Here is a 97,615-nt window from a genome sequence, read left to right on the forward strand (position 1 = left end):
GCCGGAGCAACAGCAACAGCAGAGCCATACTCGGTCTAATGTGGGAGCTGGCTTGCCTGCGATGGCATCAACTCGGTGTACCTGACACACCGAGGTGTCTGTATCGCAGGCAAGCCCGCCCCCACAGTTTTGACCGTGCCCGCACGAGACATGGCAAGATGAACGCCTCTCAGGTTTACTGGTCCCTGAGTAACGGATTTACCGACCTTGCACGTCGGCTCATCAAGGTCATGCGATGGATAAATACACCCCCCACACTTGGCAACCCCACGAGCGGCCGAGCCTGCCCGGCTCGCCGTCGACGCCGCTGCACCCTACGCACAAGCGTTGGCTGTTTGCGTTGGTCGGGATCCTGGTGGCAATTACCGGCGGGCTCGGCAATGCCCTGGTGATTGCCAACCTGCAATATCTGCAAGGCGCACTGGGCGCCACCACCGCAGAAATGGCCTGGCTGCCGGCCGCCTATGTGATGACCAACGTGTGCATGAACCTGCTGCTGGTGAAGTTTCGTCAGCAGTTCGGCCTGCGCGCGTTTACCGAGGTGTTCCTGGTGCTGTATGCGCTGGTGACCTTCGGCCATTTGTTCGTCAACGACTTGAGTTCGGCGATTGCAGTACGGGCAGCTCACGGTATGGTCGGTGCGGCGCTGAGTTCGTTGGGCTTGTACTACATGATCCAGGCGTTCCCGGCCAAGTGGCGGCTCAAAGCCTTGGTGCTGGGCTTGGGCACCGCGCAGTTGGCGCTGCCACTGGCGCGATTGTTCTCTGAAGACTTGCTGCAAATTGCCGAATGGCGCGGGCTGTACCTGTTCGAGCTGGGCATGGCGCTGATCTGCCTGGGCTGTGTGTTCATGCTCAAACTGCCGCCCGGCGACCGTTTTAAAACCTTTGAAAAACTCGACTTCCTCACCTTTGCCATCCTTGCCAGCGGCGTGGCGTTGCTCTGTGCGGTGCTGTCGTTGGGGCGTATCGACTGGTGGCTGGAAGCGCCCTGGATCGGCGTGGCCTCGGCCTGTTCGCTGGTGCTGATCATGGCCGGCCTGGCCATTGAGCATAACCGCGCCAACCCGATGTTGATGACGCGTTGGCTCGGCAGCGGGGCGATGATTCGCCTGGCGCTGGCGGTGGTGCTGATTCGCATGGTGCTGTCCGAGCAGTCCACCGGTGCGGTGGGCTTTATGCAGATGCTGAACATGAGCTACCAGCAGATGCACACCCTCTACGTGGTGATGCTGGCCGGGGCGATTGCCGGGCTGGTGGTCAGCGCGCTGACGATCAACCCGGCGCACCTGCTGATGCCGTTGATCATCTCCCTGGCGTTGATGGCCACAGGCTCCGTGATGGACAGTTTCTCCAGCAACCTGACCCGCCCGCAAAACCTGTATATCAGCCAGTTCCTGCTAGGCTTTGGCGGCACCTTCTTCCTGGGGCCAACCATGGTGCTGGGCACAAAAAACGTATTGACCAACCCGCGCAACCTGGTGAGCTTCTCGGTGATGTTCGGCATCTGCCAGAACCTCGGCGGCCTGATTGGCGCGGCGTTGCTGGGTACGTTCCAGATCGTGCGCGAGAAATACCACTCCAGCATGATCGTCGAACACCTGACCCTGCTGGACCCACGCGTGGCGGCACGGGTGCAGAGCGGCGGCTCGGCCTATGGCGGCGTAATCGCCGACCCGGAACTGCGCAACCTCATGGGCATTCGCAGCCTGGCCACGGCGGCCACGCGTGAGGCGAATGTGATGGCCTACAACGACGTATTCATGCTGATCGCGATCATCGCGATCCTCACCATGCTCTGGATCTTCACCCGCAGCCTGTGGCTGATGAGTACCACCAAAGCAGCAGCCCCTCCCGTTCAACCCAGCGGCGTTACTTCATGACCGAAACCACCACCACGACCACGACCAACGCCATCGCCTCCACTCCGGAAGGCACGCCACCACCGGGCTCGACCGTCACGGAGCCGCGCTCGCTGCGAGTGCGCATCATCTCATCGCTGGGTTTTGCCGCGATTGCCATCGTCGGTGTGTTGATCGTGCTGTATGCCTGGCAATTGCCACCCTTCAGCAGTGCGGTGGAAACCACCGAGAACGCCCTGGTGCGCGGCCAAGTGACGATTATCGGCCCTCAATTGAGTGGCTACGTGTATGAAGTGCCGGTGCAGGACTTCCAGTACGTCAAGGCCGGCGACCTGCTGGTGCGCCTGGATGACCGCATCTACAAGCAGCGTCTTGACCAGGCGCTGGCGCAATTGGCAGTGCAGAAAGCCTCCTTGGCCAATGTGGTGCAGCAGCGCAACAGCGCCGAAGCCACCATCAAACTGCGCCAGGCCGCGCTGGTGGACAGCCAGGCCCAGGCGCGCAAAAGCACCGCCGACTTGCGCCGCAATGAAGAGTTGATCAGCGATGGTTCAGTGTCCAAGCGCGAGTTGGACGTGACCCGCGCCGCGAATGCGCAGACCGTCGCGGCGGTGGCTCAGGCCCAGGCCAACCTGGAAATCGCCCGTCAGGACCTGCAAACCGTGATCGTCAATCGTGGTTCCCTCGAAGCGGCGGTGGCCAGTGCCGATGCGGCCGTGGAGCTGGCGCGTATCGACCTGTCCAACACCCGCATCATTGCGCCGCGTGACGGCCAGTTGGGGCAGATCGGTGTGCGCCTGGGCGCCTACGTCAACTCCGGCGCGCAGTTGATGGCGCTGGTGCCGCCGCAGTTGTGGGTGATCGCCAACATGAAAGAAACCCAGATGGACAATGTGCAGGTCGGCCAGCCGGTGACGTTCACCGTGGACGCGCTCAACCACCGCAAGTTTCACGGCACGGTGCAGCATATTTCCCCGGCGACCGGCTCGGAGTTCAGCCTGTTGCAGGCGGATAACGCCACCGGCAACTTTGTGAAGATCGCGCAGCGGGTGCCGGTGCGGATTACGGTGGACCCGGATCAGGCCGAGAGCGAGCGCCTGCGGCCGGGGTTGTCGGTGGTGGTGAGTATCGACACGGCGGGTCGCCTGAAAAACAGCCCGCCTTGACACCATGCGGATCAAAAATGTGGGAGCTGGCTTGCCTGCGATAGCGGTTTGTCAGGTCCAGGTGTGCAGGCTGACACACCGCCATCGCGGGCGAGCCCGGCTCCCACAGGGTTTTGTGGGGTTACAAAGGTTGGTATTTCAGGGTGAAATTGAGGTGAGTTGACTGGCCGTTTTCCAGCAGCTTCAGGCCGGGCCTGCCCGGCAGGTGATGCGCATTCACCGGATGACTCACCGGCTCGATGCAAAAGAACCCCAACCCCGGCGGGCAGAACAGCAGGAAGTAATCGGCGCCGCTGGCCTGGCATTCCAGTGCATAGCCCAGCTCCGGCTGTTCGATGCGGCAACGCCCGTCCCACTGGCAAAACCCATTGTCCACCAGGCCTTGCGGCAGCCCCTTGAGCTGAGTGAAATCCCATTCGGCCGGCACCGGCGCCAGCCCGGTTGGCAGCTTGGACGCATCGCTCATCCACACCTGATCGGCCTTGGCCTGCAACCGCGTGCCGGGCCTTCGTGGCAAATACGGATGCAATCCCAAGCCATGCCACGCGGCTTTTTCGGCCAGATGCGTTACGCGCAACTCGATACTCAGTTCGCCGCCACGTAAGCGAAACCGCTGCTCGGCGCGATAGGCAAACGGCGTGTCGCACACCACCTCCAGCACCACTTCATCCGCCGTCTGGCTTACCACCTGCCACGCCTGTTGCCAGGCCGAACCGTGAATCGGCAGCGGGTCGAGCGGGCTGTTGGGCGTGAGTGCCAGCCAGCCGCTGGGGTTGTCGAAACCGCCGTGGGCAACTCGATTGGACCATGGCGCCAGCGGGTAACACGCCAGCTTGCCCGGCAGCCCAGTGTTCAGCGCAGCTTCGTCGCTATGGCGCAACAGCGGCTGCCCGGTCGCGCGCACCGTCCAGTTGACGAGGCTGCCACCCACGGCCGGGGCGAGGGTGAGATGGGTCAGGCTGTCTTCCAGTTCAATCATCAGAGCACCAGCCCGGGAAGCCACAGGGACAACGCGGGAATGTAAGTCACTGCCATCAATATCAGGAACAGTACCGCATAAAACGGCAGCAGCGCCGCCACGGTTTTCTCGATACTGACCTTGCCCACCGCCGCACCCACAAACAGCACCGCACCCACGGGTGGAGTGATCAGGCCGATCCCGAGGTTCACCAGCATGATCATGCCGAAGTGCACCGGGTCCACGCCAATACCGAGGATCACCGGCAGCAGAATCGGGGTGAGGATCAAGATCAGCGGCGCCATGTCCATCACCGTGCCGAGCAACAGCAGCATCACGTTGATGCACATCAGGATCACGTAGCGGTTGTCCGACAGGGTCAGGAACAGCGTGGTGATTTTTGCCGGGATCTGCATCAGGGTCATGATGTAGCCGAAGCTGGCGGCGAAGGCGATCAGGATCATCACAATGGAAATGGTGCGCACCGTGCGGTGCATCAGCTTGGGCAGCTCACGCCATTTGTAGTCGCGATAGATGAACATGGTCACGAAAAATGCCCACAGCACGGCAATCGCGGCCGACTCGGTGGCAGTGAAAATGCCCGAGAGGATGCCACCCAGGATGATCACCATGGCCATCAAGCCCCAGAGCGCGTCGGCGCAGATCTTCAGCGCTTGTTTAAGCGGGATGACCTCGCCCTTGGGGTAGTTGCGCTTTTTCGCGAAGATCAGGCACAGCACCATCAGGCATGCACTCATCAGCAGCCCCGGCACCACGCCGGCCATGAACAACGAGGCAATCGAGACCGTGCCGCCGGCCGCCAGGGAGTAGAGCACCGAGTTATGGCTGGGCGGCGTCAGCAAGGCTTGCACCGAGCCGCTGACAGTGACGGCGGTAGAGAACTCACGCGGGTAGCCACGGCGCTCCATTTCCGGGATCAACACCGAACCGACCGAGGCGGTATCGGCCACCGACGAGCCGGAAATCGCGCCAAAAAACGTCGACGCCACGATGTTCACCAACGACAGGCCGCCGCGCACAAACCCCACCAGCACCCCGGCAAATGCAACCAGTCGCCGCGACATGCCGCCTTCGGCCATGATCGCCCCGGCCAGTACAAAGAACGGAATCGCCATCAGCGAAAACTTGTTCACCCCGCCCGCAACCTGAATCATCAAGGCCTGGAACGGGATGTCGATCCACCACGCGCCGATCAGCGCCGACAGCCCGAGGGCGTAGGCCACCGGCATGCCGATCAGGATCAAGGCGATAAAACTGCCCAGCAGCATCAATGCGTCCATCAGGCAGCCCCTTCGTTTTCTTCAACCAGATCAAAGCGCACCACGCGGCGCTGGCTCTGGTCACCGAGCAAGAGTTTTTCCAGCACGAACACCAGCGTCAGCAGCCCGCCGATCGGGATTGGCATATAGGTCATGCCCACGCGCAGGGTGGGGATCGCACTCATGAACTGGTTCCAGGTGGACAGGCACAGCTTGCTGCCCCAGACGGTCATGAACAGGCAGATGGTGGCCATCAGCAGTTGCGTGATAACGCCGACGATTTGCCGTTGGCGCGCTGGCAGGCGGTCGGTGACCACGGCCACCGACATATGCGCGCCGGCACGGTAACTGGCGGCGGCGCCGATAAAGGTGAACACCAGCATCAGCAGGATGGCGGTGGGCTCCGGCCAGCTTGCGCCGGTGCCGAGGATGTAGCGGGCGAAGATGCCCCAAGGAATGATCAGCGCGACCCCGAGGACCGAGAGGCCGGCGACCCAGATGCAGGTCATGTAAATGCGGTCGTTGATGCGCAGCACTAAATTCTTCATGGCGTTCACCGTAACCGGGCGCGTCGATGCCGACCGCGCCGGGCCTGACTGAAGGGAAGGGTGATTACTCGACTGCGTCGATGCGCTTGATGATGTCGGCGTAAGCCGCACCGTACTTGGCGCGAACCGCTGCGGTGGCGTCATAGAAGGGTTTTTTGTCGACGCTGATGAACTCGACGCCGGCAGCCTTGAGCCTGGTTTCGCTGCTGGCGGACTTGGCGTCCCACAGCGCGCGCTCATCGGCCTGGGCGACCTTGGCGGCTTTTTTCACCAGGTCTTGCTGGGCGGGCGTGAGTTTGTTCCAGGTGATTTTTGACATCACGATGGGTTCGGGCAGGATCAAGTGTTCGGTGAGCGTGTAGTACTTGGCGTTCTGGAAGTGATTGTGTTCGAGCAAGGTGGGCGGGTTGTTTTCCGCGCCGTCGATGACGCCGGTCTGCAAGGCGCTGAAGATTTCGCCGGTGTCCATGGCAATACCGTTGGCGCCCATCGCGTTGAAGGCTTCGATGAAGATCGGGTTGCCCTGTACACGAATTTTCATGCCCTTGAGGTCTTCGATCTTGCGCACCGGCTTCTTGGTGTAGAGGTTGCGCGTGCCACCGTCCATCCAGGCCAGGGCCACCAGGCCGAACTCGGAGTCGGTGATCTTGGCGAGGATTTCATCGCCGATCTCGCCGTCGATGATTTTGCGCATATGCGCCTGGTCGCGGAACACGAATGGTAAGTTGAACACGTTCACGTCCGGCACCACTGGCCCGACGATGCCGAGGCTGACGCGGGTCATCTGCACCGCACCGACCTGGGCCTGTTCTACCACTTCTTTTTCGGAACCCAGGACACCGCCCGGGAAGTATTTGAAGGTCAGTTCGCCGTTACTTGCCTGAGTCAGGGCCTTGCCCATGTTCTGTTCAGCGACGACGGTGGGGTAGCCGGCGGGATGGATGTCGGCGAATTTGATTTCCAGCGCGTGGGCGGCGGTACTGAGGGTAAAAAATGCAGCGGCGAGCAAAGTGCGTTTGAAGTCCATGGGGTGTCACTCCTGTCTTATTGTTGTTGTATTCAAGGCACATCGATGCAGCTAGAGGGTGAACGTGGGCTCCGGCAATCCGCTGACGCCGGGGTTGAGGGCAAACACGCCGCCGGCGACCGACTGCTCACTGTGGTCATCACGAATCGAGGTGACGAACAAGGTGTCCAGCCGGCTGCCGCCGAAGGCGCACATGGTGGGTTTTTTGACCGGCACGCTGAGGGAGCGGTCCAGACGGCCATCCGGGGTGAAGCGGTGAACCAGCCCCGCGTCGTTGGCGCAGATCCAGTAGCAACCCTCGGCGTCGACTGCCGCGCCATCGGGGCGCCCGAGGAATTGATGCATGTCGATAAATACGCGGCGGTTGGATGGCGTGCCGGTGTCGATGTCGTAATCGAACGCCCAGACCTGCTGCACCAGCGGGTGTGAATCCGAGGCGTACATCGTGCGGCCGTCAGGGCTGAAGGCCAAGCCATTGAGGGTGATGAACCCGTTCAGTTGCGCATGCGGCGCGGCGCCTGACGCATAGCGGTACAGGGTGCCTTCGGCCGCATTCAAGCCCATGTTCAGCACCATGCTGCCAGCCCAGAAACGGCCCTGGCGATCGCAGCGGCCATCGTTGAGGCGCATGTCCGGGCGTGGGTGCTCGATGCTCGCCAGAGGCGTGGTGTCGAGGCTGCCGTCGTTATGTGGGGTGAGTTGGAAAAACCCGCTTTCCATGCCCGCGAGCCAATTGCCCGCGTCGGTGCGGGCAATACAGGCGAGCATCTGCGGGGCTTTCCAGGCGGCGACGTGGCCGGTGGCGGCGTCCCAGCGTTGCAGGCCACCGTTGGGGATGTCCACCCAGTACAGCGCGTTTTCCTGCGGCAGCCACACCGGGCATTCACCCACGGCATTGCGGGCGTCGACGATCAGTTCAGCGGTCATGGCAACTCATTCCCTTGGGTTGATGTACGTTCAGTCACCAAACGGCCCCGCCGCGCAGAACGCGCCGCCCTGGTAGACCGCGGCCGGGTCATCGGCGGCCACTGGCGGCTGGGTTTCGACCTTGGTGCGGAACACCTCGGAGCTGTCCTTGGGCACAAAACCCAGGTGCGCGGCGTAGCGGTTGTCCCACCAGGTGTCGAGGTTATCCGACATGCCGTAGACCACGGTGTGGCCGACATTGGGCGTGTACAGCGCGCGCTCGAGCAGTTGGGTCAGGTCATCGAAACTCAACCAGGTGTGCATCATCCGGCGGTTCTGGGGTTCCGGGAACGAGGAGCCGATGCGGATGCTCACGGTCTCGATGCCGTAGCGGTCGAAGTAGAAGCTGGCCATGTCTTCGCCATAGGATTTGGATAAGCCGTAGTAGCTGTCCGGGCGACGTGGGGAGTGGGCGTCGATCTGTTCGTCTTGCTTGTAAAAGCCGATCACATGGTTGGAGCTGGCGAAGATCACGCGTTTCACGCCATGGCGGCGGGCGGCTTCGTAGATATGGAAAACACCGCTGATGTTTGCGCCCAGCACTTCTTCGAAAGAGCGCTCCACCGACACACCGCCGAAGTGCAGGATGGCATCGACGCCTTCCACCAGTTGGCGCACAGCCTGTTTGTCGGCCAGGTCACAGGGTTGCACTTCTTCGAACTCACCGGCCGCCGGGGCCATGTTGGCGATGTCCGACAGGCGCAATACCTGGGCATAAGGGCGCATGCGTTCGCGCAAGACTTTGCCCAGGCCGCCGGCGGCGCCGGTGAGCAGCAGGCGGTTGAAGGGGACAGGCGTGGTGGTGGTCATGGGAATTCCATTGTTGTTGTAGGTTGTCGTATGACTTGGTGGAAGTATCGTTTTGGACTCCCTGGGTTGTCAACGCCCTTGCAGGCAAGTGATGCTCAAAAGGTGGGAGCTGGCTTGCCTGCGATTGCGGTCGGCTAACTGACATTTCTTTTGCTGATCCTGCGCTATCGCAGGCAAGCCAGCTCCCACACAAGCGGGCTGCTACAAATGTCAGTGCCTGCAGGGAGCGCGTTACAGCAACGAGATCGGGTAGCTGACAAAGATCCGATTCTCATCAAACTCGTTGTTGCTGAAATCCCGACGCATGGTCGAGTTGCGCCAGCGCACATTCAAATCCTTCAGTGTGCCGCTCTGCACCGTGTAGGCCAGCTCCGACTCGCGGCCCCATTCCTTGCCGTCGGTGATGGCGCCAGTGTGTACGTTATTGCCGCTGATATACCGGTTCATCATGGTCAGCCCCGGAATGCCGAGTACCACGAAGTTGAAGTCATGGCGTATCTGCCAGGATTTTTCCTTGGCATTGTCGTAGCTGGCGTTGTAGCTATCGTTGGCCAGGGTGCCGCCGCTGGTGCCGTTGACCCTCATCCACAGGCTGTCGCCGGTGAGTTTTTGCAGGCCGACATAGAAGGCGTTGCCTTTGTATTTGGCCGAGAGCAGGGCGGAATAGGTTTTGTTATCGAGGTTGCCGGCCAGGGCGCTGCCGTCCTCCTTGCCATTGAAGAACCCCAGGTTGGCGCCAAACGTCCAGTCGCCGACCGGCTGGCTGTGGGTCAGGTTCAGGTATTGCTGCTGGTAGATGTCGGTGAGTTCGGCGTACCACACGCCGACCTGGGTGCGTTTGTCGTTGAAGGTGTATTCGCCGCCGCCGAAGTTGAAACGGTCCGAGGTGAACGCGGCTTTGCCGTTCATGAACATGTCTTCCATGCTCCCATCGTTGCGTGGGCTATTGCCGCGAAATTGCCCGCCGTAGAGCGTCAGCCCGGCGATTTCATTGGAGGTTACCTGGCCGCCACGAAAGGTCTGCGGCAAGGAGCGGCCGTCGTCCGAGCGCAGTATCGGCAGTACCGGCATCCATTCGCCAACTTTCAGTTCGGTTTTGGACAGCCGGGTTTTCAGTGCCACGCCCAGGCGTCCGAAATTGTCGGCAGGGCGGCCATCTCTGTCGAGCGGCAACAGTTGGGTGCCGCCGGTGCCTTTACCGCCATCGAGCTTCTGAGAATACAGGCCGAGTACGTCAATCCCGAAGCCCACAGTGCCTTGGGTAAAGCCGGATTTGGCGTCGAGAATGAAGTTCTGCGTCCATTCTTCGGCCTTGGCCTGTGGGTACGTGGGGTTGGTGAAATTGCGATTGAAGTAGGCATTGCGCAGGTTGAGCGTGGCTTTGGCATCGTCGATAAAACCTTCTGCCTGGGCGCTGAGGGGCAGGGCGAGTGCCAGGCTGCTGAGGCTGATAAGACCGAGACGCGAGGAGGAATTGCGGGCGAATTGAGGCACAGTGAAGCTCCCTTCCATTTTGTTGTTTTTATTATTTGTTATACGTTGTCGTACAACATTGCGAGGGATATTTGCGAGGTTTTCGGGGGCTGTCAAGCAGAAGTTATACGATGACCAAGTGCGCATCGATGAAAAGCGGGCACGGTCCATGTGGGAGCTGGCTTGCCTGCGATGGCATCGACGCGGTGTAACTGTGGGGCCGCGGTGTCTGCATCGCAGGCAAGCCAGCTCCCACAGAGATCTTCAGCCGGCCATCACCATGGGCGGCAAGGTACCCAGCAGGGACACCGCGGCTACTGCTGAAATACCCAGCACCCATTCGAGCATCACACTGGCTTTCAAACTGCCCACTCGCTCCTCACAGCGCTCGATACGCAACCGGTTTAACAGCGCCAGCGCTAACATACCCAGCACCAGCAGCACCTTGATCAACAGAATCAGCGCAAACCCGTTAAACAGCGGCGTGGGCCACAGCTGCCCGGTCAGCACGCGAACATTGATCAAACCCGTTACCAGCAAACCGGCAACCAGGCCATAACCCACGCCGCTGAAGCGCTTGAGGATCGGCTCCAGCGCAGGCTTTGGCGACAGCCGCAGAATCAGCACCAGCAGCAACAACCCGCCCAGCCAGGCGCCGACGCACACCAGGTGCACCACTTGATTGAGGATCAGCAATTGGCCGCTCAGCCCATTGAGCATGGCGCCATGGCCGACCGGTGCCAGCGTCGCCAGCTGCAGTGCGGTCAACGGCAGGCGCAAGGCCGGCCGGGGTTTGAGCAACACCACTACCAGCAGCAGGTTCAGCAACAGATGCCAGACCCACACCTGGCCGAAAAAGGTTTTGCCCAGCACCAACTGCACGGTGGCCGGTTGCAGCGCCGCGTCCCAGCTGCCCGCCATGCTGGCGGTGATCAACAGCAGCCAGGCCACGCCGGAGAACAACCCCAGCCAGGCCAGGGCGCGGGTGATGCGCAGCAGTTGCCGGTCGAGTGCCGGTTGCACTTCGTTGCCCAGCAGCCAGGGCCTGAAGGCACAGGCCCCGAACATCAACAGCACGACGATGAAATGCACGAAGCGGCACAGCACCAGCAGGGTTGCCATGGGTTATTGGCCGACCTTGAAGCTGTATTCACCGTTGCTCTTGTGGGTGTCGACCGAGACGGCGTTCCACACCACTTTGTAGTTGCCGGCGGCCAGCGGCGCGGCGGGTGTGACCACCAGGGTTTTCTTGTCGGCGTCCGGGGTTTCCAGGCCTTTGATGGCGAGTTCGGTGCCGTCTTTGCTCAGGGACACTTTGGTGAAGGTGGCCTCGACGCCTTCGCTGAAGGTCAGGCGCAGGTCGGCGGGCGCAGCAACCGTGCTGTCTGCCGCCGGTGTCGAACTTTTGAGATGGGCGTGGGCAAATGCCGCAGAGGCGCCCAGCAGGGAAGCGAGCAGGGTGACAGTGGTGAGGGCTTTCTTGATCAGCATTGTTCAGTACCTTCAAGTGAGTGAGTCGGTAATGCCATGTGCAACAAGGGAAAGGGTTTGCCTTCGCCATCCAGCGGCGAGCGCGCGACCTGGATAAAACCATAATGCAGATAGAAACCCACGGCCTGCGGGTTTTGTTCGTTGACGTCCACGGTCAGCGTGTCATGACGGGCGCGGGCGTGGTCGAGCAATTGGCGGCCGACGCCCTGGCCGCGGCGCTCGGGGTCGATAAACAGCATTTCGACGTTATGCCCGCCAGTGCCGATAAAACCGGCGATACCGTGGTGGTCTTCATACACCCACACGTCGAGGGCCGGCATTGGCAGGTAGGCGTCGCGCACCAGCGGCAGCAAACGCTGGATGTCGTCCTCGGGGAGGAAGTCATGGGTGGCTCGCACCGAGCGCTCCCACAGTGCGCCCAGCACCGGGTCGTCGGCAGCCACGCGAGGTCGAATAGTCATTGCAATGATCCTTCAAGTGGACCGCGATCCTAACCAATCCGTTTTTGGCGGGAAAGGTTCGCGTAGGAAGTTTCATCACTCGGCGGCCAACCGCAGCCTTTTTATGCGGTACATATCGCTGTCTGCGTGGCTGAGCAGGGTATCGGCGTCTGCACCGTCGGCCGGATAAAACGCCACGCCCACACTGCACGACGGCATCTTGACCGGGCCAAACTCAGCGCCCAGCGGCTCGGCCATGGCCGCGAGAATTTGCGCGACTTTGGCGCTAACCGTTTCGTGTGACTGCACATCGGTCAGCAACACCGTGAATTCGTCGCCGCCCATGCGCGCCACCAGGTCGCTGTCACGCACGCAACGTTCCAGCCGCCGTGCAATCACGCAGAGCACGCGATCGCCCACCGCGTGGCCATGCACATCGTTGATGCCCTTGAAGTCATTGACGTCCAGAAACAGCAACGCCAGCCGGGTGTTATGACGCTGTGCGGTGTGCAGGGCCGACGCCAGGCCATCGTTGAACAACGAGCGGTTGGTGAGCGCCGTCAGCGGGTCATGGTGGGCGAGGAAACGCAGTTCCTCCTCGGCCTGGGTGAGCGCCGTCACGTCGCGCGCCACGCCGATGCGCGCGCCGACTTCTTCGGACCAGAACGCCGCCCACAGGATGTGCACCACGCTGCCATCCTTGCGCAGATAACGGTTGCGAAAATCCACATGGGGCCGGCCATTCATCACCCGCACAATCGAGGCCCGGGTGCGTGCCAGGTCTTCGGGGTGCATGTAGTCGGTAATGGGCGTGCCGGTCAGTTCATCGGCGCGGTAACCGAGCAGGGCTTCGCAGGCATCGCTGACAAACACGATCAGGTTGTCACTGTCGACCACGAAGACCGTGTCCAGCATCAGGTGGATCAATTTTGGGTAGAGGGCGTGCAGGTCAACGGCCATAGGTCAGGGGTGTCCGGTTCAGATGCGCCGATCATAGCTCGATCACGCAGGCTGACGCCTTGGAATACTGCGGGCTTTGAAGCGCTGGCGCCGATCTGGCGATCAATGGCGTGTAGCCTAATGAGGCGGTTCATGATGTGATGGTTGAAAATGAATTGTATTTAAAAGTGACTGGGGCTCCATCATCCATGGGCAATCACAAGATCGGTATCCGGCGCAGCAACGTCGAGAAAATCCTGCTGGCGGCAGAGAAAGTCTTTGCCGAGAAGGGCTATGGCAGCACCGCCATGGCCGATATTGCCGAAGAAGTGCAACTGCCGCGCTCCAACCTGCATTACTACTTCAGCACCAAAAGCGAGCTGTACAGCGCCGTGCTGTTCGACCTGCTGGACCTGTGGAAGCAGGACGCCCTGAGCTTTGAAACCTTCGATGACCCGCGCGTGGTGCTCAGCAGTTACATCCGCGCCAAGATGCAGCGCTCACGCACGCGGCCGCATGGTTCGAAAGTCTGGGCGAATGAAATCATCCACGGCGCGCCGACCCTCGGTGAGGCGCTGGACGAAAGCCTGTACGACTGGGCCAAGATGAAGGAGGCGAAAATTCGTCAGTGGGTGGAAGACAAACGCATCCTGCCGGTGGAGCCGTCGAGCCTGCTGTATATGATTTGGGCCTCGACCCAGCACTATGCGGACTTTGATCACCAGGTGAAGATCTTGAATGATCACCAGCCGTTGTCGGACAGGCAGTTCGAGAAGGCAATCCAGACGGTGACCAGTGTGATTTTGCGTGGGATTGGCTTGGAGCCTTGATGATCGTTCCCACGCTCTGCGTGGGAATGCCTCACTGGACGCTCTGCGTCCGCTCTTGGGACGCGGAGCGTCCCTGGCTGCATTCCCACGCGGAGCGTGGGAACGATCATTTCAAAAGGTAACTTACACAGCCTCGCGGTAAGGGTTACGCGGATCCTGCGTCCAGTTCAAAAACGGCTTGCCCGTTTCTATCGGCACCATCTCGATGCAATCGGCCACCGGGCAAGTGATCTGGCACAAATTGCAGCCAACACACTCATCATCGATCACCTCGTATTTGTGCGTGCCGTCCGCCTGCTTCAAGCTGGCAATCGCCTGGTGTGACGTGTCCTCGCAGGCAATATGGCAACGCCCGCAGCCGATACACGCCTCCTGATCGATCTTGGCAATTACCTGATAGTTGATGTCCAGGTACTTCCAATCCGTGGTATTGCCCACCGCCCGCCCGGAAAACGCCTGCAGGCTGGCGTAACCCTGGCTGTCCATCCACCGCGACAGCCCGTCCTTCATCTCTTCCACAATCCGAAACCCATGCAGCATCGCCGCCGTGCACACCTGCACCGCGCCACAGCCCAGTGCGACAAATTCCGCCGCGTCACGCCAGTTGCCAATGCCACCGATGCCGCAGATCGGCAGGCCCTGGGTCTGTGGGTCGCGGGCGATTTCAGCCACCATGTTCAACGCAATCGGCTTGACCGCCGAGCCGCAATAACCGCCATGGGTACTTTGCGTGCCGACCACCGGCAGGGCGACCATGCGTTCCAGGTCCACACTGGTGATGGAGTTGATGGTGTTGATCAGCGACACCGCATCCGCACCGCCGCGATACGCCGCGCGTGCCGCCACGCGGATGTCGGTGATGTTCGGCGTGAGCTTGACGATCACCGGCAGCGAGCAGTAGGTCTTGCACCAGCGCGTCACCTGTTCTACATACTCCGGCACCTGGCCGACCGCTGCGCCCATGCCACGCTCGGGCATGCCGTGGGGGCAGCCGAAGTTCAGCTCGATGCCATCGCAACCGGTGGCCTCCACCAACGGCAGGATATTTTTCCAGGATTCTTCAACACACGGCACCATCAGCGACACGATCAGGGCGCGGTCGGGCCAATCCTTTTTCACCTGGGTGATTTCCTTGAGATTGATCTCCAGGGAGCGGTCGGTGATCAACTCGATATTGTTGATGCCCAGTACCTCGCGGTTGGCGCCATAGTGCGCCGAGTAACGGGAAGATACGTTGACCGCCGCCGGGTCTTCACCGAGGGTTTTCCACACCACGCCGCCCCAGCCGGCTTCGAAGGCGCGGACCACGTTGTAGGCCTTGTCGGTGGGCGGCGCGGAGGCCAGCCAGAACGGGTTGGGGGCTTTGATACCGGCAAATACAATCGAGAGATCGGCCATTACGCAGCCTCCACGTTCAGCATGAGTTGGGCGTGCATGGCTTCGGCGGCCAGCTTGCCGTGTTGCACCGCCTGCACGGTGAGGTCCTGGCCGAGGCTGACGCAATCGCCACCGGCATAGACGCCTGGGATACTGGTTTGCAGCTGCTCGTCGACGAAGATGCGTTCGCCCACGCGGTGCAGTTGCTGAGCCAACGGGTCGTGCAGCGCCTCGTTGTCAAAAACCTGGCCGATGGCTTTGAAGATCGCGTCGCAGGCCAGTTCAAAGGTCTCGCCAGTGGGGAGCAGGCGACCGTTCTCCATGTGCGTGCGCAAAAAACGCATGCCGCGCACACGGCCTTGATCATCCAGCAACACTTCATCCGGTTGAGCCCAGGTCAGCAGCCGTACCTGATTGGCCTTGGCAATCTCTTGTTCATGGTGAGTGGCGCCCATGTCGGCCAAGCCACGGCGGTACACCAGGTTGACATCGCGGGCGCCCAGGCGGGCCATTTGCACGGCCATGTCGATGGCGGTATTGCCGGCGCCGAGCACGATGCAGCGGTCGGCCAAGGGCAGTTGGCTCAAGTCATCGGCCTGGCGCAGTTCGCGGATATAGTCGGTGGCGGCGAGCAGGCCGGGCGCGTCTTCATGGGGCAAGCCCAGCTGTTTGCTGGCGGCAAGGCCGAGGCCCAAGAATACCGAATCGAATTGCTGATGCAGTTCGCTCAATGTCAGGTTGCCACCCAGGCGCTGGCCGTGGCGGATCTCGATGCCGCCGATCTGCAGGAGGAAATCCAGCTCCTTCTGGGCGAAGTCATCCACCAGCTTGTATTTGGCGATCCCGTATTCGTTCAGGCCGCCAGCTTTTTCCCGTGCTTCGAAAATCACCACGTCATGGCCATGCAGGGCCGCGCGGTGTGCGCAAGCCAGGCCCGCAGGCCCGGCGCCGACCACGGCGATGCGTTTGCCGGTCGGTGCAGCGCGCTGGAACGGGTGTTCGCGAAAGTGCGCGTTGTCGATGGCGTAGCGCTGCAACAGGCCGATCAGCACCGGCGCGCATTCTTCGGCGTTATTACGCACGCAGGCTTGCTGGCACAGAATCTCGGTGGGGCACACGCGGGCGCAGCTGCCGCCGAGGATATTGGCCGAGAGGATTTTCTGCGCGGCGCCCTGCACGTTCTCGGTGTGGATATTGCGGATGAACGACGGGATGTCGATTTCGCTGGGGCACGCATTCACGCAAGGCGCATCGTAGCAATACAGGCATCGCGAGGCTTCCAGTTGCGCCTGGCGGGCGTTGAGGGGCGGCGCCAGGTCGGTGAAGTGGCTGGCGAGTGTCGGCCCATCTTCATGGGGATGGGGGAGGTGGGTCAGGGTCTGGATCACGGTTTTGGCCTCACGGTTTTTTTGGGATTGCCTCTGGCGGGCATTTTTTTTGCCTGTACCGGCCTCATCGCAGGCAAGCCAGCTCCCACATTTGAATGTGTTCGCACATCAACATGTGGGAGCTGGCTTGCCTGCGATAGCGGTCTCAGCGCTTTACAGCAGTGGGCCTGGAATGCTCAGCCCGCTTGCTCAACTGCTCAAACACCGCCGGGTACGCCGGCCGTTCCACATACCGCCCGGCACCGCGCTCGGCGCGCAAATCACCATCGGCCCATACCAGCTTGCCCTGGCTGATGGTGTGGCTCGGCACGCCGCGCACGGTCTTGCCTTCGAAGATGTTGAAGTCGACTTTCTGATGGTGGGTCTTGGCCGAAATCGTGCGCGTGCCCTCGGGGTCCCACAGCACCAGGTCTGCATCGGCACCCACGCGGATCGCGCCTTTGCGCGGGTAGAGATTGAAGATCTTCGCGGTGTTGGTCGACGTCAGCGCGACGAACTCCTGCATCGACAACCGCCCGGTGTTCACGCCCTCGTGCCACAGCAGTGCCATGCGGTCTTCGATACCGGCGGTGCCGTTGGGGATCTTGCTGAAGTCATCACGGCCGGCAGCTTTTTGCTCGGCGCAGAAGCAGCAGTGGTCGGTGGCGGTGGTGTGCAGGTTGCCGGACTGCAAGCCGTGCCAGAGTGCTTCCTGATGCCCACGCGGGCGGAACGGCGGGCTCATCACGTAACCGGCGGCGGTTTGCCAGTCGGGGTGCTGGTACACGCTGTCATCCAGCAGCAAGTGCCCGGCGAGCACTTCGCCGTAGACCGGCTGGCCTTTGCCACGGGCGTAGGTGATCTCATCCAGTGCTTCCTGGGTTGACACATGCACCAGGTACAACGGCGTGCCGATGGTCTCGGCGATGCGAATGGCGCGGCTGGCTGCTTCGCCTTCCACTTGGGAAGGACGCGACAGTGGATGCGCTTCCGGCCCGGTAATGCCCTGGGCCATCAACTTGCGTTGCAGGTGATACACCAGCTCACCGTTCTCTGCGTGCACCGTCGGCACCGCGCCCAGTTCCAGGCAGCGTTCGAAGCTGGCGACCAAGGTGTCATCCGCCGCCATGATTGCGTTCTTGTAGGCCATGAAGTGCTTGAAGCTGTTGATGCCATGGTGGCTGACCAACTCGGCCATCTCCTCGCGCACCTGCTCGCTCCACCAGGTGATCGCCACGTGAAAACCGTAGTCGGAGGCGGATTTTTCCGCCCAGCCGCGCCACTGGTGAAAAGCCTCCATCAGCGATTGCTGCGGGTTGGGAATCACGAAGTCGATGATCGAGGTGGTGCCACCTGCCAGACCCGCCGCCGTGCCACTGAAAAAGTCTTCACTGGCCACAGTGCCCATGAAGGGCAGTTGCATGTGCGTATGCGGGTCGATGCCACCGGGCATCAAGTATTGGCCGCTGCCATCGAGTGTTTCAGTGCCGGCGGGCACCTCCAGATTAGTGCCAATAGCGCGAATTAGACCGCCTGCGCATAACACATCGGCGCGGTAACTTTCATCATGGGTAATAACGGTGGCGCCACGGATCAACAGCGACATGTCGAGTTCCTCACAGGCTTGACCGGCTTGTGCCAGTTCTAAGTGTTGTAATGCTGCTTGCCGATGCAGGGTTTAATCCTGTCATCGGTGACAGGAATAGAAACTAGCCCGAGTTTTTCGAATGGGCAAGAAGATTTTTTATAAGCATATATCGTTATTAATTTATTGATTTATAAGGATAAAAACTAAAAATCACCAAAATGTAGCGTCCCTTCACCATTTTGACGCACTTGACAGGTTCTTGAATTGAGCAACATTTCTTATTGCAAATCAGGCGCTTGAGACATGCCGCTTGACGGCGTGGGTAAATAAAAATAATTGTGTTGCACCAGATTGAGTCCTGACAGTTCGGGCAACTTTCGCATTATTTAGCCTGAGTAAGGCGACAAGTACCCAGGGCACAATCGGAAAGCTGATAAACATCAGCGAGTTATATAAGCGGTGCGGGTTCAGATGCGGTTGTCGGCACGGATTTTGAGTGCAGTGGCGGCTGGCCGAGCCCGTGATGTCATGTTGTTTACGAGGTACTCCGGCCATCCGGCGCCACGCGCTGGATGAGCAACAATAATTTTAAAAAAAACCGTGGAGCGGCCATGCAACAGAACAGATCGCAAGTCATTGAACGCAACGGCCTGTACGAACTCGACGCCGGCCCCGACGTCCTCGACAGCCCGCGCTACAACCACGACATGGCACCGACCAAGGTGCATGAACGCACCTGGAACAAGTGGCACATCACTGCGCTGTGGGTCGGTATGTCGATCTGCGTGCCGACCTACACCCTGGGCGGGGTGCTCACCGCCTATTTCGGGCTGTCGGTGGGCGAGGCGCTGATCGCGATTTTGCTCGCCAACATCGTGGTGCTGATCCCTCTGACCCTTAACGCCTTCCCGGGTACCAAGTACGGCATTCCGTTTCCGGTGCTGTTGCGTTCGTCCTTCGGCATCCTCGGCTCCAACGTGCCGTGCCTGATTCGCGCGCTGGTGGCCTGTGGCTGGTTTGGCATCCAGACGATGTTCGGCGGGCTTGCGATTCATCTGTTCCTGGGCTCGATTTTCGAAGGCTGGAAGTCCCTTGGTGGCACCGGTGAAGTGATCGGCTTCATGATTTTCTGGACCCTGAACCTGTGGGTGGTGCTGCGCGGCGCCGAGTCGATCAAGCGCCTGGAAACCTTGTCGGCGCCGCTGCTGGTGGCGGTGGGAATAGGCTTGCTGGTGTGGGCGATGCCGAATGTGTCGCTGAGTGAACTGATGGCGATTCCACCCAAGCGCCCCGAAGGCGCAAGCCTCACCGGTTACTTCATGGCCGGGCTGACAGCCATGGTCGGGTTCTGGGCCACCTTGTCGCTGAACATTCCCGACTTCAGCCGCTACGCCAAAAGCCAGAAGGACCAGATTCTCGGGCAGATTTTCGGCCTGCCGCTGACCATGTTCCTGTTCGCCGCCCTCGGCGTGATCATGACCGCGGCGTCGGTGAAGCTGGTGGGCGTCAGCGTCTCCGATCCCGTCACCCTGATCGGGCACATTCAGAGTCCGGTGTGGGTGGCTATCGCCATGGCGCTGATCATCATCGCCACCTTGTCCACCAACACCGCCGCGAACATCGTCTCGCCCACCAACGACTTCCAGAACATCGCGCCCAAGCTGATCAACCGCACCACGGCGGTGATTCTTACCGGCCTGGTCGGGCTCGCGTTGATGGCCCACGAACTGCTGAAAAAACTCGGGCTGATCGTCTCGAATGTGAGCCTGGAAACCGTGTATTCCAACTGGTTGCTGGGCTACTCCAGCCTGCTCGGCCCGATCGCCGGGATCATGGTGGTGGACTATTTCATCACGCGCAAACAGCAGTTGGACCTGGCCGGTTTGTACCGCGATGACGTGTACCCGGCGTGGAACTGGAGCGGCTTTGTTGCCTTCGGCGTGCCGGTGGTGCTGACCTTGCTGTCGCTGAGCAGTGATGTGTTCAGCTGGTTTTACAGCTACGGCTGGTTCACCGGCTCGGCGTTGGGTGGGGTGCTGTATTACGGCCTGAATGCCAAGCGTGGCATCAGACCGGTCGCCGCCAAATCACCTGTGTAAATGCGGTCACTGTGGGAGCTGGCTTGTCGAGTCGTCGCACCGCTGCGATTGCATCACCACGGTTCGGCGGGAATACCGAGTCGCCTGTATCGCAGGCAAGCCAGCTCCCACACAAGCCAGCTCCCACACAAGCTCGGTTCACATTGGATCGAGTTAAATCATAAGAAACACAGCCTGAGGAGATCCCCATGAACGCTGCCCTGGACGTTCTGCAATCGACCCATCAGCACATCAACCGCGACCGCCTGTGGCAGTCGCTGATGGACCTGGCCAAACTTGGCGCCACGCCCAAGGGCGGTGTTTGTCGTCTGGCCCTTACCGATCTCGACCGCAAGGCCCGCGACCTGTTTGTGCAGTGGTGTGAAGACGCGGGTTGCACCGTGACCATCGATGGCATCGGCAATATTTTCGCCCGGCGCCCTGGCCGCAATCCCAACCTTCCACCGGTGATGACCGGCAGCCATATCGACACCCAGCCTACGGGCGGCAAGTTCGACGGCTGCTTCGGCGTGCTGGCGGGCGTGGAAGTGCTGCGCACCCTCAATGACCTCAAGATCGAAACCGAAGCGCCGCTGGAAGTGGTGGTGTGGACCAACGAAGAAGGCTCACGCTTCCCGCCGTGCATGATGGGCTCGGGCGTGTTTGCCGAGAAATTCACTTTGGCCGATACCTTGGCCAAGGTTGATGTGGATGGCGTCAGCGTGGGCGATGCGTTGAATGCGATTGGCTATGCGGGCACGCGTGCTGTCAGTGGCCACAAGGTGGGCGCGTATTTCGAAGCGCATATCGAGCAAGGCCCGATTCTGGAGGACGAGAAGAAAACCATCGGCGTGGTGCTGGGGGCATTGGGGCAGAAGTGGTTCGACCTGAAACTGCGCGGTGTTGAGGCGCATGCGGGGCCGACGCCGATGCACCTGCGCAAGGATGCTTTGGTGGGTGCGGCCGCCGTGGTGGCGGCGGTGAATGCCGCGGCGTTGGGGTATCAACCGCATGCGTGCGGCACTGTCGGTTGCCTGCAAGCCTATCCAGGTTCACGCAATGTGATCCCCGGTGAAGTGCGCATGACGTTGGACTTCCGTCACCTGGAACCGGCGCGGCTGGATTCGATGATTGCGCAGGTGCGCAAGGTGATCGATGAGACCTGTGCCAAGCATGGGCTGACGTTCGAGCTGGAACCCACTGCTGACTTCCCGCCGTTGTACTTCGACAAAGGCTGCGTGGACGCGGTGCGCGATGCGGCGAACGGGTTGGGTTTGTCGAACATGGATATCGTCAGCGGGGCAGGGCACGACGCGATCTTTGTCGCTGAACTGGGCCCGGCGGGGATGATCTTCGTGCCATGTGAAGGAGGTATCAGCCATAACGAAATCGAGAATGCCGCGCCGGATGATTTGGCGGCAGGGTGTGCCGTCTTGCTGCGGGCGATGCTGGCCGCGTCGGCGGCGATTGCCAGTGGGAAGCTTGCTGCCTGATAGGGGGCTATCGCAGTACAGGTATCTAAGCAACTTCTGTTGAATACAAAGTCTGTGGCAAGCGGGCTGTTGTGGCGAGCAGGCTTGCCCTGCGTTGGGCTGCGCAGCAGCCCCAAAAAACAGACGCAGAGTTGCAGATCGTTCCCACGCTCTGCGTGGGAATGCCGCTCTGGACGCTCTGCGTCCGCCCTTAAAGTTGTGACGCGGAGCGTCACCGGCTGCATGCCCACGCGGAGCGTGGGGACGATCTACAGGGGAGTCTCAGGCGCCGGGTTGCCAGCCACCGCCGAGGGCCGTGACTAACCCTACACTCGCCTGCAATTGCCGCGTTTGCACCGCCTGCAAGGTCCGCTGCGCCTGCAACGCCGCGGTTTGCGCGGTCACCACATCCAGATAACTCACGGCCCCGGCCTGATAGCTGTTCATCGCCAATGCCTGCGTATGCTGCGCCGCATCCGCTGCCGCTTGCTCATCCTGGGCTTCCTGCTGCAGGTCCCGCAATTGCGCCAGGTTATCTTCCACCTCACGCACCGCTTTGAGCACATGGCTACGGTACTGCGCCGACGCCTCTTCAAACTCGGCCTTGGCCTGCCGTTCATTGGCGCTCAGCCGCCCACCATCAAAGATCGGCAGGTTCACCAACGGCCCCAGCGCCCAGTAGCGGTTGCCGGCAGACAGCAGGTTGCCAACCCCTTGGGTCTGCCCACCGATTAACCCGGTGAGACTGAAATCCGGATACCACGCCGCCTTGGCCACGCCAATATTGGCATTGGCCGCGAACACCCGCCGTTCCGCCGCCGCAATGTCCGGACGACGTTGCAGCAGGTGGCTCGGCAGTTGCGATGGGATGCCCGGAAGGGCAATCAATTGCCGGCTTGGCGGCAACGTGAAGTTGCTGGCTGCCACACCCACCAATTCACCAATGGCGTGCTCGGTAAGGTTGCGTTGCCCGCGCACTTCATCCAGCTGGGCTTTGGCTTCGGCCAACTGGTTTTGCGCACGGGTCAGGTCGAGTTCGGAAGCAATCTGGCCTTCGTATCGGCTGCGCGTCAGTTGCAGCGCCTGGCTGAAATCCTCCAGCGAGCTATTGAGGATCCGACTCTGTGCATCCAGCCCATTGAGCTGCACATACAGGGTCGCCAATTGATGCTGCAGGCTCAGGCGCGCCACTGCCAGGTCATCCCCGGAGGCTTGTGCCTGGGCGTCACCCGCTGCGACCTGGTTGCGGATCTTGCCCCACAGGTCCAGGTCGTAGCTCAGCGAAAACGCCGCGGTATTGCTGTTGTACACCGATGGCTGCGTATCGCCACGCAGCGGCCGCGAATCCGATTGCCGCTGGCGCAATGGCTGCGCGCTGGCGGTGATTTGCGGGAACAGCCCGGCATGCAATTGGCTGGCATACGCCTGGGACGCATCAAAGTGCGCCAGTGCCGCCGCCAGGTCCGGGTTGGCCTTGAGCAGTTGCTGTTGCAGGTCATTGAGGTGCGAATCGTTGTAGAGCTTCCACCATTCGGGTGCCAGTTGGTCGGACGGTTGTGCGCTGTGCCACGGGCCATCGCTGGTCTGTTCGCGGTAGCCGGCCGGCAGGTCAACGGCGGGCACCTTGTAGGTGGGCGCCATCGAGCAACCCTGCAAGGCCAATAGTACCAACGCCGCTAGGGGGTTAAACCTTGCGCGCATGCGCACCTCCGGCTTGGGCAAGCTCTACCGGGTCGCCTTCGCGCAGGGCGTCGGGCGGGTTGTCGACCACGCGGTCGGCGGGTTTGAGGCCTTGGTCGATCACCAGGCGCTCGCCCAGGTCCAGGCCGATGTGGATGTCTTGCAGGTGCACATGGTTCTGCGCGTCCAGCACCGCCACTTGGGTGCCTTGGGCGCGGAAGATCAAGGCGCTGGCCGGGATGCTCACGCCGTGGGTGTCGGCCGGAATCGGCAGCGTGGCTTCGGCGTAGTCACCGGGCAGCAGTTCGCCGTTGGGGTTGTCGGCGACAAACTGCGCAAGCAGGGTGCCGGAACGGCGGTCGATGGCGGTGGAGTCGCCGATCAGGCGCGCCTTGAAGTGCTCGCCAGGGTGCTCGGGTACGGTCAGCTCGGCCTCAAGCCCAGGGTGGATCACCGACGCGTAGTTCTGCGGCACCGGCACATACAGACGCAGTTGGTGAGTGTCGGCGATGTTGAACAGTTCCGGGTCGCTGTCGGTGTCGGCCTTGATCAACTGGCCGATATCGGTGTTGCGCGCGGTGATGGTGCCGGCGAACGGAGCGCGGATGGTCTTGTAGCTTTCCAGCGCCGACAGCCGCGCATAGTCGGCAGCGGCGGCCTCGGCGTTGGCTTTGGCGGCAGCGGCGTTGGAGGTTTTTTCATCCGCCTCCTGACGCGACACCGAATGGCTGGCGAGCAGGTTCTGCCAGCGTGTGGCGGTGGTTGCGGCCAGGCGTGCGTTGGCCTGTTCCTGGAGCAGGCGCGCGTGGGTTTGCGCCAGTTGCTGGTCGAGGTCCGGGCTGTCGATTTCAGCGAGGATTTGCCCGGCTTTGACCTGGCTGCCGATGTCGACTTTCCAGTCCTTCAAGTAACCGCTCACCCGCGCATGGATCGGCGCCTTGCTCCAGGCGTCGAGGTGCGCGGGCAGGCGCAGGGTATCGCCGGCCGCGTTCTGCTTGGGCTGGAACACCATCACCTGAGGGATGGCGGCGGTTTCGGTCCAGGCCGTAACCGCCTCTTCGTGGGTGGTGCGGGCGTGCAGGCCGTTAGCGACCAACAGGGCGGCCAAGGTGAGGCCGCCGACACCCAGGAGCATCAGACGCTTGCGCGAGGGTTTGTGATCAGACGACATGTGAAGTTTCTCCAGCAGCTGCGCGAGTAGGGTGACGACCGTGGACCAGGCTGAAGACCACGGGTACAAACAACAATGTGGCGATGGTGGCGAAGATCAAGCCACCGATAACGGCGCGGCCGAGCGGGGCGTTCTGCTCCTCGGAAATCGCCAGCGGCAACATGCCGATGATCATCGCTAGGGCGGTCATGCACACCGGGCGGAAGCGCGTGTAACCGGCTTCCATGGCCGCCTTCAGCGCGTCGCCATGTTCGGCCAGGCGTTCACGGCAGAAGCTCACCACCAGGATTGAGTTGGCGGTAGCCACGCCCATACAGAGGATGGCGCCGGTGAGTGCCGGCACCGACAACGAGGTGCCGCTGAGGAACAGCATCCACACAATCCCCGCCAGTGCGGCCGGCAGTGCAGTGATGATCACAAACGGGTCAGCCCACGACTGGAAGTTGACCACGATCAGCAGGTAGATCAGCACCACGGCGCCGAGCAAGCCGAAGCTCAACCCGCTGAACGCTTCATGCAGCGCATCGATCTGCCCGTGCAGGCTGATCACCGCGCCTTTGGGGCGCATGGAGGCGGTGTCATCCAGCACCTTTTGCACGTCACGGGCCACGCCGCCGAGGTCGCGGCCTTGCACGTTGGCATACAGGTCCAGGGTCGGCTCGATGTTGTAGTGGGTCACCACCGCCGGGCTTTGCACGCGAGAGATGCTCGCCACGCCGCCGAGGATTTGCGATTGCCCATCGGCACCGGTCACCGGCAAGGCTTCCAGTGACGGCAAGCTGTCGAGGCGGTATTGCGGGGTGGCGGCGACGATGGAGTACGACACGCCGTTGGCCGGGTTAAGCCAGAACGTCGGCGCCACCTGTGAGCTGCCGGCGAGCGAGGCAACCATGCTGTTGGTCACGTCACGCTCGGTGATGCCCAGGCCATTGGCACGCATACGGTCGACGTTCACTTGCAACGACGGGTAGCCGGTGGACTGCTGGATGCGCAGGTCGGCAATGCCCGGAATATGTTGCAGGCGGCGCTCCAGTTCGATGGCGTAGGCGCGGTTTTCCGCATCGCTGCGCCCGGAGATTTTCACGTCCAGCGGCGCCGGGGCACCGAAGTTGAGAATCTGGCTGCTGATGTCGGCAGGCAGGAACGCAAAGTGGCTGCCGGGGAAGCTTTGCGGCAAGGCTTCACGCAGTTTTTTCACGTAGTCGGCGGTCGGCGCGTGGTCCTTTTTCAAGCTGACCTGGATGTCGCCGTCCTGCGGGCCGATGGTGCCGCTGCTGCTGTAGGCCATGTCGATGCCGCTGAGCGGGATGCCGATGTTGTCGACGATGGTGTCGAGTTGCTCGGCCGGGATCACTTCGCGAATCCGCGCTTCAATGCGGTCGAACGCCGCCGCGCTTTCTTCAATACGCGTGCCCAATGGCAGGCGCACATGCAGGGCAAGCGCTCCGGCGTCGGTGGCCGGGAAGAAGTCCTGGCCCAGGCTCGGCAACAGCAGGAACGAGGCCAGCACGCAGGCCAGGAAACCGACGATAAAGCGCTTGCGTGCGCCCAGCGCCAAGGTCAGCAGGCCGTGGTAGGTGTCACGGATATTCGAGAAATGGCGTTCGAAACCCTGCTGGAAGTTCAGCACCGATTGCAGCACACGGTTGCGCGGTTTCTTGTGCTGTTCACCTTCGTGATGGTTGATGAATTCATCTTCCGGGTGATGCCCTGGCCCTTGTTCCGGCACATGCGGCTTGAGCAAAAACATCGCCAGGGTCGGCACCAGGGTTCGCGAGAGAATGAACGAGCTGGCCATGGCGAAAATCACCGCCAGCGCCATCGGCCGGAACAGGTAACCGGCGATGCCTTGCAGCAGGAACATCGGCACAAACACGATGCAGATACACAGCAGCGACACAAACGCCGGGCCGACGATCTGCGCGGCGCCGTCGAGGATCGCGGTCTTCACCGCCTTGCCTTGTTCCAGGTGCCAGTTGATGTTTTCGATGGTCACCGTGGCATCGTCCACCAGAATCCCCACCGCCAATGCGAGCCCGCCGAGGGTCATCACGTTGAGGGTTTGCCCGGTGGCCGCCAGCAATGCAATGGCCGACAACACCGCCAACGGAATCGAGGCGGCGATGATCAAGGTGGAGCGCCAGCTGCCGAGGAACAGCAGGATCATCGCACTGGTCAGCAGCGCCGCGATGATGCCTTCCTGGGCCACGCTACCCACCGATTGTTTGACGAACACCGAGGCGTCGCCCAGCAGTGAGGTCTTCAGCGACGGCGGCAGGGTTTCATTGATGCGCGGCAGCATCTGGCGGATGCCGTCGATGATCGACAGGGTAGAGATACTGCCGTTTTTCAACGCTGGCATCAGCACCGCGCGGTGGCCGTCGACGCGCACGATGTTGGTCTGCGGCGGCGAGCCGTCACGCACGTGGGCCACTTGGCCGATGGTGATGATTGCGCCGTCGACCGTCTTGATCGGCAGGTCGTTGAGCTCATCAATCGCCTTGGGGCTGTTGTTGAGCAGGATCGTGTATTCGTTGGGGCCGAGTTTGGCGGTACCCACTGGAATGATCTGGTTTTGCAGCGCCAGGGCGTTGCCCACGTCCTGTGCCGACAAGCCTTTGGCGGCCAGCGCCTGCGGGTCGAGGTCGAGGGTGATCTGGCGTTGCTTGCCACCCATTGGCGTGGGCATGGCCAGGCCGGGCAGGGCGCTCAAGGGCAGGCGGATATTGTTCTGTACCAGGTCGCGGATCTTGGCTTCCGAGAGGCTGGGGCTGGAAAACGCCAGTTGCAGGATCGGCACCGTGGAGGCGCTGTAGTTGAGGATCAGCGGCGGCGTGATGCCCGGTGGCATCTGCTTGAGCACGGTCTGTGACACGGCCGTGACTTGGGCGTTGGCGGTGCGGATATCCACACCCGGTTGGAAGAAGATTTTGACGATGCCCATGCCGGGCAGCGATTGCGATTCGATGTGTTCGATGTCGTTGACAGTGGTGCTCAAGGAGCGTTCGTAGGTGTAGATCACCCGACCGGCCATGGCGTCCGGCGACAGGCCGTTGTACTGCCAAACCACAGCGACGACGGGGATGCCGATATCGGGAAAAACATCCGTGGGGGTTCGTAGGGCCGCCATCGGCCCGATGATGCAGATGAATATGGCCAACACGATAAACGTGTAGGGCTTTTGCAGTGCGGTCTTTACCAGCCCGAGCATGCGTGAACCTCCGAGGGAGCAGGATTGCAAACCCCGGCAGTCTTGCCCGACCCACCTAACACGCACCTTTCAGCCAGGTGAAGGAACATTTAGTTAACGGCTGAAGATCGTTTCATATGTATTCATTTGTTCTACATAGGGCAGCTCTCCAAGCTTGTAACCCATCGGCGGCGATACATTTGAATCGCCTTCAACGTTTTTACTGATGCCCTTTGGAGCCCTGCCATGTCATTCAAACCTCTGTTGTTGATCCCCGCGCTTGGTGTTGTTTTGTTGTTGTCAGCCTGCGCCGGCCCCATCCCTAAAGCTGACCCGAGCGAGGCATGGATTGGTCTGAAGGAAGAAGCGCCAAATGACCTGATGGCCGAGCGCGTCGACGGCCACCGCGTGGATGACGGTCGCTATTTTGAAGTGACGCCGGGGGACCATCGTTTGGATGTGACACTGTTTGAAGAAGAGCCGGGCGACGACAACCAGCAAGACTGCCAGGGCCGGGTCGAGTACAAGAACTTCAAGGCGGGTGAGCACTACACGCTGGTGGAATCCAGCCTGGGCACTACCGTGCGTGCCGTGCTCAAGGACGGTCGCGGCAAGGAAGTGGCCGCGACTCAAGACTTCAGTTGCATGCCTGGCTAGGCGTGATGCACCGCGGCCTTGTGCGGCTTGGCGGGTGCAGCCGGTGTGACATGGGGGTGGTGATGCCGACGCGTTACGCGCATCACGCCCCACAGCATGGCGGCGGCTACTGACAGCCAACCGCAGACCAACAGGAAAATCGTTGTTGCAAGGCTCATTCTGGCCTCCTTTCGCCCCGCTGGGGGCACACACAGTCTTCTCAATGGACAGTCTAGCCAGCTGACGGTTGCGTGCTATTGACCAATGGTCGAATCGGTCCAACTTGTTGGCTATATCAGCAGCCTGTCGCTACTCCCTAAACGCGATTGGGCTATGATCTGGGCCCTTACCGGCCGTTGATCAAGAGAGTAAAAAATTGCGCTTACGCTCGAACGTTAAAACCTCCTTGCTGCTGGCGTGCGCCCTCGGGCTGGCGGCGTGTTCCGGGCACCCGTCGAAACTGGCGGGGTTGCCGGAGCGCGTTGAACTCACGGGTGTGCCGGCGTATCGCAGCGAGGCCTATCAGAGCGGTCCTTCAGCTTTAGCCAGCATGCTGTCGCAACAAGGCATTGTCATGACACCCGGCTTGCTGGACAAACCGCTGCACTTACCGGGTGGCGAGGCGAACCTTGAGCGCAATATGCAGGTGCTGGCGCGTGAATACGGGCTGATGGTGTACCCGCTGGACAGCCAGCTGACGGCCGTGCTGGCGCAAGTGGCGGCGGGTTACCCGGTGATGGCGCGGATCAACCCGAGCATGTGGTCGGGCACGCGTTATGTTGTGGTGGTGGGGTTCAATCAGCAGAAAAGCACCGTGCTGCTGCGCTCGGGCATGGACCGACGGCTGTTGATGAGCTTCAGTAATTTTGAGTCGGCGTGGAAGAGCGCGGGGCACTGGGCGATTTTGACCCAGCGCCCGAGCCAGTTGCCGGCGAATGTGGATGTGCAGCGCTGGCGCGATTCTGCCAATGCCACGGCGCAGGCCGGGCAGGAGCAGGCGGCGGCGCAGGCGCTCAAGGTGCTGGCGGAAAGAAAGTAAAAACGCTGAAGGCTATAGCCTGTGGGAGCTGGCTTGCCTGCGATGCAGGCAACTCGGTTTATCTGTTGCACCGCGTTGATGCTATCGCAGGCAAGCCAGCTCCCACATTATTCAGCGGCGTACTTCAGCCGCGTTCGGGCGATTCTTCAGGTTCTTGTCGGCCTTGTAGCGCAAGGCCACGTCCGGCACCGAACCGCCGCGCCCCGTTTCGACCCAGTTGCGGATACGCGTGGCATCGGCAAAGTGGGTGAACTTGCCGAACGCATCAAGGATCACCAGCGACACCGGGCGGTTGCCCATGCTGGTCACCAGCACCAGGCAGTGGCCGGCCTGGTTGGTGAAGCCGGTCTTGGTCAGCTTGATATCCCAGTTGGCGCGGTTGATCAGGTGATCGGTGTTGGAGAAACCCAAGGTGTAGTTGGGCTTGCGGAACGCCACGGTCTTTTCCTTTGTGGTGCTCAGTTGGCTCAGCATCGGGTATTTACGCGCGGCGGCCAGCAGCTTGCTCAGGTCGCGGGCGGTGGACACGTTGTGAATCGACAGGCCGGTGGGCTCCACGTAGTGCGTGCTGGTCATGCCCAGTGCCTTGGCCTTGGCGTTCATCGCTGCAATAAACGCCGGGTAGCCGCCCGGGTAGTGGTGGGCCAGGCTGGCGGCGGCGCGGTTTTCCGAGGACATCAGGGCGATCAGCAGCATTTCCTTGCGCGGCATTTCGCTGCCGATTTTCACCCGGGAGAACACGCCTTTCATTTCTGGCGTGTCCTTGATGTTGATGTCGATGTACTCATCCATGTTCTGTTTGGCTTCGAGCACGATCAGGCCGGTCATCAGCTTGCTGACGGAGGCAATTGGCACCACCACGTCGGGGTTGCTGGAATAGATGACTTTGTTGGTCTGCAGGTCGACCAGGATGGCGCTGCCGGAAGCAATCTGCAGTTTTGAAGTATCACGCGGGGCGAGGGTGGTTTCGCTGGCGTGCGCGAAGGTGCCTGTAAATGCAAAAAATAGGCTGACAAGAGAGAGACGAATTTTCACGCGGGTGAACTCGCTAAAAAAGTAAGGAAAATGCCGTTCGAGAACGGTTTTTTGATAAATGCCGTTACATTTTAGGAGTATGGACGAAGAACTGTCGAATGTTCTTCTAGATCCAGACGAAAGTGCTTAAAAACTAAGAAAAAAGGGTTTTTAGCCGTTCAATAAAAAGCCCTGCGATAAGGCAGGGCTTTTTCAGTACGGCAGGTTATTAGCCGTGCAGGCTTTCTGCGGCATACAGGGTGTTTTCCAGCAGGCACGCACGGGTCATCGGGCCGACACCGCCGGGTACCGGGGTGATCCAGCCGGCACGGGGCAGGGCGGTTTCGTACACCACGTCGCCGACCAGCTTGCCGTCGTCCTGACGGTTGATGCCCACATCGATCACGATCGCGCCTTCCTTGATCCACTCGCCCTTGACCAGGCCCGGCTTGCCCGCGGCAACCACCACCAGGTCGGCACGGCCAACATGGCCGGCGAGGTCTTTGGTGAAACGGTGGGTGACAGTCACGGTGCAGCCGGCCAGCAGCAGCTCCATGGCCATCGGGCGGCCAACAATGTTGGAGGCACCAACGACTACGGCATCCAGACCGTACAGATCGACGCCGGTGCTCTCCAGCAGGGTCATGATGCCCTTCGGGGTGCAGGGGCGCAGCAGCGGGATGCGTTGGGCCAGGCGGCCGACGTTATAGGGGTGGAAGCCGTCGACGTCTTTGTCCGGGCGGATGCGCTCCAACAGTTTGGAGGCGTCCAGGTGCTCGGGCAGTGGCAGTTGCAGCAGGATACCGTCAATGGCCGGGTCGTCGTTGAGGCCGTCGATCAGGTCGGTAAGCGCCTGCTGGGTGGTCTCGGAAGGCAAGTCGTAGGCCTTGGAAATAAAGCCGACCTCTTCACAGTCTTTACGCTTGTGCGAGACATAAACCTGAGAGGCAGGATCGCTGCCGACCAGGATCACCGCGAGGCCAGGCGTGCGCAGACCTTGCAGGCGGCGCTCGGTGACTCGTTTGGCGATCTGCTGGCGCAGGCTGGCGGCGATTGATTTGCCGTCGATAAGTTGTGCAGTCATTACGCGTGATTAACCATCGAGAGGGGGAAGAAAAGTGCGCGCATTCTCGCACGCCATGACGTGAGGGCAAAGGCGCTTGGTCTGCAAATTGCCCTAACCCCTTAAATAAAATCAGTTTTTTTCAAAAAAGATTTGACGGGTATCAAGGCCGTCTATACTATTCGTCGCACTTGTCGGGCACAGCCTAGCACTGGTTAAGAAGGTCGAGCAGATAGAGCTGTTCTGCAAGGCTGGAAGCACTTAGTTTGTAATCTTCAACGAGTACAGATTAATAAGGCGCCCGTAGCTCAGCTGGATAGAGCATCCGCCTTCTAAGCGGATGGTCGCAGGTTCGAGTCCTGCCGGGTGCGCCATTAGGCAGCTTTGGCACAAGTAGCGCTATATGGTGGGCGTAGCTCAGTTGGTAGAGCACGGGATTGTGACTCCCGTTGTCGAGGGTTCGATCCCCTTCGTCCACCCCATATTTAGAAAGGCGCCAGATTAATCATCTGGCGCCTTTGCTTTAAGAGTTTCAAGCGCGGATGTGGTGGAATTGGTAGACACACTGGATTTAGGTTCCAGCGCCGCGAGGCGTAAGAGTTCGAGTCTCTTCATCCGCACCAATTAAGCGTCACCCAGCCATCAGGCAGGGTGAGGCCAGACAAGGAAGGTGTTCGAGTTCCTTGTTGAAGCAATATGGTGGGCGTAGCTCAGTTGGTAGAGCACGGGATTGTGACTCCCGTTGTCGAGGGTTCGATCCCCTTCGTCCACCCCATATTTTAAAAAGCGCCAGATCAATGATCTGGCGCTTTTTTTTGCATCCAAAAAATGCCCTGCCGCGTATGTACTGACGAGGATGGCCGTGGATGGGCCTGGATCCTCATCCGCTGCTACGTGGAGGGTCTGAAAAATGTTGGCACAACAGCAGGATCAAAGTCAGGGAATGGCGGTTGGCGAGGCGCATTTGCTCGGGCGCCTGCTGTTGGGGGAGCAATCGGCCTATTGCGACCTGGTTAAAACCCATCAGGGCGCCATGCGTGCGGTGGCTTCGGCGATCGCCGGGCATCGGCATGTCGATGATGTGGTGCAGGATGCCTGGTTGGCGATTGTGCGCGGGCTGAGTGGTTTTCAGGGGCGCTCCAGCCTCAAGACCTGGGTGCTGACGATTACGGCCAATAAAGCCAAGGGCCGCTATGGCCGGAGTCGGCGCGAAGTGTTTTTCGATGACTCGCAGGGTCAGGAGCGCTTTTGCGCCGCCAGTGGCCAGTGGCTGTCGGCACCGGCGGGCTGGCATGAAGATACGCCCGAGGCGCTGGTCAGTGAAGACGAACTGCGCGCCTGTATCGAGCGCGCGTTGCAGGAACTGTCGACGCTTCAGAGCGCTGCGCTTGTGCTGCGTGAGCGGGTAGGGCTTGAGCTTGAGGAGATTGCCGAGTTGCTGGGCGTCAGTCTGTGCAATGCGCGGGTGCTGCTGCACCGGGCGCGCAGTCGGGTTTTTGCCGCCATCGACCGGCATCAGGCCTGTGGCGTTGATTGACGTCAAGAAAAAACAAGCATTCTCAATGCCTTGGCGTTAGAATCGTTGCCGGTTTTGAGCGTGTAGAACTGATCCGCGGCTATATAAGGGTCGGTACAGCTATTTAATAGCGAATAACGGCGCAGTACCTGAAAAAGGGCTGTGCCGTTTTTGTTTGAGTGTTTTGAGTTTCCAGGGTAGGGCGTTTCATCGTATTTGTGTTTCTCGATGCTGCTGCCACACCCTTCGACCTTGCTTGCAGGGTCGCTCGCCGGGGTGTGCATCCAACCTCTTCTATATATAGAAGGGCTGGCGCTAGAGCCCTGGCGTGATGCGCTGTATTTGCTAACGGGATGAGGTGCATGCGTGCACTTGAACCTATAAATGGCCTGCTGTTTTTCCACCCGTTTTCAGTAGGGTGACTTCTTGAGTTTGACCCACTAGAATGCATGCCCTTGATTCTGGGGTCGGAAACGGCCGGCTAACGTCTGTGCAACGAGGAATATCCATGCAAGTTTCTGTTGAAAATACTACTGCCATCGAGCGCCGCCTGAGCATCACCGTGCCGGCAGAGCGTATTGAGACTGCGGTCAACAAGCGTCTGCAGCAGACTGCCCAAAAGGCCAAGATCGCTGGTTTCCGTCCAGGCAAAGTGCCAATGAGCGAAATCAAGCGTCGTTTTGGTGCCGATGCGCGTCAGGAAGCTGTTGGTGACGTGATCCAGGCTTCCTTCTACGAAGCCGTTGTCGAGCACAAGCTGAACCCAGCGGGTTCGCCTTCGATCGAGCCTAAGTCCCTGGAAGCCGGTAAAGACCTGGAATACGTTGCCGTATTCGAAGTGTTCCCGGAATTCACCGTTGCCGGTTTCGAAGACATCGCCGTTGAGCGCCTGAGCGCTGACGTGGCAGATGCCGACCTGGACAACATGCTGGAAATCCTGCGCAAGCAGAACACCCGTTTTGAAGTGGCCGACCGTGCCGCCCAGAACGAAGACCAGCTGAACATCGATTTCGTTGGCAAGGTTGACGGCGAAGCATTCGCTGGCGGCTCCGCCAAGGGCACCCAGCTGGTGCTGGGTTCCAACCGCATGATCCCGGGCTTCGAAGACGGCCTGGTTGGCGCCAAGGCCGGTGAAGAGCGCGTTCTGAACCTGACTTTCCCTGCTGACTACCAGAACCTGGACCTGGCCGGCAAAGCCGCCGAGTTCACCGTGACCGTCAACAGTGTTTCCGAGCCTAAGCTGCCTGAGCTGAACGAAGAATTCTTCGCCCAGTTCGGTATCAAGGAAACCGGCATCGACGGCTTCCGTACCGAAGTTCGCAAGAACATGGAGCGTGAGCTGCGTCAGGCCATCAAGTCCAAGGTCAAGAACCAGGTGATGGATGGTCTGCTGGCCGCCAACCCGATCGAAGTGCCCAAGGCCCTGCTGTCCAACGAAGTGGATCGCCTGCGCGTTCAAGCGGTTCAGCAGTTCGGTGGCAACATCAAGCCTGACCAGCTGCCAGCCGAGCTGTTCGAAGAGCAAGCCAAGCGCCGCGTTGTGCTGGGTCTGGTCGTGGCTGAAGTGGTCAAGCAATTCGACCTCAAGCCTGACGAAGATCGCGTTCGCGAAATGATCCAGGAAATGGCTTCGGCCTACCAGGAGCCTGAGCAGGTCGTGGCTTGGTACTACAAGAACGACCAGCAACTGAACGAAGTACGTTCGGTTGTGCTGGAAGAACAAGTTGTGGATACTGTTCTGCAGAAGGCTAAGGTGACCGACAAAGCGGTCTCTTACGAAGAAGCAGTCAAACCGGCGGAAGCAGCACAAGCCGACTGATTGTCCAACTCGTTCGAAATATAACCATAAGCCAGCCTCGCGCTGGCTTATGCGTTTTCAAGACATGACTATTTGGGAGTAACTGCAGAGCATGTTCCGTAATTCCTATATTCAGCAGAACTCTGATATCCAGGCCGCTGGCGGCTTGGTCCCGATGGTTGTCGAGCAATCTGCTCGTGGCGAACGCGCCTATGACATCTACTCGCGCCTGCTCAAGGAGCGAGTGATTTTTCTGGTCGGCCCGGTAGAGGACTACATGGCCAACCTGATCTGCGCGCAACTGCTGTTCCTTGAAGCGGAAAACCCGGACAAGGACATCCATCTTTACATCAACTCCCCGGGCGGCTCGGTTACTGCAGGCATGTCGATCTACGACACCATGCAGTTCATCAAGCCAAACGTGTCGACCACGTGCATCGGCCAGGCCTGCAGCATGGGCGCTTTCCTGCTGACCGCAGGTGCCGAGGGCAAGCGTTACTGCCTGCCGAACTCGCGCGTGATGATTCACCAGCCGTTGGGCGGTTTCCAGGGCCAGGCATCGGACATCGAAATCCACGCCAAGGAAATCCTGTTTATTCGTGAGCGTCTGAACACGCTGATGGCCAAACACAGCGGGCACACCCTGGAAGAAATCGAGCGTGATACCAACCGCGACAATTTCATGAGCGCTGAAGCTGCTCGTGAATACGGGTTGATCGACGCAGTGATCGAAAAGCGCCCCGCTTAATATAAGCACCTCAAAATAAGGCTGGTCGGCATGTCCGACCACCGGCGGGCTTGAAAAAGCCCGCATAAGCCTTCATCTTGTGTTGCAAGCCTATCGGATTTGGATCGAACGAATGACTGACACCCGCAACGGCGAGGACAACGGCAAGCTGCTCTATTGCTCCTTCTGCGGCAAAAGCCAGCATGAAGTACGCAAATTGATTGCCGGCCCCTCGGTGTTTATCTGCGACGAGTGCGTCGACCTGTGCAATGACATCATCCGCGAGGAGGTGCAGGAAGCCCAGGCCGAGAGCAGCGCGCATAAATTGCCTTCGCCTAAAGAAATCAGCGGCATCCTTGATCAGTATGTGATTGGTCAAGAGCGTGCAAAAAAGGTTTTGGCGGTAGCGGTGTACAACCACTACAAGCGCTTGAACCAGCGTGACAAGAAAGGCGACGAAGTCGAACTCGGCAAGAGCAACATCTTGCTGATCGGTCCTACAGGCTCGGGTAAAACCCTGCTTGCAGAAACCCTCGCTCGTCTGCTGAACGTTCCATTCACCATCGCCGACGCCACCACCCTCACCGAGGCTGGCTACGTGGGTGAAGATGTCGAGAACATCATTCAGAAGCTGCTGCAAAAGTGCGACTACGACGTAGAGAAGGCCCAGATGGGTATTGTCTACATCGACGAAATCGACAAGATTTCGCGCAAGTCCGACAACCCGTCGATCACTCGGGACGTTTCCGGTGAAGGCGTGCAGCAAGCCCTGTTGAAACTGATCGAAGGCACGGTTGCTTCCGTACCGCCACAAGGCGGCCGCAAGCACCCGCAGCAGGAATTCCTTCAGGTTGATACGCGCAACATCCTGTTCATCTGTGGCGGTGCTTTCTCGGGGCTGGAAAAGGTTATTCAGCAACGTTCCACCCGTGGCGGCATCGGCTTCGGTGCAGAAGTGCGCAGCAAGGAAGAAGGCAAGAAGGTGGGCGAGTCCCTGCGTGAAGTCGAGCCTGACGATCTGGTCAAGTTCGGTCTGATCCCGGAATTCGTTGGCCGTCTGCCGGTCCTGGCCACGTTGGACGAGCTGGATGAGGCTGCTCTGATTCAGATCCTCACCGAGCCGAAAAACGCCCTGACCAAGCAATACGCCAAGCTGTTCGAGATGGAAGGTGTAGACCTCGAGTTCCGTACCGACGCGCTCAAATCAGTGGCCAAGCGGGCACTGGAGCGCAAGACCGGTGCACGTGGCCTGCGTTCGATCCTCGAAGGCGTGTTGCTCGACACCATGTACGAAATCCCCTCGCAATCCGAGGTGAGCAAGGTGGTGATCGACGAAAGCGTTATCGAAGGCAAATCCAAGCCACTGTATATCTACGAAAACAGTGAGCCGGCTGCCAAGGCTGCACCTGACGCTTAAGCGTCAAGCCGTCGCAGTACAAGCAAGGGCCTTTCGAGGCCCTTTCTTTTTATGTGGCGGTTTTTCGGGGCGGTTTGTGTTTTACGGTTAAATTCGCGTTTATTCATGCGTTTAACTGCTGGCATTGAGCTTGTTTTTTTTGCGTACAGCCCCCATCTTGGTTTCAAGCTAATTTTTCAACTGTCATAGAGGCGAAATCATGAAGACAACCATTGAATTGCCTCTCCTGCCGTTGCGTGATGTCGTCGTCTATCCGCACATGGTTATCCCGCTGTTCGTGGGGCGCGAGAAGTCTATCGAAGCCCTCGAGGCTGCGATGACGGGCGACAAGCAGATCCTGCTGTTGGCCCAGAAGAATCCTGCTGATGATGATCCAGGCGAAGATGCCCTGTATCGGGTCGGTACCGTTGCGACTGTTCTGCAATTGCTCAAGTTGCCCGATGGCACCGTCAAGGTGCTGGTCGAAGGCGAGCAGCGTGGTGCGGTCGAGCGCTTCATGGAGGTGGACGGTCACCTGCGCGCCGAAGTGGCGCTGATCGACGAAGTCGAAGCCCCTGAGCGCGAATCCGAAGTGTTTGTGCGCAGCCTGCTCTCGCAGTTCGAGCAGTATGTGCAACTGGGCAAGAAAGTCCCGGCTGAAGTGCTGTCGTCCCTCAACAGCATCGATGAGCCAAGCCGCCTGGTCGACACCATGGCCGCGCACATGGCGCTCAAGATCGAGCAGAAGCAGGACATCCTCGAAATCATCGACCTGCCGGCCCGTGTTGAACACGTGCTGGCGCTGCTGGATGGTGAAATCGACCTGCTGCAGGTTGAGAAGCGCATCCGTGGTCGCGTGAAGAAACAAATGGAGCGCAGCCAGCGCGAGTACTACCTGAATGAGCAGATGAAGGCCATTCAGAAAGAACTCGGCGACAGCGAAGAAGGCCACAACGAAGTCGAAGAGCTGAAAAAGCGCATCGACGCCGCCGGCCTGCCTAAAGACGCCCTGACCAAGGCCATGGCTGAGCTGAACAAGCTCAAGCAAATGTCGCCAATGTCGGCCGAAGCCACCGTGGTGCGTTCCTACATCGACTGGCTGGTGCAGGTGCCGTGGAAAGCTCAGACCAAAGTGCGCCTGGACCTGGCCCGTGCCGAAGAGATCCTTGACGCCGACCACTACGGCCTCGAAGAAGTCAAAGAACGCATCCTCGAATACCTCGCCGTGCAAAAGCGCGTGAAGAAAATTCGTGGCCCGGTGTTGTGCCTGGTCGGGCCTCCGGGTGTAGGTAAAACTTCCCTGGCCGAGTCGATTGCCAGTGCCACCAACCGTAAGTTTGTGCGCATGGCCCTTGGCGGTGTGCGTGATGAAGCGGAAATTCGTGGCCATCGCCGTACGTACATCGGTTCGATGCCAGGAAGATTGATTCAAAAGATGACGAAGGTGGGTGTGCGCAACCCGCTGTTCCTGCTCGATGAAATCGACAAAATGGGCAGCGACATGCGTGGCGATCCGGCCTCGGCGTTGCTCGAAGTGCTCGACCCCGAGCAGAACCACAATTTCAACGACCATTACCTGGAAGTCGACTACGACTTGTCCGACGTAATGTTCCTGTGCACCTCCAACTCCATGAACATCCCGCCAGCCCTGCTGGACCGGATGGAGGTGATTCGTCTGCCGGGTTACACCGAAGACGAGAAGATCAACATCGCCGTCAAATACCTCGCACCCAAGCAGATCTCGGCCAATGGCCTGAAAAAAGGCGAGATCGAATTTGAGGTCGAAGCGATCCGCGACATCGTGCGTTACTACACCCGCGAAGCCGGTGTGCGTGGCCTTGAGCGTCAGATTGCGAAGATCTGCCGCAAAGCGGTCAAGGAGCACTCGCTGGAAAAACGCTTCTCGGTGAAGGTGGTTGCCGATTCCCTGGAGCACTTCCTGGGCGTGAAGAAATTCCGTTACGGCCTGGCTGAGCAGCAGGATCAGGTAGGGCAGGTGACGGGCCTGGCGTGGACCCAGGTGGGCGGCGAACTGCTGACCATCGAAGCGGCGGTTATCCCGGGCAAAGGCCAGCTTATCAAGACCGGTTCGTTGGGTGATGTGATGGTCGAATCGATCACCGCCGCGCAGACCGTGGTGCGCAGCCGCGCCAAGAGCCTGGGGATCCCCCTGGACTTTCACGAGAAGCACGACACCCACATCCACATGCCGGAAGGGGCGACCCCCAAAGACGGCCCTAGCGCCGGTGTAGGCATGTGCACGGCACTGGTGTCGGCACTGACTGGCATTCCTGTGCGTGCCGATGTGGCGATGACCGGGGAAATTACCCTGCGGGGTCAGGTATTGGCCATCGGTGGTCTGAAAGAGAAATTGCTCGCTGCACACCGAGGCGGTATCAAGACCGTGATCATTCCGGAAGAGAATGTTCGCGACTTGAAGGAAATTCCTGACAATATCAAGCAGGATCTTCAGATTAAACCGGTTAAATGGATTGACGAGGTCCTGCAAATTGCGTTGCAATACGCGCCGGAGCCCTTGCCGGATGTGGCTCCGGAGATTGTCGCGAAGGACGAAAAACGCGAGTCCGATTCCAAGGAAAGAATTAGCACGCATTAATGCGAATGAGCCTGGGGGCTTCCTTGACAGCTTTTTAGAGCCCTTGTTATAAAGCGGCTCTTAAGTGTCTGTAGGCCATTCAGCACTGGTTTTTGCTTTCACCAAAAAACTTAGAATCATACTCAATAGATATATAAGGGGACTTAGAGTGAACAAGTCGGAACTGATTGATGCTATCGCCGCATCCGCTGATATCCCGAAAGCTGCTGCTGGCCGTGCGCTGGACGCAGTAATCGAATCCGTCACTGGCGCTCTGAAGGCCGGCGACTCCGTGGTACTGGTAGGCTTCGGTACTTTCTCTGTGACTGACCGCCCAGCTCGCACTGGCCGTAACCCACAGACTGGCAAAGCACTGCAAATCGCTGCTGCCAAAAAACCAGGTTTCAAAGCCGGTAAAGCCCTGAAAGAAGCGGTTAACTAAGCTTCGTTCAAGCCTTGCCTACCCGGGTCAGACGCAGGTCTGGCCTGGCAGCGGAGCGGCAGCTGACCCACGTATCCATCGGGTCGCCAGGGCCTGGGGTGTTGGTTCAAAACCCCGTCCGCTCCGCCAGTTACGAGAAGGCGCATCCTCGGATGCGCCTTTCTTCTATCCGGACTCTACCCACGCTCCACGGTTGCCTAATTTTTGAAGATCAACCGTTTCTGGGGGACGCATGCTGCAAAATATCAGGGACAATTCACAAGGCTGGATTGCCAAGACCATTATCGGGATCATCGTCGCATTGATGGCGTTCACCGGTATCGAGGCCATTTTCCAGGCTTCGGGTAACAACAAGCAGGACGTGGCCAAGGTCAACGGTGAAGAAATCACCCAGACCGAACTGGGCCAGGCCGTTGACATGCAACGTCGCCAGCTGATGCAACAGCTGGGCAAGGATTTCGATGCTTCGCTGCTGGACGAAAAACTGCTGCGCGAAGCGGCTCTGAAGGGCCTGATCGATCGCAAGCTGTTGCTGCAAGGCGCCGCTGATTCCAAGTTCGGCTTCTCTGAAGCTGCGCTGGACCAAGTGATCCTGCAGACGCCGGAATTCCAGGTGGACGGCAAGTTCAGTGCCGAACGCTTTGACCAGGTGATCCGTCAGCTGGGCTACACCCGTATGCAATTCCGTCAGATGCTGACCCAGGAAATGCTGATCGGCCAGGTTCGCGCAGGCATCGCCGGCAGCGGTTTCGTCACCGACGCCGAAGTGCTGGCTTTCGCCCGTCTGGAAAAACAGACCCGCGATTTTGCCACCGTCAACATCAAGACTGACCCTGCGGCGGTGAAGCTCACCGACGATGAGGTCAAGGCTTACTACGACAAGCACGCCAAAGAGTTCATGACCCCGGACCAAGTGGTCATCGATTACCTGGAACTGAAGAAGTCTTCCTTCTTCGACCAGGTCACCGTCAAGGACGAAGAGCTGCAGGCTGCCTATCAGAAAGAAACCGCCAACCTCGCTGAACAGCGTCGTGCCGCGCACATTCTGATCGAAGTCAACGACAAGACCACCGACGCGCAAGCCAAGGCCAAGATCGAAGACATCCAGGCACGCCTGGCCAAGGGTGAGAAGTTCGACGCCCTGGCAAAGGAGTTCTCCCAGGATCCAGGTTCGGCCAACAATGGCGGTGACTTGGGCTTTGCCGGCCCTGGCGTCTACGACCCGGACTTCGAAACCGCCCTGTATGCCTTGAACAAGGACCAGGTGTCGGCGCCGGTGCGCACCACTTTCGGTTGGCACTTGATCAAGCTGTTGGGCGTTGAAGCACCTGAAGTGCCATCGTTTGCCAGCCTGAAAGACAAGCTGACCCGCGAGCTCAAGACCCAGCAGGTCGAGCAGCGTTATGTCGAAGCGACCAAGCAATTGGAAGACGCGGCATTCGAAGCCTCCGACCTGGCTCAGCCGGCGTCCGACCTGAAGCTGACCGTGCACACGTCCGCGCCGTTTGGCCGTGAAGGTGGCGAAGGTGTTGCGGCCAACCGTGCCGTGGTCACCGCAGCGTTCAGCCCGGAAGTGCTGGATGAAGGTGCCAACAGCAGCGCTATCGAGCTGGACCCGGAAACCATCATCGTGCTGCGTGCCAAAGAGCATCTGAAGCCTGCGCAACTGCCGCTGGAAAGCGTGTCGGCTGCGATCCGCACCCAGATGACCAAAGAGCGCGCCATCGCGGCTGCCAAAACCCATGCCGACGAGTTGATCGCCAGCCTGCGTGACGGCAAGACCCCGTTGAACCAGCCGATCGACGGCCAGGCCTGGAAGGTCACTGAAGCGGCGACCCGTAACGCTGAAGCGATCGAGCCGGCCGTGCTGCAAGCCCTGTTCCGCATGCCTAAGCCTGCGGCCAAAGACAAGCCGACCTTCACCACCGTGACCCTGGCTGACGGTAGCCTGGTGATCGTGCGCTTGAACGGCGTCAACGAAGCTGCAGCCCCTACCGACGAAGAAAAGGCGCAATACCGCCGCTTCCTCGCCTCGCGTATTGGCCAGCAGGACTTTGCTGCCTACCGCAAGCAGTTGGAAACCAAGGCTGACATCAAGAAGTTCTGATGTTGGTTTTAATAGAAAAGCCCCCGGTCTGAAAGGACCGGGGGCTTTTTTTTTGCGCAATTATCGGCTCAGAACTGATCGTTCCCACACTCTGCGTGGTAATGCATCCCGTGACGCTCTGCGTCACCCGTACGCAAGTACAGAAAGCGGGACGCGCAGACGGGCTCAGAACTTCAGTTTGCCCCAGCTCAAGCCAATCACAGCTGCCACGGTCGAGGCCGTCAGCACACTCAGTTTGGCCGCTGCCAACAGTTCCGGGTCGGAGAAGGCCAGGGACGAGATAAAGATCGACATGGTAAAACCAATCCCCGCCAGCAGGCCGACCAGGCCGACACCGCTCCAGGTGACTCCGTCGGGCAGCTTGCAGATATTGAGTTTGACCAGCGTGATGCTCGCCAGCATCACGCCCAACGGTTTGCCGATCACCAGGGCGAAGATCACGCCCATAAACACGCCATGGGGCAGCGGATGCTCAAGGTTCAAGCCTTGCAAGCTGACACCGGCATTGGCCAGGGCGAACAACGGCATCACACCGAATGCGACCCACGGATGCAACGCCGACTGCACGCGCTGCACCGGCGGCATCAGTTCGCGCTGGGCTTCGCGCAGTTGCTTGAGCGGCTTGGCGACCTGGTGCGAGTCTTCGGCCGGTCGCGAGAGGCGATCCATCAGTTCGTTGAAGGTGCGGCCGATGGTGTCCAGTGGGCGTTCGGTGGTCGGTTTGGAGCTGACCGGCGTCATCAGGCCCAGGATCACCCCGGCGAGGGTCGGGTGCACGCCGGTCTTGAGCAGGCCGAACCAGACAATCGCCCCCGGCAGCAGATAGATCGCCGCCTTGCTGATGCCCATTCGTTGGAACACCAACACCAGGGCTAACCCACCTGCGGCAACCACCAGACCCATGTAGTCCAGGCTTGCAGTGAAAAACACCGCAATGATCAGGATCGCAACGATGTCGTCGATAATGGCCAGTGCCAGCAGCAGGACGCGTACACCGCTGGGGATGGATTTGCCCAACAGCGCCAGCACGCCGACGGCAAAGGCAATGTCGGTGGCGGTGGGCACGGCCCAGCCACTCGCGGCGGCGGTGCCATGGTTGAGCGCGGTGTAGATAATGGCCGGCATCACTACGCCACCCAGTGCGGCGCCCAGCGGCAGGGTCGCGAGTTTCAGGTTGGCGAGTGCGCCGTCCTTTATTTCCTGACGTATCTCCGCACCTACCACCAGGAAGAAAATGGTCATCAGGCCGTCATTGACCAGAAAGTGCAGGGAGCGCGACACACTGAAATCGCCCAGCCCGAGGGTAATCGGGGTGTTCCAGAAGTGTTCGTAGGACGCGGCGGCCGGGCTGTTGGCCCAGATCAACGCTGCAATGGCGGCCAGCAACAGGACGATGCCGCTGACGGCTTCGATGCGTGAAAACCGCTCAAGGGCCGACAGTGCGCCCTCGGTCAATGCCTGGGGGCGAGGGATGGCAGGGTGTTTTTTGGGCACGACAAGTCTCCATTGGCGGCCCGACCAATGCTTTGCTTTAACCTGCGTTGTGCCCTATGCAGTCACGCACCCAGGGTGATGATAGGAAGTTGATGAATAAGTTGTAAACAATGTTGTCAGGGTTAAGGGCTTTTTGTCGGTGGGTGCAGAAACCCGCGCGCCAATTGCTGGTACAACTCCGGCCCCATCCGCGAACTGACGGCTTTGGCAATCAGCGCCACCGCCATCAGGCTGATCACCATCCCGTGGCTGTCGATCATCTCCATTACGATGATCGCCGAGGTGATCGGCGATTGCGTCACGGCAGCCAGGAAGCCCACCATGCACAGCGCAATGATCGGTTGCGCTGCCAGCGCGAAAAACTCGGCTGCGTTGGCGCCCACGGCCGCGCCGACGGCCAGCGACGGGGCAAAAATGCCGCCCGGAATTCCGGAAAAATACGTCACGACCGTCGCCAGAAAACGCGTGACAGGCGCATGCCACGGCAGGCCGACATCGGCGGCAATGATCTGCGAAGTAATCCCGTAGCCGCTGCCGAAGGACATCCCGCCGCTGAGCCAGCCCAGGATTGCGACCACCAGCCCACACGCCCCGGCGAACCAAACCGGGTGGGCGCGCCGCCATTCCCAGACCACAAACCTGTGGTAGCGCTGGGGCCACAGCAGCATGCGACTGAACAGCCCGCCGAGCACGCCACAGCCGATGCCTGCCGCCAATACCGGAACAATGATGTCGAGCTTGATCCCTTCAACGTCCAGGTGGCCAAAATAGTTGTAATTGCCCTGCAGGGCGATGGCGACCATCCCCGACAAAATAATGGTGCTGAGCAATACCCCGCTGGTGCGGGTTTCTAGCTTGCGCCCCAATTCTTCTACTGCGAAGGCGACGCCGGCCAGCGGCGTATTGAACGCGGCGGCGATACCGGCGGCGCCGCCGGCCAGGATCAAGTCTTCGCTGCGGATGATGCGTGCATTGGGCAGGTAGCGATGAAAGAAATGCATGATCGATGCCGCCACTTGCACGGACGGCCCTTCGCGCCCGGCAGAGAAACCGCCGGTCAACGCCAGTGTTCCGAGGCCTATCTTGGCCAATGCGATGCGCAATGACACCAGCTTGCTGACGTCCTGTCCTTTGTTGGCCAGGCGAGTAGCGGCGATGACCTGGGGAATGCCACTGCCTTGGGCTCCGGCAAAAAAACGTGTGGTCAGCCACACCACCAGCATGCCCACCAGCGGTGTGTAGAGGAAGGGCAGCCACGGATGGGCGCTGGATTGCTCGGCGAACTGAGTGAGCGCCACGTCAGCCAGGCGCGCAAACATCACCACCATCAGCCCGGCGATGGTGGCGCCGGCCCACAGGGTGATCCGGGTGCGCCAACGCAGTGAGGTAAAGCGGCGGCGCAGTGAAATGAACGGTTTGATCACCCAGGTGAATTCCGAATAAGTTTCAGGGTGTTTCAAGATTAACCGTATATCAAGCGCTTGTCCTCGCGATGCGCCGTGTCGCGGCCAATGCCAAAAGCACCAACCCGGCAACCGCCCACGGGAACAACGCCACCCCCGATGTTTGTAGCAACATACCGCCTGCTAGCCCGCCGCCGGCAATTCCCAGGTTCCACACCGTCACCAGCATTGACTGCGCTGCGTCAGCCGAGTCGCCGGCAGACTTGGCCAGTGCCGTTTGCAACAGCGCCGGCAGGCCACCAAAGGCCAGGCCCCACAGCGCCACGCTGGCATACACCGCACGGGTGGAAGTCATCCACACGCCCAGTGCCAGGGCCGATACAGCGAACATCACGCAACTGATGATCAGCAGGCGACGCAAGTGTTGATCAATCAGCATGCCCGTCAGCCAGATACTCAACAGGGCCGCCAAGCCGAATACCAGCAGTATCCGGTCGATGTCGGCGACTATTCCGGCAGGCACCAGTAACGGCGCGATGTAGGTGTAGAGAATGTTGTGCGCCAGCACGTAGGTAAAGGTCACCCACAACACTGGACGAATGCCTTGCAGGCTCAGCACCTGGCGCAAGCCCAGGCGCTTTTGTTCCGGCTGGCCGGCGAAGTCCGGCAGTTGCCAGCGCGCCCACACCAACAGCAACAGCGTCAGCCCGGTCATGATTGCAAAGCTCAGGCGCCAGCCCACCGCAGCGCCGAGGAACGTGCCGGCAGGTACACCCAGTGACAAGGCCAGCGGTGCGCCGAGCATGGCGACCGCAATCGCCCGGCCTTGCAGGTGCGGGGCCACCATTCGGCTGGCGTACCCGGCCAGCAGTGCCCAAAGCAACCCGGCGAACACCCCGGCAAAAAAGCGCGCGGCCAGGGTCAGCCCGTAATGGGTGGACAGTGCCGTCACGCTGTTGACCAAGGCAAAGCCGCCGATGGCAATCAGCAGCAAGGGGCGCCGCCGCCAGCCTCGGGTCAGTAGGGTGAGGGGGATGGCCGCGAGTAACGAGCCAAGGGCATACAGGGTCACCAGTTGGCCGACTAACGCCTGTGAAACCTGCAGCCCTTCGCCCATCTGAGGCAGCAGCCCGGCCGGCATGGCCTCGGTGAGAATCGTGATAAACCCTGCGCACGCCAACGCCAGTAAGCCGGCGAGAGGCAGTGCGTCCTTTACGGCCGTGGCGGCCGGGCCGGTAATCGAAGGGCAGTCGCTCATGTTGCGTCTCCATGCAAAAGGTCAGGAGGCAGAGTAGGGGGCTGCGGGTTGCGGAAAAACAGGCTAAGGTTCCGAACTTATCGGACGTCAACGTCCGCAATAAAAAAGGGTAGGGCAATGGACAGTCTGAGCGGCCTTTCGGTGTTCGTGCAGGTTGCGGAAACCCGCAGCTTCACCGCAGCTGGCCGCGTTTTGGGGGTGTCATCTTCGGCGGTGGGCAAAAGCATCGCGCGCATGGAAGAACGCCTGGGCGTGCGGCTGTTTCATCGCAGCACACGCAGCGTCACCCTGACCGGCGAAGGCGCGTTGTTCCTCGAGCGCTCGCGGCGGATTCTGGCCGAGGTGGAGGCGGCCGAGCAGGAGCTGACTGAGGCCGGCGCCACGCCCCGAGGCACGCTGCGCATCAGCTTGCCGCAGGTGCGTGGGCTGTTGATGCCGGTGCTCAGCGATTTTATGCGCGCCTACCCGGACATCGAGCTGGATGTGGATTTTTCTGACCGCATGGTGGACGTGATCGAGGAAGGTTTTGATGCGGTGATTCGTACCGGCAAGCCGGAAGATTCGCGGCTGATGGCACGTCATCTGGGGCATTACCAACTGGTGTTGGTGGCCTCGCCAGGCTACCTGGCGCAATACGGCACCCCGCAACACCCGCAGGACTTGAGCGACCATGCCTGCCTGCGCCACAAATTCTGCGCCACCGGCAAGCTGGAACCCTGGCCACTGCGCCATGTGCCCGGCGTGGCGGAGCCGGTGTTACGTGCGCCGCTGATCAGCACCACCATCGAGTCCCTCAACTATGTGGTGCACGAAGGTTTGGGCATCGCCTGCCTGCCGGACTTCATGGTCAAGGAGGCGGTGCGCCAGGGGCGTCTGCAACGGGTGCTGGATGAGCACCTGGTCCACCGTGGCAGTTTCTGGATGCTGTGGCCCTCGAGTCGCTTTGCCTCGGCCAAGCTGCGGGTGTTTATCGACCATATGTCTGCCGGGCTTTTCCCTGCGCAGGCGGTGTAATAACGCTGTGACGTTTTACCGACAGGAATGTGCGCGCCAACCCTGCGTTCTGTTGCACAATAGCGCCCTGACTGTTTTCCTCAGGATTTTCGATGTCGACATCATTTCACTTGCGTAGCCTCGGGTTGGCGCTCGTGCTGGCGGGCGCTGCGGGCTGCTCGTCACCCAAGACCGCTATTTATGAACATGAGAATTTCGACGACTCCGGTACGTTCTCCCGTGATTACCCGGTCAGCGATGTGGCGGCCTGTGAAGCGGCGCGACGTGCGCTGTTGAGCCAGGGTTACATCATCACCAGCAGCGACCCCAAGCTGGTGGTGGGTAACAAGAGTTTCCAGCAAACCGGCGAAACCCATCTGCAAATCAGCTTCAACGTAGTGTGTGCCGATGATGGCAAAGGCGCCAAGCATTCGACCATGTTTGCCAATGCCTTGCAGGACCGCTACGCGCTGAAGAAGGTCAACAACTCCGCCAGCCTCGGCGTGGGTGTGTTGGGCTCGGTGTCGATGCCGATCGGCTCAACCGATGATTCGATGGTCAAGGTGGCCAGCGAGACAGTGACGGCACCGAAGTTTTACGATCGCTACTTCTCGCTGGTGGATGTGTTCCTGCCCCAGGACGTGAAGGCGGCCGAGCATATTCCAGAGAAGCCCAAGGCTGAGCTGGGCATGCCGGAGCCGAAAGCGGCTGCGCCTGCCGATAAGCCTGCGCCTGCCGATAAGGTAGCGCCTGCCGATAAGGTAGCGCCCGCCGATAAGATAGACGCGCCCAAAGACGCTCCGGTAGCGCCCGCCGTGTCGGAACCGCTGGCACCGCCGCCGGAGGCGGCACCGATTGCGCCACAGGCCGAGCCGGCGCCGACCACTGCGCCAACACCTGCACCGGCTGCGGAACCAGCCCCATCGCCGACCAACCCGAACCTGCCGGCGCCGACAGAGGCGATTCCACCGCTGCCAACGCCTGGGCGGTAACTCAGACGGCTACGGGGTTCGTCTTGTCGACGTTTATCCCGTAGCGGCTGATGGCCTCGCTCACCTTGTCACGCCCGATCACGCCGTCATCGGCCAGCGCCTTCAGCGCCGCCAGCACGATGAAGTGGCGGTCCACCTCAAAGAATTCGCGCAGGGTTTCGCGGGTGTCCGATTGCCCAAAGCCATCGGTGCCCAGCGCCACAAAACGGCGGCCGTGTACAAAGGGGCGGATCTGGTCGGCGAATAACTTCATATAGTCCGTCGCCACCACCACCGGCCCGCTGTGTCCGGCCAGGCTGGTTTCCACGTAGCTCGCACGCGGTTCTTCCTGCGGATGCAACAGGTTCCAGCGCTCCACCGCGTGCCCGTCGCGGCGCAATTCGGTCAGGCTGGTGGCGCTCCAGACATTACTGGCTACGCCAAAGTCCTTGTCGAGCAGTTGCGCTGCGCCAATTACTTCGCGCAGGATCGAGCCGCTGCCCATCAATTGCACCTGCGCCTGGGGGGACGTGCTCAGCGGATACAAGCCTTTGAGAATCCCGTCCTCCACGCCTTCGGGCATGGCCGGGTGCGGGTAGTTCTCGTTGAGCAGGGTGATGTAGTAGTAAATGTCCTCTTGTTCGACGTACATGCGCCGCATGCCTTCGCGAATGATCACCGCCAACTCGTAGGCAAAGGTCGGGTCATAGGCGACGCAGCAGGGGATCACCGACGCCAGGATGTGGCTGTGGCCGTCGTCATGCTGCAAGCCTTCGCCCATCAGCGTGGTGCGGCCGGCCGTGGCGCCCAGCAGAAAGCCGCGAGCGCGGGCATCGCCGGCGGCCCAGGCCAGGTCGCCGACGCGCTGGAAACCGAACATCGAATAGAAAATGTAGAACGGCACGGTCATCAAGCCGTGATTGCTGTAGGACGTACTCGCCGCAATCCACGAAGAAATAGCCCCGGATTCATTCAGGCCTTCCTGCATGATCTGTCCGTCTTTGCTCTCTTTGTAGTAGCTCAATTGCCCGGCGTCTTGTGGGGTGTAGAGCTGGCCGACGGCGGAATGAATGCCGATCTGGCGGAACAGGCTCTCCATGCCGAAGGTGCGCGACTCGTCCGGCACGATGGGTACGATCAGCTTGCCCAGGTGCGGGTCTTTCAACAGCGTGCCGAGGATGCGCACAAACGCCATGGTGGTGGAGATGGCACGCTCGCCGGTGTCTTTGAGTTGGGTGGCAAAGGCGCTCAGTTCGGGAATCTGCAAGGCCTCGACTGCAGTGTGTCGTGCTGGCACATAGCCGCCCAACGCCTGGCGACGGGCAGCGAAGTAGTGGGCTTCTTCGCTGTCGGCGGCGGGCTTGAGGTAAGGGATTTCGTCGAGCTGGTCATCGGCCACTTCCAGGCCGAAGCGGTCGCGAAAGGCTTTTACTGCATCAGCGCCCATCTTCTTCAACTGGTGATTGATGTTCTGGCCTTCGCCCGCTTCGCCCATGCCGAAGCCCTTGACGGTTTTGGCCAGGATTACCGTCGGTTGGCCCTTGTGGCGCACGGCAGCGGCGTAGGCATTGTAGACCTTGTCCGGGTCGTGGCCACCGCGTGAGAGTTTCCAGATATCGTCGTCGGACATGTCGGCAACCAGCGCCAGTAATTGCGGGTATTTGCCGAAGAAATGTTCACGCACATAGGCGCCGTTCTGGGATTTGTAGTTCTGGTAGTCGCCGTCCACGCACTCCATCATGCGTTGTCGCAACAGGCCGCTCTGGTCCTTTTCCAGCAGCGCATCCCAGCCGCCGCCCCAGATCACCTTGATCACATTCCAGCCGGCGGCGCGGTACAGGCTTTCGAACTCCTGGATCACCTTGGCATTGCCACGCACCGGGCCATCCAGGCGCTGCAGGTTGCAGTTGACCACAAAGATCAGGTTGTCGAGCTTCTCGCGGCCGGCCAGGGAGATGGCCGCCAGGGATTCCGGCTGGTCCATTTCGCCGTCGCCCAGAAACGCCCACACCTTGCGGCCTTGGTGTTGCTTGAGGTCACGGAACTCCAGGTAGCGCATAAAGCGCGCCTGGTAGGCGGCGGTAATCGGGCCCAGGCCCATCGATACTGTCGGGAACTGCCAGAAGTCCGGCATCAGCCGTGGGTGCGGGTAAGAGGACAAGCCCTCGCCACCGGCCTCGCGGCGGAAGTTGTCCAGCTGCGCTTCGCTGATGCGGCCTTCGAGGTAGGCGCGGCCGTAAATGCCCGGGGAGGAGTGGCCCTGGATGTACACCAGGTCGCCGTCGAAGGTATCGGTTCGGCCACGGAAGAAGTGGTCGAAGCCTACGTCGTACAGGACGGCGGCCGACGCGTAGGTCGCAATATGCCCACCAACACCCGAGTGTTTACCCGCACGCAGCACCATCGCCATGGCATTCCAGCGAATAAACGCATTGGTGCGCCGCTCGATGGCCAGGTTGCCGGGGTAGGGCAATTGGCGGTCAACCGCGATGGTGTTGACGTAAGGCGTGGTCACCCGCCCGTAGAAGTCACCATGGCGCGCAACGTCGAAATCCAGCAACTGATCAATCAGGTAGTGGGCACGCGGGCGGCCTTCGGTGGACAGCACCGATTCGATGGACTCCAGCCACTCGCGGGTTTCCTGTGGATCGTCGTCCAGTCTTACTGCGTTATTGGGGGTCATGTGAGGCTCCAGGGTAGGCGGATTTCAAGCAGCGGGCTCCTTGTGGGAGTTGCACAAATGTAATTGCAATTGCAACTACATGACTGAATCTAGCGCGGGATGAGCTACTATTGCAACCTTCTTGAAATTCCCCGGATGGTGTTGCATGTCGTCGAAAGAGCCAGATGTATGGTTCCGTTTTGTCAGGGCCCACAGGACGGTCATCCGAGAAATCGAACGCCGCCTGGCTGCAGCAGACCTGCCGCCCTATGCCTGGTATGACGCGTTATGGGGCCTGGAAAGCGGCCCCGACGGCACACGGCGCATGCACGAATTGGCCGATGTGCTGGCGATTGAGCGCTACAACCTCACACGCCTGGTAGACCGCCTGGTAAAGGACGGCCTGGTAGTGCGTTCACGCTCCGACGGCGATGGCCGCGCAGCGTTTGCCTCGATCACCGAGGCCGGCCGGGTGTTGCGTAAAAAGATGTGGAAAATCTACGAAAGCACGGTGGATGAGCTGTTCCTGTCGCAAATCGAGCCTGAGCAGCGCCAGCTGTTTGCCGATACCTTGGAGCGCACTGCGGGGTTGGCGGTGGAGGCGGGCGTGCAAACCCGCAGTCGACGCAAGATCTAATAGCTGACGAAGATCCAATGTGGGAGCTGGCTTGTCGAATCGTCGCACCGCTGCGATAGCCTCACCACGGTGTACCTGACACGGCGAGGTGAGGCCATCGCAGGCAAGCCAGCTCCCACATGTTTGACCGCGTGCCCATGCATCACAGTGGATACCGACGCATCGCCGTTTCGACCTGCTCGACACCAATACGGCCTTCATCGGCCAACGCCCGCAGCGCACACACCACAATCCAATACCGACTGGGCGCAGAAACCTGCACCGACCCCGCACCCAACCCGACAAACCGCGCCTGCACATACGCCGCCAACTGATCGACAATCACCTGCGGATAGCCGGTCACGGCAATCACCGGCGCGCGGCTCCCGGCCAGGCACTCATGCAGATGGCAGCTTTGCCGGGCAGCCATCGGGTGCAGGCGATTCCAGCGCTCGGCCGCCGCTGCCTCACGGGCCAGCCGCGTGTAGCTTGGGCAGCTCCATACCTGCGCCGTCACTCCCCAATCCTGTTCAAGCAATTGCGCCGCGTGGGTCACGTCCTCGAGCGCTCGGCCCGCACCCAGCAAGCGCACCTCCCCAGTGTGAGTACGCTGGAGCGGGTACATGCCCTTGAGCGCGTTTTCACGATCCTGCTTATCCAGCCTCGCTGTGCGCTGTTGATCATGCAGCGCGAGGTAATAAAACCCCGGCTTGCCGTCGACATACAGCGCGCGAATCCCGGCCAGCACAATCGCCCGGGCTTCTTCGCCGGACGCCGGGTCATACGGCGTGCAGTGCGGGTTGGTCGCCAGCCACAACGGCAGCGACGGTTGCGCGCCCCTGGGCCAGGCAGAGGGCTGGTTCTCGACGTCGTTGCAGAGGATGCCGCGCTGCGTGGCGGCCTGCGACAGCCCACATAACTGCGCCGACGATGCTGCACGGTGCAGGTACAGCATGGGTTTTTCGCCGGTATTGCGCGCAAACCAACTGGGCCAGTTGCCCACACGGCGGCTGCGTGACTGGCCACGAATCACCCAGGCCTGTCGGCTGAATTCCAGGGTATTGGCCATGTTCATGACCGTGTACAGCGGCGAGCCGGGCGGCGGGGCGGCACTGCTCAGCGCATCGATACAGCGCTGCGCGGCTTGGGCGGTAGAGACAGGCATGGTCGAGGCTCCTTGCTGCGAAGTCTCGTACCCTAATGGAAATCTGTTATTGATTGCAAATGCAATGATTGCAATAGCACCTCAAGATTCCGACGCTAAATCGATCCAACCCTGCTACGTTTTATCTTGAAGTGCAGGAACGTCATGGCGCCGACATTTTTTCGTCATCACGGCACTTTAGGCTGGGCTTGCAGGTCATTTATCTGCAAGCGCTTTTAACCAAGAAGGAGTCCGCCATGGACGAATACCAGGAAGAACTGCTGGAGTACCACGCGTTTGAACTGGATCCGCTGGATCCGGCCGATGACGCCACCGAGCTGTAACACCGACTTCAGGCGGAATGCCGCTGACTGCGGCGAAATTCCCCTGGGGTCTGGTTGTTCCACCGCCTGAAGGCCCGCTGAAAGGCTTGGGCTGAGGCAAAACCGAGCAAGTAGGCGATCTCGCCGAACGCCAGTTCCGTGTCGCGAATGTAGGTCATGGCCAGATCGCGGCGGGTATCGTTGAGAATTGCGCGAAACTGCGTGCCTTCGTCGGCCAGTTTGCGCCGCAGTGTCCAGGTTGGCAGCTTCAGGCGTGCCGCCACTTCTTCCAGGTCGGGTTCCCGGCCGCCATTGAGCATCGGCCCGAGCAACCTTGTAATGCGCTCGCGCAGGCTGCGGGTGCGGGTGAGTTGCTCCAACTCCTGTTCACATAACTTCAACAACAGCTGCCAGGTGCTGGGGCAATGCTGCGGGTTACGCAGACTCAGGGTTGGCTGGTTGAGGCGCAGTTGGTTGGCCTCGGCACCGAAATGCACGGGGCTGTCACCCAGCACGCGGTACTGGTCGCTGTACTCAGGGGCTTCAAACTCGATGTCGATGCGCTGGGCCTGCACCGGTTGTTGGGCCAGGCTCGACAATTGCTGCAGCCAGCCGGCGATGATCGAGTCCACCACAAAGCGGTTGTAGGCGTTGTATGGGCTGATGGAATAGAAGCGCAGCCAAGCGCCTTCGGCGTCCTCATGAAAGCTCGACTGGCCACGATAGTTGGAGCCGTACAGCGCTTCAAACCGCGTCAGTGCGCGCGCCGCTTCGCGTACGTTCGGCGCCTGTGCGGCGGTGACGCCGGCCAATCCCGCCTGGCTCAGACGGCTCAATTGACCCATGCGCAAGCCCAGGCCGGGGTCGCCGGTCAGTTGGATGGCGGCGTGGCCCAGGCGCATATAGCGCGGGATCGACAGGCGCGCCCCGGCTTCGGCAAGGCGCGCCGGGTCCAGGCCGTATTGCAGCAGCAGCGGCTGCGGGTCCAGGCCGTGGCTGTGGACGGCGTCGGCCAAGGACTGAACAAAGCCCACCGACAAGTCCCCAAGGCGCACCGGCTTCACGGCGTTACAGCCAGATATTCAGCAGGCGCGCGCCACGGGCGTCGTTGCCCGCCGTGACGTGCCCGTCGTTGCTGAGGAAGCTGTGCCCGGCGGTGCCCAAGTCCCAGAACTGCCCACGCAGGAACACACTCATGCCGGCGCTGGCCTGGCTGATGGGCTGCTGGCTGATCAGGGTGAGGCGGCGCCAGGCTTCGCCTTCGCTGAGTTCTTCGGGCTTGAGGCTGATTTCCGGCGGCGTGGACACGCTTTTAAAGCCGCGCCATGGGCGGTCCCAGGTGTCGCGGCCGGTGACGAAGGCCGGCACGGCCACCAGTTGCGCACCTTGCTCGTTGAGCTTGCGGTAATTGTCCGGGTACCAGCTGTCGCTGCCGATCAGGATGCCCAGGCGCCCGGCCGGGGTGTCGACCACGCTGACGATATTTTCGTCACCCGGGGCGATAAACCCGCGCTCATCGTAAATCGGGTAAAGCTGGCGCTGTGGCTCGCCGATGGGCAGGCCATCGGCCGCAAACACCACGCTGGCGTTGTACAGCGCGCCATGGCCAATGTGCAGTTGGCCCTGGCTGACACTGGGGTTGGGCAGCGCGATGGAGCCGGCCACCAGGGTCACGCCGAATTCTTTGGCCAGGCCGCCGAACAGCACTTGATAGTCGCGTGCCATGGCCGGTGCCTTCATACGCAGGTAGGCGTCGTCCATGCGGTTATCGCCTTTGGCGCTGATCCAGGCGCGGGCAAACTGCAACGGGTTGCTGGCGGACAGCCAATTCATGGCGTCCTTGAGGTGAGTGGCCTGGTACAGCTCATTCTTTTCGCCGCTGAGCATCAGCCAGGTGCCGATATGTTCCGGCAGCACGACGACGGTCTTGGCGTTGATCAAACCTTGGTCGCGGGCCTTTTGCAGGTAGGCCGAGAGTTTCAGGTGCAAGCGTTCCAGGCTCTGGTAATCAGCAGGGAACAGCTCGGGTTGGATGCCCAGCAGGTTGCCACGGTCGGCGGGCTCGCCTTCATTGACGGCCAGGGTGATACGCAGGTCCGACAGGTAATGCGCCACGGGGCGCTCCTGGGTCCAGACCAGATACGCGGCGATGGCGGCAACCAGGGCCATGGAGACGGTGAACGCTAGAAGTTTACGCATGGGGCAACAGACAACAGACCGTGTGCAGGGTTCGCCGACTAGGGTAGGGCTGATGCACCGGCTTGCCAAGGGGCACTGTGCATTTGGATCAATAACTTGTCAGTTACGGTCATTGAGCGGTCGTCCATCGCCTCTTAGTCTGTGGGACATAAACCGATGGCAAGCCGTTCGAGCCTGCCACGTCCCGTGATGATCCGTTGTGGAGCTGTACCATGACCGCTGCTGCCTACCCGCACCTGCTGGCCCCGTTGGACCTGGGTTTTACCACCTTGCGCAACCGCACCCTGATGGGCTCGATGCACACCGGCCTGGAAGAAAAGCCCGGCGGCTTCGAACGTATGGCCGCCTATTTTGCCGAGCGCGCCCGTGGCGGCGTTGGCCTGATGGTCACCGGCGGCATCGGCCCGAACGATGAAGGCGGCGTATATGCCGGTGCCGCCAAACTGACCACCGACGAAGAAGCGCAAAAGCACAAGATTGTGACCCAGGCCGTGCACGCAGCGGGCGGCAAGATCTGCATGCAGATCCTCCACGCCGGTCGTTATGCCTACAGCCCCAAGCAGGTGGCGCCGAGCGCGATCCAGGCGCCGATCAACCCGTTCAAGCCCAAGGAGCTGGACGAGGAGGGCATCGAGAAGCAGATCCAGGATTTCGTCACCTGCTCGCTGCTGGCCCAGGTGGCCGAGTACGACGGCGTGGAAATCATGGGGTCCGAAGGCTACTTCATTAACCAGTTCCTCGCCGCCCACACCAACCATCGCACCGACCGTTGGGGTGGCAGCTACGAAAACCGCATGCGCCTGGCCGTGGACATCGTGCGCCGGGTACGCGAAGCAGTAGGTCCGAACTTCATCATTATCTTCCGCCTGTCGATGCTCGACCTGGTGGAAGGCGGCAGCACCTGGGAAGAGATCGTGCAACTGGCCAAGGCCATCGAAGGCGCCGGTGCGAGCATTATCAACACCGGTATCGGCTGGCACGAAGCGCGTATCCCCACCATCGCCACCAAGGTGCCGCGTGGTGCGTTCAGCAAGGTCACCGCCAAGCTGCGTGGCGCGGTGCAGATTCCGTTGATCACCACCAACCGCATCAACACCCCGGAAATAGCCGAGCAGATTCTGGCTGAAGGCGATGCGGACATGGTCTCGATGGCGCGCCCGTTCCTGGCCGACCCGGAGTTCGTCAACAAGGCCGCTGCCGGCCGCGCGGATGAAATCAACACCTGCATCGGCTGCAACCAGGCCTGCCTGGATCACACCTTTGGCGGCAAGCTGACCACCTGCCTGGTCAACCCGCGTGCCTGCTACGAGACCGAGCTGAACTACCTGCCGGTCAAGCAGATCAAGAAAATTGCGGTGGTCGGTGCCGGGCCTGCGGGGCTGGCGGCGGCCACCGTGGCGGCTGAGCGCGGCCACCAGGTGACCCTGTTCGATTCGGCCAGCGAGATCGGCGGCCAGTTCAATATCGCCAAGCGCGTGCCGGGCAAAGAAGAGTTCTTCGAAACCCTGCGCTACTTCAAGCGCAAATTGCAGACCACCCACGTCGAGCTGTGCCTCAACACCCGCGTGGATGTGGCGCAACTGGCGGCGGGCGATTACGACGAGATCATCCTGGCCACCGGCATTGCGCCGCGCACGCCGGCGATTCCGGGCGTCGACAACGCCAAGGTGCTGAGCTACCTGGATGTGATTCTGGAGCGCAAGCCGGTGGGCAAGCGCGTGGCGGTGATCGGCGCCGGCGGCATCGGCTTCGACGTCTGCGAGTTCCTCGTGCACGAGGGCGTGTCCACCAGCCTGGACCGCGAGGCGTTCTGGAAAGAGTGGGGCATCGACACCCAACTGCAAGCCCGTGGCGGTGTGGCCGGCATCAAGCCGCAACCCCACGCACCGGCACGTGAAGTGTTCCTGCTGCAACGCAAGACCTCCAAGGTCGGCGATGGCCTGGGCAAGACCACCGGCTGGATCCACCGCACTGGCTTGAAGAACAAGCAGGTGCAGATGCTCAACAGCGTTGAGTACCTGAAGATTGATGACGATGGCCTGCATATCCGCATCGGCGCCGAGGGTGAGCCGCAGGTGCTGGCGGTGGACAATATCGTCATCTGCGCCGGGCAAGACCCACTGCGCGAACTGCAGGATGGGCTGGTCGCGGCCGGCCAGAATGTGCACCTGATCGGCGGCGCCGATGTGGCGGCCGAACTGGATGCCAAGCGCGCCATCAACCAGGGTTCGCGTCTGGCTGCCGCGCTGTAAAACGATCCAAGGGGCGGTGTTAGACTACCGCCCCTTTTTCATTCAGATATCCCCCGATGGGTCCCTTCGACTGGTTTCCCCAGGCACCGCTTGAACCTTTGCAGCTCGACTGGCTGAACGGGGTCGAGTTGGCGGTGCTGCGCCTGGACTGCATCGATCCACTGATCAGCGGCAACAAGTGGTTCAAGCTCACCCAGCACCTGGCCAATGCGCAACAGGCCGGTGCCAATGGGATCATCAGCCTGGGCGGCGCTCATTCCAACCATCTGCACGCGTTGGCGGCGGCCGGCAAACATTTTGATTTCCCCACCGTCGGCCTGTTGCGCGGCCACCCTCAAGACACGCCCACCATCCTTGATCTGAAAGCCTTCGGCATGCACCTGCATTGGCTGGGGTACGGCGGTTATCGTGCGCGTCACGACGCCGGTTTCTGGCGGCCATGGCGCGAACAGTATCCCCATCTTTATCCCGTGCCCGAGGGCGGCGGTGGAAGGGCCGGCGCAATGGGTTGCGGGGTGTTGGTTGAGCAGGTGCGCGCTCAACTGAACAGGCTCGGCTGGGCTGATTACGACGCGTGGTGGTTGGCGGCGGGCACCGGCACCACACTGGCCGGGTTGGCGCTGGCAGAGGCGGGCGTGCATCCGGTGTTCGGCGCCTTGGCGGTGCCGGATGATCACGGGGTTGCCCAGAACGTGCAGGCCATCGTGCAGCACGGCTATGAATTGCTGGACGCGAGCCGAGGCGGCTTCGCCAAGGTCGACCCGTTATTGCTCGATTTTATCCAGGCGACGGAACAGGCAGGCGGCTTACCGTTGGAGCCGCTCTATACTGGCAAGGCCTTGCTGGCGTTGAAGCAACAGATCGAGGCCGGACGCTTCGCCCCCGGCACTCGCTTGATCTTCGTGCACACCGGCGGCCTACAAGGCCGCCGGAGCATGGAGAGCTAGCGCTTGGGCATCATGCGTAACACGGTGTTATCGCGCATGAAGTAATGGTGATACAGGCCGGCCACGGCATGCAGGCCGATCAGCCAATAACCGACGGTGCCGCCCAGCTCGTGCCATTCTTTGATCTGTTTGGACAGGTCTTTGTTTTCGCCAATCAAGGGCGGCAACTCGATCCCGTAAAACATCACGGAATGGCCCTGGGCACTGACGATCAGCCAGCCGAAAATCGGCATGCCGATCATGAACAGGTACAGCGCCAGATGCATCAGTGTTGCCAGTGCCGATTGCCATTGCGGCGGTGCCGGCACGATCTTTGGTGCAACGCCCAAGGTGCGGGCAAACAGGCGCAGCCATACCAGCACAAACACTGTCAGGCCGAACATGTAGTGCATTTCTACAATCAGGGCCCGCCCGCCACTGCCTTTGGGAAAGATCCCGCGAAACTCAATGCAGGCGTAAACCACCGCCAGCAGCACCACCATCAACCAGTGCAGCGCAATCGACATGGTGCTGTAGCGGGTATCGGAGTTTTTCCACGGCATCGCTTGGTTCCTCACTCATCAGGGCATACTTCCGTTCTTTCGCGACGGAATCCTATAACTGTATGCCGGTTTTGAGCGGTGCGCCTGACGTAAATGCTGTTGTTTTGATCTCAATCAGTCGCTTTGCGGCATTTCACCGCGGGCCAGGCGCTGGTTGATATCGGTGATCACCGCAGGCAGGTCGTTGATGGTGTCGATCAGGTAGTGCGGTCGCGAACCCTCGAACAACTTCTCGATGCGTGTGCGCTCGCTGGCCAGGGCGGTGGCGTCCAGATCACGAAATTGCTCGTAGGTCAGGCCCAGCGCATTGCCGGAGCAGGTCAGTGCCACGGTCCACATGCCGGCGCGACGGCCTTCGAGGATGCCCGGTACGGTATCGTCGACCTTCACGCACGCCGCCACATCGTCAATGCCCAGCGCGATCACGTTGGCCAGTGCCTGGGCGGGCCACGGGCGGCCGTTGGGCACTTCGTCGGTGGCGACCACGTGGTCGGCGATGTAGCCGTTGGTGGCGGCCAGGGCGACCACCTTGTCCATCACCTGTTTGGGGTAGCCGGAGCAGGAGCCGATCTTGATGCCTTGCACACGCAGGCGGGCGATGGTGTCGAGGGCACCGGGGATCAAGGCCGAGTGCTCGGCGATTTTCTCGATCTGCAAGGGCATGAAACGCTGGTAGATCGAGGTCACGTCGTCATCGGTCGGCGTGCGGCCAAAGGCTTTGCGGTAGCGTTCGGCGACCTGCGGTTGGTCGCAGAGCGTGCGGATATGGTCCCACTTGCCCATGCCCATCGGGCCACGGGCTTCTTCGATGGAGACTTGCACGTCGAACTCGGCAAACGCCTCGACAAAGATCTGCGTGGGCGCGAAAGAGCCGAAGTCGACCACGGTGCCGGCCCAGTCGAGGATCACGGCCTGGAGGGTGTTGGGGTTTTGATAGTTCATGGTTCAAATCCTGTGGGTAATGGGGGCAATCAGATGTCCAGCACTTCCATTTCTTGCAGCACCTGGCCGATCGCCTCGACCGCCGCCTGCATGCCCTGCGCGTCAACGTGGCCGATGCAGCCGACGCGGAAGGTTTCTACTTGGGTCAATTTGCCGGGGTAGAGAATGAAACCCTTGGCCTTGACCCGCTCGTAGAAGTCCTTGAACTGGTAGCGCGGGTCTTTTGGCGCATGGAAGGTGACGATGATCGGCGCCTGGATGGCCGCTGGCAGGAAGCTGCGCAGGCCCAGTGCGGCCATGCCGTCGAGCAGCGTCCGGCAGTTGTCGGCATAGCGTTGATGGCGTGCGGGCAGGCCGCCTTCTTCCTGGTATTGCAGCAAGGCTTCGTGCAGCGCGGCGACCACGTGGGTCGGCGGGGTGAAGCGCCATTGGCCGGTCTTGGCCATGTAGCTGTGCTGGTCGAACAAGTCCATTGCCAGGGAATGGCAGTTGCCTTGGGCGCCCGCCAGTGCCTGTTTGTCGGCGAAGACAAAGCCCATGCCCGGCACGCCTTCCAGGCACTTGCCCGAGGCGGCGATCAGCGCGTCAAACGGCACTTCGCGGGCGTCGATCGGCAGTGCGCCGAAGGAACTCATGGCGTCGATGATCAGGCGTTTATCGTGCTGTTTAACCACCTGCGCGATGTCCGGCAGCGGGTTGAGAATGCCGGTGCTGGTTTCGCAGTGGATCAACGCGACGTGAGTGATCGCCGAGTCGGCGTGCAGCAGGCGGTCGACGTCGGCGGCGGTAGTGGGTTCGTCTTCAGCGGTTTCGAAGGTGCTGAAGTCGCGGCCGAGCACTTCGCAGATCTTCGCCAGGCGCTTGCCGTAGGCGCCGTTGATCAGCACCAGTACCTTGCCGTTGCGCGGCACCAGGGTGCCAATGGCCGCTTCGACGGCAAAGGTGCCGCTGCCTTGCAGGGGCACGCAGTGGTGGCTGTCGGTGGCGTGCAGGATCGCCAGCAATTGTGTGCAGACGCTGGCGGTCAGTTGGTTGAAGCGGTCATCCCATGACCCCCAATCCACCATCATTGCCTGACGGGTGCGGTTCGAAGTGGTCAAGGGGCCAGGGGTTAGCAGGATCGGCGCGGCAGTGCTCATCTCAAGTCCTCGCAAGGTCATTGGGGGGTGAAGCTACGGCGCCTAAATTGCAGTTTGGCTTGTCATCAATCAAATTGTTTGTTGTTATGCGAGCTATCAGTGAGGCCGATAGCTATGAATTTGTTTCAACTGCGTGCATTCGATGCCGTGGCCCGCGAGGGCAGCTTTACCCGTGCCGCCGCACGGCTGTTCATCAGCCAGCCGGCGGTGACCGGGCACATCAAGGCCCTGGAAGAGCACTACCAGATCGCGCTGTTGCGCCGTACCGCCCGGCGGGTGGAATTGACCGAGGAGGGCACGCGTCTGGCCGCGATCACCCGGGCAATTTTCGGCCTGGTGGATGAAGCGCAGGCGTTGCTCGAAGCCAATCGGCAGTTGCTCAGCGGACGCCTGGAAGTGGCCGCGGACGGCCCGCATCTGGTGATGCCGATGATCGCCAGCCTGCGTGCCCGTTACCCCGGCATCACCGTGAACCTGCGTCTGGGCAATGCCCAGGAAACCCTGGCGGCGCTGCTCTCCGAGCATGCGGATGTGGCGGTGCTGACGGAGGTGGAGCCGCGCAATGGCCTGCACCTGCAGCCTTTGAGTGAGTCGCGGATTTGCGCGCTTGTCCCGGCCAGCCACCCGTGGGCGGCACTGCCCAAGGGCATTCGCCTGGAACAGCTCAACGAGGTGATCATGGTATTGCGCGAGCCCAGCTCCATCACGCGGCGAACCTTCGATGATGCGTGTGGAGCTGCGGGTGTGCAGCCCAAGGTGCTGCTGGAACTGGACAGCCGCGAGGCGGTGACCGAAGCCGTGGCGGCCGAGTTGGGCGTAGGCGTGGTGTCGTCAATGGAAGTCAGCCAGGACCCGCGTGTGCAGGCCGTGACGATTCAGGGCGATGGGTTGTTGAACCGGCATATGCTCGGCTGTATGGAGCGGCGCCGCTCGTTGCGGCTGATTCAGGCGTTCTTTGAGTTGGCGTCTTGAGTTGAAGACCGAGTCGAGGCCATCGCGGGCAAGCCCGGCTCCCACATTGGTCCGGTTACTCAGGTACTACTCGGTCAACTGTGGGAGCCGGGCTTGCCCGCGATGAGGCCCTAAAACTCAGCGCAAACTGTCCCGCACAATATCGAGAAACGTCGCCACCACCCGCCGCGAACTCTGCTCCTTGAGGCACACCAGCGTTTCCTTCATGCGCTGGCTGCAATCGCGGATCGGCAGGGCATACACCCGCGAGTCGGCGCCGAGTTCCGCTGCCGACACCACCCCCACACCAATCCCCACCACCACCGCCTCCCGCGCGGCTTCGCGGCCTTCCACCTGGATCGCCGGGCGGATGCGCAGCCCGGCCTGACGCATTTCCTGCTCCAGGGTCTGACGGGTGACCGAGCCGATTTCCCGCAGTACCAGCGGCGTGTCATCCAGGTCGGCGAGGCAGATGGATTCACGCCCGGCCCACGGGTGGTTGCGCGCCACAAAGGCGAGTAGCTGCTCATCGGGCAGCGGCAACGACAGCAGGCGTTCATCGTCGACATCGCGCCCCAGCAGGGCCAGGTCGGCCTGGTAGTTGTACAGGCGAAACAGCGATTCATCCGTGTTGCCGGTTTCGATCTTCACGCTGATCCCCGGATACAACTGGCAGAAGCGTGCGATCTGCGGCAACACGTGCACGGGCGCGTCCACGGCCAGGGTGAGGGTGCCGGTGAGCAGGGCGCGGGAGTCTTGCAACAGCTCTTCGGCTTCGGCCTCGATCACAAACAGGCGCTGGGTGATGCCGAGCAGACGCTCGCCCAGGTCGGTGAGGCGCACGGCGCGTTTGTTGCGGTGAAACAGCAGCACGCCGAAGCGTTCTTCGAGCTTGCGCACCTGGTCGGAAATCGCCGGTTGCGTCAGGAACAGGCGTTCAGCGGCCTGAGTGAAACTGCCGTGTACGGCCACGGCGTGGAAGGCTTTGAGCTGGGCGTGGGAAACCGACATCGCAGATCCTCTTACAAGCTGAGCTTATAGGTGAAATACGATAAATCGATTTTACCTATTAGTCAGCCATTGCTTTGATACGCCAACCGCCGACGGCTGAGTCCTACAACCGCGGCGGCCATGGGTTCTGGCAAACCGGACCCATCTGACCAATGCCGCGCCCTCCAGGGCTTGGCATTGCAGTGCTCAACCATAAAAACAACAGGCATTTGCTTCTAGATCCTGCCGGCACACTCACCTGAGGTCAGAACCACAATGAATATCCAAACGGGTAGCATCAAGCGTTGGCGCGTGCAGATTTTCGCCATCACCTGGCTGGCGTACGCCGCGTTCTATTTCACTCGCAAAGCGTTTTCGGTGGCCAAGCTGGGCATCGTCGATGACCCCAGTTTCCCCCTCGACAAAATGATGATGGCCAACCTTGATGGCCTGTACCTGGCGGCCTATGCCGTGGGGCAATTCACCTGGGGCATGCTGGCGGACCGCTTCGGGCCACGGGTGGTGGTGCTGGGCGGATTGTTGATTTCTGCCGCAGCGGCGTTGGTGATGGGCACCTTTGCCACCTTGCCGATTTTTATCAGTTGCATGTTGATCCAGGGGCTGGCGCAGTCCACCGGCTGGTCGGGGCTGTGCAAAAACCTCGGCAGTTTCTTCCCGGCGCAGCAACGCGGGCGGGTGTTGGGGTTGTGGAGTTCGTGCTACGCCTTTGGTGGCCTGGTGGCATCGCCCTTTGCCGGCTGGTGGGCGTACACGCTGATCGGCACGTGGCATGCGGCGTTTATTTCCAGCGCGGCGGTGGTGGCGGTGGTGGCTGTGCTGTTCTTTATCTTCCAGCGCAATACACCGCAGGATGTCGGCTTGCCGGCTGTTGAGCCGGAGCCGGTCGTGGCGGCCGACACACAGCGAGTCAGCGTGCTGGAACCGCTGCGCGCGATCCTGCGTAACCGTACGGTGCTGGTCTTGGGCCTGGCGTACTTTCTGTTGAAACCGGCGCGTTACGCGATCCTGTTGTGGGGGCCGGTGATCGTTTACGAGCAAATGCCCTCGGTGGGCAAGGTGGGTGCGGCCATCGTGCCCACGGCGTTCGAGCTGGCCGGGTTGCTGGGGCCGATCATGATCGGGCTGGCGTCCGACAAACTCTTCGGCGCCCGGCGCATGCCGGCCTGTGTGCTCAGCCTGCTGGCGCTGACCGTGGCCCTGGCGTTGTTCATGGGCGCGCTGCACACCGGTAGCGTGATGCTGGTGATGGCCCTGCTGTTTGTGATGGGCCTGACGCTGTATGGGCCTGACTCGATGATCAGCAGCACGGCGGCCATCGACTTCGGCACCGCCAAGGCCGGCGCCACGGCCGCAGGCTTTGTGAACGGTTGCGGTTCGGTGGGGGCGATCCTTGGCGGCCTGCTGCCGGGCTACTTCGATACGGTCACGGTGTTTATCGTATTTGCCGGCGCGGCGTTGTTTTCTTCACTGGTGCTGATGCCTTACTGGAACGCCAGGCCCGCCGCGCTGGCGCAGGTTGGCGACTTTGTGCCCGACCGCAACGTCACGATCAAACCCTTGCGCACCTGAGGCACTTGGCCGGTTTTTTGGTGGATTAGAGTGTTTTTGCGCTATAAACTCTGCCCCCAAAGCGCCGGCCAGTAGACGTTTCGGCGCGATGGACGAAAAGAGAGTGAGTCATGGGCGCACAGTGGAAAGTCAAACATAAAGAAGCGGCATCCAATGCCAAGGGCAAGATCTTCGGCAAGCTGGTGAAAGAAATCACCATCGCCGCCCGCAACGGCGCCGATACCGCGACCAACGCCCACCTGCGTTTGGTGGTAGAACAGGCCAAAAAAGCCTCGATGCCCAAGGAGACCCTGGAACGCGCGATCAAGAAGGGCGCCGGTCTGCTCGGCGAAACCGTGCAGTACCACCGCGTGACCTACGAAGGTTTTGCCCCGCACCAGGTGCCGCTGATCGTTGAATGCGTGACCGACAACATCAACCGTACCGTGGCAGAAATCCGCGTGGCCTTCCGTAAGGGCCAACTGGGCGCTTCCGGTTCCGTGGCGTGGGACTTCAACCACGTCGGCCTGATCGAAGCCTCGCCGGACAGCCCGGACGCCGACCCGGAAATGGCCGCCATTGAAGCCGGCGCACAGGATTTTGAAGACGGCGAAGAAGAAGGGAGCACCTTGTTCATCACCGAAACCACCGATCTTGATGCGGTGCAAAAAGCACTGCCAGAGCAGGGTTTCACCGTGTTGTCGGCCAAGCTGGGCTACATCTCGAAGAACCCGGTCAGCGGTTTGACCGATGAGCAGATGGCTGAAGTCGAAGCCTTCCTGGAAGGCTTGGACAACCATGATGACGTGCAGGATATGTTCGTCGGGTTGGCTGGCTGATTTATCGCTGAATAAATGCCGGCAAAAAATGTGGGAGCTGGCTTGCCTGCGATAGCGGTGGAACATTCACCTACTCAGTGACTGATCCACCGCTATCGCAGGCAAGCCAGCTCCCACATTGGTTTAGTGGTGTGGCAGAGCGTGCAGCAACGCTTCGATTTCTTCAAAGCTCGGGCGCGCCAATACATCGGGCTGGCAGCAGCTTTGTTGCAGCGCCACCAGTGCTTCATTATTGAAGCCTTCTTCTACCCGCTCCAACAACTCCCCCAGCAACACCCCGAATGCACGCACTTCAATGCGTTGCAACGCCCTGGTTTCCTGCGTGTCTGCCGTGACATGGAACGACGCCGCGCCAAAATCCCCAAGCAAACAATCACCCGCCGCATTCCACAGAATATTGTGGCCGTACAGGTCGCCATGGGTAATGCCATGTCGGTGCAGATGCGCCGCCACCGAGGCGATGCCGCGTGCCATGCGCAAAGCCACTTCGGCACTGAAGCGCGTACCCGGTGCGTAGATATCGCGGGTGCATGACGCCAGGCTCGGCAAGGCCGCGAGGTTGCGGTAACTCGGGTCGATCAGGTCCATCACCAGGGCTGCCTGGTCGTCCGGGTGGCCGACCACGCGCCCCTCCACCTTGATCAGATTCGGGTGCAGCCCGGCGGCGATGCAGGCCTGCATTTCATGCAGCGGCGAGCCGTCGCTGGTGATCGTGCCTTTGTAGAGTTTGACCGCGACCGGCAACGCTGGCGGCTTCCACAACGCCTTGCGGATGATCCCCGAAGCGCCTTCGCCCAACACCTCGCCCAGTTCCAGTTCAGCCCAAGGGATATTCGGCGTTGCATCATCGCTCGCCACTTCAACGGCGATTTCCACCGGGTTACCGGCATAGGCCAGCCAGGTCAGGCTCGGCAGCGTCAGCAGCCATGGCGGCAGTTGGGTGAAGCGGTTGGAGGCGATACGCAGCAGCTCGAGGTTTTTGCAGTTGAGCAGACTATGCGGCAGGTCCGTCAGGTGGTTGCCGGCCAGCATCAGCTTTTGCAGGAGTGGGCGCTCGCCCAGCTCGCCGGGTAACTGGCTGATGCAGTTGTCGGTGAGGATCAGCCAGCGTAACTGTGGTGGCAGCGCGGCGGCGGGTACGTGGCTGATCTGGTTGGCTTTAAAGCCGATCATGCTCAGGTTGGCGCACTGGCCCAGGCAGGCGGGTAGCTCAGTGAAGGCGTTATCCGAGCAGAACAGCACGCGCAGGTGCGCCAGCCGGTACAGGTCGTCGGGCAGGCTGCTCAGGGCGTTGCCGGTGAGGTTGAGGATTTCCAGGCTGTCGGCCAGCTCGAAGATTTCCGGCGGAAATTCGGTCAGCCCGCAAGACAGGTCCAGGCGTTTGATACCGGCCAATTGGCCAGCCTTGAGTTGGGCGAGGGTATTCATGAACGGCGCGGTCACTCGGCAAGGTGGGCGTGAAAGGCGCTCATGATACCGGGTCGGGCGCGGGTTGCGGGCACACCGTTTGTAATTGGTTCAGCCGGCTGGCGGTGCGGGCGAGGTCAATGGCCTGGCCTTCCAGGGCACGCGCCAGGGGTTGCTGGCCGATCAGGGTCAGGCGCTTGTCCTGGTCGTAGAGCACGTCCACCAGGTTGATAAAACGCTGTTGCACGGCGATCGGGCAGTCAGCCAGGGAGGGCAGGCCGTCGATGACCCAGTGGTCGAAATCCTCGCACAGCAACAGGTAATCCATCACGGCGGTGAGCTGTTCACACAGGTCGTTGAAGGTGAACACGATGCTGCGCGCCTGATGGCTGCGGCAGAGCAATCGGCGGTTGCCGACCTTCAGGGTTTGCGCCGCGCCAGGTGTGGCGGGCAGCCCGAGGACTTCGCGCTGGGCGGCGCTACCGGGCCATACATACTGGCCGCCGGTGAAACGCTGTTCGGCATGGGCCTGGGGCAAGCTGCGAAAATCCTCGGGCGAGCTGACTTCCAGCACCTGCATGCGCGTGGCGATCAAGTCGATCACCGGCTTGAAGCGCTGGTGGTACAGCGGGTTGGGCAGCAGGCCGTCGGGGGCGTAGTTTGAGGTCACCAGCACCAGCACGCCACGCTGGAACAAGGCCTGGAACAGGCGGCTGATGAGCATGGCATCGCCGATATCGTGGACGTGGAATTCGTCGAAACACAGCACCCGGCAATCGGCCAGCAGCTCGTCCAACGTCACGCCCAGGGCGTCGTCCTGTTCGCGGTGCTGGAACATGCCTTGGTGCAGGCGGGTGAAAAATGCATGGAAGTGCACGCGTTGCTTTTGTGCAATCGGCAGCGCCTGGAAAAACCCATCGAGCAGCCAGCTTTTGCCACGCCCCACCGGTCCGTGCAGGTACAGGCTGCGCGTCGGCTGGCCGGCGAGCAGGTGCCGGGTTTCGCGGGCGAGGGCGGTAATCGCCTGGGTTTGGCCGGCGCTGAGGGTATAGCCCTGGTCTCGGGCCTTGTTTTCAAAGAACGCCGGGATAGGCGAGGCGCCTGTCAGCGCGGTTTTTTTACCCAGCAGACGCTGAATCAGGGAAAACACAACCAATGCACGTCACTCTGTATGTCGGTGGTTGCCCACTTTAGGGCGCTCGCGTCGATTTGACCAATACAGAACGGCGCCCCCCGCTATCTCGAAAAGGCATGTAACGCCCGCCACCCGGCCCAGACTGGCAGTTTCGCCCTTTGAGGCTAACCTCTTACAGAGCAATCACCCCTGTACAAGGATTTGGGGCCGTGAAGGGACGAGGCGTTTTGGCAGTCATGGGCACGATGCTCTGCAGCACGGTTTACGCTGCGCAACTCCAGGTGGAGGTGCGCATCGACGTGCAACGGGGCTGCCAGTTGGTGGGCACTACCCGCAGTGCGGGCATCGAGCAACTTGGCGTATTGGATTTTGGCAGCGGCCCGCGTCTGGATGACCCGGCCGGGCCTCTGAGTGCGGCGCTTATCAGCCAGCGCCAACCGCGCCTGGAGTGCAACCCCGACACCCCTTACCAACTGCGCGTTGACGGCGGCCTGCATGGCGGCAGCGGCGAAGTGCGCTACCTGAGTGCTGCGACGCCCTCGAGCAAACCGATTCCCTATCGTATCTATGCCGATGCCGCGCGGCGTATCGCCTTGCCGGTCAATGAACCGCTGAGCGGGCGTGTGCCCGACTCCGGCAGTGTCGACCTGCCGCTGTATGGGCGCATTGAGCCGCTCAAGGACATCCCGGCGGTCGGTCGCTACACCGACCTGCTCAAGGTCACCGTCACATGGTAAGCCGCAGCTTGGCCCTGGCGGCCATGGGCGGCCTGTTGCTGCTGGCCGATGACGCCCAAGCGGCGGTCGCCGGGCAGATCCACGCTCGGCTGGTCATCACCGCCAGTTGCCAGGTGAGCAAAGACATCGAGAGCGCGCCGGTGAGCCCCGCCGGCGGTAGTGCGCTACTGGATTTCGGCACCCAGGGGCCTACATGGAGCCACCCGTTGGGTGCGGGTGTTACCGATGGCAGCAAGGCGCCGCTGTCGGTGTCCTGCAACCCCTCGGTGGTCAGCAGCTTCACCGTGACCATCGACGGCGGCGCCCATGGTGATGGCACCACAAGGCGCCTGAGTAACGGGCGCCAGACCATTCCCTATCAACTGTCGGCTGACTCGCTCGGCCGGCGCAGCTACAGCATTGGCGAGCAACGCAATTTCGTCGTGACCAAGGGCACACAAGTACCGATCCCGGTATTCGGCTCGGTGGTGGCGAATACCAGGGCCTTACCGGCCGGCATCTACACAGACACCCTGACGGTGACTCTGGATTGGTAAACGATGAGGATGGACATCATGCATGCACTTATAGCAAAGGCGGTTTTTCCATTGATGGCGTTGGCGTGGGTGTCGGGCGCACAGGCGGCGACGGTGGCCGGTACGGTCAGCGCCACCCTGGTGCTCACCAGCAGCTGCCAGGTCAACGGCGCCGCAGCCACCGGCGGGATGAGCTTCGGTAACTTGAACTTCGGTACCGCCAACAGCCTGTTCACCGAAGCCGACGGCCAGGTGCTGGGCGGCGGTGGCGGGGCGTTGTCGATCCTGTGTTCGGCGGGTACTTCACCGACGTTGACGGTGTCTGCCGGTGCCCACGACGGCCAGTCCGTGGGCGGTGGTCGCGCGCTGTATGACGGGGTGGCCAATTACGTGCCGTATGACCTCTACACCGACAGCGGCCACTCGACGCTGCTGGCCATCGGCGGGGTGATCAACCTGGCGCCGAGCACTGGCGTGGCCCAGGCCGTGAATATCTACGGCAAGGCCAATGGCAAGGCGGGCTTACCGGCCGGTACTTACACCGACACGGTTAACGTGACCCTGACGTTCTAAGTGCCATGGGCCGGGCAGGGTGTGCGGCGTTGGCGGTGTGCATCGGCTGGGGAATGCCGCTGTCGCTGTTGGCGGTGACCAGCCAGTCGTTCCAGGTCAGCGCGACGATCACGCCAGGTTGCCTGGTGGTCGGCGGCGGTACCAATTACGGCAGCCTGGCGTTCGGCACCTATTCGGCGTTGGCCACCAGCACGGCGTCTGTCGCGCTGACGGGCGGCGTGACCCTGCAATGCACGCCGGGGGTGGCGCTGAGCATGAGTGTCGATGGCGGGTTGCATAACAACAGCGGACGGCGGATGCAGCTCAATAGCGGCACCGCCCAGGTGGTTTATCAGTTGTTTCGGGACGCGGCGTTCAGCCAGAGCCTGGGGATCAGCCAAAGCGTGAGCGTGGCCTACAGCGACGCCAACAACATCACCTTGCCGATTTATGGGCGAGTGCAATTACCGGGTAACCAGCCTGGGGGGACGTACAGCGACACGTTGCAGGTGCAGCTGTCGTGGTAAGGCGATCGGTATAAGGAGTGAGATCTATGTGTGCAGCTTCCCGGCACGGGTGGGCAGCGGGTTTGAGCGGGTTGTTGATGTTGGCGGCGGGGCAGGCCCAGGCGGCCAGCTCGGTGCTGATCTGGCCGATTGACCCGGTACTGGAAGCCGATCAACAGGCCAGCGCGCTGTGGCTGGAGAACCGCGGCACCGAGACCGCCAACCTGCAGATCCGCGTGTTTGCCTGGACCCAGAGCGGTTTTGACGAGCAATACCAGAACCAGCGCGATGTGATTGGCAGCCCGCCGGTGGCGAAAATCGAGCCTGGGCAAAAGCAATTGGTGCGCCTGACTCGAACCAAAGAAGTGCCGCCCGGCCAGGAGCTGGCCTATCGCATCATCATCGATGAGATCCCTTCGGCCACACCACCGCCGGCTCCGGCGGATGGCAAGACCGCCGCTGCTATCCGCTTCCAGATGCGTTATTCGGTGCCATTGTTTGCCTACGGTCCAGGCCTGTGGAGCAAGGTCGACGGCACCCGTGACCGTGACCCGAAAACCGCCGGCAAGCCGGATTTAAGCTGGAAAAAAGTCACCGTGGGCGGGCGCAACTACGTCGAGATGCGCAACCAGGGCGCCGTGCATGCGCGCCTCACCGATGCCACCTTCAAGCAGGGCGGCCAGCCGCGGCCCTTGGTAGAGGGCTTGATGGGCTATGTGCTGCCGGGCGCGACCATGCGCTGGCCGGTGCCGGATGGTTTGCCGGCCGATCAGCCGCTGCAGGTGCGCATCAATGGGGCAACGCAAGTGGAGAATCTCGCGCCAGGACGCTAACTCAGTGTGGCAGGGCATGGAGTAGGCCCTGGTGTTAACAACGGATGGAGATGTCCATTGATGGGCACAAAGCCTTGGTGAGCCAGGATCGGGCTCGATGTCTATGGCGATCGGTGTGGGTGGTGGGCGGCTTGTCTGGCTGGGTGCTGGCGCCGCCGGGCTTCGCTGCGCCGTTGCCGCCCCCGCCCAGCAGTATGGAGGCTGTTGCCGATGCGCAGTTGTTCCTGGAACTGGTGGTCAACCAGATGGACACCGGCCGTGTGGTCGCCGTCAATCAGCGTGCCGGGCAGTTGTTTTTGCCTGCGTCGGTGTTGCAGGAAGTCGGTGTGAAGCTGCCTGGTGCCGTGCCTGGCGAAGTCGCGCTGGAAAGCTTTCCTGGCCTGCACACCGATTACGACAGCCAGGGCCAGCGCCTGGTACTGAGCGTGCCGCCGGCCTGGCTGCCGGAGCAATTTATCGGCAGCCGCAACAACTACCCACGCACCCAGGCGCTGACCAGCTTCGGCGCGTTGCTCAACTATGACGCCTACCTGAACAACACGGACGATGCGGGCACCTACCTCGGTATCTTCAACGAAGTGCGGCTATTCGATACCTGGGGCACGTTGTCCAACACCGGCCAATACCGCACCACCATTGGCCGGGAAACCGCTGGCAGCTCGCTCGACAACGGCTATCGGCGCTATGACACCACCTGGCGGTTCTCCGACGATGAGCGCCTGTTGACCTATGAAGCCGGCGATGTGATCAGCGGCGCCTTGCCCTGGAGCACCTCGGTGCGCCTGGGCGGTGTGCAGCTGTCGCGGGACTTTGGCGTGCGCCCGGACCTGGTCACCTACCCGCTGCCGCAGTTTGCCGGGGAGGCGGCGGTGCCGTCTTCGGTGGACCTGTTTATCAATGGCTATAAATCCAGCAGTGCTGATCTGCAGCCGGGGCCGTACACCCTCACCAACGTGCCGTTTATCAACGGCGCCGGCGAGGCGGTGGTGGTCACCACCGATGCGCTGGGCCGGCAGGTGTCGACCACGGTGCCGTTCTATGTCACCAGTACCTTGCTGCAAAAGGGCTTGTCGGACTTCTCGGTGGCGGCGGGTAATTTGCGCCGCGACTACACCATACGGGACTTTGGCTATGGCCCTGGCGTGGCCAGCGGCACCTTTCGCTACGGCATCTCGGATGCATTTACCCTCGAAAGCCATGCCGAAGCCTCCAGTGACCTGTCCCTGGGCGGTGTCGGCGGCAACCTGCGGGTCGGTAACTTCGGCGTGCTCAATACCGCCGTCAGTCAAAGCCAGTACGACGGCAGGACCGGCCAGCAACTGAGCCTGGGCTACCAATACAGCAACCAGCGCTACAGCCTCTCGTATCAACGAGTCGAGCGCCGTGAGCAATACGCCGACTTGAGCCTGATCGACACGCCTTACGCCAGCCTCAGCAAGCGCAGCCAGCAGGCGACCTTGAGCCTGAACCTGAACAATTTTGGCAGCCTGGGCGTCGGCTATTTCGATGTGCAGGCGGCGGATGATTCGCGCACCCGCCTGGTGAACCTGACCTGGAGCAAGCCGTTGTGGCGCAACAGCAGTTTTTACCTGTCGGCCAACCATGAAGTGGGTGATAGCAGCTGGGCGGTGCAGGCGCAGGTGGTGGTGCCGTTCGACGTCTACGGCAGCCTCAGCGTGGGCACCGAGCGCAGTAAAACCGGCGCGAGCCAGCAGCGCGTCAACTACAGCCGAGCAGTGCCGGCCGAAGGCGGCGTTGGCTTCAACCTGGGTTACGCCAGCGGTGATGGGCCGGCTTATCGCCAGGCTGACCTGACCTGGCGCCTGCAGTCGGTGCAGTTGCAGGCCGGCGTGTACGGCAGCAGCGACGCGGAAACTCGGTGGGCGGACGCCAGTGGTTCGTTGGTGTGGATGGACAATCAAATGTTTGCCGCCAACCGCGTCAACGATGCGTTTGTGGTGGTAAGCACCGATGGGGTCAGTGGTGTACCGGTGCGCTACGAGAACCAGGTGGTGGGCGAAACCGACCGCAACGGGCACTTGCTGGTGCCGTGGACCAGTGCTTACTACCGCGCCAAATATGAGATCGACCCACTGAACCTGCCATCGAACGTGCAGGTGCCCAACGTCGAGCAACGGGTGGCCGTGCGCCGTGGCAGTGGCTACTTGCTGGAATTCCCGGTGCGCCAGGTGATTGCGGCGAGCATCACCTTGGTCGACGCCCAGCACCAGGACTTGCCACTGGGCAGCCAGGTGCGACACGAGCAAAGCGGCGCGCAGGCGGTGGTGGGGTGGGACGGCCTGGTGTACCTGGAGAACCTGGCCGCCCATAACACCTTGCAAGTCACCTTGGGTAACGGCCAGACCTGCCAGGCAATGTTCGAGCTGGATACCACCCAGGCCCAGGTGCCACTGATCGGGCCACTGGTGTGCCAATGACATAAGGAGTGTGCGTGTGCGGGTCAAGGAATGGCTGTTGCGGTTCCTGTTGCTGGCAAGCCTGGGCGTGTCGGCGCAGGTGCAGGCCGTGTGCTCGGTGGTGGCCAGCGTACCGGCCAGCTTTGGCACGACGGTGAGTTCGATGACCGTGCGCACCACCTCTCAGCCCAGTTCGACCACCAATGCCGGCTTCAGCTGCACGCCGGCGCTATTGTCGGTGTTGGCCTCCAATGACCATTTTTACGCGACCGTCAGTGGTTCGCCCCAAGGTGGCCTGGTGGGGCCGACCGGTGATGTCATCAACTATACGATCTATGCCAACAACACCACGGCGTTCCCGATGACACGCGGCACCGCGTTCGATTTTGGCGGCAGTGGCGGCATTGCCGCCTCCCTTGGCCTGGTGTTCGGGCCGGGCACCAAAGTCGTGCCGCTGTACTTCGCCACCACCCTTGGCAGCAACGTGGCGTCGGGGGTGTACAGCGAAACCCTGAGTATTTTCTGGAACTGGAACTATTGCTCGGGCATTGGTATTGCTGGGGCCTGTCTGGGCCGTGAGATCAACAACGGCACCACGACCTTGAACGTCAGCATGACGGTGGTCAACGACTGCCAGATCACCACGCCGCCGATTGCGTTCGGCAGTGCGCCGGTGGTCAGCGCCTTCGCCACCGTCAACGGCCAGGCCAGTGTGGCCTGCACCAAGGGCAGTGCCTACACCGTCGGCCTCAGTGATGGGCAGAACCCGGTGAGCGTGGGCGGACGGCGGCGGATGATTTCCGGCGGTAGCTTCCTGGCCTACGACATCTTCATGAGTGCCGGCACCACACGCTGGGGCAGTGTGGGCGCAGCACGGCGGGCCAGTTCCTCGGCCGAGATCAACCCCGGCAACGGCCTGGGCACCGGCAGCCAAGTGTTCAACTACAACGCCAAGATCTACACTGACCAAGCCACGCCGCCGGGCGGCACCTACATTGATAATGTGGTGCTGGATGTGGGCTTTTAACGCCGCGTCCGTTGAAGGTCCACGCGGTCAAAATGTGGGGGCTTGCCCGCTCCCACAAAAGCCGGTCTTGATCCTCTAGAACTTGAGCAAGTGCGTAGCCGCCTGATCCACCGGGCTGACCATCGCATAGTTGTACCCGCCACCGGACCAGTAATCGGCCTGCAACCCATCTTCGCTGCGGCTGCCGCGCGGCAAAAAGCCGTTTTCCGGTCCCGGTGGGCGGATGTAAAAGCTGATGCGATGGCCTTGCTGATCCTCGTACAACACCATCGCCGCCGCACCTTGCTCAGTGGTGAGCAGGCGCCCGCTCACGGGCTTGAAACCGGCCTGGCTCAAATCGGGCAGGCGATGGGCCTGGTTGAAATAGCGATCCAGCCAGGCTTGCATAGTGCCGCCATCTTCGGTGCTGAAGTCGGCGGGCATGATGCCGTCCTGGGCAAACAGGCGAAACGCCTGCATGGCGTCGGCCATCGGCAACATCGATGGTTGGGTCGCTTCGCGCGCGTGCCAACCGCCAAGTCCGCCGAGGCAGACTGCGATCAGCAGCACGGCGGCGCTGGCCAGGTGGCGGCGCGATTGATGCCGAATGCGTTGGCGAATCAGTGCCGGGTCGAGGTCGGGGTTGGCCGGTTGCTGCAAGGTTCCGCTCAAGGCGGCGCGCAGGGCTTGTGCATCCTGTTGCCAGGCATGTACCTGGGCGGCCCTTTCAGGGTGGGCAGCCAACCAGGTTTCAAGCACACGGCGGTCGCTCTCGGGCAGTTGGTGATCGACGTAGGCATGCAAATCGCGTTCGCTGGGGGGCAGGCTGATCATTTGAGTATCCGCAGGGCAGGGCTGGTAATTTCGCCTTCGCTGAGTTGACGCAAGGCCTGGCGCGCACGGGACAGGCGCGACATCACGGTGCCTACAGGTACCGCCAGGATCTCGGCGACTTCCTTGTAACTTAACCCTTCGACCGACACCCACAGCAGCAGTGCACGTTGCTCGGTGTTGAGTTGGTCGAAGGCGTGCAGGGTCGATTGGGCCATCACTGTGCGCTCCACCGAGGGTTGTGCATCGTCACGGCCGGTGAAGAATTCGAGCATGCGTGCATAACGGCGGCTGCGCCGGTGGGCGTCGAGGAACTGGCGGTAGAGGATCGAGAACAGCCAGGCGCGCAGGTCGCCTTCCAGGCGTTTGTCGGCCCAGCTGATGAGCGCCCGCTCGAGCGTGGACTGCACTAGGTCGTCGGCGCTGCTGGCGTTACGCGTCAGGGACACGGCAAAACGTCGCAGCCTGGGGATGAGTTCACGTAACGGATCGTCGAGTTCGTGCATTGGCGTGGGTTCTGGTCAATTGTGCAGAGGAAGACGCCGGCCGACGTAGGTTATTCCATCAATAACTATAGGAATATTGCGCTCTTTTGTAGGGGATATCTGCAATGCACTCGGGCCTGTAATACCGCTCCCACACCTCAATCAACCCTCGTAACAACCGCGAACAATTTCTGCGGTTAATTGATGAGGGTGCAGGCATGACCATTTCTCCGACCGATAAACAGTTTTATCGCCGCCCCGCGCTGGCTCACTTACCTGCCGCGCAGCGGATCGTGTTTGAACAATGGGGGGGCGGGCCATCGGCCAAGCCGGGCCACGACCGCGTACACCAGGCCATCGAGGTGCAAGCGGCGTTGACGCCACAAGCGATTGCGGCGGTGTGGGCGGGACAGCGTATCAGTTATGAACAACTCAACCGTCAAGCCAATCGATTGGCCGTGCGCCTGATTGATCTGGGCGTGAAGCGCGGCGACACAGTGGGGCTGTTTGTCGAGCGTTCGATTCCCATGCTGGTAGGGCTTCTGGCGGTGTTGAAGGTGGGCGCTGCGTATGTGCCTCAAGACGCCAGAATCGTGCCGACGCTGCAATTGGGCATGGTGCTGGAGTCGTTGACCAGTCCGGTGATTATGACCTTGTCGAACCTGGCCGATCGCCTGCCGGCCGATGCGACGCAGCGCAGTGTATGCCTGGACACGTTCCTGGCCGAAGAGCCCTGGGTCGCCGAGGACAACACTCAGGTGTTCGCCGCTGCCGACACCGATGACCTGTGTTTCGTGCTGTTCACCTCCGGCACGACCGGGCGGCCCAACGGTGTGTGTGTCAGCCACCGCAACGTGTGCAATATCTTGCTCACGCAGCCGGGGCAGATGGGCATGGCGCCGGGTCGTAACGTGGGGCAAATCCTCAATATCGGCTTTGATATGGCCGCCTGGGAAATCCTCGGTTGCTTGGCCCATGGGGCGACCTTGCTGATTCGTGATAAAGACATTGCGCAAACCGCTGCGCAATGCCACGTGCTGATCGCCACCCCCTCGATACTGGCGAACCTTGACCCGGCGCAGTGTCCTGACCTGAAGGTGGTTGCGGTGGCAGGTGAGCCCTGTTCTCAAGCGCTGGCCGAGCGTTGGGCCGAACATTGCACGTTCTACAACGGCTGCGGGCCTACCGAAACCACCATCGTCAACACGTTGCACCGGCATGTGCCCGGCACGTTGTTGACCATCGGCAAACCGACTCCGAATAACACCGTGTATGTCCTCGACGAACACGGTCGCGCCTGTGAACTGGGTGAGATCGGTGAAATGTGGGCCGGCGGCGTCGGGGTAACGGCCGGTTACTTGAACAATACCGAGCTGACCCAGGAGCGCTATCGCCCGGACCCTTTTATGGGCGGTGACGCAATGATGTTTCGCACGCGGGACCTGGGGCGCTGGACGGCAGACGGTCAACTGGAACACTTGGGGCGCGTCGATGATCAGGTGAAGGTGCGTGGCTTTCGTGTGGAACTGGACGCTGTGTCTACGGCCCTGGAGGCGGGCGATGGCTGCATGCGGGCGGTCACTTTGAAGCTGGACAGCCGTAACCTGGTGGCTTTCGTCTCGCCCGTCAGTGCCGACGTCGAGTCGTGCCGAGCCCGCTGCCAGGAGCGCCTGGCCTACTACTGCGTGCCGACATCCATCTACGCGGTGGAGGCTTTTCCGCTGACCGCCAGGGGCAAAATCGACAAGGCCTTGTTGCTGCAACAGGCATTCGCGGCCGAGGTGGCTCGCCATGCTTGATGCACTGACCCGTGCCGTTGTGCCACCCAAACCGGCGTTGTGGCGTCGCTGGACTGCACTGCCGGTGTTTTCCTACTACAACCGCCTGGTGGCACTGGTGTTGTTGGTTAATGCCGTGTTTGTACTGTTGGCGGTCGATTTTGCTGCCATTACGGTTGAAAGGCTTTCGGACATGGTGCTGATCAACCTGTCGCTGGCCATCCTGATTCGTCAGCATTACCTGATCAATGCACTGTTCTGGCTGGCAACCCGTGTGCCAGTTACCTGGCCGTTGCGTGTGCGGCGCAGCGTGGCCAAGGTTTACCACTTCGGCGGGCTGCACAGTGGCGCGGCCCTGGCGGCGACCGCGTGGTTTATAGCGATGGTCGGCGTTCAGGTTGCACGCTATCTGCGCCAGCCCGATAGCGTGTCGTCAGCCTGGTTGTGGCTCACGGGTGTGTTGCTCGGGCTGTTGCTGTTGATGGTGAGCATGGCGCAGCCGTGGATTCGCAGCCGATTCCATAATGGCTTCGAGCGGGTCCATCGGTTTGCCGGCTGGAGCGCGCTGTTACTGTTCTGGGCGTTGACGTTACTGGCGTCCAGCGAGACTTCGACCAGCTTATTACACAGTGGATCATTCTGGATGCTGGTGCTGCTGACGTTGAGTATTGCCCTGCCATGGTTGCGTCTGCGCAAGGTCGCCGTTGAACACACACGGCCTTCCGGGCATGCGGTGATTACGCGCTTCAAGCACACCACGCCGTTCGCCGGTTCATCCACTGCGATCAGCCGCAACCCTCTGCTGGAGTGGCATTCGTTTGCCAATATTCCTGCACCAGAGGCGGCGGGGTTTCGCCTGATCATATCGCGTGCGGGCGATTGGACTGGGCGCTTCATCGAAGACCTGCCCAGCCACGTGTGGGTCAAAGGCATCACCACGGCGGGCGTGGCTAATGTGGAAACCCTGTTCAAGTCAGTGGTGTATATCGCCACCGGCAGTGGGATCGGCCCGGTCATGCCGCATTTGCTGGCCGCCCAAGTGCCGATCCAGTTGATCTGGTCTACCCGCAGCCCGCGCAAAACCTATGGCGATGAACTGGTGGACGAAATCCTGCGTGCTCAGCCCGGGGCATTGATCTGGGACACCGATGAGCGTGGTAAACCGGACTTGGTGCAATTGGCCTACGGCGCGGTGCAAACCTTTGGTGCAGAAGCGGTGATCTGTATCGCCAACCAGGCGTTGACCGAGCGCGTGGTGCATGAAATGGAAGCCCGTGGCATACCGGCTTATGGCGCGATCTGGGATTCCTGAAACGGCGGCATTGAGACACAACATTAATCAGCAGAGGTTTTTATGAATGTATTAATAGAACGTCATGGTCGAGTGGTACTGGTCAGGCTTAATCGCCCCCAGGTCAAGAATGCGTTGAGTTCGGCGCTGATGACGGAGTTGATCAGCCGTCTGGAAGTGCTGGACCAGGACCCGCAGGTCGGCTGTTTCGTCATCACCGGCACGCCTGAATACTTCGCCGCTGGGGCCGACATTAAGGAGATGAGTACCAAGTCCTACCTGGACATGCTCGACGAGGATTACTTCGTCGGCTGGGAAGCCTTTACCCGCCGGCGCACGCCAACGATTGCCGCAGTGGCCGGCTATGCGTTCGGCGGCGGCTGTGAGCTGGCGATGATGTGCGACATGATTTTCGCCGCCGATACGGCGACCTTTGCCCAGCCGGAAATCAAACTGGGCGTTATTCCGGGCATGGGTGCGACCCAGCGCTTGACCGGGCTGGTCGGCAAGGCCAAGACCATGGACATGGTGTTGACCGGACGGCCGATGATGGCTCAAGAGGCGCTCCAGGCCGGGTTAGTGTCGCGTGTGTACCCGGCGGCAGACTTGATGGAGCAGACGCTGGCGGTGGCTGCACAGATTGCCGGGTTCTCGCGCACCGCCACACGGGCGGCGCGGGAGGCGGTTGAGCAAGCCTTGGAACTTGGGTTGCACGATGGCGTGCGCCTGGAGCGCCGACTGTTTCATGGGCTGTTCGCGACGCCGGATCAACAGGAGGGCATGCAGGCGTTTATAAACAAGCGCCCGGCAGTCTTCAACGCGGTTTAGAAGAACGCTCGGTTTGGCAACGCATCTGCTCTGAAAAAACTACAGTGAAAAGGGAATAGACCTACGTGGGATTCGTCTCATAGTTCATTTTCCCTGTGGCCACGTGCCCTGGAGTTTTTCATGGTAGATCACTCATCGCCGCCACGTACGCCCCTCAGTACCGCCAGTTTGTTAGTCAGGCTGGCGTGTATTGGCAGTGTAGTGGCGGTTGTTGCCGGGGCATTCGCCTACGTCAACGGCACGCTTGACCCACAGCGCCTGCGTCCCAAAACCCTGGTCAATGCCCTGGAAACCAATAACGGTGTACACCCGGGGTTTCGGCGTAACCATGCCAAGGGCGTGTGTGTGGCCGGTTACTTCGAGAGCAGCCCCGAGGCGCGCGCTTACTCCAGTGCCCAGGTGTTCAGCGCGGCGAAAACCCCGGTGATCGGCCGATTCGCCTTGCCCAGCGGCAACCCCTACGCGCCGGACAGCAGTGTGCCGATCCGCAGTTTCGCGGTGCAGTTCAGCCAGGCCAACGGCCAGCAATGGCGTACGGGGATGAACAGCATGCCGGTGTTCCCGGTGGGCACGCCTGAGGCGTTTTACCAGATGCTCAAGGCCGGCGCACCCGAGCCGGCCACCGGCAAGCCGAACCCGGCCAGTATGCCGGCGTTTTTTGCCGCGCACCCCGAGACGGCGCCGTTCCTGGCGTGGGTCAAGACCGCCAAGCCCTCGGCCAGTTACGCGACCGAAACCTACAACGGCATCAATGCCTTTTACCTGGTAAACGCCGATGGCCAGCGCCAGGCGGTGCGTTGGGGCGTAGTGCCACAGAGCCAGGATGCGACGGGTGACACCGCGCCGCCTGGCGCTGACTTTCTCGAAAAGGATTTGGTGCAGCGTCTGGCTTCCGGGCCGCTGCGTTGGCAGCTGAACCTGACCCTGGCCAACCCCGGCGATCCGCTGGACGACGCCAGCAAAGCCTGGACCGGCGAGCACAAGGTGCTCAACGCCGGCACCCTGGTGCTGCAAAGCAGCCAACCGCAGGCTGACGGCGATTGCCGCGATATCAACTTTGACCCGCTGATTCTGCCCAGCGGTATCCAAGCCTCCAATGACCCGCTGCTGGCTGCACGCTCGGCGGCTTATGCCAGTTCCTACGTACGCCGCGCTGGCGAAGTCAGCCCGCTGCACAGTGCCCCTCAGGAGTCGAAACCATGAATGCCCAACCACGGTTTTTCGCGCCTCTGGCTCGCCTGCTGCATTGGCTGATGGCGTTGATGGTCATTGCCATGTTGTTTATCGGCGCGGGCATGGCGGCGTCGGTGTCGGAGCGTCACGAGTGGCTGATTCATCTGCACAAGCCACTGGGTATCGCGATTCTGGCGTTGGTGATCGTGCGGCTGGTGGTGCGCTTTTCCACCCGTCAGCCGCCGTTGCCGGCTGACCTGCCACTGTGGCAAGTGCTGGCCGCCAAAGCGTCCCATGTCGTGTTATATGCGTTGATGCTGGTGCTGCCGCTGCTGGGCTGGGCGATGATTTCGGCGGCCGGTGACCCGGTGATGCTCAGCAGTTCGGTGCAATTGCCGGCGTTGGTAGCGGCCAATGCACCGTTATTTGCGCTGCTGCGCAAGGCCCATGGCTACCTGGCCTACCTGTTGTTCCTGACAGTACTGTTACACCTGGCGGCGGCGCTGTTTCACGGGTTGATTCGTCGCGACGGTGTGCTGCAAAGCATGACCGGCACCAAAGGCTGATGCCGGGGGGGCAGGGCGGGTCAGCGCAGGGTGGTGACGATATCGGCCACGGTGCTCAACACGTCCTTGCCCAGTTGCCTGGAGCGCTCACCGGACCAACCGGTTTTCGGGTTGGGGGCGTCGTCGTTGTCCTTGAAGGGCATCTCGAGGGTCAGCGACAGGCAGTCGTATTGCTGGCCAACGGCATTGCAGGCCAGGGTCATGTTGGCTTCGCCCGGCAGGTCGCGGGTGTAGCCGTGGGTGGTCTGGAAATCGCGGGTCAGGGCGCTCAAGTGCCTGCGGAAGTGTTTTTCCAGCGCTTCGATACGCGGGGTGTAACCGGGGTTGCCTTCGCAGCCTGCGGTGAAGACGTAGGGGATTTCTTCATCGCCATGGATATCGAGGAACAGGTCGACGCCGTATTTCTCCATCTGCTGCTGGGCGAACAGCACTTCCGGGCTGAGCGCCTCGCTGGCGTTCTGCCAGGCACGGTTGAGGTCCTGGCCCATGGCGTTGGTGCGCAGGTGCCCGTGAAAGGCGCCATCGGGGTTCATGTTGGGGATCAGGTACAGGTCGGCGACGGCCAGGAGTTTTTTCAGCTCGGCATCACCGTCCTGTTGCAGGCGCTCGATGACGCCTTCCATAAACCATTCAGCCATGTGTTCGCCGGGATGCTGCTGGGCGATGATCCACACCTTGCGCTGGCCTTCGCCACCTTTGCCGCGGCGTAGCAGCTGGATATCACGGCCCTCGACGCTTTTGCCGGTGGCGAGCAGTTGGGTACCGGCGCGGTTCAGGGCCTGTTCGATCAGCCAGTCGTGACGCTCACGGCTATACGGTTCGAAGTAGGCGAACCAGGCTTGCTTCTCGCGGGTTTGCAGGCTGATGTGCAATGTATCGCCATCAAAACGCGTGGGCACGCGGAACCAGTTGACGTGGTCGTAGGACGCCACGGCGTTGTAACCACTCCAGGCATTTTTATATGACGAATGGCTGGCGTTGCTCAGGCGGAAGGTGTGGGTATGGCCCACATGCATGCCTTCGGCCTTGAAGTGGAACCATTGGAAATGTGCGCTGCGAGTATCGGGTTTGATCGCCAGCAACAACTGATAAGCGTCGCTGGCATCCAGGACCTGGATGTTGCCGCTGTCGAAGTCGGTGCTGATCTTGATGGAGGTCAAGGCCACTGTCATGGGCTGGCTGCCTGCGTAGGATTGTTGTGGCAGATATCTTACACAGGAGTGAGGCAAAATCTTGGTGCAAAATTGTTGCACGGGGAAGGGGGCGTCGTCCTTGACGCCGAGGCAGCTTAGATTCTATGAGATTGATTCTCAAGCGCTATTTCGCAAAGATCCGGGCTAGAGCGTTCGATCGGCTTTCTTTTGGCGATGCTCTTTTGCTACCATGCGCGCCATCAAGCAACACACAGTCTTCATTAGCCTGAAGCCACGCCAGAAAAACTGGCAAAAAAAAGACCCGGCCAAAGAGCCGGGTCAAAAACCGTGATTAGCCTGATGAGGAGATATTCCAAGAGTCCGACCTAAGGTCCCTTGGTCTATCGACTGATCTCGCGATCAGCTGAGCCCAATAATAATCATTATCATTTGCAAGTCAAATGTTTTTATCCGTGTGATAGAAATATTTTTCTTACGTGCCTGTCAGGCGTTCGCCTGGGCAGCAGGCACCTGCACTGCCTGTTCCACCATCGCTTTGGCCATATCAATCAAATACACCACCGAAAAGGCCAGGTCCCGCTGGTTGCCCTGCCGGTTGCTTGCCGATTCATAGGCGGCTGCCGCCGCACTGCGTAGCAGGTCCGATGCGTGCACCAGGGCGTCTTCCTGGCTGATGCCGGGCCTGATGTCGAAAAACGCGGCGTCAGGCGTGGGCGCCGACACATCTTCTTTCAGGTAATAGTCGAGTGCCCGCTGCGCGGCGCCACTGCTGCGCAGGGTCAGCAGTTCGTCGGTTTCGGGCGTGCAAGGCAGGTGATTCGGGAGGGTCATCATGAGGGCGATTACTCTGGCTGGACGTTGAAAACCTGCACCTGATAGTAATACGAATCGTATTTATGTCATTTGATGGATTACTACAAACTGTTTATTGTCGTGGCAATTGCGCAACGTATGGTCAGGCTCCATGGACAACTGGATAGCGTTGGTCAAAGCCAACATGAAAGACCGCAAGGTCACGCAGGATGAACTGGCCGAACGCTTGGGCATGTCCCAGGGCGGCGTCGGTCATTGGCTCAATAAGCGCCGCGTGCCCAGTCTTGCAGACATGAACCGGGTGCTGGACGAGCTGGGGCTCGGCTATCTGGAAGTCGCGCTGGAGATTCGCGAAAAGGCCGACCCAACACCCGCGCTGGAAAAACACTACAACCCGTATTTCCGCTACCCGGTCAGCGACTGGAAAGGCGTCTGCGAAATCCGCGAAGAGCGCCCGACCTACGGCGCCGCCCGTTTTGAACTGAGCGATTACCATGCCCAGGGCGAAGCCTTCTGGCTGCCCGTAACGGGCGATGCCATGACCGCGCCCAGCGGCCTGAGCATCGGTGCGGGCATGATGATTCTGGTGGACCCGGCCATCGAGCCCGAACCCGGCAAGCTGGTGGTTGCGCAATGGGCCGACAGCACCCAGGCGACCTTTCGCCAATTGATGGAAGAGAGCGGCCAGCTTTACCTGGTGCCGCTCAATCCGACTTATCCCAAGCAGCTTTTCACCGATGCGTGCCGAATCCTCGGGGTAGTGGTGCAAGCCACGGCGAAGTTCTAGTCCGTGGTCTCAAGTTCCACCAGGGCGCTGCCTTCGGCGACCATTTCGCCTTCCTGGCAAAACACTGCCTTGACCGCCCCGGCGTGAGGCGCGCGGATACTGTGCTCCATCTTCATGGCCTCGAGCACCACCAGCTGAGTGCCAGCCTCCACGTGTTGACCGACTTCTACCAGCACCCGCACGATGCTGCCGTTCATCGGCGCTGTGAGGCCGCCTTGATGAGTCTGGTTGGCCTCGACTGCAGCAATCGGGTCATACAAGCTGACGGCCTGCATCTGGCCGTCCCAGCGCAGATACAGGATGCCTTCGCTGCGTACCGCCAGATAAGCGCGGCGCACGCCATGGCGTTCGATCAGTAGTTGCTCGCCGCGCAATTGCGCAGTGCCCGCTACCAGCTTCACCAGCCGGTCCTGCCCGGCGCAACTCAAGTGCAACGACACGTCGCTCGGCAACCCGGCACGAAAGCCTCGGTTATCCGCCCACGGGCCTTCACCGGCGGGCTGGCTCTGCATAAACGCCGCCCCTGCCGCCTGCCAGAACTCATCGCTCAAAGCACCAGGTGCTGGCAGCAGTTCATCCTGATAGCGCGGAATAAACCCGGTATCGAGTTCAGCCGCCGCAAACGCCGGATGGCCGATGATGCGCCGCAAAAAGCCGAGGTTGGTCTTGACTCCGCCGACCGCAAACTCATCGAGCATGCTCAACAACCGCAGGCGCGCCTGTTCGCGGTCTTCACCCCAGGCAATCAGTTTGCCGAGCATCGGGTCGTAGAAGGGCGAAACGTTGTCGCCTTGTGCTACGCCACTGTCCACACGGCGCCCCGGGCCTGGAGTAGATTCGCGGTACAGCGCCAGGTGCCCGGTGGCTGGCAGGAAATCATTGGCCGGGTCTTCGGCATACAAGCGCACTTCAATCGCATGGCCCACCAACGGCACCTGATCCTGAGTGATCGGCAGCGGTTCACCCTGAGCTACACGAATCTGCCAGGCTACCAAATCAAGGCCGGTAATCGCCTCGGTCACTGGATGCTCCACTTGCAGCCGCGTGTTCATCTCCATGAAGAAGAACTCGCCACGCGCGTCCAGCAAAAACTCCACGGTGCCGGCGCCCACATAGCCGATTGCCTGGGCCGCACGCACGGCCGCCTCACCCATGGCTCTACGCTGCTCGGCACTCAAGCCCGGTGCGGGTGCTTCTTCCACCACCTTTTGATGGCGACGTTGAATAGAACAGTCGCGCTCATTGAGGTACAGGCAATGGCCGTGTTGGTCGGCAAACACCTGAATCTCCACGTGGCGCGGCTTGAGCAGGTACTTCTCCACCAGCATCTGCCCATTGCCAAAGGACGACAGCGCCTCACGCTGGGCCGAGGCCAGGGCTTCGGCCAACTGGCTGACGTCCTCGACCACCTTCATGCCCTTGCCGCCGCCACCTGCCGTGGCCTTGAGCAGTACCGGGTAACCGATACGTTCGCAGGCATCGCGGAAGGTTTCCAGGTCCTGGTCCGCGCCGTGATAACCCGGCACCAACGGCACCCCGGCAGTTTCCATCAGCGCCTTGGCCGCCGATTTGCTGCCCATGGCATCGATGGCCGAGGCGGGCGGACCCAGGAAAACAAGACCGGCGGCTTCAATCGCACGAGCAAAGCCGGCGTTCTCCGACAGAAAGCCGTAACCCGGATGGATCGCCTGGGCGCCACTGGCTTGGGCGGCGGCGATCAGTTTGTCGATCTGCAGGTAACTGTCGGTGGCCTTGCTGCCACCCAGGTCAACCCGAATGTCGGCCTCGCGGCTATGGCGCGCATCGCGGTCGGTGGCGCTGTGGACCGCCACGGTGGTCAACCCCATCGCCTTGGCGGTGCGCATTACCCGGCAGGCGATTTCGCCACGGTTGGCCACCAGCACAGTGGTCAGTGTGCTCATGAACGTGGCTCCTGCGCTTGCCAGCTGGGCGGGCGTTTTTGCAGGAACGCGCGCAAGCCTTCCTGGCCCTCGGCGCTGACGCGAATCCGCGCGATAGCATTTTCGCAATACCGACGCAGCGCCGGGGTGAGGGCGCCGTTGCCGACTTCGCGCAGCAAATCCTTGCTGGCGCGCATGGCAGCCGGGCTGTTTTGCAACAGGTTGGCGATCCACAGTTCCACTTGCGCATCCAGCTCGGTGGCCGGGTAACTTTCCGCCAGCAGGCCAATGTCGCGTGCACGCTGGCCGCCAAAACGCTCGGCCGTCAGCGCATAGCGCCGCGCGGCCCGCTCGCCGATGGCCTGTACCACGAACGGGCTGATCACCGCCGGTGCCAGGCCGATGCGCACTTCCGACAGGCAGAACTGCGCGTCATCGGCGCCAATCGCCATGTCGCAGCAACTGATCAAGCCCAGCGCGCCCCCGTAGGCTGCGCCTTGCACCACTGCCAGGGTCGGGATTTTCAGCTTGGCCAGGTTGTACATCAACTCGGCCAGCTCGCGCGCGTCGTCCAGGTTGGTGTGGTAATCCAGCTCGGCCGATTGCTGCATCCAGGCCAGGTCTGCGCCGGCGCTGAAGTGCTTGCCACGTGCGCGCAACACTAAAAAACGCAGGGACGCATCGGCCTGCACCTGGTCGAGGGCGATGATCAACTCGCGGATCATCTGCGCATTGAACGCGTTGTTCTTGGCTTCACGACTGAGCCACAGCGTGGCAAAACCACGGCTGTCGGTGACCAGTTCGAGGGTGTTGAAATCGCTCATGGGGTACAGCTCCATTTACATGCGGAACACGCCGAAGCGGCTCGGCTCGATGGGGGCATTCAGCGCGGCGGACAACGCCAGCGCCAGCACGTCACGGGTCTGCTGCGGGTCAATCACACCGTCATCCCACAAACGTGCGCTGGAGTAGTAGGGATGGCCCTGGGTTTCGTACTGGTCGAGAATCGGCTGCTTGATCGCGGCTTCTTCTTCGGCACTGAACGCATTGCCCGCGCGCTCGGCCTGTTCACGCTTGACCTGCACCAGCACGCCGGCGGCCTGTTCGGCGCCCATCACACCGATGCGTGCGTTCGGCCACATCCACAAAAAGCGCGGGTCATAGGCGCGGCCGCACATGCCGTAGTTACCGGCACCAAAGCTGCCGCCGATGATCACCGTGAACTTGGGCACCTTGGCGCAGGCCACCGCCGTGACCAGCTTGGCGCCGTGCTTGGCGATGCCGCCGGCTTCGTATTTCTGGCCGACCATAAACCCGGTGATGTTCTGCAAGAACAGCAACGGAATCCCGCGCTGGCAGGCCAGTTCGATAAAGTGCGCGCCTTTTTGCGCGGCTTCTGCGAACAGAATCCCGTTGTTGGCCAGGATCGCAATCGGGTAGCCGTGCAGGTGCGCAAAACCACACACCAGCGTGGTGCCAAACAGCGCCTTGAACTCATCGAATACCGAGCCATCCACCAGCCGCGCGATCACTTCGCGCACATCAAATGGCTGCTTGGCATCGGCCGGGATCACGCCATAAAGTTCTTCGCTGCTGTACAACGGCGCCACCGGCGGGCGTTGCACTAACTGACCCTGCTTGCGCCAGTTGAGGTTGGCCACACTGCGTCGGGCCAGGGCGAGCGCATGTTCATCGCTGTCGGCATAGTGGTCGGCTACGCCGGAGATCTTGCAGTGCACATCGGCACCGCCCAGGTCTTCGGCGCTGACCACTTCGCCGGTCGCGGCTTTTACCAGCGGCGGCCCGGCGAGGAAGATCGTGGCTTGCTGGCGCACCATGATCGCTTCGTCGGCCATGGCGGGTACGTAGGCGCCACCGGCGGTGCAGGAGCCCATCACCACGGCGATTTGCGGGATGCCCTGGGCGCTCATGTTGGCCTGGTTGAAGAAGATCCGCCCGAAGTGTTCGCGATCAGGAAATACCTCATCCTGACGCGGCAGGTTGGCGCCACCGGAGTCCACCAGGTAAATGCACGGCAGGCGGTTCTGCTCGGCGATGGTCTGGGCCCGCAGGTGTTTTTTTACCGTGAGCGGGTAGTACGAGCCGCCTTTGACCGTGGCGTCGTTGGCGACAATCATGCATTCGACGCCTTCCACACGGCCGATTCCGGCGATCACGCCAGCGGCGGGCACGTCCTCGCCGTACACCTGGTGAGCCGCCAGTTGGCTGAGTTCCAGGAACGGTGAGCCAGGGTCGAGCAAGCGGTTGATACGCTCACGGGGCAGCAGTTTGCCGCGCGAGGTGTGCCGTTCCTGGGCCTTGGCGCCGCCGCCTTGCTGCACATGGGCGAGCAGGCTGTGCAGGGCGTCGACCTGTTGGCGCATCGCCGTGCTGTTGGCGGCGAACTCCGCTGAACGCGGGTTTAGCTGGGTATGCAAGGTGGCCATGGGGGCGCTCCTTCAGCGGGTTTCGTTGAAGAGTTCGCGACCGATCAGCATCCGCCGAATCTCACTGGTGCCAGCACCGATTTCGTACAGCTTGGCATCACGCAACAGGCGCCCGGCGGGGAATTCATTGATGTAGCCATTGCCGCCGAGAATCTGGATCGCGTCCAGGGCCATTTGCGTGGCGCGCTCGGCACTGTAGAGGATCACCCCGGCGGCGTCCTTGCGCGTGGTTTCGCCACGTTCGCAGGCCTGGGCCACCGCGTAGAGATAGGCGCGGCTGGCGTTGAGCTGGGTGTACATGTCGGCGACCTTGCCCTGGATCAGCTGGAATTCGCCGATGCTCTGGCCGAACTGCTTGCGGTCATGGATGTAGGGCACGATCAGGTCCATGCACGCTTGCATGATCCCGGTCGGGCCGCCCGAGAGCACCACGCGCTCGTAGTCCAGGCCGCTCATCAGCACTTTGACGCCGCCATTGAGCACACCAAGGATGTTTTCTTCGGGCACCTCGACGTCATCGAAAAACAGTTCGCAGGTGTTGGAGCCGCGCATGCCCAGCTTGTCGAACTTGTTGCTGCGGCTGAAGCCTTTGTAGTCGCGCTCGACGATAAACGCGGTGATGCCGTGAGGGCCTTTTTCCAGGTCGGTCTTGGCGTAGATCACGTAGGTGTTGGCGTCGGGGCCATTGGTGATCCAGGTCTTGCTGCCGTTGAGCACGTAGTGGTCACCACGTTTGTCGGCGCGCAGCTTCATCGAGACCACGTCGGAGCCAGCATTCGGTTCGCTCATGGCCAGGGCGCCGATGTGCTCGCCGCTGATCAACTTGGGCAGGTACTTGAGTTTTTGTTCGTGATTACCGTTGCGGTTGATCTGGTTGACGCACAGGTTGGAGTGCGCGCCGTAGGATAGCGCCACTGACGCCGAACCACGGCTGATTTCTTCCATGCTCACCACGTGCGCCAGGTAACCCAGGCCGGCGCCGCCGTACTCTTCCGGCACGGTGATGCCCAAGAGGCCCATGTCCCCGAACTTGCGCCACAGGTCGGCAGGGAACAGGTTGTCGATGTCGATCTGCGCCGCGCGGGGCGCGATCTCCTTCGCCACGAACGACTGCACCTGGTCGCGCAGCATGTCGATGGTTTCACCGAGGGCGAAGTTCAGGGACGGGTAACTCATGGACAGGCACCTTAATGTGAGCTTTGTTGTTGTGTGGGTGGGGCGCGAGGGAGGGCGCTCACCTTTACGTTAACGTAAGCTTGCGTTACGGCGCTGTCAATCGTAGTTTACGTTTACGTCAACCTACAAAAAAGACAACAGGGGTCGTTATGGATCAACCGCACCCGAGCTACAGCCGTGGCTCCCAGGACAAGACCTTGCTGGCCATGACCATCGGTCAGGCTTTCGATCGCACCGTTGCGCACTACCCCGATGGCGAAGCCTTGGTGGTGCGCCATCAGCAACGCCGTTACACCTGGCGGGAGTTGGCCGAGACGGTGGATTTGCATGCCCGCGCCTTCATGGCTTTGGGCATGCAAACCGGCGATCGCCTGGGCATCTGGGCGCCGAATTGTGCCGAGTGGTGCATCACTCAAATAGCCAGCGCCAAGCTCGGGGTGATCCTGGTGAATATCAACCCGGCCTACCGCAGCAGCGAATTGGACTACGTACTCAAACAGTCCGGCTGCGCATGGCTGGTGTGTGCCGGCTCATTCAAGAGCTCCGATTACCACGCGATGTTGCAGGAACTGCACCCCGACGTGCGCGGCCTCATCAGCCTGGACCCCAGCCCGCCAGCGGAATTTATGCCCTGGTCGCAGTTGGCGGCCCTCGGTGCTGGCATCCCGCCCGAGCAGCTTTATAGTCGCCAAGCCAGCCTGCACTTCGATCAAGCCGTCAACATCCAGTACACCTCCGGCACTACGGGCTTCCCCAAGGGCGCCACCCTCAGTCACCACAACATCCTCAATAACGGTTACATGGTCGGCGAAAGCCTGGGCCTCACCGCGCAGGACCGCCTGGTGATCCCGGTGCCGCTGTACCACTGCTTTGGCATGGTCATGGGCAACCTCGGCTGTATCACCCACGGCACCACCATGATTTACCCCAATGACGGTTTCGACCCGCTGCTGACGCTCACCGCCGTCGCGCAAGAACGCGCCACCGGCCTGTACGGCGTGCCGACCATGTTTATTGCGCTGCTGGATCACCCACGTCGCAGCGAATTCGACCTGGCCACCTTGCGCACCGGCATCATGGCCGGCGCCACGTGCCCCATTGAAGTGATGCGTCGGGTCATCAGCGAGTTGCATATGGGCGAAGTGCAGATTGCCTATGGCATGACCGAAACCAGCCCGGTGTCATTGCAGACCGGCGCCGATGACGACCTGGAGCGGCGCGTCACCACCGTTGGCCGCACCCAGCCCCAGCTCGAAAACAAAATTATCGACGAGGCCGGTAACACCGTGCCCCGTGGCCAGATCGGTGAACTCTGCACCCGTGGCTACAGCGTGATGCTCGGCTACTGGAACAACCCCGAAGGCACCCGCGACGCGATTGATGACGCAGGCTGGATGCATACCGGCGACCTGGCGAGCATGGATGAACACGGCTACGTGTGCATCGCCGGGCGCAACAAGGACATGATCATTCGTGGCGGTGAGAACGTGTACCCGCGCGAGCTGGAGGAGTTTTTCTTCACTCACCCGGCGGTGGCCGATGTGCAGATCATTGGCATTCCGGATGAGCGTTACGGCGAAGAGATCGTTGCCTGGGTCAAATTCCATCCCGGCCATGTGGCCAACGAACTGGAGCTGCAAACCTGGTGCAAGGGCCGCATTGCGCACTTCAAGACGCCCAAGCACTTCAAGTTCGTGGATGAGTTTCCGATGACAGTGACGGGCAAGATCCAGAAGTTTCGCATGCGCGAAATTTCGATCGAGGAGCTGCGAACCCAATCCAACTGACAGCACAGGCTTATGTGGGAGCTGGCAAGCCAGCTTCCACAGAAAGCACAAAGGGGACCCGAAGGTCCCCTTTAATTTGTCGTTGCGTGCTCTTTTTTTATTATTGAGGGGCGGTCTATTGTTGTTTTTGGCAACCGTTACCCTTTACCGCTGTTTTTTTGCGACCCCCATCCGGGATCAAGAGCAAACGTATTTTTTTGAGCGCTGATCTGCTTCTTCGTTAACGATCCAACCAGTGGCAGCTACCTGAGGTAGTTTTATTTTTCTCTAACCGGTTGCGGGTGTCGGCACGCCGTACCCTGCGAAGCACATCTTCTTCAAAAAAATCTGTTAGCTGCGTCTCTGCCGTGTTGTTTTTGTTATGTCAGAGTCGTTTCGTCTTATTTTTATTAGGTTTGGCGCTTTTTATTCTTGTTATGCCATAGAGATAGCAGGAGCCGTGCCAACTTTTAAAAGTCATTTAAAATCAATGGTTTAACTTTTGTTTAGGGTTTTGCCTACGGCAAATTCGACAAAATATGTTCCCGTGTTACTCGATGTGTATGCGTGCGGTAACACATTGTCACGGCTAAGCTACTCAACCGGCGTTACGTGCCTTGGCGACTCGCGAACCCGTCGGCCGACCCAGCACGTTACTGATCTGCAGGCCTGCACGAATCAATGCCTCCAGATCGATACCGGTGTCGATACCCAGACCATTGAGCAGGTACACCACATCTTCGGTGGCGACGTTACCGCTGGCGCCCTTGGCGTAAGGGCAGCCGCCCAGGCCCGCAATAGAGCTGTCGAACACCGTGATGCCTTCGAGCAGGCTGGCGTAGATATTCGCGATTGCCTGGCCATAGGTGTCATGGAAATGCCCGGCCAGCTTGTCCCGTGGCACCTGCGCGCCGACCACTTCGAACAACCGTCGTGTGGCGCCTGCGGTACCGGTGCCGATGGTGTCGCCCAGCGACACTTCATAACAGCCCATGGCATACAACTCACGTGCTACTGCGGCGACTTGTTCCGGCGCAATCTGGCCTTCGTAAGGGCAACCCAACACACACGACACATAGCCGCGCACGCTGATGCCGTGTTGCTTGGCGGCCGTCATGATCGGCGCAAAGCGCTCCAGGCTGTCGCTGATGGAGCAGTTGATATTGCGCTGCGAAAACGCCTCGGACGCCGCCGCAAATACCGCGACTTCCTTTACGCCAGCCGCCAGCGCATCTTCAAAGCCGCGCAGGTTTGGCGCCAGCGCGCCGTAGGTGACGCCGGGCGTGCGCTGGATCTGCGCAAACACCTCGGCGGAGCCAGCCATCTGCGGCACCCATTTGGGCGAGACAAAACTGCCGACTTCGATATAACTCAAGCCGGCTGAGCTGAGTGCGTCCACCAGTTGAACCTTGTCGGCCACGCTGATCGGCTGGGCTTCGTTCTGCAAACCGTCGCGCGGGCCGACTTCCACCAGGCGCACATAAGAGGGGAGAGACATGGGCAGCTACCTTGTGTTTATGGACCAACCGGGTTCATGGTCTGCGCCAGCGCCTGGGTGCAGCGCTCTTCGGCGGTGTCCAGTTCCAGCTTCATCTGTTCGATATCAAGCATCTGTTGCTCGAGCTGCTCACGGCGCTCGGCGATTTTCGCGAGCATGCTGTTGAGCTGGATGTGGTTGCCGCTGGTGGGGTCGTAGAGTTCGATCAGCTCACGGCATTCGGCCAGGGAAAAACCGATGCGCTTGCCGCGCAGGATCAACTTGAGGCTGACCTTGTCGCGCGCCGAGTAGATGCGCTCCTGGCCCCGGCGCTCCGGGGCCAGCAGGCCTTGTTCTTCGTAGAAACGAATGGCGCGGGTGGTGATGTCGAGCTCGCGGGCGAGGTCAGAGATGCTGTAGGTCGTGCTCATGGTGGCGCTCAAGAAGGTCTTGGCGCTAAGCTAAAGGCAGGTTGACGTTTACGTCAAGCAAATAGCCTGGATTGACTCACACCCTGTGGCGAGGGAGCTTGCTGTGGCAAGCCTGCTCACCAGAGCTTAGGCTTGCTTGCCATCCAGTTTCTTTTCGTGCGCGGTGACTTGCTGGCACAACTCGATCATCTGCTCACGCATCCAGCGGTTGGCCGGGTCCTGGTCGGTGCTTTCGTGCCAGTACAGGTGGGTTTCCACCGGCGGCACATCGTTGACCGGCAGGTTGAACCAATGCAGCTCATGGCGGCGGGCAAAGCGTTCGGGCACGGTCATCACCATGTCGGTCTGCTGCAACACTTGCGAAGCCATCAGGTAATGCTGGGAACGCAGGGCGATCTTGCGCTGGATGCCCATCTTGCCCAGCGCCAGGTCAACGTGGCCCAGGCCGTTGCGGCGGCTGGAGATATGAATGTGAGTCAGCGACAGGTAGTCATCCAGCGTGAACTTGTCCTTGCCCGCCATCGGATGGCCCTTGCGCATGGCGCATACATAGCGATCTTCCATCAGTTTGACGTGGCGCACTTGCGGGTCGGTGTTGAGCGGTGCGTCCACGGCAAAGTCCAGGCGCCCGGCGGCCAGTTCCTTGGTGGTTTCGCGGCGTTTGGACAAGAAACTCTCGATCACCACGGTCGGCGCCAGGCGGCGCAGGCGCTGGAACAGCAGCGGCAGAATCACCGCCTCGGTGAGGTCGGTCATGCTGATGCGATAAGTCTTGGCCGCCTGTTGCGGGTTGAAAATTCGGCTTTCCTGCACCGACACCCGCAGCAACGACAACGCGTTGCGCACCGGGCCGATGATGTTCTGCGCCATGGGCGTGGGCACCATGCCCTGGGCGGTGCGCACGAACAGCGGGTCGTTGAAGGTTTCGCGCAAGCGTGCCAAGGCGTTGGAAACAGCTGGCTGGGTGATACCAACGATCTGCCCGGCGCGGGTCAGGTTGGCTTCGGTGTAGATCGCGTCGAAGACGATAAACAGGTTGAGGTCGACCTTGCTCAGATTCATTTCGTTGCGCTCTTATTTTCAGGTGGCGATTTATCAGGTGCTCATACGCCGATCATATATCGGTGATGAATGTTAATACACGCCGAGAATAGGCTAGGTAAATTATCAGCGCTGTTCTAGCATCGATTGCATGACCTAAACAACCTCTCAGAGAAGGGAGCTGCTCATGGATTTCGCCTATTCGCCCAAGGTTCAGGAACTGCGTGAACGCGTCACTGCGTTCATGGACGCTTACGTTTACCCGGCCGAGCCGGTGTTCGAACGCCAGGTCAGCGAAGGTGACCGCTGGCAGCCCACCGCGATCATGGAAGAGCTCAAAGCCCGTGCCAAAGCCGAAGGCCTATGGAACCTGTTCCTGCCCGAATCCGAGCTGGGCGCCGGCCTGACCAACCTCGAATATGCGCCATTGGCCGAAATCATGGGCCGCTCGCTGTTGGGCCCGGAGCCGTTCAACTGTTCCGCCCCCGACACTGGCAACATGGAAGTGCTGGTGCGTTACGCCAATGAAGAACAGAAGCAACGCTGGCTCGAACCGCTGCTGCGCGGCGAGATTCGCTCGGCGTTCGCCATGACCGAACCGGACGTGGCCTCATCCGACGCCACCAACATGGCCGCCCGCGCCGAGCGTCAAGGCGATGAGTGGGTGATTAATGGCAAGAAGTGGTGGACCTCCGGCGCCTGCGACCCGCGCTGCAAGATTCTGATCTTCATGGGCCTGAGCAACCCGGATGCACCGCGCCACCAGCAGCACTCGATGATCCTGGTGCCGGTTGACACCCCTGGTGTAAAAATCGTGCGCCCACTGCCCGTGTTCGGCTACGACGACGCACCCCACGGCCACGCTGAAGTACTGTTCGACAACGTGCGTGTGCCGTATGAAAACGTACTGCTGGGTGAAGGCCGTGGCTTCGAAATCGCCCAGGGCCGCCTTGGCCCAGGCCGCATACACCACTGCATGCGCTCCGTCGGCATGGCCGAGCGTGCGCTGGAACTGATGTGTAAACGCTCCGTCAGCCGCACCGCGTTCGGCAAGCCATTGGCGCGCCTGGGCGGCAATATCGACAAGATCGCCGACTCGCGGATGGAAATCGACATGGCGCGCCTGCTGACCCTGAAAGCGGCGTACATGATGGACACCGTCGGTAACAAAGTCGCGAAAAGCGAAATCGCGCAGATCAAGGTCGTGGCGCCGAACGTGGCCTTGAAGGTGATTGACCGGGCGATTCAGATCCATGGTGGCGCCGGTGTTTCCAACGACTTCCCGCTGGCCTACATGTACGCCATGCAACGCACCCTGCGCCTGGCCGACGGCCCGGATGAAGTGCACCGTGCGGCGATTGGCAAGTTTGAGATTGGCAAGTATGTGCCTAAAGAGCTGATGCGCAGCGGGCAGTAACACCGAGGCGCCTGCATCGCAGGCAAGCCAGCTCCCACACTGGAATGCATTCCAAAGGTGGGAGCCGGGCTTGCCCGCGATGAGCATAGGCATCTACCCAACTTTTGAAGGCAGCCAATTTCTCCTGTGGCGAGCAGGCTTGCCCTGCGTTGGCTGCGAAGCGGCCCAGTAAAGGCACTGCAATTTTCCTGAAAGAACTCAGCGTCTGGGTTTGGGGCTGCTTCGCAGCCCAACGCAGGGCAAGCCTGCTCGCCACAACAGCCCACTTACAACAGGCTTCGTGTTAACCGGTTGTGTAGATACCTATGCCGCGATGAGGCCAGTGTTTACAAGACAAAACCCGAGCGGTCAGTACACCCAAACCTCCACCCGCCGATTCTTGATCCGCCCCTCATCCGCCGTGTTCGCCGCCACCGGCATCTGCGCGCCGAAGCCGCGAATATCCCGCAGCACCACGCCGCTCTTGACCAATTCCCGGCGCACCGCCATTGCCCGCAACTTTGACAACAACGCCGCCCGCTGCGGGTCATTCTTGGCATCGCCAAACCCCACCAGCGTCACCTGCTTGTCGAGCTTGCCGTGGCTTTTTATATACGCCACCACCCGCTGCAAGTCCTGGCGCGCCTTGTTGTCCAGGCTGGCGCTGCCTTCTTCGAAACGAAAATTCACACTCAAGCGCTGGGCGTCACGGACGATGTTTTGATAGTCCTCGGGCATCGACGCCCGTGGCTCCACGGCAATCGCCTGCACCTGCTGGGCGATAAAGCCATTGGCGGCGACAATCGCCTGGCCTTTGCCACTTTGGGTAAAGTCCACCAGGGCTTTGGCCCACGGGTTGCGGTTCGACGGCGGCAGGTAAAAATACAAGCGGCGTGACAGCGGGTAATCCTCGGTGGCGATCAGGCTGGTCACCGGTAACATCGGCTGTGAGTCACCGTCGACAATCGCCAGCGCCTTGGCCTGGCGCACATACGGCAGGCCGATAAAACCAATGCCTTGCGGGTCATGGCTCACTGCATCGGACAACGCCTCGCTGGATTCGAAGCGCTTGGCGGCCACGGCCAGCGGTTTACCGCGCCGGTTCAGCACCAGCTCTTTAAAGGTGTCATAGGTGCCGGACTGATCATCCCGGGCATACAGATGAATGGCGCCGTCGACGCCGCCCACATCCTCCCAGTGGCTGACCTCACCATTGAAAATCTGCGCCAGCTGCTCGGTGTTCAAGGTATTCAACGGGTTTTGCGGATTGAGGATAATGGCCAGGCCGTCGATGGCAATCACGTGCTCGGCCTCTGGGCTTTTCAGGTCGCCCAGGGGTTCAAGGTCCACCAGTTCGCTGTCCTTGATCGGGCGCGAAGCAGCCGCAAGGTCAGCGTTGGATTTTTTCAGTGCGCTGAACCCGGTACTTGAACCGTGGGCTGCGACCTCCACCGTGACGGTTTTGCCCTGACGCGTCTTGCCGATCACCCGTTGTTCATTGGCGCCATCGCCGGGCTCGCTGTGCACCGCCTGCAAGCCCTGGTGCTCCAGCATGCCCTTGACCAACGCAGGTCCAAGCGCCGCACCAATGGTATTGGAACCCTGGATACGCAGGGCGGGGCCTTGGTCGGGAACGGGTAGGGCAGCGGCGGCAGCGTAGAGCGGCAGTATCAACAGGAACAGAACGCGCAGCATCATGCCGGCACCTTCTTAAGCCAAAGGGAGTGCCGCCAGATTAAGTCAGTGGGGTTTCAAAAATATGACTGACGCACAGCAAGTCAAAATGTGGGAGCTGGCTTGCCTGCGATTGCAGTGGGCCAGTCATCAAATGGTTGGCTGACACACCGTTATCGCAGGCAAGCCAGCTTGTGTCTTGATCTGGGAAT

Annotated in this window: 84 protein-coding genes and 4 tRNA genes; 42 read left to right on the forward strand and 46 right to left on the reverse strand. The window is 61.0% G+C overall.

Annotated elements, in window-relative coordinates; all coding sequences use genetic code 11:
* Positions 1 to 235 precede the first annotated feature (235 nt).
* Positions 236 to 1,882, forward strand: coding sequence for an MFS transporter (locus HX790_RS06555; protein WP_017136435.1), 1,647 nt, complete (start codon positions 236 to 238; stop codon positions 1,880 to 1,882).
* The gene (locus HX790_RS06560) at positions 1,879 to 3,027 is read left to right on the forward strand and encodes an HlyD family secretion protein (RefSeq protein ID WP_017136436.1); all 1,149 of its coding nucleotides are present in this window, start codon (positions 1,879 to 1,881) and stop codon (positions 3,025 to 3,027) included. The genes HX790_RS06555 and HX790_RS06560 overlap by 4 nt, the downstream gene beginning before the upstream one ends.
* A gap of 121 nt (positions 3,028 to 3,148) precedes the next feature.
* On the opposite strand, the gene HX790_RS06565 is transcribed toward HX790_RS06560, so the two are convergent.
* The 11 genes from HX790_RS06565 to HX790_RS29735 form a co-directional block, all read right to left on the reverse strand.
* Complete coding sequence (locus HX790_RS06565; protein ID WP_176991373.1) at positions 3,149 to 4,006, reverse strand: aldose 1-epimerase; 858 nt, start codon at positions 4,004 to 4,006, stop codon at positions 3,149 to 3,151.
* Positions 4,006 to 5,286, reverse strand: a complete 1,281-nt coding sequence (locus tag HX790_RS06570; protein ID WP_138453486.1) for a TRAP transporter large permease — start codon at positions 5,284 to 5,286, stop codon at positions 4,006 to 4,008. Before HX790_RS06570 ends, HX790_RS06565 begins: the two co-directional genes overlap by 1 nt.
* Complete coding sequence (locus HX790_RS06575; protein ID WP_176991374.1) at positions 5,286 to 5,813, reverse strand: TRAP transporter small permease; 528 nt, start codon at positions 5,811 to 5,813, stop codon at positions 5,286 to 5,288. Before HX790_RS06575 ends, HX790_RS06570 begins: the two co-directional genes overlap by 1 nt.
* A 64-nt stretch (positions 5,814 to 5,877) precedes the next feature.
* Positions 5,878 to 6,840 (reverse strand): TRAP transporter substrate-binding protein, encoded by a 963-nt coding sequence (locus tag HX790_RS06580; RefSeq protein WP_138453485.1) that lies wholly within the window; start codon positions 6,838 to 6,840, stop codon positions 5,878 to 5,880.
* Positions 6,841 to 6,891: 51 nt separating this feature from the next.
* A complete protein-coding gene (locus HX790_RS06585; RefSeq protein ID WP_176991375.1) occupies positions 6,892 to 7,767 on the reverse strand; it encodes an SMP-30/gluconolactonase/LRE family protein in 876 nt (291 codons plus the stop codon).
* Between the two features lie 30 nt (positions 7,768 to 7,797).
* A complete protein-coding gene (locus HX790_RS06590; protein WP_176991376.1) occupies positions 7,798 to 8,616 on the reverse strand; it encodes an NAD(P)-dependent oxidoreductase in 819 nt (272 codons plus the stop codon).
* A 231-nt stretch (positions 8,617 to 8,847) separates the two neighbouring features.
* Positions 8,848 to 10,110, reverse strand: a complete 1,263-nt coding sequence (locus HX790_RS06595; RefSeq protein WP_026013644.1) for an OprD family porin — start codon at positions 10,108 to 10,110, stop codon at positions 8,848 to 8,850.
* Positions 10,111 to 10,353: 243 nt separating this feature from the next.
* On the reverse strand, positions 10,354 to 11,211 hold the full coding sequence (gene copD / locus HX790_RS06600; protein ID WP_176991377.1) for a copper homeostasis membrane protein CopD: 858 nt from the start codon (positions 11,209 to 11,211) through the stop codon (positions 10,354 to 10,356).
* A gap of 3 nt (positions 11,212 to 11,214) precedes the next feature.
* Positions 11,215 to 11,580: a copper homeostasis periplasmic binding protein CopC gene (gene copC / locus HX790_RS06605; RefSeq protein ID WP_099550007.1), complete on the reverse strand. Its 366-nt coding sequence runs from the start codon at positions 11,578 to 11,580 to the stop codon at positions 11,215 to 11,217.
* On the reverse strand, positions 11,574 to 12,041 hold the full coding sequence (locus HX790_RS06610) for a GNAT family N-acetyltransferase (protein ID WP_017136446.1): 468 nt from the start codon (positions 12,039 to 12,041) through the stop codon (positions 11,574 to 11,576). The genes copC and HX790_RS06610 overlap by 7 nt, the downstream gene beginning before the upstream one ends.
* Positions 12,042 to 12,116: 75 nt before the next feature.
* Positions 12,117 to 12,980 carry a GGDEF domain-containing protein gene (locus HX790_RS29735; protein ID WP_017136447.1) on the reverse strand — a complete coding sequence of 288 codons (864 nt, stop codon included), beginning with the start codon at positions 12,978 to 12,980 and terminating at the stop codon, positions 12,117 to 12,119.
* Positions 12,981 to 13,168: 188 nt separating this feature from the next.
* Here HX790_RS29735 and HX790_RS06620 point away from each other — a divergent pair, with 188 nt between their 5' ends.
* Complete coding sequence (locus HX790_RS06620; RefSeq protein WP_017136448.1) at positions 13,169 to 13,789, forward strand: TetR/AcrR family transcriptional regulator; 621 nt, start codon at positions 13,169 to 13,171, stop codon at positions 13,787 to 13,789.
* A gap of 123 nt (positions 13,790 to 13,912) precedes the next feature.
* On the opposite strand, the gene preA is transcribed toward HX790_RS06620, so the two are convergent.
* From preA to hydA, 3 genes are all read right to left on the reverse strand, one after another.
* On the reverse strand, positions 13,913 to 15,187 hold the full coding sequence (preA, locus tag HX790_RS06625) for an NAD-dependent dihydropyrimidine dehydrogenase subunit PreA (RefSeq protein WP_017136449.1): 1,275 nt from the start codon (positions 15,185 to 15,187) through the stop codon (positions 13,913 to 13,915).
* A complete protein-coding gene (locus HX790_RS06630; RefSeq protein WP_176991378.1) occupies positions 15,187 to 16,554 on the reverse strand; it encodes an NAD(P)-dependent oxidoreductase in 1,368 nt (455 codons plus the stop codon). The genes preA and HX790_RS06630 overlap by 1 nt, the downstream gene beginning before the upstream one ends.
* Before the next feature lie 145 nt (positions 16,555 to 16,699).
* Positions 16,700 to 18,139: a dihydropyrimidinase gene (gene hydA / locus HX790_RS06635; RefSeq protein ID WP_170040748.1), complete on the reverse strand. Its 1,440-nt coding sequence runs from the start codon at positions 18,137 to 18,139 to the stop codon at positions 16,700 to 16,702.
* Positions 18,140 to 18,732: 593 nt separating this feature from the next.
* Between hydA and HX790_RS06640 the strand changes: the two genes are divergently transcribed.
* Positions 18,733 to 20,220 carry an NCS1 family nucleobase:cation symporter-1 gene (locus tag HX790_RS06640; RefSeq protein WP_017136452.1) on the forward strand — a complete coding sequence of 496 codons (1,488 nt, stop codon included), beginning with the start codon at positions 18,733 to 18,735 and terminating at the stop codon, positions 20,218 to 20,220.
* A gap of 188 nt (positions 20,221 to 20,408) precedes the next feature.
* Entirely contained in the window at positions 20,409 to 21,692 is a 1,284-nt protein-coding gene (locus tag HX790_RS06645) for a Zn-dependent hydrolase (protein ID WP_176991379.1), read from the forward strand.
* A 261-nt stretch (positions 21,693 to 21,953) separates the two neighbouring features.
* On the opposite strand, the gene HX790_RS06650 is transcribed toward HX790_RS06645, so the two are convergent.
* The 3 genes from HX790_RS06650 to HX790_RS06660 are packed head-to-tail and all read right to left on the reverse strand — an operon-like array spanning position 21,954 to position 27,733.
* Complete coding sequence (locus HX790_RS06650; protein WP_170040751.1) at positions 21,954 to 23,372, reverse strand: efflux transporter outer membrane subunit; 1,419 nt, start codon at positions 23,370 to 23,372, stop codon at positions 21,954 to 21,956.
* Positions 23,356 to 24,522 carry an efflux RND transporter periplasmic adaptor subunit gene (locus tag HX790_RS06655; RefSeq protein WP_099550015.1) on the reverse strand — a complete coding sequence of 389 codons (1,167 nt, stop codon included), beginning with the start codon at positions 24,520 to 24,522 and terminating at the stop codon, positions 23,356 to 23,358. Before HX790_RS06655 ends, HX790_RS06650 begins: the two co-directional genes overlap by 17 nt.
* Positions 24,512 to 27,733: an efflux RND transporter permease subunit gene (locus HX790_RS06660; RefSeq protein WP_169988159.1), complete on the reverse strand. Its 3,222-nt coding sequence runs from the start codon at positions 27,731 to 27,733 to the stop codon at positions 24,512 to 24,514. The genes HX790_RS06655 and HX790_RS06660 overlap by 11 nt, the downstream gene beginning before the upstream one ends.
* Positions 27,734 to 27,958: 225 nt before the next feature.
* Between HX790_RS06660 and HX790_RS06665 the strand changes: the two genes are divergently transcribed.
* Positions 27,959 to 28,369: a hypothetical protein gene (locus HX790_RS06665; RefSeq protein WP_138450370.1), complete on the forward strand. Its 411-nt coding sequence runs from the start codon at positions 27,959 to 27,961 to the stop codon at positions 28,367 to 28,369.
* Here HX790_RS06665 and HX790_RS06670 read toward each other — a convergent pair.
* Positions 28,366 to 28,527 carry a hypothetical protein gene (locus HX790_RS06670; RefSeq protein WP_017136458.1) on the reverse strand — a complete coding sequence of 54 codons (162 nt, stop codon included), beginning with the start codon at positions 28,525 to 28,527 and terminating at the stop codon, positions 28,366 to 28,368. The genes HX790_RS06665 and HX790_RS06670 overlap by 4 nt on opposite strands.
* Before the next feature lie 197 nt (positions 28,528 to 28,724).
* On the opposite strand from HX790_RS06670, the gene HX790_RS06675 reads away from it, so the two are divergent.
* Positions 28,725 to 29,387: a peptidase C39 family protein gene (locus tag HX790_RS06675; RefSeq protein WP_017136459.1), complete on the forward strand. Its 663-nt coding sequence runs from the start codon at positions 28,725 to 28,727 to the stop codon at positions 29,385 to 29,387.
* A gap of 111 nt (positions 29,388 to 29,498) precedes the next feature.
* Here HX790_RS06675 and pbpG read toward each other — a convergent pair whose 3' ends face one another.
* Entirely contained in the window at positions 29,499 to 30,422 is a 924-nt protein-coding gene (pbpG, locus tag HX790_RS06680) for a D-alanyl-D-alanine endopeptidase (protein WP_017136460.1), read from the reverse strand.
* A gap of 208 nt (positions 30,423 to 30,630) precedes the next feature.
* The gene (folD, locus tag HX790_RS06685; RefSeq protein ID WP_017136461.1) at positions 30,631 to 31,485 is read right to left on the reverse strand and encodes a bifunctional methylenetetrahydrofolate dehydrogenase/methenyltetrahydrofolate cyclohydrolase FolD; all 855 of its coding nucleotides are present in this window, start codon (positions 31,483 to 31,485) and stop codon (positions 30,631 to 30,633) included.
* Between the two features lie 276 nt (positions 31,486 to 31,761).
* Here folD and HX790_RS06690 point away from each other — a divergent pair.
* The 5 genes from HX790_RS06690 to HX790_RS06710 all read left to right on the forward strand — a co-directional run bounded on the left by HX790_RS06690 (position 31,762) and on the right by HX790_RS06710 (position 33,001).
* Positions 31,762 to 31,838: transfer RNA gene (locus tag HX790_RS06690), tRNA-Arg, on the forward strand.
* A gap of 32 nt (positions 31,839 to 31,870) precedes the next feature.
* Positions 31,871 to 31,946, forward strand: a tRNA-His gene (locus HX790_RS06695).
* A 56-nt stretch (positions 31,947 to 32,002) separates the two neighbouring features.
* Positions 32,003 to 32,087 (forward strand) — tRNA-Leu (locus HX790_RS06700).
* A gap of 76 nt (positions 32,088 to 32,163) precedes the next feature.
* Positions 32,164 to 32,239, forward strand: a tRNA-His gene (locus tag HX790_RS06705).
* A gap of 168 nt (positions 32,240 to 32,407) precedes the next feature.
* Positions 32,408 to 33,001: an RNA polymerase sigma factor gene (locus tag HX790_RS06710; protein WP_099550018.1), complete on the forward strand. Its 594-nt coding sequence runs from the start codon at positions 32,408 to 32,410 to the stop codon at positions 32,999 to 33,001.
* 2 nt (positions 33,002 to 33,003) lie between these two features.
* Here HX790_RS06710 and HX790_RS06715 read toward each other — a convergent pair whose 3' ends face one another.
* Positions 33,004 to 33,264 carry a hypothetical protein gene (locus HX790_RS06715; protein ID WP_032865532.1) on the reverse strand — a complete coding sequence of 87 codons (261 nt, stop codon included), beginning with the start codon at positions 33,262 to 33,264 and terminating at the stop codon, positions 33,004 to 33,006.
* Positions 33,265 to 33,488: 224 nt separating this feature from the next.
* Between HX790_RS06715 and tig the strand changes: the two genes are divergently transcribed.
* The 6 genes from tig (at position 33,489) to HX790_RS06745 (ending at position 42,046) form a co-directional block, all read left to right on the forward strand.
* Positions 33,489 to 34,799 carry a trigger factor gene (gene tig, locus HX790_RS06720; protein ID WP_017136463.1) on the forward strand — a complete coding sequence of 437 codons (1,311 nt, stop codon included), beginning with the start codon at positions 33,489 to 33,491 and terminating at the stop codon, positions 34,797 to 34,799.
* 91 nt (positions 34,800 to 34,890) lie between these two features.
* Positions 34,891 to 35,526, forward strand: a complete 636-nt coding sequence (gene clpP, locus HX790_RS06725) for an ATP-dependent Clp endopeptidase proteolytic subunit ClpP (protein WP_003174822.1) — start codon at positions 34,891 to 34,893, stop codon at positions 35,524 to 35,526.
* 112 nt (positions 35,527 to 35,638) lie between these two features.
* Positions 35,639 to 36,922, forward strand: coding sequence for an ATP-dependent Clp protease ATP-binding subunit ClpX (gene clpX / locus HX790_RS06730; RefSeq protein WP_017136464.1), 1,284 nt, complete (start codon positions 35,639 to 35,641; stop codon positions 36,920 to 36,922).
* Positions 36,923 to 37,121: 199 nt separating this feature from the next.
* Positions 37,122 to 39,518 carry an endopeptidase La gene (gene lon / locus HX790_RS06735; protein WP_065931108.1) on the forward strand — a complete coding sequence of 799 codons (2,397 nt, stop codon included), beginning with the start codon at positions 37,122 to 37,124 and terminating at the stop codon, positions 39,516 to 39,518.
* 148 nt (positions 39,519 to 39,666) lie between these two features.
* Positions 39,667 to 39,939: an HU family DNA-binding protein gene (locus HX790_RS06740; protein WP_003174819.1), complete on the forward strand. Its 273-nt coding sequence runs from the start codon at positions 39,667 to 39,669 to the stop codon at positions 39,937 to 39,939.
* 232 nt (positions 39,940 to 40,171) lie between these two features.
* Complete coding sequence (locus tag HX790_RS06745; protein ID WP_017136466.1) at positions 40,172 to 42,046, forward strand: SurA N-terminal domain-containing protein; 1,875 nt, start codon at positions 40,172 to 40,174, stop codon at positions 42,044 to 42,046.
* A gap of 165 nt (positions 42,047 to 42,211) precedes the next feature.
* Here HX790_RS06745 and nhaA read toward each other — a convergent pair whose 3' ends face one another.
* The 3 genes from nhaA to HX790_RS06760 form a co-directional block, all read right to left on the reverse strand.
* Complete coding sequence (gene nhaA / locus HX790_RS06750) at positions 42,212 to 43,540, reverse strand: Na+/H+ antiporter NhaA (RefSeq protein ID WP_099550020.1); 1,329 nt, start codon at positions 43,538 to 43,540, stop codon at positions 42,212 to 42,214.
* Positions 43,541 to 43,662: 122 nt separating this feature from the next.
* A complete protein-coding gene (locus HX790_RS06755; RefSeq protein WP_026013645.1) occupies positions 43,663 to 44,964 on the reverse strand; it encodes a chloride channel protein in 1,302 nt (433 codons plus the stop codon).
* A gap of 49 nt (positions 44,965 to 45,013) precedes the next feature.
* Entirely contained in the window at positions 45,014 to 46,201 is a 1,188-nt protein-coding gene (locus HX790_RS06760; RefSeq protein WP_099550021.1) for an MFS transporter, read from the reverse strand.
* A 117-nt stretch (positions 46,202 to 46,318) separates the two neighbouring features.
* Here HX790_RS06760 and HX790_RS06765 point away from each other — a divergent pair, with 117 nt between their 5' ends.
* Entirely contained in the window at positions 46,319 to 47,215 is an 897-nt protein-coding gene (locus tag HX790_RS06765) for a LysR family transcriptional regulator (protein ID WP_099550022.1), read from the forward strand.
* A 92-nt stretch (positions 47,216 to 47,307) separates the two neighbouring features.
* Complete coding sequence (locus HX790_RS06770; protein ID WP_170040755.1) at positions 47,308 to 48,186, forward strand: DUF2242 domain-containing protein; 879 nt, start codon at positions 47,308 to 47,310, stop codon at positions 48,184 to 48,186.
* Between the two features lies 1 nt (position 48,187).
* Here HX790_RS06770 and aceE read toward each other — a convergent pair whose 3' ends face one another.
* Complete coding sequence (aceE, locus tag HX790_RS06775; protein WP_176991380.1) at positions 48,188 to 50,848, reverse strand: pyruvate dehydrogenase (acetyl-transferring), homodimeric type; 2,661 nt, start codon at positions 50,846 to 50,848, stop codon at positions 48,188 to 48,190.
* Positions 50,849 to 50,993: 145 nt separating this feature from the next.
* Between aceE and HX790_RS06780 the strand changes: the two genes are divergently transcribed.
* Positions 50,994 to 51,464: a MarR family winged helix-turn-helix transcriptional regulator gene (locus HX790_RS06780; protein WP_176991381.1), complete on the forward strand. Its 471-nt coding sequence runs from the start codon at positions 50,994 to 50,996 to the stop codon at positions 51,462 to 51,464.
* A 142-nt stretch (positions 51,465 to 51,606) separates the two neighbouring features.
* On the opposite strand, the gene HX790_RS06785 is transcribed toward HX790_RS06780, so the two are convergent.
* Complete coding sequence (locus HX790_RS06785) at positions 51,607 to 52,608, reverse strand: pyruvate dehydrogenase (protein WP_176991382.1); 1,002 nt, start codon at positions 52,606 to 52,608, stop codon at positions 51,607 to 51,609.
* Positions 52,609 to 52,796: 188 nt separating this feature from the next.
* Here HX790_RS06785 and HX790_RS29555 point away from each other — a divergent pair, with 188 nt between their 5' ends.
* On the forward strand, positions 52,797 to 52,931 hold the full coding sequence (locus HX790_RS29555) for a hypothetical protein (RefSeq protein ID WP_017136475.1): 135 nt from the start codon (positions 52,797 to 52,799) through the stop codon (positions 52,929 to 52,931).
* Positions 52,932 to 52,939: 8 nt separating this feature from the next.
* Here the strand turns inward: HX790_RS29555 and HX790_RS06790 are convergent, their stop codons facing one another.
* Together HX790_RS06790 and HX790_RS06795 are read right to left on the reverse strand one after the other, a co-directional pair.
* The gene (locus HX790_RS06790; protein WP_099550027.1) at positions 52,940 to 53,974 is read right to left on the reverse strand and encodes an AraC family transcriptional regulator; all 1,035 of its coding nucleotides are present in this window, start codon (positions 53,972 to 53,974) and stop codon (positions 52,940 to 52,942) included.
* Between the two features lie 4 nt (positions 53,975 to 53,978).
* Positions 53,979 to 55,109, reverse strand: a complete 1,131-nt coding sequence (locus HX790_RS06795) for a carbon-nitrogen hydrolase family protein (RefSeq protein ID WP_017136477.1) — start codon at positions 55,107 to 55,109, stop codon at positions 53,979 to 53,981.
* A gap of 212 nt (positions 55,110 to 55,321) precedes the next feature.
* Between HX790_RS06795 and HX790_RS06800 the strand changes: the two genes are divergently transcribed.
* Positions 55,322 to 57,361: an NADPH-dependent 2,4-dienoyl-CoA reductase gene (locus tag HX790_RS06800; protein ID WP_099550029.1), complete on the forward strand. Its 2,040-nt coding sequence runs from the start codon at positions 55,322 to 55,324 to the stop codon at positions 57,359 to 57,361.
* Between the two features lie 56 nt (positions 57,362 to 57,417).
* Positions 57,418 to 58,308, forward strand: coding sequence for a 1-aminocyclopropane-1-carboxylate deaminase/D-cysteine desulfhydrase (locus tag HX790_RS06805; protein WP_176991383.1), 891 nt, complete (start codon positions 57,418 to 57,420; stop codon positions 58,306 to 58,308).
* Here HX790_RS06805 and HX790_RS06810 read toward each other — a convergent pair.
* From HX790_RS06810 to HX790_RS06820, 3 genes are all read right to left on the reverse strand, one after another.
* Entirely contained in the window at positions 58,305 to 58,850 is a 546-nt protein-coding gene (locus HX790_RS06810; protein ID WP_017136480.1) for a cytochrome b, read from the reverse strand. The genes HX790_RS06805 and HX790_RS06810 overlap by 4 nt on opposite strands.
* A gap of 114 nt (positions 58,851 to 58,964) precedes the next feature.
* Positions 58,965 to 59,792, reverse strand: a complete 828-nt coding sequence (gene phnX / locus HX790_RS06815; protein ID WP_099550031.1) for a phosphonoacetaldehyde hydrolase — start codon at positions 59,790 to 59,792, stop codon at positions 58,965 to 58,967.
* A 29-nt stretch (positions 59,793 to 59,821) separates the two neighbouring features.
* On the reverse strand, positions 59,822 to 60,931 hold the full coding sequence (locus HX790_RS06820; protein ID WP_017136482.1) for a 2-aminoethylphosphonate--pyruvate transaminase: 1,110 nt from the start codon (positions 60,929 to 60,931) through the stop codon (positions 59,822 to 59,824).
* A gap of 114 nt (positions 60,932 to 61,045) precedes the next feature.
* On the opposite strand from HX790_RS06820, the gene HX790_RS06825 reads away from it, so the two are divergent.
* On the forward strand, positions 61,046 to 61,903 hold the full coding sequence (locus tag HX790_RS06825) for a LysR substrate-binding domain-containing protein (protein WP_017136483.1): 858 nt from the start codon (positions 61,046 to 61,048) through the stop codon (positions 61,901 to 61,903).
* A 117-nt stretch (positions 61,904 to 62,020) separates the two neighbouring features.
* Here HX790_RS06825 and HX790_RS06830 read toward each other — a convergent pair whose 3' ends face one another.
* On the reverse strand, positions 62,021 to 62,893 hold the full coding sequence (locus HX790_RS06830; RefSeq protein WP_017136484.1) for a LysR substrate-binding domain-containing protein: 873 nt from the start codon (positions 62,891 to 62,893) through the stop codon (positions 62,021 to 62,023).
* A gap of 255 nt (positions 62,894 to 63,148) precedes the next feature.
* Between HX790_RS06830 and HX790_RS06835 the strand changes: the two genes are divergently transcribed.
* Both HX790_RS06835 and HX790_RS06840 read left to right on the forward strand, forming a co-directional pair.
* The gene (locus tag HX790_RS06835; protein WP_017136485.1) at positions 63,149 to 64,462 is read left to right on the forward strand and encodes an MFS transporter; all 1,314 of its coding nucleotides are present in this window, start codon (positions 63,149 to 63,151) and stop codon (positions 64,460 to 64,462) included.
* A gap of 110 nt (positions 64,463 to 64,572) precedes the next feature.
* Positions 64,573 to 65,280: a YebC/PmpR family DNA-binding transcriptional regulator gene (locus HX790_RS06840; protein WP_056858461.1), complete on the forward strand. Its 708-nt coding sequence runs from the start codon at positions 64,573 to 64,575 to the stop codon at positions 65,278 to 65,280.
* A gap of 123 nt (positions 65,281 to 65,403) precedes the next feature.
* Here HX790_RS06840 and HX790_RS06845 read toward each other — a convergent pair whose 3' ends face one another.
* Positions 65,404 to 66,708, reverse strand: coding sequence for a protein kinase (locus tag HX790_RS06845; RefSeq protein WP_176991384.1), 1,305 nt, complete (start codon positions 66,706 to 66,708; stop codon positions 65,404 to 65,406).
* Positions 66,709 to 66,748: 40 nt separating this feature from the next.
* The gene (gene zapE / locus HX790_RS06850; RefSeq protein ID WP_017136488.1) at positions 66,749 to 67,843 is read right to left on the reverse strand and encodes a cell division protein ZapE; all 1,095 of its coding nucleotides are present in this window, start codon (positions 67,841 to 67,843) and stop codon (positions 66,749 to 66,751) included.
* A gap of 224 nt (positions 67,844 to 68,067) precedes the next feature.
* Between zapE and HX790_RS06855 the strand changes: the two genes are divergently transcribed.
* The 7 genes from HX790_RS06855 to HX790_RS06885 are packed head-to-tail and all read left to right on the forward strand — an operon-like array spanning position 68,068 to position 74,409.
* Entirely contained in the window at positions 68,068 to 68,559 is a 492-nt protein-coding gene (locus tag HX790_RS06855) for a spore coat U domain-containing protein (protein ID WP_169988243.1), read from the forward strand.
* Entirely contained in the window at positions 68,553 to 69,095 is a 543-nt protein-coding gene (locus HX790_RS06860; RefSeq protein WP_099550034.1) for a spore coat U domain-containing protein, read from the forward strand. Before HX790_RS06855 ends, HX790_RS06860 begins: the two co-directional genes overlap by 7 nt.
* Before the next feature lie 18 nt (positions 69,096 to 69,113).
* The gene (locus tag HX790_RS06865; protein ID WP_026013648.1) at positions 69,114 to 69,647 is read left to right on the forward strand and encodes a spore coat U domain-containing protein; all 534 of its coding nucleotides are present in this window, start codon (positions 69,114 to 69,116) and stop codon (positions 69,645 to 69,647) included.
* 5 nt (positions 69,648 to 69,652) lie between these two features.
* Positions 69,653 to 70,153: a spore coat U domain-containing protein gene (locus tag HX790_RS06870; RefSeq protein WP_026013649.1), complete on the forward strand. Its 501-nt coding sequence runs from the start codon at positions 69,653 to 69,655 to the stop codon at positions 70,151 to 70,153.
* 26 nt (positions 70,154 to 70,179) lie between these two features.
* Positions 70,180 to 70,965 carry a molecular chaperone gene (locus HX790_RS06875; RefSeq protein ID WP_026013650.1) on the forward strand — a complete coding sequence of 262 codons (786 nt, stop codon included), beginning with the start codon at positions 70,180 to 70,182 and terminating at the stop codon, positions 70,963 to 70,965.
* 44 nt (positions 70,966 to 71,009) lie between these two features.
* Positions 71,010 to 73,403 (forward strand): fimbria/pilus outer membrane usher protein, encoded by a 2,394-nt coding sequence (locus HX790_RS06880; protein WP_169988189.1) that lies wholly within the window; start codon positions 71,010 to 71,012, stop codon positions 73,401 to 73,403.
* Positions 73,404 to 73,419: 16 nt separating this feature from the next.
* Positions 73,420 to 74,409, forward strand: coding sequence for a spore coat protein U domain-containing protein (locus HX790_RS06885; RefSeq protein ID WP_370589447.1), 990 nt, complete (start codon positions 73,420 to 73,422; stop codon positions 74,407 to 74,409).
* A gap of 75 nt (positions 74,410 to 74,484) precedes the next feature.
* Here HX790_RS06885 and HX790_RS06890 read toward each other — a convergent pair whose 3' ends face one another.
* Together HX790_RS06890 and HX790_RS06895 are read right to left on the reverse strand one after the other, a co-directional pair.
* Positions 74,485 to 75,222, reverse strand: coding sequence for an anti-sigma factor (locus tag HX790_RS06890; RefSeq protein WP_170040860.1), 738 nt, complete (start codon positions 75,220 to 75,222; stop codon positions 74,485 to 74,487).
* A complete protein-coding gene (locus tag HX790_RS06895) occupies positions 75,219 to 75,725 on the reverse strand; it encodes a sigma-70 family RNA polymerase sigma factor (protein WP_099550038.1) in 507 nt (168 codons plus the stop codon). Before HX790_RS06895 ends, HX790_RS06890 begins: the two co-directional genes overlap by 4 nt.
* 197 nt (positions 75,726 to 75,922) lie before the next feature.
* Between HX790_RS06895 and HX790_RS06900 the strand changes: the two genes are divergently transcribed.
* The 5 genes from HX790_RS06900 (at position 75,923) to HX790_RS06920 (ending at position 81,340) form a co-directional block, all read left to right on the forward strand.
* Complete coding sequence (locus HX790_RS06900) at positions 75,923 to 77,503, forward strand: amino acid adenylation domain-containing protein (protein WP_017136498.1); 1,581 nt, start codon at positions 75,923 to 75,925, stop codon at positions 77,501 to 77,503.
* Positions 77,496 to 78,794 (forward strand): hypothetical protein, encoded by a 1,299-nt coding sequence (locus HX790_RS06905; protein ID WP_099550039.1) that lies wholly within the window; start codon positions 77,496 to 77,498, stop codon positions 78,792 to 78,794. The genes HX790_RS06900 and HX790_RS06905 overlap by 8 nt, the downstream gene beginning before the upstream one ends.
* A 42-nt stretch (positions 78,795 to 78,836) precedes the next feature.
* On the forward strand, positions 78,837 to 79,601 hold the full coding sequence (locus HX790_RS06910) for an enoyl-CoA hydratase-related protein (protein WP_017136500.1): 765 nt from the start codon (positions 78,837 to 78,839) through the stop codon (positions 79,599 to 79,601).
* A 120-nt stretch (positions 79,602 to 79,721) separates the two neighbouring features.
* Entirely contained in the window at positions 79,722 to 80,804 is a 1,083-nt protein-coding gene (locus tag HX790_RS06915) for a catalase family peroxidase (protein WP_138453619.1), read from the forward strand.
* On the forward strand, positions 80,801 to 81,340 hold the full coding sequence (locus HX790_RS06920; RefSeq protein WP_099550040.1) for a cytochrome b: 540 nt from the start codon (positions 80,801 to 80,803) through the stop codon (positions 81,338 to 81,340). Before HX790_RS06915 ends, HX790_RS06920 begins: the two co-directional genes overlap by 4 nt.
* Before the next feature lie 20 nt (positions 81,341 to 81,360).
* On the opposite strand, the gene HX790_RS06925 is transcribed toward HX790_RS06920, so the two are convergent.
* Both HX790_RS06925 and HX790_RS06930 read right to left on the reverse strand, forming a co-directional pair.
* Entirely contained in the window at positions 81,361 to 82,512 is a 1,152-nt protein-coding gene (locus HX790_RS06925; protein WP_099550041.1) for a M14-type cytosolic carboxypeptidase, read from the reverse strand.
* A 465-nt stretch (positions 82,513 to 82,977) separates the two neighbouring features.
* Complete coding sequence (locus HX790_RS06930; RefSeq protein WP_138454113.1) at positions 82,978 to 83,328, reverse strand: DUF6124 family protein; 351 nt, start codon at positions 83,326 to 83,328, stop codon at positions 82,978 to 82,980.
* Positions 83,329 to 83,458: 130 nt separating this feature from the next.
* Here HX790_RS06930 and HX790_RS06935 point away from each other — a divergent pair, with 130 nt between their 5' ends.
* Positions 83,459 to 84,094 carry a LexA family transcriptional regulator gene (locus HX790_RS06935; protein ID WP_017136506.1) on the forward strand — a complete coding sequence of 212 codons (636 nt, stop codon included), beginning with the start codon at positions 83,459 to 83,461 and terminating at the stop codon, positions 84,092 to 84,094.
* Here HX790_RS06935 and HX790_RS06940 read toward each other — a convergent pair.
* From HX790_RS06940 to HX790_RS06955, 4 genes are read right to left on the reverse strand one after another with little or no spacing between them, the layout of a single operon-like run.
* Positions 84,091 to 86,016 (reverse strand): acetyl/propionyl/methylcrotonyl-CoA carboxylase subunit alpha, encoded by a 1,926-nt coding sequence (locus HX790_RS06940; protein WP_017136507.1) that lies wholly within the window; start codon positions 86,014 to 86,016, stop codon positions 84,091 to 84,093. The two genes, HX790_RS06935 and HX790_RS06940, sit on opposite strands and share 4 nt — an antisense overlap.
* On the reverse strand, positions 86,013 to 86,819 hold the full coding sequence (locus HX790_RS06945; RefSeq protein ID WP_017136508.1) for a gamma-carboxygeranoyl-CoA hydratase: 807 nt from the start codon (positions 86,817 to 86,819) through the stop codon (positions 86,013 to 86,015). Before HX790_RS06945 ends, HX790_RS06940 begins: the two co-directional genes overlap by 4 nt.
* A 15-nt stretch (positions 86,820 to 86,834) precedes the next feature.
* Positions 86,835 to 88,442 (reverse strand): carboxyl transferase domain-containing protein, encoded by a 1,608-nt coding sequence (locus tag HX790_RS06950; RefSeq protein WP_017136509.1) that lies wholly within the window; start codon positions 88,440 to 88,442, stop codon positions 86,835 to 86,837.
* A 12-nt stretch (positions 88,443 to 88,454) separates the two neighbouring features.
* Positions 88,455 to 89,618: an isovaleryl-CoA dehydrogenase gene (locus tag HX790_RS06955; RefSeq protein WP_017136510.1), complete on the reverse strand. Its 1,164-nt coding sequence runs from the start codon at positions 89,616 to 89,618 to the stop codon at positions 88,455 to 88,457.
* Between the two features lie 149 nt (positions 89,619 to 89,767).
* Between HX790_RS06955 and HX790_RS06960 the strand changes: the two genes are divergently transcribed.
* On the forward strand, positions 89,768 to 91,405 hold the full coding sequence (locus HX790_RS06960) for an AMP-binding protein (protein WP_099550044.1): 1,638 nt from the start codon (positions 89,768 to 89,770) through the stop codon (positions 91,403 to 91,405).
* Positions 91,406 to 91,982: 577 nt separating this feature from the next.
* Here HX790_RS06960 and HX790_RS06965 read toward each other — a convergent pair.
* The 3 genes from HX790_RS06965 to HX790_RS06975 all read right to left on the reverse strand — a co-directional run bounded on the left by HX790_RS06965 (position 91,983) and on the right by HX790_RS06975 (position 94,354).
* Positions 91,983 to 92,882: a hydroxymethylglutaryl-CoA lyase gene (locus tag HX790_RS06965; RefSeq protein WP_017136512.1), complete on the reverse strand. Its 900-nt coding sequence runs from the start codon at positions 92,880 to 92,882 to the stop codon at positions 91,983 to 91,985.
* 17 nt (positions 92,883 to 92,899) lie between these two features.
* A complete protein-coding gene (locus HX790_RS06970; protein WP_017136513.1) occupies positions 92,900 to 93,292 on the reverse strand; it encodes a MerR family DNA-binding transcriptional regulator in 393 nt (130 codons plus the stop codon).
* Positions 93,293 to 93,418: 126 nt separating this feature from the next.
* Positions 93,419 to 94,354, reverse strand: a complete 936-nt coding sequence (locus HX790_RS06975; RefSeq protein ID WP_017136514.1) for a LysR family transcriptional regulator — start codon at positions 94,352 to 94,354, stop codon at positions 93,419 to 93,421.
* 166 nt (positions 94,355 to 94,520) lie between these two features.
* Here HX790_RS06975 and HX790_RS06980 point away from each other — a divergent pair, with 166 nt between their 5' ends.
* Positions 94,521 to 95,750, forward strand: coding sequence for an acyl-CoA dehydrogenase (locus HX790_RS06980; protein ID WP_058420935.1), 1,230 nt, complete (start codon positions 94,521 to 94,523; stop codon positions 95,748 to 95,750).
* 348 nt (positions 95,751 to 96,098) lie between these two features.
* On the opposite strand, the gene HX790_RS06985 is transcribed toward HX790_RS06980, so the two are convergent.
* Complete coding sequence (locus HX790_RS06985) at positions 96,099 to 97,427, reverse strand: substrate-binding domain-containing protein (protein WP_176991385.1); 1,329 nt, start codon at positions 97,425 to 97,427, stop codon at positions 96,099 to 96,101.
* Positions 97,428 to 97,615: the final 188 nt, after the last annotated feature.

The organism is Pseudomonas sp. IPO3747, assembly GCF_013385245.1.
In the GTDB taxonomy this organism is placed as follows: domain Bacteria; phylum Pseudomonadota; class Gammaproteobacteria; order Pseudomonadales; family Pseudomonadaceae; genus Aquipseudomonas; species Aquipseudomonas edaphica.

Bases quoted from the DNA above. Each gene is read 5' to 3' on its own strand.
- HX790_RS06555 (WP_017136435.1), top strand. From the start codon at position 236: ATGGATAAATACACCCCCCACACTTGGCAACCCCACGAGCGGCCGAGC.
- HX790_RS06560 (WP_017136436.1), top strand. From the start codon at position 1,879: ATGACCGAAACCACCACCACGACCACGACCAACGCCATCGCCTCCACT.
- HX790_RS06565 (WP_176991373.1), bottom strand. From the start codon at position 4,006: ATGATTGAACTGGAAGACAGCCTGACCCATCTCACCCTCGCCCCGGCC.
- HX790_RS06570 (WP_138453486.1), bottom strand. From the start codon at position 5,286: ATGGACGCATTGATGCTGCTGGGCAGTTTTATCGCCTTGATCCTGATC.
- HX790_RS06575 (WP_176991374.1), bottom strand. From the start codon at position 5,813: ATGAAGAATTTAGTGCTGCGCATCAACGACCGCATTTACATGACCTGC.
- HX790_RS06580 (WP_138453485.1), bottom strand. From the start codon at position 6,840: ATGGACTTCAAACGCACTTTGCTCGCCGCTGCATTTTTTACCCTCAGT.
- HX790_RS06585 (WP_176991375.1), bottom strand. From the start codon at position 7,767: ATGACCGCTGAACTGATCGTCGACGCCCGCAATGCCGTGGGTGAATGC.
- HX790_RS06590 (WP_176991376.1), bottom strand. From the start codon at position 8,616: ATGACCACCACCACGCCTGTCCCCTTCAACCGCCTGCTGCTCACCGGC.
- copD (WP_176991377.1), bottom strand. From the start codon at position 11,211: ATGGCAACCCTGCTGGTGCTGTGCCGCTTCGTGCATTTCATCGTCGTG.
- copC (WP_099550007.1), bottom strand. From the start codon at position 11,580: ATGCTGATCAAGAAAGCCCTCACCACTGTCACCCTGCTCGCTTCCCTG.
- HX790_RS06610 (WP_017136446.1), bottom strand. From the start codon at position 12,041: ATGACTATTCGACCTCGCGTGGCTGCCGACGACCCGGTGCTGGGCGCA.
- HX790_RS29735 (WP_017136447.1), bottom strand. From the start codon at position 12,980: ATGGCCGTTGACCTGCACGCCCTCTACCCAAAATTGATCCACCTGATG.
- HX790_RS06620 (WP_017136448.1), top strand. From the start codon at position 13,169: ATGGGCAATCACAAGATCGGTATCCGGCGCAGCAACGTCGAGAAAATC.
- preA (WP_017136449.1), bottom strand. From the start codon at position 15,187: ATGGCCGATCTCTCGATTGTATTTGCCGGTATCAAAGCCCCCAACCCG.
- hydA (WP_170040748.1), bottom strand. From the start codon at position 18,139: ATGTCGCTGTTGATCCGTGGCGCCACCGTTATTACCCATGATGAAAGT.
- HX790_RS06640 (WP_017136452.1), top strand. From the start codon at position 18,733: ATGCAACAGAACAGATCGCAAGTCATTGAACGCAACGGCCTGTACGAA.
- HX790_RS06645 (WP_176991379.1), top strand. From the start codon at position 20,409: ATGAACGCTGCCCTGGACGTTCTGCAATCGACCCATCAGCACATCAAC.
- HX790_RS06650 (WP_170040751.1), bottom strand. From the start codon at position 23,372: ATGCGCGCAAGGTTTAACCCCCTAGCGGCGTTGGTACTATTGGCCTTG.
- HX790_RS06655 (WP_099550015.1), bottom strand. From the start codon at position 24,522: ATGTCGTCTGATCACAAACCCTCGCGCAAGCGTCTGATGCTCCTGGGT.
- HX790_RS06660 (WP_169988159.1), bottom strand. From the start codon at position 27,733: ATGCTCGGGCTGGTAAAGACCGCACTGCAAAAGCCCTACACGTTTATC.
- HX790_RS06665 (WP_138450370.1), top strand. From the start codon at position 27,959: ATGTCATTCAAACCTCTGTTGTTGATCCCCGCGCTTGGTGTTGTTTTG.
- HX790_RS06670 (WP_017136458.1), bottom strand. From the start codon at position 28,527: ATGAGCCTTGCAACAACGATTTTCCTGTTGGTCTGCGGTTGGCTGTCA.
- folD (WP_017136461.1), bottom strand. From the start codon at position 31,485: ATGACTGCACAACTTATCGACGGCAAATCAATCGCCGCCAGCCTGCGC.
- HX790_RS06710 (WP_099550018.1), top strand. From the start codon at position 32,408: ATGGCGGTTGGCGAGGCGCATTTGCTCGGGCGCCTGCTGTTGGGGGAG.
- HX790_RS06715 (WP_032865532.1), bottom strand. From the start codon at position 33,264: ATGCACACCCCGGCGAGCGACCCTGCAAGCAAGGTCGAAGGGTGTGGC.
- tig (WP_017136463.1), top strand. From the start codon at position 33,489: ATGCAAGTTTCTGTTGAAAATACTACTGCCATCGAGCGCCGCCTGAGC.
- clpP (WP_003174822.1), top strand. From the start codon at position 34,891: ATGTTCCGTAATTCCTATATTCAGCAGAACTCTGATATCCAGGCCGCT.
- clpX (WP_017136464.1), top strand. From the start codon at position 35,639: ATGACTGACACCCGCAACGGCGAGGACAACGGCAAGCTGCTCTATTGC.
- lon (WP_065931108.1), top strand. From the start codon at position 37,122: ATGAAGACAACCATTGAATTGCCTCTCCTGCCGTTGCGTGATGTCGTC.
- HX790_RS06745 (WP_017136466.1), top strand. From the start codon at position 40,172: ATGCTGCAAAATATCAGGGACAATTCACAAGGCTGGATTGCCAAGACC.
- HX790_RS06760 (WP_099550021.1), bottom strand. From the start codon at position 46,201: ATGAGCGACTGCCCTTCGATTACCGGCCCGGCCGCCACGGCCGTAAAG.
- HX790_RS06765 (WP_099550022.1), top strand. From the start codon at position 46,319: ATGGACAGTCTGAGCGGCCTTTCGGTGTTCGTGCAGGTTGCGGAAACC.
- HX790_RS06770 (WP_170040755.1), top strand. From the start codon at position 47,308: ATGTCGACATCATTTCACTTGCGTAGCCTCGGGTTGGCGCTCGTGCTG.
- aceE (WP_176991380.1), bottom strand. From the start codon at position 50,848: ATGACCCCCAATAACGCAGTAAGACTGGACGACGATCCACAGGAAACC.
- HX790_RS06780 (WP_176991381.1), top strand. From the start codon at position 50,994: ATGTCGTCGAAAGAGCCAGATGTATGGTTCCGTTTTGTCAGGGCCCAC.
- HX790_RS06785 (WP_176991382.1), bottom strand. From the start codon at position 52,608: ATGCCTGTCTCTACCGCCCAAGCCGCGCAGCGCTGTATCGATGCGCTG.
- HX790_RS06795 (WP_017136477.1), bottom strand. From the start codon at position 55,109: ATGCGTAAACTTCTAGCGTTCACCGTCTCCATGGCCCTGGTTGCCGCC.
- HX790_RS06800 (WP_099550029.1), top strand. From the start codon at position 55,322: ATGACCGCTGCTGCCTACCCGCACCTGCTGGCCCCGTTGGACCTGGGT.
- HX790_RS06805 (WP_176991383.1), top strand. From the start codon at position 57,418: ATGGGTCCCTTCGACTGGTTTCCCCAGGCACCGCTTGAACCTTTGCAG.
- HX790_RS06810 (WP_017136480.1), bottom strand. From the start codon at position 58,850: ATGCCGTGGAAAAACTCCGATACCCGCTACAGCACCATGTCGATTGCG.
- phnX (WP_099550031.1), bottom strand. From the start codon at position 59,792: ATGAACTATCAAAACCCCAACACCCTCCAGGCCGTGATCCTCGACTGG.
- HX790_RS06820 (WP_017136482.1), bottom strand. From the start codon at position 60,931: ATGAGCACTGCCGCGCCGATCCTGCTAACCCCTGGCCCCTTGACCACT.
- HX790_RS06825 (WP_017136483.1), top strand. From the start codon at position 61,046: ATGAATTTGTTTCAACTGCGTGCATTCGATGCCGTGGCCCGCGAGGGC.
- HX790_RS06830 (WP_017136484.1), bottom strand. From the start codon at position 62,893: ATGTCGGTTTCCCACGCCCAGCTCAAAGCCTTCCACGCCGTGGCCGTA.
- HX790_RS06835 (WP_017136485.1), top strand. From the start codon at position 63,149: ATGAATATCCAAACGGGTAGCATCAAGCGTTGGCGCGTGCAGATTTTC.
- HX790_RS06840 (WP_056858461.1), top strand. From the start codon at position 64,573: ATGGGCGCACAGTGGAAAGTCAAACATAAAGAAGCGGCATCCAATGCC.
- HX790_RS06845 (WP_176991384.1), bottom strand. From the start codon at position 66,708: ATGAATACCCTCGCCCAACTCAAGGCTGGCCAATTGGCCGGTATCAAA.
- HX790_RS06855 (WP_169988243.1), top strand. From the start codon at position 68,068: ATGCTCTGCAGCACGGTTTACGCTGCGCAACTCCAGGTGGAGGTGCGC.
- HX790_RS06860 (WP_099550034.1), top strand. From the start codon at position 68,553: ATGGTAAGCCGCAGCTTGGCCCTGGCGGCCATGGGCGGCCTGTTGCTG.
- HX790_RS06865 (WP_026013648.1), top strand. From the start codon at position 69,114: ATGCATGCACTTATAGCAAAGGCGGTTTTTCCATTGATGGCGTTGGCG.
- HX790_RS06870 (WP_026013649.1), top strand. From the start codon at position 69,653: ATGGGCCGGGCAGGGTGTGCGGCGTTGGCGGTGTGCATCGGCTGGGGA.
- HX790_RS06875 (WP_026013650.1), top strand. From the start codon at position 70,180: ATGTGTGCAGCTTCCCGGCACGGGTGGGCAGCGGGTTTGAGCGGGTTG.
- HX790_RS06880 (WP_169988189.1), top strand. From the start codon at position 71,010: ATGGAGATGTCCATTGATGGGCACAAAGCCTTGGTGAGCCAGGATCGG.
- HX790_RS06890 (WP_170040860.1), bottom strand. From the start codon at position 75,222: ATGATCAGCCTGCCCCCCAGCGAACGCGATTTGCATGCCTACGTCGAT.
- HX790_RS06895 (WP_099550038.1), bottom strand. From the start codon at position 75,725: ATGCACGAACTCGACGATCCGTTACGTGAACTCATCCCCAGGCTGCGA.
- HX790_RS06900 (WP_017136498.1), top strand. From the start codon at position 75,923: ATGACCATTTCTCCGACCGATAAACAGTTTTATCGCCGCCCCGCGCTG.
- HX790_RS06905 (WP_099550039.1), top strand. From the start codon at position 77,496: ATGCTTGATGCACTGACCCGTGCCGTTGTGCCACCCAAACCGGCGTTG.
- HX790_RS06910 (WP_017136500.1), top strand. From the start codon at position 78,837: ATGAATGTATTAATAGAACGTCATGGTCGAGTGGTACTGGTCAGGCTT.
- HX790_RS06915 (WP_138453619.1), top strand. From the start codon at position 79,722: ATGGTAGATCACTCATCGCCGCCACGTACGCCCCTCAGTACCGCCAGT.
- HX790_RS06920 (WP_099550040.1), top strand. From the start codon at position 80,801: ATGAATGCCCAACCACGGTTTTTCGCGCCTCTGGCTCGCCTGCTGCAT.
- HX790_RS06925 (WP_099550041.1), bottom strand. From the start codon at position 82,512: ATGACAGTGGCCTTGACCTCCATCAAGATCAGCACCGACTTCGACAGC.
- HX790_RS06930 (WP_138454113.1), bottom strand. From the start codon at position 83,328: ATGATGACCCTCCCGAATCACCTGCCTTGCACGCCCGAAACCGACGAA.
- HX790_RS06935 (WP_017136506.1), top strand. From the start codon at position 83,459: ATGGACAACTGGATAGCGTTGGTCAAAGCCAACATGAAAGACCGCAAG.
- HX790_RS06940 (WP_017136507.1), bottom strand. From the start codon at position 86,016: ATGAGCACACTGACCACTGTGCTGGTGGCCAACCGTGGCGAAATCGCC.
- HX790_RS06945 (WP_017136508.1), bottom strand. From the start codon at position 86,819: ATGAGCGATTTCAACACCCTCGAACTGGTCACCGACAGCCGTGGTTTT.
- HX790_RS06950 (WP_017136509.1), bottom strand. From the start codon at position 88,442: ATGGCCACCTTGCATACCCAGCTAAACCCGCGTTCAGCGGAGTTCGCC.
- HX790_RS06955 (WP_017136510.1), bottom strand. From the start codon at position 89,618: ATGAGTTACCCGTCCCTGAACTTCGCCCTCGGTGAAACCATCGACATG.
- HX790_RS06960 (WP_099550044.1), top strand. From the start codon at position 89,768: ATGGATCAACCGCACCCGAGCTACAGCCGTGGCTCCCAGGACAAGACC.
- HX790_RS06965 (WP_017136512.1), bottom strand. From the start codon at position 92,882: ATGTCTCTCCCCTCTTATGTGCGCCTGGTGGAAGTCGGCCCGCGCGAC.
- HX790_RS06970 (WP_017136513.1), bottom strand. From the start codon at position 93,292: ATGAGCACGACCTACAGCATCTCTGACCTCGCCCGCGAGCTCGACATC.
- HX790_RS06975 (WP_017136514.1), bottom strand. From the start codon at position 94,354: ATGAATCTGAGCAAGGTCGACCTCAACCTGTTTATCGTCTTCGACGCG.
- HX790_RS06980 (WP_058420935.1), top strand. From the start codon at position 94,521: ATGGATTTCGCCTATTCGCCCAAGGTTCAGGAACTGCGTGAACGCGTC.
- HX790_RS06985 (WP_176991385.1), bottom strand. From the start codon at position 97,427: ATGATGCTGCGCGTTCTGTTCCTGTTGATACTGCCGCTCTACGCTGCC.